The organism is Ornithinibacillus bavariensis (assembly GCF_050433565.1).
GTDB classification, from domain to species: Bacteria; Bacillota; Bacilli; order Bacillales; family Amphibacillaceae; genus Ornithinibacillus; species Ornithinibacillus bavariensis.
In genome coordinates this window covers 1-115,343 of record NZ_JBNPWZ010000002.1, presented here as the reverse complement: position 1 = coordinate 115,343, position 115,343 = coordinate 1, and the positions used below count along the sequence as shown (strand labels likewise).

101 protein-coding genes, 14 tRNA genes, 2 rRNA genes, 1 riboswitch and 1 other annotated feature (1 of these 119 running past the window's edge) are annotated in these 115,343 nt (G+C 35.8%); of the genes, 39 read left to right on the top strand and 78 right to left on the bottom strand.

The annotated features are described in order from the left end of the window. Nucleotides 1-570, bottom strand: partial view of a LysR family transcriptional regulator gene (locus HNR27_RS04450; protein ID WP_429338909.1) — the 5' portion only. 324 nt of this gene lie to the left of the window's left edge; the window shows 570 of its 894 coding nt (coding positions 1-570); it begins with the start codon at nucleotides 568-570; its stop codon lies off the left edge, out of view. A 110-nt stretch (nucleotides 571-680) separates the two neighbouring features. Between HNR27_RS04450 and HNR27_RS04445 the strand changes: the two genes are divergently transcribed. From HNR27_RS04445 to phnE (HNR27_RS04425), 5 genes are all read left to right on the top strand, one after another. Continuing rightward, complete coding sequence (locus HNR27_RS04445; RefSeq protein WP_429338908.1) at nucleotides 681-1,697, top strand: YeiH family protein; 1,017 nt, start codon at nucleotides 681-683, stop codon at nucleotides 1,695-1,697. A gap of 298 nt (nucleotides 1,698-1,995) precedes the next feature. Then, on the top strand, nucleotides 1,996-3,021 hold the full coding sequence (locus tag HNR27_RS04440) for a phosphate/phosphite/phosphonate ABC transporter substrate-binding protein (RefSeq protein ID WP_429339193.1): 1,026 nt from the start codon (nucleotides 1,996-1,998) through the stop codon (nucleotides 3,019-3,021). Between the two features lie 107 nt (nucleotides 3,022-3,128). Continuing rightward, nucleotides 3,129-3,902 (top strand): phosphonate ABC transporter ATP-binding protein, encoded by a 774-nt coding sequence (gene phnC / locus HNR27_RS04435; protein WP_212919037.1) that lies wholly within the window; start codon nucleotides 3,129-3,131, stop codon nucleotides 3,900-3,902. A 5-nt stretch (nucleotides 3,903-3,907) separates the two neighbouring features. Further along, entirely contained in the window at nucleotides 3,908-4,723 is an 816-nt protein-coding gene (gene phnE / locus HNR27_RS04430; RefSeq protein ID WP_212919036.1) for a phosphonate ABC transporter, permease protein PhnE, read from the top strand. Nucleotides 4,724-4,738: 15 nt separating this feature from the next. Continuing rightward, the gene (phnE, locus tag HNR27_RS04425; protein ID WP_212919035.1) at nucleotides 4,739-5,545 is read left to right on the top strand and encodes a phosphonate ABC transporter, permease protein PhnE; all 807 of its coding nucleotides are present in this window, start codon (nucleotides 4,739-4,741) and stop codon (nucleotides 5,543-5,545) included. 98 nt (nucleotides 5,546-5,643) lie between these two features. Here phnE (HNR27_RS04425) and cax read toward each other — a convergent pair whose 3' ends face one another. Continuing rightward, the gene (cax, locus tag HNR27_RS04420; RefSeq protein WP_429338907.1) at nucleotides 5,644-6,705 is read right to left on the bottom strand and encodes a calcium/proton exchanger; all 1,062 of its coding nucleotides are present in this window, start codon (nucleotides 6,703-6,705) and stop codon (nucleotides 5,644-5,646) included. A 308-nt stretch (nucleotides 6,706-7,013) separates the two neighbouring features. On the opposite strand from cax, the gene HNR27_RS04415 reads away from it, so the two are divergent. Together HNR27_RS04415 and HNR27_RS04410 are read left to right on the top strand one after the other, a co-directional pair. Beyond that, nucleotides 7,014-7,460, top strand: coding sequence for a MarR family winged helix-turn-helix transcriptional regulator (locus HNR27_RS04415; RefSeq protein WP_212919033.1), 447 nt, complete (start codon nucleotides 7,014-7,016; stop codon nucleotides 7,458-7,460). Nucleotides 7,461-7,479: 19 nt separating this feature from the next. Further along, entirely contained in the window at nucleotides 7,480-8,214 is a 735-nt protein-coding gene (locus HNR27_RS04410; RefSeq protein ID WP_429338906.1) for a glucose 1-dehydrogenase, read from the top strand. Between the two features lie 71 nt (nucleotides 8,215-8,285). Here HNR27_RS04410 and HNR27_RS04405 read toward each other — a convergent pair whose 3' ends face one another. Continuing rightward, nucleotides 8,286-9,791 (bottom strand): aldehyde dehydrogenase family protein, encoded by a 1,506-nt coding sequence (locus HNR27_RS04405; protein WP_429338905.1) that lies wholly within the window; start codon nucleotides 9,789-9,791, stop codon nucleotides 8,286-8,288. Nucleotides 9,792-9,888: 97 nt separating this feature from the next. Continuing rightward, nucleotides 9,889-10,302 carry a ribosomal maturation YjgA family protein gene (locus tag HNR27_RS04400; protein ID WP_429338904.1) on the bottom strand — a complete coding sequence of 138 codons (414 nt, stop codon included), beginning with the start codon at nucleotides 10,300-10,302 and terminating at the stop codon, nucleotides 9,889-9,891. A 218-nt stretch (nucleotides 10,303-10,520) separates the two neighbouring features. On the opposite strand from HNR27_RS04400, the gene HNR27_RS04395 reads away from it, so the two are divergent. From HNR27_RS04395 to HNR27_RS04385, 3 genes are all read left to right on the top strand, one after another. After that, nucleotides 10,521-11,318: an ABC transporter ATP-binding protein gene (locus HNR27_RS04395; protein ID WP_429338903.1), complete on the top strand. Its 798-nt coding sequence runs from the start codon at nucleotides 10,521-10,523 to the stop codon at nucleotides 11,316-11,318. Further along, the gene (locus HNR27_RS04390; RefSeq protein WP_429338902.1) at nucleotides 11,311-12,081 is read left to right on the top strand and encodes a hypothetical protein; all 771 of its coding nucleotides are present in this window, start codon (nucleotides 11,311-11,313) and stop codon (nucleotides 12,079-12,081) included. The genes HNR27_RS04395 and HNR27_RS04390 overlap by 8 nt, the downstream gene beginning before the upstream one ends. A gap of 120 nt (nucleotides 12,082-12,201) precedes the next feature. After that, entirely contained in the window at nucleotides 12,202-12,936 is a 735-nt protein-coding gene (locus HNR27_RS04385) for a hypothetical protein (RefSeq protein WP_429338901.1), read from the top strand. A 78-nt stretch (nucleotides 12,937-13,014) separates the two neighbouring features. Here the strand turns inward: HNR27_RS04385 and HNR27_RS04380 are convergent, their stop codons facing one another. Continuing rightward, nucleotides 13,015-13,659 (bottom strand): YczE/YyaS/YitT family protein, encoded by a 645-nt coding sequence (locus HNR27_RS04380; protein ID WP_429338900.1) that lies wholly within the window; start codon nucleotides 13,657-13,659, stop codon nucleotides 13,015-13,017. A 75-nt stretch (nucleotides 13,660-13,734) separates the two neighbouring features. Then, on the bottom strand, nucleotides 13,735-13,935 hold the full coding sequence (locus HNR27_RS04375; RefSeq protein ID WP_429338899.1) for a transcription initiation factor TFIIIB: 201 nt from the start codon (nucleotides 13,933-13,935) through the stop codon (nucleotides 13,735-13,737). A gap of 208 nt (nucleotides 13,936-14,143) precedes the next feature. Here HNR27_RS04375 and HNR27_RS04370 point away from each other — a divergent pair, with 208 nt between their 5' ends. Beyond that, the gene (locus HNR27_RS04370) at nucleotides 14,144-14,707 is read left to right on the top strand and encodes a tyrosine-type recombinase/integrase (RefSeq protein WP_429338898.1); all 564 of its coding nucleotides are present in this window, start codon (nucleotides 14,144-14,146) and stop codon (nucleotides 14,705-14,707) included. A 39-nt stretch (nucleotides 14,708-14,746) separates the two neighbouring features. On the opposite strand, the gene HNR27_RS04365 is transcribed toward HNR27_RS04370, so the two are convergent. Further along, nucleotides 14,747-15,436 (bottom strand): universal stress protein, encoded by a 690-nt coding sequence (locus HNR27_RS04365; RefSeq protein WP_212919026.1) that lies wholly within the window; start codon nucleotides 15,434-15,436, stop codon nucleotides 14,747-14,749. A gap of 166 nt (nucleotides 15,437-15,602) precedes the next feature. Here HNR27_RS04365 and HNR27_RS04360 point away from each other — a divergent pair, with 166 nt between their 5' ends. The 7 genes from HNR27_RS04360 to HNR27_RS04330 are packed head-to-tail and all read left to right on the top strand — an operon-like array spanning nucleotide 15,603 to nucleotide 21,386. Continuing rightward, nucleotides 15,603-18,014 (top strand): Na+/H+ antiporter subunit A, encoded by a 2,412-nt coding sequence (locus HNR27_RS04360; protein WP_429338897.1) that lies wholly within the window; start codon nucleotides 15,603-15,605, stop codon nucleotides 18,012-18,014. Next, nucleotides 18,004-18,435, top strand: a complete 432-nt coding sequence (locus tag HNR27_RS04355; RefSeq protein WP_212919996.1) for a Na(+)/H(+) antiporter subunit B — start codon at nucleotides 18,004-18,006, stop codon at nucleotides 18,433-18,435. The genes HNR27_RS04360 and HNR27_RS04355 overlap by 11 nt, the downstream gene beginning before the upstream one ends. Continuing rightward, complete coding sequence (locus HNR27_RS04350) at nucleotides 18,435-18,773, top strand: Na(+)/H(+) antiporter subunit C (protein WP_212919024.1); 339 nt, start codon at nucleotides 18,435-18,437, stop codon at nucleotides 18,771-18,773. The genes HNR27_RS04355 and HNR27_RS04350 overlap by 1 nt, the downstream gene beginning before the upstream one ends. Then, nucleotides 18,766-20,256 (top strand): Na+/H+ antiporter subunit D, encoded by a 1,491-nt coding sequence (locus HNR27_RS04345; RefSeq protein WP_429338896.1) that lies wholly within the window; start codon nucleotides 18,766-18,768, stop codon nucleotides 20,254-20,256. The genes HNR27_RS04350 and HNR27_RS04345 overlap by 8 nt, the downstream gene beginning before the upstream one ends. Nucleotides 20,257-20,277: 21 nt before the next feature. Further along, nucleotides 20,278-20,763, top strand: coding sequence for a Na+/H+ antiporter subunit E (locus tag HNR27_RS04340; RefSeq protein ID WP_429338895.1), 486 nt, complete (start codon nucleotides 20,278-20,280; stop codon nucleotides 20,761-20,763). Beyond that, the gene (locus tag HNR27_RS04335; RefSeq protein WP_212919021.1) at nucleotides 20,756-21,034 is read left to right on the top strand and encodes a Na(+)/H(+) antiporter subunit F1; all 279 of its coding nucleotides are present in this window, start codon (nucleotides 20,756-20,758) and stop codon (nucleotides 21,032-21,034) included. The genes HNR27_RS04340 and HNR27_RS04335 overlap by 8 nt, the downstream gene beginning before the upstream one ends. Continuing rightward, nucleotides 21,018-21,386: a Na+/H+ antiporter subunit G gene (locus HNR27_RS04330; protein ID WP_429338894.1), complete on the top strand. Its 369-nt coding sequence runs from the start codon at nucleotides 21,018-21,020 to the stop codon at nucleotides 21,384-21,386. The genes HNR27_RS04335 and HNR27_RS04330 overlap by 17 nt, the downstream gene beginning before the upstream one ends. Before the next feature lie 91 nt (nucleotides 21,387-21,477). Here HNR27_RS04330 and HNR27_RS04325 read toward each other — a convergent pair whose 3' ends face one another. Beyond that, nucleotides 21,478-22,746, bottom strand: a complete 1,269-nt coding sequence (locus HNR27_RS04325; RefSeq protein WP_429338893.1) for a mechanosensitive ion channel family protein — start codon at nucleotides 22,744-22,746, stop codon at nucleotides 21,478-21,480. A 221-nt stretch (nucleotides 22,747-22,967) separates the two neighbouring features. Here HNR27_RS04325 and HNR27_RS04320 point away from each other — a divergent pair, with 221 nt between their 5' ends. The 4 genes from HNR27_RS04320 to HNR27_RS04305 are packed head-to-tail and all read left to right on the top strand — an operon-like array spanning nucleotide 22,968 to nucleotide 27,044. Beyond that, nucleotides 22,968-24,197 carry a hypothetical protein gene (locus HNR27_RS04320; protein ID WP_429338892.1) on the top strand — a complete coding sequence of 410 codons (1,230 nt, stop codon included), beginning with the start codon at nucleotides 22,968-22,970 and terminating at the stop codon, nucleotides 24,195-24,197. Nucleotides 24,198-24,225: 28 nt separating this feature from the next. Continuing rightward, complete coding sequence (locus HNR27_RS04315; RefSeq protein ID WP_429338891.1) at nucleotides 24,226-25,386, top strand: ABC-2 family transporter permease; 1,161 nt, start codon at nucleotides 24,226-24,228, stop codon at nucleotides 25,384-25,386. A gap of 48 nt (nucleotides 25,387-25,434) precedes the next feature. After that, entirely contained in the window at nucleotides 25,435-26,325 is an 891-nt protein-coding gene (locus HNR27_RS04310; RefSeq protein WP_429338890.1) for an ABC transporter ATP-binding protein, read from the top strand. Between the two features lie 17 nt (nucleotides 26,326-26,342). Next, complete coding sequence (locus tag HNR27_RS04305; protein ID WP_429338889.1) at nucleotides 26,343-27,044, top strand: hypothetical protein; 702 nt, start codon at nucleotides 26,343-26,345, stop codon at nucleotides 27,042-27,044. A 101-nt stretch (nucleotides 27,045-27,145) separates the two neighbouring features. On the opposite strand, the gene HNR27_RS04300 is transcribed toward HNR27_RS04305, so the two are convergent. From HNR27_RS04300 to HNR27_RS04290, 3 genes are all read right to left on the bottom strand, one after another. Further along, nucleotides 27,146-27,874 (bottom strand): RluA family pseudouridine synthase, encoded by a 729-nt coding sequence (locus HNR27_RS04300; RefSeq protein WP_429338888.1) that lies wholly within the window; start codon nucleotides 27,872-27,874, stop codon nucleotides 27,146-27,148. Between the two features lie 136 nt (nucleotides 27,875-28,010). Continuing rightward, on the bottom strand, nucleotides 28,011-28,955 hold the full coding sequence (locus HNR27_RS04295; RefSeq protein ID WP_429338887.1) for a Gfo/Idh/MocA family protein: 945 nt from the start codon (nucleotides 28,953-28,955) through the stop codon (nucleotides 28,011-28,013). Nucleotides 28,956-29,139: 184 nt separating this feature from the next. Next, complete coding sequence (locus HNR27_RS04290) at nucleotides 29,140-29,985, bottom strand: metallophosphoesterase (protein WP_429338886.1); 846 nt, start codon at nucleotides 29,983-29,985, stop codon at nucleotides 29,140-29,142. 184 nt (nucleotides 29,986-30,169) lie between these two features. Here HNR27_RS04290 and HNR27_RS04285 point away from each other — a divergent pair, with 184 nt between their 5' ends. Beyond that, nucleotides 30,170-30,460: a hypothetical protein gene (locus tag HNR27_RS04285; protein ID WP_212919011.1), complete on the top strand. Its 291-nt coding sequence runs from the start codon at nucleotides 30,170-30,172 to the stop codon at nucleotides 30,458-30,460. A 64-nt stretch (nucleotides 30,461-30,524) separates the two neighbouring features. Here the strand turns inward: HNR27_RS04285 and HNR27_RS04280 are convergent, their stop codons facing one another. The 4 genes from HNR27_RS04280 to HNR27_RS04265 all read right to left on the bottom strand — a co-directional run bounded on the left by HNR27_RS04280 (nucleotide 30,525) and on the right by HNR27_RS04265 (nucleotide 32,544). Further along, entirely contained in the window at nucleotides 30,525-31,022 is a 498-nt protein-coding gene (locus tag HNR27_RS04280; RefSeq protein WP_429338885.1) for a DinB family protein, read from the bottom strand. 24 nt (nucleotides 31,023-31,046) lie between these two features. Continuing rightward, entirely contained in the window at nucleotides 31,047-31,430 is a 384-nt protein-coding gene (locus tag HNR27_RS04275; RefSeq protein ID WP_429338884.1) for a hypothetical protein, read from the bottom strand. A gap of 396 nt (nucleotides 31,431-31,826) precedes the next feature. Then, nucleotides 31,827-32,024, bottom strand: coding sequence for a helix-turn-helix transcriptional regulator (locus tag HNR27_RS04270; protein WP_212919995.1), 198 nt, complete (start codon nucleotides 32,022-32,024; stop codon nucleotides 31,827-31,829). Continuing rightward, nucleotides 32,011-32,544, bottom strand: a complete 534-nt coding sequence (locus tag HNR27_RS04265; RefSeq protein WP_429338883.1) for a DUF6773 family protein — start codon at nucleotides 32,542-32,544, stop codon at nucleotides 32,011-32,013. Before HNR27_RS04265 ends, HNR27_RS04270 begins: the two co-directional genes overlap by 14 nt. Before the next feature lie 204 nt (nucleotides 32,545-32,748). Between HNR27_RS04265 and HNR27_RS04260 the strand changes: the two genes are divergently transcribed. Then, complete coding sequence (locus HNR27_RS04260; RefSeq protein WP_429338882.1) at nucleotides 32,749-33,780, top strand: serine hydrolase domain-containing protein; 1,032 nt, start codon at nucleotides 32,749-32,751, stop codon at nucleotides 33,778-33,780. Nucleotides 33,781-33,856: 76 nt separating this feature from the next. Here HNR27_RS04260 and ileS read toward each other — a convergent pair whose 3' ends face one another. Further along, complete coding sequence (ileS, locus tag HNR27_RS04255; protein WP_429338881.1) at nucleotides 33,857-36,955, bottom strand: isoleucine--tRNA ligase; 3,099 nt, start codon at nucleotides 36,953-36,955, stop codon at nucleotides 33,857-33,859. Nucleotides 36,956-37,040: 85 nt separating this feature from the next. After that, nucleotides 37,041-37,295: a binding site (T-box leader), on the bottom strand. Between the two features lie 122 nt (nucleotides 37,296-37,417). Here ileS and HNR27_RS04250 point away from each other — a divergent pair. Further along, nucleotides 37,418-38,317 carry a 3-hydroxyacyl-CoA dehydrogenase gene (locus HNR27_RS04250; RefSeq protein WP_429338880.1) on the top strand — a complete coding sequence of 300 codons (900 nt, stop codon included), beginning with the start codon at nucleotides 37,418-37,420 and terminating at the stop codon, nucleotides 38,315-38,317. 494 nt (nucleotides 38,318-38,811) lie between these two features. Here HNR27_RS04250 and HNR27_RS04245 read toward each other — a convergent pair whose 3' ends face one another. From HNR27_RS04245 to HNR27_RS04190, 12 genes are all read right to left on the bottom strand, one after another. Further along, nucleotides 38,812-39,906, bottom strand: a complete 1,095-nt coding sequence (locus HNR27_RS04245) for an AbrB family transcriptional regulator (RefSeq protein WP_429338879.1) — start codon at nucleotides 39,904-39,906, stop codon at nucleotides 38,812-38,814. A 171-nt stretch (nucleotides 39,907-40,077) separates the two neighbouring features. Further along, a complete protein-coding gene (locus tag HNR27_RS04240; RefSeq protein WP_429338878.1) occupies nucleotides 40,078-41,673 on the bottom strand; it encodes an amidohydrolase in 1,596 nt (531 codons plus the stop codon). A gap of 213 nt (nucleotides 41,674-41,886) precedes the next feature. Further along, nucleotides 41,887-42,390, bottom strand: a complete 504-nt coding sequence (locus HNR27_RS04235) for a PadR family transcriptional regulator (RefSeq protein ID WP_429338877.1) — start codon at nucleotides 42,388-42,390, stop codon at nucleotides 41,887-41,889. A gap of 15 nt (nucleotides 42,391-42,405) precedes the next feature. Then, complete coding sequence (locus HNR27_RS04230) at nucleotides 42,406-44,874, bottom strand: FtsX-like permease family protein (protein ID WP_429338876.1); 2,469 nt, start codon at nucleotides 44,872-44,874, stop codon at nucleotides 42,406-42,408. Then, the gene (locus tag HNR27_RS04225) at nucleotides 44,843-45,556 is read right to left on the bottom strand and encodes an ABC transporter ATP-binding protein (RefSeq protein WP_212919993.1); all 714 of its coding nucleotides are present in this window, start codon (nucleotides 45,554-45,556) and stop codon (nucleotides 44,843-44,845) included. The genes HNR27_RS04230 and HNR27_RS04225 overlap by 32 nt, the downstream gene beginning before the upstream one ends. Before the next feature lie 2 nt (nucleotides 45,557-45,558). Continuing rightward, nucleotides 45,559-46,206, bottom strand: coding sequence for a hypothetical protein (locus HNR27_RS04220; RefSeq protein WP_212919002.1), 648 nt, complete (start codon nucleotides 46,204-46,206; stop codon nucleotides 45,559-45,561). 189 nt (nucleotides 46,207-46,395) lie between these two features. Further along, complete coding sequence (locus tag HNR27_RS04215) at nucleotides 46,396-46,797, bottom strand: YbaN family protein (protein ID WP_212919001.1); 402 nt, start codon at nucleotides 46,795-46,797, stop codon at nucleotides 46,396-46,398. Between the two features lie 247 nt (nucleotides 46,798-47,044). Then, complete coding sequence (locus tag HNR27_RS04210) at nucleotides 47,045-48,937, bottom strand: FtsX-like permease family protein (RefSeq protein WP_429338875.1); 1,893 nt, start codon at nucleotides 48,935-48,937, stop codon at nucleotides 47,045-47,047. Next, the gene (locus tag HNR27_RS04205; protein ID WP_212918999.1) at nucleotides 48,912-49,676 is read right to left on the bottom strand and encodes an ABC transporter ATP-binding protein; all 765 of its coding nucleotides are present in this window, start codon (nucleotides 49,674-49,676) and stop codon (nucleotides 48,912-48,914) included. Before HNR27_RS04205 ends, HNR27_RS04210 begins: the two co-directional genes overlap by 26 nt. Before the next feature lie 81 nt (nucleotides 49,677-49,757). Beyond that, nucleotides 49,758-50,759: a sensor histidine kinase gene (locus tag HNR27_RS04200; RefSeq protein WP_429338874.1), complete on the bottom strand. Its 1,002-nt coding sequence runs from the start codon at nucleotides 50,757-50,759 to the stop codon at nucleotides 49,758-49,760. Continuing rightward, the gene (locus HNR27_RS04195; RefSeq protein WP_212918997.1) at nucleotides 50,756-51,460 is read right to left on the bottom strand and encodes a response regulator transcription factor; all 705 of its coding nucleotides are present in this window, start codon (nucleotides 51,458-51,460) and stop codon (nucleotides 50,756-50,758) included. The genes HNR27_RS04200 and HNR27_RS04195 overlap by 4 nt, the downstream gene beginning before the upstream one ends. Further along, the gene (locus tag HNR27_RS04190; protein WP_212918996.1) at nucleotides 51,445-52,053 is read right to left on the bottom strand and encodes a TetR/AcrR family transcriptional regulator; all 609 of its coding nucleotides are present in this window, start codon (nucleotides 52,051-52,053) and stop codon (nucleotides 51,445-51,447) included. The genes HNR27_RS04195 and HNR27_RS04190 overlap by 16 nt, the downstream gene beginning before the upstream one ends. 154 nt (nucleotides 52,054-52,207) lie before the next feature. On the opposite strand from HNR27_RS04190, the gene HNR27_RS04185 reads away from it, so the two are divergent. After that, nucleotides 52,208-52,969 carry an SDR family oxidoreductase gene (locus HNR27_RS04185; RefSeq protein WP_429338873.1) on the top strand — a complete coding sequence of 254 codons (762 nt, stop codon included), beginning with the start codon at nucleotides 52,208-52,210 and terminating at the stop codon, nucleotides 52,967-52,969. Between the two features lie 142 nt (nucleotides 52,970-53,111). Continuing rightward, entirely contained in the window at nucleotides 53,112-54,878 is a 1,767-nt protein-coding gene (locus HNR27_RS04180; RefSeq protein ID WP_429338872.1) for a beta/alpha barrel domain-containing protein, read from the top strand. 231 nt (nucleotides 54,879-55,109) lie between these two features. Here HNR27_RS04180 and HNR27_RS04175 read toward each other — a convergent pair whose 3' ends face one another. Then, nucleotides 55,110-55,391: a hypothetical protein gene (locus HNR27_RS04175; protein ID WP_244853241.1), complete on the bottom strand. Its 282-nt coding sequence runs from the start codon at nucleotides 55,389-55,391 to the stop codon at nucleotides 55,110-55,112. Nucleotides 55,392-55,654: 263 nt separating this feature from the next. Here HNR27_RS04175 and HNR27_RS04170 point away from each other — a divergent pair, with 263 nt between their 5' ends. Beyond that, the gene (locus HNR27_RS04170) at nucleotides 55,655-56,179 is read left to right on the top strand and encodes a CueP family metal-binding protein (protein WP_429338871.1); all 525 of its coding nucleotides are present in this window, start codon (nucleotides 55,655-55,657) and stop codon (nucleotides 56,177-56,179) included. 42 nt (nucleotides 56,180-56,221) lie between these two features. Here the strand turns inward: HNR27_RS04170 and HNR27_RS04165 are convergent, their stop codons facing one another. The 3 genes from HNR27_RS04165 to HNR27_RS04155 all read right to left on the bottom strand — a co-directional run bounded on the left by HNR27_RS04165 (nucleotide 56,222) and on the right by HNR27_RS04155 (nucleotide 60,475). Continuing rightward, on the bottom strand, nucleotides 56,222-57,397 hold the full coding sequence (locus HNR27_RS04165; protein ID WP_429338870.1) for an MFS transporter: 1,176 nt from the start codon (nucleotides 57,395-57,397) through the stop codon (nucleotides 56,222-56,224). 757 nt (nucleotides 57,398-58,154) lie between these two features. Further along, nucleotides 58,155-59,636, bottom strand: coding sequence for an amidase (locus HNR27_RS04160; RefSeq protein WP_429338869.1), 1,482 nt, complete (start codon nucleotides 59,634-59,636; stop codon nucleotides 58,155-58,157). A 143-nt stretch (nucleotides 59,637-59,779) separates the two neighbouring features. Beyond that, entirely contained in the window at nucleotides 59,780-60,475 is a 696-nt protein-coding gene (locus HNR27_RS04155) for a copper homeostasis protein CutC (protein WP_429338868.1), read from the bottom strand. 719 nt (nucleotides 60,476-61,194) lie between these two features. Between HNR27_RS04155 and HNR27_RS04150 the strand changes: the two genes are divergently transcribed. Together HNR27_RS04150 and HNR27_RS04145 are read left to right on the top strand one after the other, a co-directional pair. Next, nucleotides 61,195-64,305 carry a GNAT family N-acetyltransferase gene (locus HNR27_RS04150; RefSeq protein ID WP_429338867.1) on the top strand — a complete coding sequence of 1,037 codons (3,111 nt, stop codon included), beginning with the start codon at nucleotides 61,195-61,197 and terminating at the stop codon, nucleotides 64,303-64,305. Nucleotides 64,306-64,781: 476 nt separating this feature from the next. Beyond that, nucleotides 64,782-66,425, top strand: a complete 1,644-nt coding sequence (locus HNR27_RS04145; RefSeq protein ID WP_429338866.1) for a glutamate synthase-related protein — start codon at nucleotides 64,782-64,784, stop codon at nucleotides 66,423-66,425. A gap of 28 nt (nucleotides 66,426-66,453) precedes the next feature. On the opposite strand, the gene HNR27_RS04140 is transcribed toward HNR27_RS04145, so the two are convergent. The 7 genes from HNR27_RS04140 to HNR27_RS04110 form a co-directional block, all read right to left on the bottom strand. Next, nucleotides 66,454-67,011: a GNAT family N-acetyltransferase gene (locus tag HNR27_RS04140; RefSeq protein ID WP_429338865.1), complete on the bottom strand. Its 558-nt coding sequence runs from the start codon at nucleotides 67,009-67,011 to the stop codon at nucleotides 66,454-66,456. 279 nt (nucleotides 67,012-67,290) lie between these two features. After that, the gene (locus HNR27_RS04135; protein WP_429338864.1) at nucleotides 67,291-68,949 is read right to left on the bottom strand and encodes a ribonuclease J; all 1,659 of its coding nucleotides are present in this window, start codon (nucleotides 68,947-68,949) and stop codon (nucleotides 67,291-67,293) included. Nucleotides 68,950-69,104: 155 nt separating this feature from the next. After that, complete coding sequence (locus HNR27_RS04130) at nucleotides 69,105-71,051, bottom strand: FtsX-like permease family protein (protein ID WP_429338863.1); 1,947 nt, start codon at nucleotides 71,049-71,051, stop codon at nucleotides 69,105-69,107. After that, nucleotides 71,041-71,802, bottom strand: a complete 762-nt coding sequence (locus tag HNR27_RS04125; protein ID WP_212918984.1) for an ABC transporter ATP-binding protein — start codon at nucleotides 71,800-71,802, stop codon at nucleotides 71,041-71,043. Before HNR27_RS04125 ends, HNR27_RS04130 begins: the two co-directional genes overlap by 11 nt. 96 nt (nucleotides 71,803-71,898) lie before the next feature. Next, complete coding sequence (locus HNR27_RS04120; RefSeq protein WP_429338862.1) at nucleotides 71,899-72,903, bottom strand: ATP-binding protein; 1,005 nt, start codon at nucleotides 72,901-72,903, stop codon at nucleotides 71,899-71,901. Continuing rightward, nucleotides 72,900-73,595, bottom strand: coding sequence for a response regulator transcription factor (locus HNR27_RS04115; protein ID WP_429338861.1), 696 nt, complete (start codon nucleotides 73,593-73,595; stop codon nucleotides 72,900-72,902). Before HNR27_RS04115 ends, HNR27_RS04120 begins: the two co-directional genes overlap by 4 nt. Nucleotides 73,596-73,920: 325 nt before the next feature. Next, nucleotides 73,921-75,108: a DUF4317 domain-containing protein gene (locus HNR27_RS04110; RefSeq protein ID WP_429338860.1), complete on the bottom strand. Its 1,188-nt coding sequence runs from the start codon at nucleotides 75,106-75,108 to the stop codon at nucleotides 73,921-73,923. A 511-nt stretch (nucleotides 75,109-75,619) separates the two neighbouring features. On the opposite strand from HNR27_RS04110, the gene proC reads away from it, so the two are divergent. Continuing rightward, nucleotides 75,620-76,435: a pyrroline-5-carboxylate reductase gene (proC, locus tag HNR27_RS04105; protein WP_429338859.1), complete on the top strand. Its 816-nt coding sequence runs from the start codon at nucleotides 75,620-75,622 to the stop codon at nucleotides 76,433-76,435. A 47-nt stretch (nucleotides 76,436-76,482) separates the two neighbouring features. Next, nucleotides 76,483-77,058, top strand: coding sequence for an NADPH-dependent FMN reductase (locus HNR27_RS04100; RefSeq protein WP_212918979.1), 576 nt, complete (start codon nucleotides 76,483-76,485; stop codon nucleotides 77,056-77,058). A gap of 149 nt (nucleotides 77,059-77,207) precedes the next feature. Here the strand turns inward: HNR27_RS04100 and HNR27_RS04095 are convergent, their stop codons facing one another. The 7 genes from HNR27_RS04095 to HNR27_RS04065 form a co-directional block, all read right to left on the bottom strand. Next, a complete protein-coding gene (locus HNR27_RS04095; protein ID WP_244853237.1) occupies nucleotides 77,208-78,083 on the bottom strand; it encodes a hypothetical protein in 876 nt (291 codons plus the stop codon). A 110-nt stretch (nucleotides 78,084-78,193) separates the two neighbouring features. After that, nucleotides 78,194-78,652, bottom strand: a complete 459-nt coding sequence (locus tag HNR27_RS04090) for a pyridoxamine 5'-phosphate oxidase family protein (protein ID WP_212918978.1) — start codon at nucleotides 78,650-78,652, stop codon at nucleotides 78,194-78,196. A 223-nt stretch (nucleotides 78,653-78,875) separates the two neighbouring features. Further along, nucleotides 78,876-79,460 carry an O-methyltransferase gene (locus HNR27_RS04085; protein ID WP_429338858.1) on the bottom strand — a complete coding sequence of 195 codons (585 nt, stop codon included), beginning with the start codon at nucleotides 79,458-79,460 and terminating at the stop codon, nucleotides 78,876-78,878. Between the two features lie 215 nt (nucleotides 79,461-79,675). Continuing rightward, on the bottom strand, nucleotides 79,676-80,458 hold the full coding sequence (locus HNR27_RS04080) for an alpha/beta fold hydrolase (RefSeq protein WP_429338857.1): 783 nt from the start codon (nucleotides 80,456-80,458) through the stop codon (nucleotides 79,676-79,678). Between the two features lie 192 nt (nucleotides 80,459-80,650). After that, nucleotides 80,651-81,049, bottom strand: coding sequence for a VOC family protein (locus HNR27_RS04075; protein WP_429338856.1), 399 nt, complete (start codon nucleotides 81,047-81,049; stop codon nucleotides 80,651-80,653). Nucleotides 81,050-81,259: 210 nt separating this feature from the next. Continuing rightward, entirely contained in the window at nucleotides 81,260-81,658 is a 399-nt protein-coding gene (locus tag HNR27_RS04070) for a hypothetical protein (protein WP_429338855.1), read from the bottom strand. A gap of 1,239 nt (nucleotides 81,659-82,897) precedes the next feature. After that, nucleotides 82,898-83,752 carry a protein kinase family protein gene (locus HNR27_RS04065; protein WP_429339192.1) on the bottom strand — a complete coding sequence of 285 codons (855 nt, stop codon included), beginning with the start codon at nucleotides 83,750-83,752 and terminating at the stop codon, nucleotides 82,898-82,900. Between the two features lie 341 nt (nucleotides 83,753-84,093). On the opposite strand from HNR27_RS04065, the gene uvsE (HNR27_RS04060) reads away from it, so the two are divergent. Together uvsE (HNR27_RS04060) and uvsE (HNR27_RS04055) are read left to right on the top strand one after the other, a co-directional pair. After that, a complete protein-coding gene (uvsE, locus tag HNR27_RS04060; protein ID WP_429338854.1) occupies nucleotides 84,094-85,047 on the top strand; it encodes a UV DNA damage repair endonuclease UvsE in 954 nt (317 codons plus the stop codon). A gap of 23 nt (nucleotides 85,048-85,070) precedes the next feature. Beyond that, nucleotides 85,071-86,033: a UV DNA damage repair endonuclease UvsE gene (gene uvsE, locus HNR27_RS04055; protein WP_429338853.1), complete on the top strand. Its 963-nt coding sequence runs from the start codon at nucleotides 85,071-85,073 to the stop codon at nucleotides 86,031-86,033. Nucleotides 86,034-86,181: 148 nt separating this feature from the next. Here uvsE (HNR27_RS04055) and HNR27_RS04050 read toward each other — a convergent pair whose 3' ends face one another. The 4 genes from HNR27_RS04050 to HNR27_RS04035 form a co-directional block, all read right to left on the bottom strand. After that, nucleotides 86,182-88,047, bottom strand: a complete 1,866-nt coding sequence (locus tag HNR27_RS04050; RefSeq protein ID WP_212918970.1) for a PTS fructose transporter subunit IIABC — start codon at nucleotides 88,045-88,047, stop codon at nucleotides 86,182-86,184. A 26-nt stretch (nucleotides 88,048-88,073) separates the two neighbouring features. Further along, nucleotides 88,074-88,985 (bottom strand): 1-phosphofructokinase, encoded by a 912-nt coding sequence (gene pfkB, locus HNR27_RS04045; protein WP_212918969.1) that lies wholly within the window; start codon nucleotides 88,983-88,985, stop codon nucleotides 88,074-88,076. Then, nucleotides 88,982-89,731, bottom strand: coding sequence for a DeoR/GlpR family DNA-binding transcription regulator (locus HNR27_RS04040; protein WP_429338852.1), 750 nt, complete (start codon nucleotides 89,729-89,731; stop codon nucleotides 88,982-88,984). The genes pfkB and HNR27_RS04040 overlap by 4 nt, the downstream gene beginning before the upstream one ends. Before the next feature lie 195 nt (nucleotides 89,732-89,926). Beyond that, a complete protein-coding gene (locus HNR27_RS04035; RefSeq protein WP_212918967.1) occupies nucleotides 89,927-91,171 on the bottom strand; it encodes an aminopeptidase in 1,245 nt (414 codons plus the stop codon). 317 nt (nucleotides 91,172-91,488) lie between these two features. Between HNR27_RS04035 and HNR27_RS04030 the strand changes: the two genes are divergently transcribed. Next, nucleotides 91,489-93,546, top strand: coding sequence for a catalase (locus HNR27_RS04030; RefSeq protein ID WP_212918966.1), 2,058 nt, complete (start codon nucleotides 91,489-91,491; stop codon nucleotides 93,544-93,546). Between the two features lie 129 nt (nucleotides 93,547-93,675). Here the strand turns inward: HNR27_RS04030 and HNR27_RS04025 are convergent, their stop codons facing one another. The 3 genes from HNR27_RS04025 to HNR27_RS04015 form a co-directional block, all read right to left on the bottom strand. Continuing rightward, entirely contained in the window at nucleotides 93,676-94,020 is a 345-nt protein-coding gene (locus HNR27_RS04025; RefSeq protein WP_212918965.1) for an ion channel, read from the bottom strand. Between the two features lie 123 nt (nucleotides 94,021-94,143). Further along, complete coding sequence (locus tag HNR27_RS04020) at nucleotides 94,144-95,418, bottom strand: cation:dicarboxylate symporter family transporter (RefSeq protein ID WP_212918964.1); 1,275 nt, start codon at nucleotides 95,416-95,418, stop codon at nucleotides 94,144-94,146. 130 nt (nucleotides 95,419-95,548) lie between these two features. Then, nucleotides 95,549-95,719: riboswitch (cyclic di-AMP (ydaO/yuaA leader) on the bottom strand. A 122-nt stretch (nucleotides 95,720-95,841) separates the two neighbouring features. Further along, on the bottom strand, nucleotides 95,842-95,973 hold the full coding sequence (locus HNR27_RS04015) for a YuzL family protein (RefSeq protein WP_212918963.1): 132 nt from the start codon (nucleotides 95,971-95,973) through the stop codon (nucleotides 95,842-95,844). Between the two features lie 141 nt (nucleotides 95,974-96,114). Between HNR27_RS04015 and HNR27_RS04010 the strand changes: the two genes are divergently transcribed. After that, nucleotides 96,115-97,287, top strand: a complete 1,173-nt coding sequence (locus HNR27_RS04010; RefSeq protein ID WP_429338851.1) for an MFS transporter — start codon at nucleotides 96,115-96,117, stop codon at nucleotides 97,285-97,287. A gap of 212 nt (nucleotides 97,288-97,499) precedes the next feature. Here the strand turns inward: HNR27_RS04010 and HNR27_RS04005 are convergent, their stop codons facing one another. The 5 genes from HNR27_RS04005 to HNR27_RS03985 all read right to left on the bottom strand — a co-directional run bounded on the left by HNR27_RS04005 (nucleotide 97,500) and on the right by HNR27_RS03985 (nucleotide 102,685). Beyond that, nucleotides 97,500-98,600: an ABC transporter permease gene (locus HNR27_RS04005; RefSeq protein WP_212918962.1), complete on the bottom strand. Its 1,101-nt coding sequence runs from the start codon at nucleotides 98,598-98,600 to the stop codon at nucleotides 97,500-97,502. Continuing rightward, nucleotides 98,600-99,862 (bottom strand): ABC transporter permease, encoded by a 1,263-nt coding sequence (locus tag HNR27_RS04000; RefSeq protein WP_429338850.1) that lies wholly within the window; start codon nucleotides 99,860-99,862, stop codon nucleotides 98,600-98,602. The genes HNR27_RS04005 and HNR27_RS04000 overlap by 1 nt, the downstream gene beginning before the upstream one ends. Nucleotides 99,863-99,874: 12 nt before the next feature. Further along, on the bottom strand, nucleotides 99,875-100,807 hold the full coding sequence (locus HNR27_RS03995) for an ABC transporter ATP-binding protein (RefSeq protein WP_212918960.1): 933 nt from the start codon (nucleotides 100,805-100,807) through the stop codon (nucleotides 99,875-99,877). Nucleotides 100,808-100,917: 110 nt separating this feature from the next. Further along, nucleotides 100,918-101,553, bottom strand: coding sequence for a response regulator (locus HNR27_RS03990; protein ID WP_212918959.1), 636 nt, complete (start codon nucleotides 101,551-101,553; stop codon nucleotides 100,918-100,920). Continuing rightward, entirely contained in the window at nucleotides 101,546-102,685 is a 1,140-nt protein-coding gene (locus tag HNR27_RS03985; protein WP_429338849.1) for a sensor histidine kinase, read from the bottom strand. Before HNR27_RS03985 ends, HNR27_RS03990 begins: the two co-directional genes overlap by 8 nt. A gap of 295 nt (nucleotides 102,686-102,980) precedes the next feature. Between HNR27_RS03985 and HNR27_RS03980 the strand changes: the two genes are divergently transcribed. Further along, nucleotides 102,981-103,925, top strand: coding sequence for an NADP-dependent oxidoreductase (locus tag HNR27_RS03980; protein ID WP_212918957.1), 945 nt, complete (start codon nucleotides 102,981-102,983; stop codon nucleotides 103,923-103,925). A gap of 132 nt (nucleotides 103,926-104,057) precedes the next feature. On the opposite strand, the gene HNR27_RS03975 is transcribed toward HNR27_RS03980, so the two are convergent. Both HNR27_RS03975 and HNR27_RS03970 read right to left on the bottom strand, forming a co-directional pair. Beyond that, nucleotides 104,058-106,154: a tetratricopeptide repeat protein gene (locus HNR27_RS03975; protein ID WP_429338848.1), complete on the bottom strand. Its 2,097-nt coding sequence runs from the start codon at nucleotides 106,152-106,154 to the stop codon at nucleotides 104,058-104,060. Nucleotides 106,155-106,982: 828 nt separating this feature from the next. Next, complete coding sequence (locus HNR27_RS03970; RefSeq protein ID WP_212918955.1) at nucleotides 106,983-108,362, bottom strand: UDP-N-acetylmuramoyl-tripeptide--D-alanyl-D-alanine ligase; 1,380 nt, start codon at nucleotides 108,360-108,362, stop codon at nucleotides 106,983-106,985. 754 nt (nucleotides 108,363-109,116) lie between these two features. On the opposite strand from HNR27_RS03970, the gene HNR27_RS03965 reads away from it, so the two are divergent. Continuing rightward, the gene (locus tag HNR27_RS03965) at nucleotides 109,117-110,343 is read left to right on the top strand and encodes an ATP-grasp domain-containing protein (RefSeq protein WP_212918954.1); all 1,227 of its coding nucleotides are present in this window, start codon (nucleotides 109,117-109,119) and stop codon (nucleotides 110,341-110,343) included. A 110-nt stretch (nucleotides 110,344-110,453) separates the two neighbouring features. Beyond that, a complete protein-coding gene (locus tag HNR27_RS03960; protein WP_429338847.1) occupies nucleotides 110,454-111,506 on the top strand; it encodes a YheC/YheD family endospore coat-associated protein in 1,053 nt (350 codons plus the stop codon). A gap of 393 nt (nucleotides 111,507-111,899) precedes the next feature. Here the strand turns inward: HNR27_RS03960 and HNR27_RS03955 are convergent. From HNR27_RS03955 to HNR27_RS03870, 18 genes are all read right to left on the bottom strand, one after another. Continuing rightward, nucleotides 111,900-111,983 (bottom strand) — tRNA-Leu (locus HNR27_RS03955). Nucleotides 111,984-112,069: 86 nt separating this feature from the next. After that, the gene (locus HNR27_RS03950) at nucleotides 112,070-112,546 is read right to left on the bottom strand and encodes a hypothetical protein (RefSeq protein WP_429338846.1); all 477 of its coding nucleotides are present in this window, start codon (nucleotides 112,544-112,546) and stop codon (nucleotides 112,070-112,072) included. An 8-nt stretch (nucleotides 112,547-112,554) separates the two neighbouring features. Further along, on the bottom strand, nucleotides 112,555-113,562 hold the full coding sequence (locus HNR27_RS03945) for a DUF3231 family protein (protein WP_429338845.1): 1,008 nt from the start codon (nucleotides 113,560-113,562) through the stop codon (nucleotides 112,555-112,557). A 177-nt stretch (nucleotides 113,563-113,739) separates the two neighbouring features. Next, nucleotides 113,740-113,813: transfer RNA gene (locus tag HNR27_RS03940), tRNA-Cys, on the bottom strand. Between the two features lie 7 nt (nucleotides 113,814-113,820). Beyond that, nucleotides 113,821-113,895, bottom strand: a tRNA-Gly gene (locus HNR27_RS03935). Between the two features lie 3 nt (nucleotides 113,896-113,898). After that, nucleotides 113,899-113,973 (bottom strand) — tRNA-Gln (locus tag HNR27_RS03930). Nucleotides 113,974-113,976: 3 nt separating this feature from the next. Further along, nucleotides 113,977-114,052: transfer RNA gene (locus HNR27_RS03925), tRNA-His, on the bottom strand. Between the two features lie 13 nt (nucleotides 114,053-114,065). Next, a tRNA-Trp gene (locus tag HNR27_RS03920) sits at nucleotides 114,066-114,139 on the bottom strand. A gap of 32 nt (nucleotides 114,140-114,171) precedes the next feature. Next, nucleotides 114,172-114,255, bottom strand: a tRNA-Tyr gene (locus HNR27_RS03915). A 22-nt stretch (nucleotides 114,256-114,277) separates the two neighbouring features. Further along, nucleotides 114,278-114,353 (bottom strand) — tRNA-Phe (locus tag HNR27_RS03910). A 40-nt stretch (nucleotides 114,354-114,393) separates the two neighbouring features. Continuing rightward, a tRNA-Asp gene (locus HNR27_RS03905) sits at nucleotides 114,394-114,470 on the bottom strand. A gap of 67 nt (nucleotides 114,471-114,537) precedes the next feature. After that, nucleotides 114,538-114,614: transfer RNA gene (locus HNR27_RS03900), tRNA-Met, on the bottom strand. A gap of 39 nt (nucleotides 114,615-114,653) precedes the next feature. Next, nucleotides 114,654-114,729 (bottom strand) — tRNA-Val (locus HNR27_RS03895). Between the two features lie 4 nt (nucleotides 114,730-114,733). Next, nucleotides 114,734-114,808: transfer RNA gene (locus tag HNR27_RS03890), tRNA-Glu, on the bottom strand. Nucleotides 114,809-114,821: 13 nt separating this feature from the next. Further along, nucleotides 114,822-114,913, bottom strand: a tRNA-Ser gene (locus tag HNR27_RS03885). 1 nt (nucleotide 114,914) lies between these two features. Continuing rightward, a tRNA-Asn gene (locus tag HNR27_RS03880) sits at nucleotides 114,915-114,989 on the bottom strand. Nucleotides 114,990-115,001: 12 nt separating this feature from the next. Next, a 5S ribosomal RNA gene (rrf, locus tag HNR27_RS03875) occupies nucleotides 115,002-115,117 on the bottom strand. Nucleotides 115,118-115,250: 133 nt separating this feature from the next. Continuing rightward, nucleotides 115,251-115,343, bottom strand: a 23S ribosomal RNA gene (locus HNR27_RS03870); the annotation flags it as partial.

Below are 115,343 nucleotides of genomic sequence, written 5' to 3'. Positions count from 1 at the left end.
CTGCCTCTCTAATTCACCTAAATCTATGGTTCCTTTGTTCTGTGTCAACGAATTATTAAAAGAAGCAACAATTACCATTCTATCCTCCAAGAAATCTTCTTTCTCTAGTTGACTATCCTCCTTTATATTCCCTTCTATGATTCCAATATCTATCTGATGACCTTTTACTAGTTCCGCAATTTTCTCCGTGTTTTCAATCGTTACAGAGGGGTGAACTTCTGGATAGGACTTTTTCATATTGGCAATTACATGTGGAAGAACATATTCGCCAAATGTATAACTGGAACCAATTGACAGTACTCCACTTACTTTATTCGTGAAATCCATCAAAAGGTTCTCCATTCTTGCGTATAATCCAACGATTTCCTTTGCGTGATGATACACAATCTCACCCGCTTTATTTAATCGGACATATTTATTCGTTCTATCTAAAAGCTTCATACCTAAATTGTCCTCAAAGGTACGTATATACTGACTTACAGCTGGCTGTGTCATATGTAATTCCTCAGCTGCCCGCGAAAAGCTTTGTTTTTCCACCACAGAAATAAAAACTCGAAGCTGTTGATCCAACTTACTAACACCTCAACTATCATTCATAATTGGTTACTTATGATTATTATAACTTATATTTATTTCTCTTATAGAAGTAATTTTATTACACTTATTATTGAGGTGATATTATGGCTCTAGCAACTAGTAAAAAATTATATCCCCTAATGACTTGGTCACTGGGGGTTTGCTTTACTTTTTTGATTGCTCTACTTGGATATTTATTAGCGTTAGTACCAGGATTTAATCAGGTTGGACAGCTCGCATGTGCAATCATTATTGCTGTTCTTTACCGACAAATCTTTCGTTATCCAGAAATTTTACGATCAGGAATTGCTTTTTCATCCAAGCGTTTATTACGTGCTGCTATAATTTTATACGGTCTTAAACTTAATATAAATACTGTTCTAAGTGATGGAATCGGGCTTCTAATAAGAGATGCTTTGGTTATCATTTTTGCAATCCTTTTAACAATTTGGATAGCAAAGCTTTTAAAGGCAGACTATATGATTTCCTTATTATTAGGAGTTGGGACAGGTGTCTGTGGTGCAGCAGCCATTGCATCCATTGCACCAATTGTAAAATCAAAGGATGAGGATACTGCTATTAGTGTAGGAATTATTGCGTTAGTAGGAACTGCTTTTGCCATTATGTATACTATTTTGCGTCCATTTCTCCCATTGGATGCTATTCAGTATGGAGTCTGGTCCGGTAGCAGTTTACATGAGGTTGCCCATGTTGCATTGGCTGCTGCACCTGGTGGCGAAAACGCACTAGCAATTGGACTTCTTGCCAAGCTAGGACGTGTATTTCTCTTAGTTCCACTATGCTTCATCTTTATCTTCTTGATGAAGAGAAAAAATAAACATTCTGATACACAGGATGCCAAAATAGAATTTCCATGGTTTCTATTCGGTTTTATTCTATTAAGTATTCTTGGAAGCTACGTTTTTGGTCATTCCATTCCAGTTTCTCAAGATAGCATGAATATAATTTCTTCCATAACAACCTGGTTACTTACGGCAGCCATGGTAGGGCTAGGGCTCAATGTGAATTTGAAAGATTTGCGTTCAAAGGCTTTAAAGCCACTAATTGCAATGCTCATTACATCTGTTGCACTATCAATCTTGTTGTACTTTACTATTTAGCGATCAATCCTCTCGAGTAAAAGGCACGAGAGGATTGATCCCTTTACAATCATTTTACACACAGTACATCAAGACTTAATTATTTTTCAATATAATTATTACTAGTTTGAACTTTATGTACTATAGCTTAAAAATTTGAGAAAGAGGTCATAATAGAAAACAATTTGTAAAATAATTAACGAAAATGTCATTTACTTCTTGACGGTTGTACATATTAATCTATACAATTTAATAGTTAGTGTCATACTAAAACATCTTAGGAGGATTAAAAAGCGTGAAAAAGATATTATTGTCTTTAATGGTCATTATGTTTATTGCTGTACTTTCTGCTTGCGGAAGTTCGGATGATTCTTCAAAGGATAAGAATTCAGACGACAACGGAAACAAAGTCATCGATAAATTATCCGTTGGTTTTGTTCCCTCAAGAGAGCCTGAAGAAATTATTACTGCAACAGAGCCTTTAAAAGAACTTCTAAAAGAAGAGCTTAAAAATCAAGGCTATGATGTAAAGAATGTAGATATTACAGTAGGTACAAACTATGAGGCAGTAGGAGAAGGACTTTCTGCTGGAACAATCGATATTGGCCTTATCCCTGGTGGTACTTATGTATTATATGATGATGGTGCAGAAGTTGTCTTAACAGCAACTCGTGCAGGATTAAGCATTGATTCTGATAATGCAAAGGACTGGAATGATAATAAACCAACTGAAGCTTCAGATGAGCAGGTTACTTACTACCGTGCTTTAGCAATTGCTGGTCCTTCTAAAAAAGGACAAGAGCTAGCTGAGAAAGTAAACAATGGTGAAGAGCTAACTTGGGACGATTTAAATAGCGCTAATTGGGCTGTAATGTCATCTTCATCACCAGCTGGCTATATTTACCCAGCAATTTGGTTAAGTGATAATTATGATAAAACGATTACTGACCTTGATAAAGTAGTTCAATCCGATTCATATGGAAGTGCATTTGCTCGCTTAGCTGCAGGTCAAATTGATGTTGTAGTAACATATGCAGATGCTAGACGTGATAATGAAGACGCATGGAAAAATGACTTCAATCGTGAAAAGTCTATCTGGGATGAAACAAATGTTATTGGGGTAACACCTGGAATTTACAACGATACTATCAGTGTTAGTAAAAACTCCAAGATCATGGATGATGATCTAAAAGCAGCAATTCAAAAAGCATTTATGAATATTGCTCAAACAGATGAAGGAAAAGAAGTTATCTCCATCTATAATCACGAAGGCTATCAAGAAGCAAAATCTTCTGATTATGATAATGAAAGAAAAGCACAAGAAATTGTTAGAAATCTAAAATAATCTGTTAAATAATGAAGCCAATGAGGTTGTTTCATAGCAAGGTCTTCCCGTTTAGAGGGATACCTCTATGAGACATCCTCATTTTTGAGAAGATTGGAGAACCATATATGATTGAATTTATCAATGTTGAAAAAACATATGGCAATAATGTAAAAGCACTACAGGATATTAATTTAAAAATAGACCAAGGAGAGTTTGTTGCTATTATTGGTCTTTCTGGAGCAGGTAAGTCAACATTAATCCGCTGTATCAATCGTATGCATGATATAACTGGTGGAAGCTTAATCGTTGATGATATTGATGTTAGCTCCTTAAGAGGAAAAGAAGTTCGTAAGTTTCGTAAGCGAATTGGAATGATATTCCAATCATTTAATCTTGTTACGAGAACATCTGTGTTAAAAAATGTACTAGTCTCCTTTGTTCCTGAGCTACCATTTTGGAGAAAATTAACTGGTGTATTCTCCAAAGAGCATAAAACGAAAGCACTTACTGCTTTAGATCAAGTCGGTATTCTTGATAAAGCATATGTCCGCGTTGATCAATTATCAGGTGGCCAACAGCAGCGTGTTGCACTAGCACGTACATTAGCCCAAAATCCTGATATTATTCTCGCAGATGAACCGATTGCTTCCCTTGATCCTGTAACTGCAAAACAAGTAATGAATGATTTTAAACGAATCAATGAAGAAATGAACATTACTGTTATTATTAATATCCACCATGTCGAGATTGCACTTGAATATGCTAATCGAATTATTGGTGTTCGTGATGGAAAAGTCGTATTTGACGGAAAATCAGCAGAAGTAACTGAAGAAGTATTAGATTACATCTATAAAGGCCAAATAGAAAAGGAAACTATGTCACAGGATAAAGGGGAATAGAAAATATGTATGATAAAATTTTTCCTCCAAAAAAGATAGCCCTTCCGAATGGTAAGGTCGTATTGGAAAAAAGATCCCGTGTCCCCGTTATTTTAGTCCTACTTCTGATAGCGGCTTATTTTTCAATCAAATTTACTGGATTTAGTTTATCCGTTTTAGCTGAACGGTGGAATGAATTTTTCGTTATTATTATAGACATGATTCCACCAAAATGGGACTATACGCCTCATATATGGAAACCACTACTTGATACAATTAAAATGTCGTTACTTGGTTCAGTTCTAGGTTCCATTGTTGCAATTCCTATTGCATATCTCGCATCCACTAATGTTGTGAAAAGCAAAATAGTTGTTGCGATTACAAAAGTTTTCTTGAGTATTTTAAGAACGATGCCAACACTAGTAACCGCATTAATTGCTACTTTTGTTTTTGGTCTAGGAACATTAGCTGGTACCGTTGCAATTTTTATTTTTACAGTGGCATATGTTGGTAAGCTATTGTATGAGCAAATTGAAAATGTAAATATGGGTGCATTTGAGGCAATGGAGTCACTCGGTATGAATCGAATACAAGCCTTCCGCTATGCAATTTTCCCACAGGTTTTGCCAAATTATTTATCCACATCCTTGTTCTGCTTCGAAGGAAATGTTCGATATGCTGCTATTTTAGGATATGTTGGCGCAGGTGGAATTGGATTATTATTAAATGAAGGGTTAGGCTGGCGTGATTATGCAAGCGTTGGAATGATTCTATTAACACTAGTTATTACAGTATTTATTATTGAAAGAGTCAGTGAACACTTCAGAAAAAGGTTAATCTAGAAGGGGAACAATATTATGGATACAATTGAAAAACAGCTAAGTGCATCACCAAATAATAGACGGTATCTACTTGTTGTTACAACAATATTATTGGTATTGTTTATTTGGTCTTTTACAGCAATTAATTTGCAAAATGTTGAGGAAAGCGGATGGAAGATTGCTACTAGCATCCTTTCAGGTATTGTACATCCTGATTTAGATTTATTGCTAACCTTTACAACACAGGGAGTTCCATATTTACTTGTCGAAACAATAGCAATCGCTTTTTTAGGTACTATTATTGGTTCAATACTAGCCATCCCGCTAGCGTTTTTGTCAGCATCTAATGTAGTGCCATCTCCAGTCGCTTGGGTAACACGACTATTGCTTATTATGATTCGAACGGTTCCTGCCCTTGTATATGGACTAATGTTCATTCGGGTAACTGGCCCTGGTCCTTTTGCCGGTGTCCTAACAATTGCATTAGTTTCCATTGGGATGTTAGCAAAGTTATTTGTCGATGCTATTGAGGATCTTGACACGAGCATTCTGGAATCGATGACCTCTATCGGATGTACAACATTTGAAAAAATAAGATTTGGTATCGTACCACAGCTATTCTCTATGTTCTTATCAACCATTATATATCGATTTGATATGAACCTTAGGGAGGCTTCTGTACTTGGTTTAGTAGGTGCAGGAGGAATTGGTGCCCCACTAATTTTCGCGATGAATTCTTATCGTTGGAATGAAGTTGGATCAATTTTAATTGGCTTAGTAATTCTCATTCTTATTGTTGAATTATTATCCAACAATTTACGTGGAAAACTAGTTCGTGGTTAATAATATTTAATTAACTTCATCGATTTTGACGCTAAAGCTTAAGAGGCATCCCTACTATAGGGATGCCTCTTAAGTGTTTTATCCAAGTATATTTTTACTTAAATAAAATAAAATCCTATTCCCATTATTGTATAAGCAGCGAGTAAGATAAGACCTTCAAACCAGTTAGTGTCACCGTCAATCGTTAGCATGATGATTAATAGTACACTTGTCACCATACTTATTAGCTCTGGCCAAGTAAAAACCAGTGGCATCGTGGTACTAAATAATAACGAGAGTAATACTAGTATTGGTAACACGAACATCGCTACTTGAAGTGTTGAACCGATAGCAATTTCAATAGCGACATCCATTTTATTTTTGAATGCCATTATGATTGCAGAAGCATGTTCTGCAGCATTTCCTACAATAGCAACAATAATGATACCAATAAATAATTCAGACCACCCAAAGGCTTGTCCAATATCATCGAAAGTACCAACTAGATGCTCTGAAATAAATGCTACCGCAATCGTTGCAACTGCTAGTACAATAATTGCCTTGAATCTCCCCCATTCAGGTTCTTCCTCTACTTGTGCATCCTGCTCCCTTTTATCATTACTTTGATATACCCCACGATGCGTTACAAATTTAAACAAGAGCGCGGCAAAATATAACACGATTAATATGATGGAAATCCCAATACTTAGCCCCATCGTTTTTTGCTCATTCATAGCACTTGAAAATACTTCTGGAACCACAAAAGCAATAATCACCGCAAAAATTAATAATCCTGCATTATGCCGAGCCTCATGAATACTGAATGATTGCCGTTTATATTTTAGACCACCCACAAAAAAAGAAAGACCTGCGACTAAAAGTAAGTTACCTATAACCGAACCAGTTAACGACGCTAGAACAATCCCCACTAGCCCTGCTTTCAATGAGAAGATTGAAATAATTAATTCAACTGCATTTCCAAACGTTGCATTAAGTAACCCGCCAATTCTTGGGCCCATTACAATTGCAAGGCTCTCTGTAGCTCTTCCAATTAGTCCAGCTAAAGCAATAATCGATAAACAGTAAATAATAAACATAAGTATGGATGGCCATTCTAGGAACGCACCGATCAGGGATACAGGAACACCCACAATAACTGAAATAGTAAAGATCTTATCCATCAACATTATCTCCACCTTCTTGTGCCTGAATAACAATATATTACCCAATTCACTCGAATTTATATCGATAGTTAACCAACCATTACTAATGGTGCTACTTCCAAAAAATATAGTTTAGTGTTAAACTATTAGTGTATTTAGTTTAAAACTAAACCATTTTCAAGGAGATGACAGCTTCTGGATTATTTACAGGATAAAGTAGTTAATTATTACTGTTAAAATTGGTTGTTGCCTTGTCAACGTGAAGAATATGTTATTGGTACGATTGTTATAAGAAGAATGTCAATAACCATTAAAGGAGTAATAAGTTGAAACAAACGAATATCTTTAAATTAATTCATGCTATTGAACAAATGAATAATGAAAATATTATTCAATTTACAAAGGAATTCCACTATCCTTTAGGAATATCTCCTATCCTCGTATTAGCAGAATTGCAGACGAAAGGCCCACAAAAGCAAGTGGAGTTGGCAGACACAATTGGCTACACAAAAGGTGCTATGACACATATTGCAACGAAATTAGTTCATCTAGAGTTGATAGAGAAGACCTATGATGAATCCGACAAACGTGCTGTCCAATTAGAAATTACGACGAAAGGATCTAAGGCATTAAAAGAAGCACAGGCTATTGGCAAAAAAGTATTTATTGAGCTTTTTGAAGTTCTTTCTGAAGAGGAAATCGAGCAATATTTGAACATTCAAGAAAAGCTAATGAAAGGAATTCAAGCAAGAAAAAACAAAAACAAATTTTAACTAACAAGGAGAACCTTAAATGACAAGATTAAATGGAAAAATCGCAATTATTACTGGCGCAGCTCGTGGAATGGGTGCCTCTCATGCACGACTATTTATTAATGAAGGTGCAAAAGTTATGATAGCAGATATATTAGAGGAAGATGGACAGGCATTAGCAAGAGAGCTTGGTGAAAATGCTAAATTTGCAAAACTAGATGTAACAAAAGCAGCAAATTGGGAGGAAGTTGTTTCCCAAACCGAAAAGGAATTTGGGCCAGTAAATATATTGGTAAATAATGCAGGAATTAGTATGAATAAATCCATTGAGGAGATAACAGAAGAAGAATATAGGAGGATCGTTGATATCAACCAGATTTCTGTTTTCTTAGGGATGAAAGCTGTCCTACCATCTATGAAAAAAGCTAATGGAGGTTCCATTGTGAATATTTCTTCTATAAATGGACTAGTCGGTGGAGCTATTGGCTACACAGATACGAAGTTTGCTGTTAGAGGTATGACAAAGGCCGCTGCACTAAACTTAGCTCATAATGGTATTCGTGTTAACTCCGTTCACCCTGGAGTGATTGAAACACCTATGATATCCCAAGCAGATTCTAAGGATATTATTAAAGAATTTGCCAAACATATTCCAGCAGGAAGAGTGGCTAAACCAGAGGAAGTTTCAAACTTGGTCTTATATCTTGCATCTGATGAATCAAGTTATAGCACTGGTTCAGAATTTGTTATTGATGGTGGTTTAACAGCTCAATAACAAGATAGGTTTTGTCTAATTAATTAACCCCGAACCACCTTACCGTGATTCGGGGTTAATCATATGCTGCTTCATTCTTTTTCCGGGAGGAGAATCTTATATCTCGATGTACTTTGATCCAGATCAACATGGATATGTTTTGTTTGGGTATAGGCTAGCAGGCCCTGAATACCTAATTCTCTCCCTATCCCACTCTGTTTATAGCCTCCAAATGGTGCAGTGTCTGCTAATAGATGATATGCATTTATCCATACCGTACCAGTTCTCATTCGTTTTGCAACACTTACGGCCCTCTTATTATTTTTCGACCAGACACCACCAGCTAATCCATAAATCGTATCGTTAGCAATTTGAACTGCTTCATCATCTGTTTTGAATTTGATTACCGATAATACAGGACCAAATATTTCTTCCTGTGCTATTCGCATATCATTTTTAACATCAGCAAAAATAGTTGGCATAATCCAGAATCCTTTTTCGAATATACTACCGGTCGGCCTTTCACCACCTAGGACGAGTCTTGCCCCCTCCTCTTTACCAATGCGAATATATTCTTCAATTTGATCACGTTGTTTTCTAGAGATAACTGGTCCCATCCCTGACTGCGGCTGGAATGGATCACCTACTTTTATCATTTTAGCGCGTTCAACTAGTTTATTGATTACTTCATCATAGATACTCTCCTGTACAAGCAGCCTTGTCCCAGATTCACATACCTGTCCACTATGGTAAAACGTACCAAATAGTGCTCCATCTATTGCTACTTCTAAATTAGCATCGTCTAAAATAATATTTGCTGATTTTCCTCCTAATTCCAATGTCACAATTTTCACATTGGTGGAAGCAAGTTCCATCACTCGTTTACCAACAACCGTTGAACCAGTAAATGCAATCTTATCGATTTGTGGATGTTCGGCTAAGGTTTCACCAATTACTGCACCTGACCCTGGAATAATGTTTAATACACCCTTTGGCAATCCAACTTCGTCTACAATTTTAGCTAACTCAAGCATTGTTAAAGGTGTTTCACTAGCTGGCTTTACAATTATGGTATTCCCAGTTGCTAGTGCTGGAGCAATCTTCCAAATGGCAAGACTAAACGGGAAGTTCCAGGGAACAATTCCAGCACAAACGCCAATCGGTTCTCGTTCTATAAAATTATAGCTAAAACTAATTGCTTCCTCATTCGGAGTAATTGCTTCATAATGATAATCCGTTTGACATAGTTTTGCAAAATGACGAATCGTACGGACGGAAGAATGAATCTCTCCTTTTGCTTTTATAATAGTAGAGCCTGACTCCTGTACATGTAGCTTAGTCAAGGCATCTATTCGTTCCTCCAGCTTATCGGCAATTTGATATAAATAGGAAGCTCTCTGAGAAGCCTTAAGTCCACTCCAAGACCCATTGTCAAAAGCTATTCGTGCATGTTGTATTGCTTCTTCCGCTTCTTCTTTCGTTGCTTTTACACAGCTACCTACTACCTCTTCCGTTGCTGGATTCAGTACAGTAATTTTTTCTCCTGAGGATGTATCACGAAATTCACCATTCACATACATTAAATAATAATTGTCCACCTAATCCCTTCTTTCCATTCCATTTGGTTTTAGAATCTACCCCAACTAATGTTTTATTCGTTTGAATATATGGAAAGAAATAGATTTAACATACGAATTATTTATAGTCTCTTAACTTCAGATTATTTCCTAGAAAATCAATAATTACAGAAATAATTATTCCAAAAGTATACCGAATCAAATCTACATACAAAAAGCCTTTTCCTAAGATTAATCCAAAGAGCCATTTATTCCTAATCTGATTAATCCAATCCGCCTGATACAATTGGCTAAACTCAATTCCAAAACTAAACAACATACTTAAAATAAAAGCAAATAACATACTCTTATTCAAAAATAAAACACGGAAACCGAAATAGACCATCATCGCCCACAACATATCCCCTGTATTCTCTGCAATAAATCCCGGTAGAGAATCAGAAAATCTTCTTGAGGCTAAGCCTAAAGCAATCGTAAGTGCAACTGCTAACAAATAAACATACCTATTTTTTCTTTCTTTTAAAACATCCAATGAATTACACTTCCCCATCCTCTATTTTGCTTATTCCTAATCTTACTATCTATCATTTAATTCTATCATTCTTATGTGGCTTTATATTCATTATTATTATTCTCCTTTAAAGAGTAGCTTCCATTATGATGATGGTAGTTTTCTTTATTTTCTGTTTGCTTTCAATTATATAGATTGTTATGTTAATAGAGACAAGAATTAGAGAAAGGACAATGTATATGGGGAACAAGGAAAAAGTGCTATCTCTACAAAATTTAACAATGAGCTATTCAGAGAAAAATGTTTTAACAGGGGTAAATTTAGATGTCTATAGTGGGCAGATCATTGGGTATATTGGTCCAAATGGCGCTGGAAAAAGTACTACGCTAAAAATTATGCTTGGATTAATTAATGGTTATGGTGGAAAGGTTGAGATCTTTGGTCAAGATATTGCAATCAGTGACCAATCATTCAAACAGAAAATTGGTTATGTACCTGAAAATGCAGAAGTTTACGATACGCTTACCGCAATGGAATATTTAACCTTTATCGGTGAGCTATATGGTTTGAATCGAGAAAAAGTAGAAGTAAAAGCAGAAAGACTGTTAGAAGAATTTGGTTTACATGAGGTAATGCATTCACGAATATCTTCCTTTTCAAAAGGAATGAGGCAGAAAGTTCTTATCCTATCAAGTTTGCTACATAATCCAGATTTACTATTTCTTGATGAGCCACTTAGTGGATTAGATGCTAATAGTGTAATGATTATAAAAGACTTGCTCGAGGAGCTTGCTAACCAAGGCAAGACGATATTTTACTCTTCTCATATTATGGACGTAGTAGAAAAGATAAGCACTCGCATTGTCTTATTGGTAAACGGTCAAATAGCTGCAGATGGCACATTTGATGAATTAAAAGAAAAGAGTAAAGAAGGTTCGCTAGAAGGGATATTTAATCAGCTTACTGGATTTGATCAACATAAGCATACAGCAAAAAAAGTTGTCTCCATTGTAATGGAGGATGATGACAATGCATAATTTCACTTCACTCAAGATTCTAGACTTTTTCCAGCCACTTTTTCGTACGATGAAAATAGACTACCCAACAATGAGGAAAATTCTAGAAGTCAAACTAACCATGGATCAGCGACGAGTACCGACCATACTTAATGATATGTCTAAAAAGAAAAAAGAAGGAAAAAACAACTTTCTCTTGTCACTATTGATATACGCATTTTATGGTCTAATGTTAGTTCCTTTTATTTTTCTTGGGGATAGCTATATGTTCCAGATTAGCATCATGATTGGTATATCCATGTTTATATTAATGACATCCTTGATTTCGGACTTCTCCTCTGTTCTATTGAACATCCGCGATAAAGCGATACTAAATACAAAACCAATTCATCCGCGAACCCTAAGTGCTGCAAAAATTGTTCATATAGCAATTTATTTGGGCCTAATTACAGGTGCATTTATAGCTATACCATCCGTAGTGATGATTTTCACGAAAGGTATCGTATATTTTCTTCTATTTCTAGTGGAAATTATCTTATTAGGCCTCTTTATTATGGCATTTACAGTGCTCGTATATATGTTTATATTGCGTTTATTTGATGGAGAAAAACTAAAAGATATTATTAATTACGTACAAATACTGCTTGCTATTGGAGTAGTAGTTGGATATCAAATCGTCATCAGGCTATTTGATTTCGTTGATCAGGAATTCATTTATGATTTCAGCTGGTGGCATGTTCTTATTCCGCCAATTTGGTTTGGAGCACCATTCGAGCTCTTATAAAACCAGGAATATTCAACTGGAATCATTCTTTTATCCATACTTGCTGTGATTGGTCCAATTGTTTCTATTTATATCTATTCTCTTCTCATGCCTTCGTTTGAACGAAATTTACAGAAACTAATGGAAGAATCAGGGACAAGAAAAAAGAGAAGCTGGAACCTCAGTGAATCGATTGGGAGGTTCATTTGTATTAGTAAAGAGGAAAGAGCCTTCTATCGTTTTTCCTCTATCATGATGAGTCGAGAAAGAGATTTTAAATTAAAGGTGTATCCGTCACTTGGAATGGCGTTAGTGTTTCCATTCATTTTTCTTTTTAATAATTTAGGGTATCAATCACTTTCTGTTATAAGCCAGGGGAAATCTTACTTAACGATTTATTTTTGCAATATCATAATTGGCACGGTTGTATATATGCTCCAATTTTCTGGAAAATATAAAGGTGCATGGATTTTCCAAACAACTCCAATTCATAAGCATTCAGCAGTATATCGTGCAACCTTAAAAGCTTTTTTAGTTAAACTGTATCTACCTATCCTATCAGTATTGTCCATTGTGTATATTTGGATATTCTCATTTCGAATAATACCAGATTTAATCATTGTTTTCTTGTCAGCTATTTTGCTAGTTCTCATTGCCTATCGTGTATTTAATAATGGAAAATACCCATTTACAGAGCCATTAGAATCCGCCAATCAAAGCGGTGGAAATACTGGGAAAATGATTTTATTAATGGTAGCTGTTGCCTTTTTTGTATTGGTACATTTTATCGTGCTAGCAATCCCATTTGGAATCTACGGATATTTACTTGTATTATGTATTATTAATATCGTTGGATGGAAACTAGTTTTCAAGTAATCCTGTAATCATGTTTTTGGTACATTATTTTATAAGAACAGAGGCTTTTTTTATAAATCGTCCAGCTTCTGTTCTTTTTTATGCACTAGTTCTTGTGGATTTCTTTTTCATATTGCGCCTTTCCATTAATATAATAATCCCTTTAAATTTATCCAATGAAAAAGCAAATACTGGGCTTTGAATAAATGTAAAAATAAAAGTAAATAAAAATACAGGTCCGCCTAAACACAATCCAAGTAGTAATACTAATAACTCCACAATGATTCTAATTAAACCAACAGACTTACCTAGCTTCTCTGCAATGGAAAGCATAAATCCATCTCTTGGACCTGCCCCCATTTCAGCCGAGTTATACAAGCCACCCCCGATTCCCATTGTAATAATGCCAATAACCATCATTACTATATCGAACCAGTTATGACCTGCAGTGGGGAGAAAATCTAACCATAAGAAAAAGTCCACAAATACTCCTACTAATATAGCATTTAAAAAGGTTCCAATTTTAATATAGCTTTTATCCAATACCCAGGAAACAATGATTAATAGAATGGAAATAATAATTGCCCAAGTTCCAATCGTTAATCCTAACTTTTCATACAGTGCAACATTTAGGACATCCCAAGGGTGAATGCCTAAATATTGCATTTTTAATGCAATGGCTATTCCATAGCTAAACATAAAAAGCCCAGAGAAATAAAATAGCCAGCGGATTACCCGTGTCATTTCATCCCTTCCCTCTGCTTCCATTTTCTCAACCGAAGAAGACACTTATGAAAAAAATTTAAATGCATAAAAATTTTAATTACGTGATTTAAACTTACTTGGCTTTGTTACGTAACCCTCTAGAATATATCCACAATCCGTACAAACAATATATTCAATACCCGAGCTAGAAAACTTATTCACCGGGGTCATTACTGCATATCCACTATGTCTTCCCTTCCCTAGTTCCTGTGAGCCACGATTTGGACATTCTCTTGCTTCACCTAAGTTTTCCATTTAACTCTCCCCTTCCGTCCCATTATTTTCTCAATAGTAGCACAATATTCTTCATTTGATAATCCATAATAAATTTGCAAGCTTCTAGCTGATGATTCTCATAAAAAATCATAGAAATTCATCCTTTAGCCACTGATTTTATCGTTGATAATGTTACATAACCTATGTTAGTATTACATTATGTAACATAATTGGAGAGAGTAAAACGATGGAATTTGTTGTCCCAATTAAAGAATTAGAAAAGATTAATAAGATGAAAGAAATACTGGAAAGATCTTCAAGAAGGGATTATACCCTTTTTGTGATAGGTATTAACACTGGGATAAATGCACAGGATTTATTATCTCTAAAAGTAGAAGAAGTTTGGGATGGAAACCAACCAAAGGAATTTCTTTTCTTACGGGATGAAAAGTCAAAGGGCTTAAAGGGACACTATTTAAATAATAGGGTTCAGGAAGCATTACAGAACTATTTACCTTATAGTCAGTTAAAAGCTGGGGATTATTTATTTAAATCAAAGAAAAATGATAAACCAATAACTCGTCAGCAGGCATATCGAATTATTAATCATGCTGCCAAAGCGGCAGGAATTGAAGAAAAAATTGGCACACATACCATGCGTAAAACTTTTGGGTACCATGCTTACCAAAAAGGGGTTGCCATTTCTATTTTAATGTCGATCTTCCACCATAACTCTAGAAAGGAAACCTTGAAATATATCGGCATTTCCGAGGAAGAAAAAAAGTTGGTAAAGGTTGACGTGAATCTCTAAAAAAAAATAACTCTCCATATGTGGAGAGTCATGTAAAAATTATGATTTACTTTCCTGTTCATAGTCAACATGCATTTCAACTTTTTTAAGTTCCTTTACTAGTCCTTCAGTCACTTGTACCTTAAACAGTTCTTTATCTTTCATAAATTTAAATATTCCATTATCAAAGTCAGTGCCCTGCTCTTTAAAGAAGATTCCTTCATAAATAATGGAATTCGAATGCTTAAACGTTAATTGGTAATGCTCATCTTCCTTTATAAGATAAGCTCTTACCCCTCGTTGAAATTGTCCATTCTCATCACGGATATACCGCGTGACAGAAATAATGTGCAAATCAACAAAAGGAATCTCGTGAAGTAAGGCATTAATCAAAGATCCTTTCGTGATTTGTTCCCATCTGCTTTGCGCTGTTTGACCAAGAATAATTTGAGTTATATGTTTTTCACGGGCAACTTCAGCAATTACCCTTGAAACAGGTCGTTTCTCATTGTCCATAATAATAAAATCGGCTGCGTTATGTTCTTCTGCCAACTGTTTCCAGCTTTCTATATAAAAGCTTCTTTCAGCATCCATTTCATCAAATGGCTTTGCATCAACAGTAAGAATATATAACGGACACCCTAGCATTTTGGCAATGTTACAACCACGCTTTATAAGTCGTTCACCATTTGGACCGTAATGAACACATACGAGTATACTTTCATCACAACGGCCTTGCATAGTTTCCATAACTATATTCACCCCATGGATTATATATAAAAAGTTAACTTATTCGTAAACTAAGTATGACTATATCATTATGCTTCATAAAGAGTCAATGCCATAAGTGAATTTCATACCTTTTTCCTTTATACATTTTGAAAATGGGTTATTTTTAATACAAGGAGTGAAAGTTTTGAGTTTGTTTCACATGATTCTCTTATTACCATTTATAGCCGCAATATTCGTTCCAATCATCTACAAAAAATTGAACTCTACTTTTCATACTGGATGGTATGTCATCCTAGTACCATTCATCATTTTTGTATACTTTCTCAAACATATTCCTGCTATTGCTAATGGCGAGACTATATTTTTATCTATGTCCTGGATCCCTTCCTTAGATATTAACTTCGATGTCTATTTAGACGGGCTTTCCCTTATGTTTGGCCTCATTATTAGTGGAGTGGGAACTTTAGTTGTAATGTATTCGATATTTTATATGGCAAAAGAACGTGAAGCACTTCATAACTTTTATATTTATTTATTAATGTTTATGGGGGCAATGCTTGGCCTCGTGTGTTCGGATAATGTTCTAGTCCTATATACATTGTGGGAGCTCACCAGTGTATCTTCATTCCTATTAATTGCCTATTGGTATGAACGAAAAAGGTCCCGTACTGGTGCTTTAAAGGCAATGCTCATTACAGTATTTGGTGGACTAGCTATGTTAGCTGGTGTCATTATGCTAGCCATAATAAATGATACGTACAGCCTTCAAGAAATAATGGCAAATGTCGAAAACATACATAGCCATTCTCTCTTTATTCCAGCTATGGCTTTAATTCTTCTTGGAGCATTTACAAAATCCGCTCAATTTCCTTTTAGTATTTGGCTACCTGATGCGATGGAAGCACCAACACCAGTTAGTGCATATCTGCACTCCGCAACCATGGTAAAGGCCGGATTATATTTAGTAGCACGGATGTCACCCATTTTTGGTGGTAGTTCTATTTGGTTCTGGCTAGTTGCAGGAATTGGAATAATCACTTTGATTTATGGCTCTATTCGGGCAGTAAGACAAACAGACCTTAAGGCACTTTTAGCATTTTCTACGATCAGCCAACTAGGTTTGATTATGAGTTTACTTGGAGTAGGATCTGCAGCATTAACAAGTGGTATTGGAGATTCTAAAGAAATATTTGCCTTTGCAATTTTCGCTGCGCTATTCCATTTATTCAACCATTCAACCTTCAAGGGATTATTATTTATGGTTGTTGGAATAATTGACCATGAAACAGGGACTCGAGATATCCGAAGGCTAGGAGGACTAATGGCAATCATGCCCATTACTTTTACCATTGCATTAATAGGTAGTCTTTCTATGGCTGGTTTACCACCTTTCAATGGTTTTTTAAGTAAGGAAATGTTCTTTACAGGAATGCTCACAGCTTCTGATAATCCCATATTTGGTTTTAATGGTTTAACTAAACTATTTCCATTCATAGCTTGGATTGCTAGTGTCTTTACCTTTATCTACTGCTTTATGCTATTCGTTCGACCATTTTTCGGGACCTTTCATCCTGAACGACTTCCTAAGGAAAAGACTCATGAAGCACCAATTGGTATGCTTTTGCCTCCTACCATATTAGGAATACTTGTTGTTTTGATTTTCTTTGTTCCGAATCTTTTAGCTACCTATATTATAAAACCAGCCCTAGTTGCTGTAGTACCTTCCGTGTCAGCTACTCATAAATTATTTGAAATCAAAGCTTGGCATGGGGTAAATACAGAGCTCCTTATGACAATTGGAGTAATTATTTTTGGATTGTTGCTTTTCTATTCAATAAAAAAATGGAATATTGCTTTCCGGATTTATCCGGAAAAACTAAGCTTGAACTATCTATACAATGCAGGTATGGAAGGAATGGAACAGAGATTTGCTTCCTTTACTAATCGTTACATGACTGGGTCTATTCGCCACTATCTACTATATATCTTAATTTTTATAACGTTAGTGCAGATAAGTTCTCTTATTATTTTCGATGGGTTAAAACTAGACCTTTCTAGTAATGCAGATTACTCCATTTATGATGTAGGGATTTTAGTTGCAATGGTTATCGCTGCCCTCACCACTTTATTTACAACGAATCGAATTACAGCGATTGTAGCGTTAGGTGCAGTTGGATATTTAGTCATGATGCTCTTTGTTATTTTCCGCGCACCAGATTTAGCACTCACACAAATGGTAGTTGAAACAGCGACAACTGTATTGTTTTTACTATGCTTTTACCATCTACCAAAGCTTGGAAAAAAGCTTGAAAAGATGAAATTCAAACTCGTCAATCTCTTGATATCTATTTGTGTTGGAATTACTGTTACGCTTATGACTTTAAGTGCTTCTGGTCATAAATTATTTACACCCATCTCAGAGTTCTTTGAAAATGCCTACGAATTAGCAGGGGCAAATAATATTGTTAATGCGATTTTAGTTGATTTCAGAGGATTTGACACGATGCTAGAAATAGCTGTATTACTGATTGCCGGTATCGGCGTGTATACCCTAATTAAGCTTCGCCCAAAAGGAAGTGAATATGATGAAACCTGAACCAAATGACGTGATATTGCACACTGTAACGAAGATTGCCTCCATTATCATTTTTACCTTTTCCATTGATTTATTTTGGGCGGGTCATCATTATCCTGGTGGTGGCTTTATAGGAGGTTTAACAACAGCAGCTGGTATCGTCCTACTTTATTTGTCCTTCGACATTGAGAAAATAAGAAAAAATCTACCGATAGATTATAAAAAAATGGCTGCACTGGGGGTATTGATCTCCGTATTTACAGGACTAGTTGGCATGATATATGGAGACAATTTTTTAGAACAAGCATTTGGCTATTTTAACCTCCCTGTTTTCGGCAAGACTGAACTCGCTACTGCAGTGTTATTCGATATTGGCGTAGCACTTGCTGTCATCGGTACTGCCGTGACCATCATTACAAGCATAAGTGAGGATGAACTGTAATGGAAACATTAATGGCAATCGTTATCGGAATCCTTTTTACAATTGGAACCTATTTAATTTTAACCAATCAAATGCTTCGAATCATACTTGGACTTTCTCTCATCAGTCATGCCATCAATTTAATGATTATGGTAATGGGTGGACTGAAACAAGGAGGTCCACCACTACTTACGGAAAAATTGCATACCTTTACCGATGCAATTCCACAGGCATTAATCTTAACGGCAATCGTCATTAATTTTGCAGTGACCGCATTTCTACTAGTGCTAAGTTATCGGACCTATAAAAAACATGGTACAGCCGACATGAACAAATTGAGAGGTAATGAACATGAATAACTTATTAATATGGCCAGTCATTATGCCGTTAATCGCTGGACTAATCTTCATTCTATTTCGGAATCACATTCGACTGCAGCGAATAATCAGTTTAATTGTCATGGTCTTAGTCTCTGGAATCTCCATAATTATCATTGGTCAAATAAAGAATAATGGAATCCAAACCCTGCAATTGGGTGGATGGCAGGCACCATATGGAATTGGACTTGTGGGCGATATGTTCTCTATGTTATTAGTTCTTACAAGTAGTATTGTTTCACTATGTTGTTTACTTTTTTCCTTTAAAACAATTGGTCAAGGTAGAGAAAAGCATTATTTTTATTCTTTATTTTTATTTTTGATTACTGGTGTAAATGGTTCATTTTTAACTGGGGACTTATTCAATCTATACGTCTTTTTTGAAATTCTTCTCCTTGCCTCGTATGTATTGGTTTCATTAGGTGGTGGAAAGTTACAGCTGAGGGAGACAATGAAATATGTAATTATTAATGTCTTGTCCTCCGCATTTTTCCTAATCGGAATTGCGTATATATATTCCTTAACGGGTACACTTAATCTGGCACATATATCTGTACGTATTGCAGAGGCTGGGCAGGATGGATTTATAACAACTGTTGCGTTATTATTCCTGCTCGTATTTGGTATTAAGGCTGGCTTATTTTTATTTTATTGGCTTCCTGGCTCCTACCAGGTTCCACCTGCAGCCATATCGGCTCTATTTGCAGCATTATTAACGAAGGTTGGGATATATGCAATCATTCGCATCTTTACGCTTGTATTCTATCATGAACCTGAAATAACACACACCATGATTGGGGTATTAGCTGCCTTAACCATGATTCTAGGTGGTATCGGGGCTATTGGTTATTGGGATATTAGTAGAATCTTAACCTATAATGTCATTATTGGATCTGGTTTTATTCTAGCTGGGCTTGCGATTTTTTCAAGCTTTGGACTGTTAGGTACTGTCTATTATTTAGTGCATGACATGATTGCTAAGGCGTTAATCTTTCTTATTGCAGGAGTTATCATTTATTTAACTGGGACTAGAAACATAAAGGAAATGAGTGGTTTAATTCGCCACCATCCTTATTTGGGGTGGATGTTCTTCATCGCTGCTCTTGCATTGATTGGAATCCCCCCATTAAGTGGATTCATCGGAAAGGTCTTTATTACGAGAGGTTCTTTTGAAGCTGAATACTATTGGCTAGGTGCAATTGGTTTAATTACTAGTCTAATGATTTTGTATTCTTTAATGAAGATTTTTATGAACGTCTTTTGGGGAGAAACTATTTTAAGTGAGGATGAGGAAAAGGGATCAACAAAGGGTGTTATTTTACCACTTGTATTATTGACAGCCTTGACAATAGCACTAGGTATTGGGCCAGAATGGATTCATTCCTATGTGGAAATTGCTGTAGATGGATTAATGGATCCTGAAGTATATATAGAGGCAGTTTTCGCTGGAAATGATATCCCATGATGTGGAAAGGGGTAATGATTTTTGCCATTTCAAATTTTAGTAAATCTATTTATTGCTTTTTTATGGATGTTTCTTCAGGATGAGTGGAATTTTCTTGCTTTTTTAAGTGGATACATTATCGGTATTATCATTTTATTTTTTATGCGACGTTTTTATCAAAAGCCCTTTTACTTATTCTTTGTTTGGGCTGCACTTAAATTATTTTATGTATTTGGGCGAGAACTATTAAGTTCTGCTGTTGTTGTGATAAAACAAATACTACGTCCAAAGATCAATGTGACTCCCGGAATATTTCGAATTGATACTGATTTAGAAGGCGATGTGGAGATTACCCTGCTTTCCTTATTGATTTGTTTAACACCTGGATCCGTTGTGATGGAGGTTACTCCTGATGGAAAGAGCCTATATGTTCATGCCATGGATATACCAGAATCAAAAAATTCCGTATTAAAATCACAGGTAGTATTTGAACGCGCTATTAAGGATGTGACGAGAAAATATGTTTAATCTGTTAATGATTTCATCACTAATCGTATTAACAATTTCTATTCTTTTAAATATATATCGTGTTGTAAAAGGACCATCTAGTGCTGATCGAATCCAAGCATTAGATGCAATTGGAATAAATCTCATTGCAGGGATTGCCATTTTCTCTGTTTACCTAGACTCTCATGCATTTTTTGAATTAATATTATTAATTGGCATTCTGTCCTTTATCGGCACTATTGCGTTTGCCAGATTTCTTGAAAGGGGTGTAGTCATTGAACGAAAGCGCTGAGATTGTTGCAGGGGTTTTTATTTTAATAGGAACCGTAGTTAGTTTAATCAGTTCGATTGGCTTGGTTCGCTTACCAGATGTCTATACACGTTCACATGCTGCATCCAAGAGTTCAACAGTAGGAGTATTATTTATTCTAATAGGAACTTTACTTTATTTTTTAATTTCCGAGGGATATTTTAGTATTCGTCTAATCCTTGGAATTATCTTTGTATTCTTGACCGCACCAGTTGCGGCCCATGTTATATGTCGAGGAGCCTATCGAGCTAATGTACCATTAGCAAAGACTAGTGCTGAGGATGAATTGAAGGATTATTTTACTGCTCATAACATTAAAAAAGAGAATGAATAAGAAAAACTACCGAGTCGATTTATTCCAAAAAGTCGGATAGTCAAAAGCATTGGCTTTTTGGATACAAATCAATTCGGTAATTTTCTGTATGCTAGTCCTCTTGTTTACGTAATTCATTTTTGTGAGTTATTCTCTCGACTACACCTTTTAAATCATTTCCAGTCGGATTTTGGAATATTCGAAGCCCAAATTCTGGAGCTACAGCAAATAGATGATCAAAGATGTCTGACTGAACAGACTCATAAAATGACCAGTTTACATCATTAGTAAATGCATAAACCTCTAGAGGTATGCCATTTTCTGTTGGAGCTAGCTGACGAACCATTAAGGTCATATCCTGATTGATTCCAGAATGATGCTTTAGATAATTGGTTACATACGCTCGAAAAACGCCAATATTTGTTAATGCTCGACCATTAACTGGGATTTCTCTATTTATATGCATCCTCTTGTTAAACACTTCTATTTCTTTTCCTCTTTCGTTTATATAATCCGTCAATAGCTGAATATGTTTAAATCTCTCTATCATCTCTTCTGAACAGAACTGAATACTTGTTGTATCAAAAAATAAAGCACGTTTAATTCGTCTTCCACCAGAGGTTTGCATCCCTCTCCAGTTTTTAAATGAATCGGATATAAGTGCATAGCTTGGAATAGTTGTAATGGTCTTATCCCAGTTCTGCACTTTTACAGTATTTAATGAAATATCAATAATATCGCCATCCGCTCCGTATTTTGGCATTTCAATCCAGTCGCCTACGCGAACCATATCATTGGAAGACAATTGAACACCTGCAACCAGTCCCAAAATTGAATCCTTGAAAACTAACATAAATACAGCAGAAAGTGCACCAAAGCCACTGAGTAAAATAAGTGGACTCTCCCCTATTAAAGTTGCAATGACCAAAATTACCCCAAGAGTTAATATCACTATTTTAGCTACCTGGATATATCCTTTTATTGGTCTGCTCTTAGAGATTTCATAGGTTTGATAAATATCATTAATAACATTTAATAAGCTATTGATAACGGATAAACTCACTATGATCACATACGTAATAGCTGCCTTCTCAATTAGATCCTGATACGACGGATAGGTGTCAGCAAAACGAAAAATAATAATTGCAGGAACAATATGGGATAATTTACGAAATACTTTTCTCTCTAATAAAATATTACCCCATTTGTAATTATGCCGTTTTAAGATACGTGTAATAATCCGAATGACAATCTGTTTAGTAATAAAATTCGCGATTACACAGACTACAGTAACGAAAATAATCGTTAATGTAACCGAAAGATACTTATCTAATGGTGGATTGATATCATATCCAGAAATCCAGTTGTTAATAAATTCCATAATGATCCTCCATTATTCGTTTATCCCACTTCTCCAAAATAGAATGGACTATATTAGTTATCTATTATAACAGAAAAAAATATCCTCTTGTCATCCAGTTAATATATTGTTAAACTATTCGCAATAGATTATTAAAATTACGTTACAGTTGTATTACAATATAACAACTATCCATCTTTGTTGTTCTGTAATACAAGATTCCAAAAAGGGGAATTCAACTAATGATTAGATCAATGATGGTTCATGAATTCAAAATGATACTCAAAAACAAAAAGAACGTATTATTTATTATTGCCTTAGTTAGTTTAATTCTGAGTTATTTGCTTTTAGTTTTGCCAACTAAAGAAACTTCGGATTCCTTTGATCCTGAAGCGATGAGGTTGGAATTAAAGGACTTAGAGGCAGTCACACAAGGAATGATTGCTAGGGGCGGTACTGGATATGGTGAGATGACTGGTGCACCATTTGCAAGCAATATATATGCAATAAAAGTTCAATCTAGAATGATACATGCCTTTGAGGACAAAGATTATAATCGCTTTATTCAGCTTCGTATGAAAGGTTTCGGTTTCAACGCAATGAATGAGCAGCGAGACTGGATGTTGATTGCAAATGCACCATACCCTGGTATTGATCAAGCACGTAATAGTAGTTTAGTAAATCTTCGCTATCAAGGCTATCTAGATGCAGGTATTCCCATTACATATGAAGTGATTGAGCAAAAAACAGCATTACAAACAATCGTGAATTTCATTTTAGGTACGACAGCCTTTATGGTTCTATTTTGTGCCATCTATTTTAGTAGTGACATGATGACAAAAGATCGACAGCATCGCTCTCTATTACAAGGTATGCCTATCGGATGGTATCGATTAATTAACATTAAATCAGTTGTTGCATTTTTTTACACGCTACTCGTATTAGCTGCATTATTACTATTAGTAGTAATAATCTTGTCCATCCAAAATGGTTTTGGGTCCTTTAAACTTTCTGTGCCAATTACAATTCCTAGCTCACTGCCAGATGATTATTTTGGGTACCGGTTTGCGGAATTTGAAACTATATCTTTAGCAAAATTCTTGTTAATGACATTTGGAATGATACCGATTCTTGTTTACTTATTTATTCGCTTAAATGCTATTCTAAGCCTATTACTTAAAAATTCTTGGTTAGTGCTTATGGTTGGCTCGGTTATACTATTTTCAGAGCGAATCTACTATTCTAGAACATTAACAAAACTTTTTGGCATTGAGCTTAGCAATTTACCACAGACTTATTTTGATTTTGGAAGAATTATTTCAGGTGAAAAGCAATATTTGGTCCACCTTGAATCGATTACATTTGAAAAAGGGATCATCGTTTTACTAAGTACAATTTTAGTATTAGAAATTACCCTTTTTGTTGTTTCACGAGTCGTTAAAAAACAGCGTTTTTATCGATTAGCAGCGTAAGGTCATAAGAATAGAGAGGATAGTTATTATGTTTTGGAAGTTTACGCAATTTGAGACGAAATTAATTTTAAAAAACCGAAAAAATTGGTTCATTGCTGCATTCCTTCTACTCTTCTTCGTCTTGTTTTTTATTTACTATAGTCAGGAGACTCCCATACCGTTAACTGATAAAAAGAGAACAGAAACGCAAATGTCCTATGCAGTCTTTGAATACCTTGATTTGCAACGTCACGACCTGCCAGAGGTTGCGGAGGTGTATGATTATCATACTCAAATTCAGTCCTTACTAGGTATGCAGCTTTGGTTTATCGGTAATGGAAATGACAGTGAGCAGTATATTGAAAATGGCTTGGAAATAAATCGATTGCGTCTGAAGGTTCATGAGCTAGGAAATAATGGTATTCCTGATCACTTAATCACCCCAAAGGAAGAGATTTTAAAAGAGGACGCACTACTACATTATATAAAAGATAAAAATTTGCCGATTGAATCAGATTCTTTCTCAACAAATCACTATTTTACAAATGTACTTACGATGTTATCCGGACTATTATTCTTAGTAATTGTCTTAATAAGTGGGAATGAAATGCTTATCTATGAACAAAGACACCAATCAGTTATGAGGGGCTTCCCTTTATCCTTTATGAATAAAGTAATAAGTAAATTGATGGTTCACTTTGTTCACACTTATACGTTTCTACTACTTGGATTTACTATTGGGGGCATCTATGTTGCTACAAAATTTAATGCCGGTGAATTTTCTTTTCCTATACTAGTTTATAAGAATGAAAATTATATTGCTATTTCTACCGGGAAGTTCCTACTCTATATGTTCCTAGGACTAGGTCTTGCAATAATTGTGCTATTGGCACTTTCCATCTTGCTTAATATGCTTTTCAAGAATGCATTTGCCAATATACTTATTGGACTAGGTATCTATCTAATCCCTGATATTGCAATGGCTGCAGGATTTAAGGCGACCTTTTTACATCCAATTAAATACATCGATATATACAAGGTTCTCTCCGGTGATCTTGCATTAGAACTTGGAAATAGTCGTATTGATTACTGGCATGTAATGATTACATTAGGAATTATTGCAGTAGTCTTGTTGGGGGTAATTTATGCAATCAATAAAATCACCTATCATCGTGTACCGAAACATGCGCCATTGGTAAAAGCATTTTGATTGCGTGAAAATGGTACTTAAATTTAATAAGTAGAAAAGAGGATTGTCATGCTAAAACTAGAAAACGTCTCCGTAAAGTATAAGGATAAAGTAGTGTTGGATAATCTTTCATTAACAGCAAACAGCGGGGAAATCATTGGTCTAGTAGCTCCAAACGGAACCGGTAAAACAACACTATTTAATGTCATTTCAAACTTTATGAAACCGAATAAAGGTAATGTTACGTTTAATGAAAATCTGCAGTATAAAACCGAAAGAAAGGAAATTTCCATTCATAAACAACTTGCTACTTTTCCTGACCAAGGGGATCTATTTGAGGAATTAACAGGTGTCGACCATATGAAGCTGTATGCTAATATGTGGAAAGGCACTACGAAGCATGTAAAAGAAATTTATGAGCAGCTACAAATGGAAGGCTATGTTAAAAAGAAGGTTAAAACTTATTCCTTAGGGATGAGGCAGCGCTTATGCTTCGCCATGATTGTAGCAGCTGATACGCCTATCATGCTAATGGATGAAGTAATGAATGGACTCGATGTAGCCAATGTTTCGCTTATCTCTAAGCGATTAATGCAAATGAAAAAAGAAGGAAAGCTTATTTTTGTTGCATCCCATTTACTTTCAAATTTAGATTTATACGCTGATCGCGTGCTTTATTTAAAGAACGGTGACATCATTCATCAGCAAGCATTAAATGAGTCTACGGAAGAATATTTGAAGATAGAATTAACACCTGAACAATACGAACAATTACGATTGACATTACCGGATAACCATCACTTTATTGCTAATCATCTGTGCTGCATTCCAACCGGAAATATGGATATGGATGAACAAAAGGAGTGGATTGTGAGATTATCCACCTATAAAGGAAAAGAACTAACCATTGGACCCCTAGGAACCGCCGAATACTATGAAAAATACTATCATGAGGATTGACCATTGGAGGGACTATTATGAATCGAATACTTTTACTCGCAGCTATTACAAGTTTATTCGTTCTAACCGGTTGCGGACAACAGCCCTCAGAGAAATTATTGGCATATGAAGAGAATCATGAAATAATTGGAACGGAAAAAGATGAAATAATAGGTGAAGTCAGTAGTACCATTTATGATACAATTGACAGAAGTAATTCTAAAGCAACAGAACTTATCGTTGGTCCAATAACAGCACAGGGCGAGGATATCACTCCTCCCGAAGGACGATACATAATTACAGCCGAAGAGAATTTAACTGGTAAACCACAGTCAGGAAGAGTTCTCATATATGATACTGATGGAGTTCTTTTATATGAAACTCTCTTGGACATGGGGTTCGGTGTAGATACTGTAACCGTTGATTTAAACGGTTCCCATACTGTCCATTTTGATGGGATAGATCAAGCTATTATTACCCCTGTTCCTACTGGGATCACAAATGAACTAACTGCCGGTATTTGGGAGGTTGGAAAAGATATAGAACCTGGAGACTATTCGATTACTACTGAATCTGGATTTGCACTTGGAGATCTACAACTATTTGAAAAAGGAAAGTCTCCTAGAGTTTTCGAATTCTTAAATAGCAACCCCGAAACAGCTGTTAATATCCAGTTAAAAGAAGGACAGAAATTAAAGATTGATAATTTATCTTATCTGAAATTTGAGAGAGTACCTTAAGCAGAAACTACTCTCTGATAAAGAATGGAATGCCGAAATCAAATCTGAATAAGTACACTCTTTAGTTCAAATAAAACAACACAAATAGACGCATTCCTCTTTTAAATCAAAAGGTCTTTAAAAGAGGAATGCGTCTTATTAATTTGTTTCAGATCTATCTCCTCCCACAAATTCCATGGGTAAGTATCGGAAGGAAAAGCGTTTACTCCCAATGGCTCCTTTTTAACAGGATGTTCCATATATATCGAATAGGACCAAAGGGCAATTTGCTCTCCAGTTTGATTTACACCATGACCATATTTTTGATCCCCATAAATTGGATTTCCACTAGTGGATAGCTGTACCCGAATTTGGTGAGGTCGGCCAGTAATTAGATTAACAGCAAGGAGACTCAATCCTTTTTTCGAACCAATTACTTCATACTCTAGAACGGCCTTTTTGGCATCTTTATGATTGGGAGAAACTGCAAATACCTGATTTTTCCGTCTGTCTTTATATAAGTAATGGACCAATTGCCCCTTTTTCTTTTCTGGAATCCCTCTTACAACTGCCAAATAATTTCGCTCTATAACATGTCTTCTCATCATATCCGATAATCTCGAAGCAGCCTTGGAAGTTTTTGCAAAAACCATCACACCACCAACAGGTCGATCTAGCCGATGAACTAATCCTAAATATACATTGCCTGGCTTTTGATAACGTCTTTTAATATCATCTTTAAGGATTGTTAATACATCCAAGTCTCGGCTACTATCCTCCTGAACTGGGATATTTACCGGTTTTTGAATAAAAAGGAGATGATTATCCTCAAATAGTATTGGTATATTCATAGATTCATCCCTATCCTCTAGGCATATTGAATCTATCATAGCATAAATAAAATTTATAAACAGATATCTTATTACTTTTACTCTATTTCACGTAGCAAAAAACCTCTTCACTTTTTATTGAAGAGGTTTTTTATGATTAAAGTTTGCGTAGCTTTTCTAATATCTCTTGGGATTTATAGCCCACTTCAAAGTCATAGATTTCTGCTTGCTGACCACTGATAGCCTTAATCAATTCATCAATTAAGTTCTTTGATTGAACAGTTTCATATGAAATAACCTGCAATTCCTCACCGTTCTTCCCACCTCGAAGCTCTCCCCAATTATCCAGTGAAAGGATTCCTTCCGTACCATATGCGGTGAAACCAATAAATTCCTTCCCAACAAATTGGCTTAATCCTTCAATTAGGACTGGTGTACCATCAAGAAGCTCTGCTGATGCGATAATTCCTGTCTCACATTTATTTGGATCAGTGGGTAATTCTAGTTTAGCAGTAATGTTTGTAATATCACCAAATATCTTTAAGGTTTGCTGAATAAAATGCACTCCCACTTCAAGTACAAAGCCACCTTGCTCACGGCCAGCTACCCATGCATTTCTCTGCCATGGGCGTGGCCATTCTGGAAAATGCATAGTAAGCTGCAACCGTCGTAACTTACCAATATAATTTTGATCGATTAGCTCAGCAAACTTAATTGCAGCCTCTTCATAATTTAACGGGAAATTCATCGCATGTATTACATTTGCTTCCTTAGCAGCTTTCCGCAATTCATCTGCCTCTTCTAATGAGTTTGCTAACGGCTTTTCACACAGAACATGTTTTTTTGCCTGTAATACGTCCATGGCAACCTGATGATGGAATTTAGGTGGTACCGCCACATATACCAATTCCACTCTAGGATCAGCAATTAATTCCTGATGCTTCTTATAGGTCCCTACATTACCAAGTTCTGCTGCAGTTTCTGTGACTAATGAATCTATCTGGTCACATATTGCAACCACTTGAACTTCTGGATGACCCTTAAATCTATTTAATAAACGCTGTCCAATAGCACCTAGTCCAACTATACCAATATGTATCATGATTTCTCTCCCTCACTGTCGCATTTAAATCATTACTCTTTCATTATAATCGAAGTTCCATAAGCCGTATAATAGTAGAATGTTATTTCTTTTTATAGACTGAGATAAATATTTCTCTTTCCTAGTAGAATGGATCCGCTACATCACTCTCTCGATCTACTAAACTACATTTTTGGGGCCAGTTTTAGTTAGATCCATTAATCTCAATCAAACTTATCTGGCTCTGATTCCAAAATCTCACTGGTGCAACACTCGTCCCAAGACCACTGTCAATATATATATACTGTTCAGATCCTATTTCAAAGGTACCTTTATCGTATTTAGGAAAATATCCTTGATTTGGAGCTACAATTGCACCAACCAATGGTAACCTTATCTGTCCCCCATGTGTATGACCATTTAATATTAAGTCAGCTGGGATATCCTGATAGTTTATTACTACACCAGGTGAATGAGAAAGTAAAATGGTATATTTTTCGTGCTTTATACCAGAAAATGCTAGATTCATATTTTCATGATTGGTCGATTCATTATCTATTCCTACAAGATTAATCGTTGAATCCCCAATCATGATTTCTGTATTACTATTGCTAAGTACTGTGACACCACGATCCGCCAATCCAGCTAATAATTCATCAACATTGCTATTATCCCTTTCATGATTACCAGTCACGAAAAAGGTATTTTGATTAACTTTTACCAGCTGTTCAATGAATAAGAATACATTGGTTAAATCTGCTGTAGTTCGATCAACTAAGTCACCTGTTAATACAATTACATCCGGATTCACTCTTATTACTGCCTCAATCAGTTTTTCATGCTGGCTACGGGAAATCTTATTATGTACATCACTTATCTGTAAAACCGTTATTTTAGACCCTGCAGCAATTTTATTTGTTTGAAATTGGACTTTATTGATCTTGAATACATTCGTGTCAAAATAGGCTTTTGCCGATGTTCCAAGAATTAATAGTGTGCCGAGAAATAACCACATTTTCCTTTTAAATTTTTTTGGATAGGGAGACCTCATATATTACCTCCTTACACTATTTTTAGAATAACCATATCCTAGTTGTTGCTCTTACTATTGTGTTTCATCTTGGTACTATTTTTTGCATTTGGACAACCCTTATTTATTTCCGTCGAATAGAACAATCTATTATCCACAAACTAAAGCAAAGTAACCTAATTAAATCACGAAAGGAATACAAAATATGAATTTCCCAGACATCCATACTAATTTTTGGGATGCTGTTATTGCGGTTCCCTTAACCGTTATCCTAACACAATTTTTTAAACTATTCCCAATTCCACGCAAGTATTTTCCAACCATTGCGACTATTATTGGATTCCTTATTTCCATATTTATTAGCCACCGTCATGATCTAATTGCCGGGCTGTTTATGGGAGGGTTTTACGGTACTGCTGCAATTGGTGTATATTCTTCCTTAAAGACCACCTGGCTTGCCTATAAAAGAAAGCGAAACAAGAAAAAAAATCAATAAAAATAGTAATGCTAGACGCTACATTGATTGAGAGCAATCAGTCAATGTGTCGCCTAGCATGCAACTATTCTTTCAAGGTTTCTCTTATTTGAGAAAGATGACGTTGTTCGTGCAAGGGTAATAATTCTACCCATTGGTCTAATGCCATTGTACCAAAAGCAGGATGTTTAACCACCTTCCTCGTTAATTCAGATAAGTCTTCCAAGCTATTAACTGTTTCAAGTAATTGCTTCCTTGAATCAGCTAACATTTCTTTTAATTGCTCCAGCTCTAAAGATTCCTCGGAGGGCTCTACCACACTGGGGGCAGGATATTTTACTGTTCTGTCTAGTATAAGCTGAATATTTTTCCTTCTGTCATCAGACTCCTTCCCCTCCTTTAATCCCCATTTAATTGCTCTTACAGTGGCGATTTCTGTTAAATATAGGTGGTGACAATTTTGAGCAACACTCCATGTCTCCATATTCGGTTTTCTGTTTAACTCCTCAAAGGTTAATGATGTAATCTCCTGCAAAAGCTCCTCACGAGTTTGTTCCAAGCTATTACGAATTAAGTTACTCATAAAGCTCCCCTCTACTTTTCAAATTTATTCTAATTTTGTCTTACTAACCAATAGACCCTTGTAACTTCTGCGGTAGCACCATAACAATACCCCTTCTAATACAGCTACCACTATCGCTAACCAAAGTAAGTCTATATCAACAAACAGGTGGAACGCTATTATATTGACGATTAGGCTAGCCAGAACGATTAATACTAGTGGAACAAATCGGCGAATTAGTAGTAAGACTCCCGCTATTATCTCCACACCTTTTTCCATTGCCAATAAATAGCCATCCCCCAAGAACTCTGTTGCAGCAGGACTAGTTGGTGCAAATGGCTCGAAGCCGAATAAGACAACATAACCATTCAAGCCCGCTCCAAGAAAAATAAGACCAAGGAGAATTTCAGCTATCCTTATTAACACCATTACAGGAACTCCTTTCAGTAATATTTGTATTAAACTACCTCATGATTGCATCCGTTTTTAAATATTATGACTTTTCATTACAATAATATCACTTTTATCTACGGTTTAGGTTATTTTGAAGCAAAAATAAAGGTAGGCTCTATTACTTTAAACAAAAGCAAAAGAACTTACCTTTATTACGTTAGATATTCACATCTCGCTTTTTAATGAAGACAAACGCAAGCGTTAGAACGAATATACTAGCTATACGAATATAGAAAACTGTATTGTCATTCCTTCAACCATTGGTCCACCAGTAAAATTTACCTCTAGTAGGGTGTTGACAAAGAGAGAATATTTCACCCAATCCGTAAAAAATAGTAGGGAATGGGTTTCTGCTTTTATACAATCCTCCCTTTATTCTTCTTCCCAGAATAATTCGTCTAACGTTTTATCTAAAGCTCTACAAATGGCTTTGCACAGGCTAAGTGTGGGATTATATTTCCCTAATTCTATTAGACCAATTGTTTGTCTAGAAACACCCACTCGTTTAGCTAATTCCTCTTGAGACAAGTCATGCTCTACACGCGCTATTTTCATTTTAATATTTTTCATTGTCATCACCGTCAAGCTCTTCTAACTGCTTTTCAATTACTTTTTTACTCCTACTTCTTGCTATTTCATGGCCAACTACAAAGACTAGCATAAAGACAGGTACATTGATCAATATTGTTACGAAAAAAACTAAAATAAAATAGTATATGGACTGGGATGTACCTTCCCTATAATTAATAGCACTGTTCAGCCCCGTAATAATAGCTAAGATAATAACGAGAGCTAGGATGAACATAATATTTTTCTTAGTCATTGTCCATTTACTTGTTCTATCGTGGATCTCAACCTCATCTGAGAATATTCCAAGCTGAACTGTTCGGAAGGTGTAGTATAGTCCACCAAGAATTAAAATAACTAATTCTGTTAGGATGTGGTTAATATCGAAGTTAAAATAATAGATTTTTAATAAGATGGATACACTGCAAATCACGAGAATTAAATAATATATTTCCTTAAAAATTTTATTCTGAATATTAATAATGCGCTCATCACTTATCTTCTTTTTCTTAAACCATTCCATAAAGGATTCCCCCCATCGTTTTTATTGTTATACTTATAATACATTTATTTTTGTCATTTTGCAATATATATATGTCATTATGATTATTAAAATTATCAAATCACTTTTGGAGATGGCAAAACATAAAAATACTAGCTTAACCATATACAAGAACGTACATTCGTGTTATTCTGCTAGTAGGATAACTTAATAAGGAGAATGTGCATGGAACAAACTAATATTAATGTGGAGAACCGAATGAAACATTATAATGTAATAGGTCTTAGCATTGCTTTACTAAACAATTATGAGATCAGTTTTACAAAGAACTTTGGTGTACTTGAGGCAAATTCTGAAAGAAAAGCCGATAACAACTCTATTTTTAGTGCATGTTCCATAAGTAAATTTCTAACCGGGTTACTAGTAATGAAACTAACAGAACAAGACATTCTTAATTTAGACGAGGATGTAAATCAACAATTGATATCCTGGAAGGTTCCTTGCAATGAGTTTACAAAAAACAAAAAGGTTACATTACGACACCTACTTAGTCATCAATCTGGTATCATCGATCCTAAAGGTAGTTTCACAGAATTTAATTCTTCCTTTGGAGTACCCTCTATCGTCGAACTATTAGAAGGAAAAACACCATATTGTAAAGTCCCTATTGAAGTAAAACAAGTTCCTGGTAGTGAGTTTTCTTATTCGGATGCCGGTTATTGTGTCATTCAACTGCTAATTGAGGATGTTACTGGAAGACCTTATGGGGAAATCGTCAACGAATTCATCTTTACCCCATTGAAAATGAACCATAGTACCTTTAACACTACCAAAATTCCAAAAGAAACCATATCTAGTGGTCATAACAAATATGGTAGCTTAGTTAATGGAAAAATCCCTATCTATCCATACCCTGCTGCTTCAGGATTATGGGCAACTGCTTCAGACTTGGCAAAATTATTGATAGAACTAATGAATGCAATAAATGGGAAAAGTAAACTTGGAATCTCTAAAAGAACGGCAAAAGAATTCATTAGCCCACAGGGTGGTAAAAGCTGGACTGGATTAGGCTGCTTTTTAAGTGAAACAGAAAATGGGTTAGAGATTTCATCACTTGGTTGGGGTATTGGTTTTCAATGTATGTTGGCAGCATATCCTTATATAGGAAAAGGTGTCGTTATAATGACAAATTCAGAACTTGGTGTTCACCAAATGGAAGGAATTATTGGTGAAATTTATCATGCAATTGATTTTTAAAAAAGACTCTCCTCGCACTATTTTCCTTAGTCCGAGGAGAGTATTCTATTAAACCGAATTTAAGAAAAAGCTTATATTATATATCTATTTTAATGCCAACTTTTTCGCCATCTAAAGTAATTTTTTTCATCTCAGGATCCATAGCGAAAAACATTTCTTTTAATAATAGGTTTCTTTCTAATAATAGCCTATGTTCTTCAATTACTTTTCTCATTACTTCATTTACGTTAAACGTAATATTAATCCTACTATCGACAGGTAAATTTAACTCCTTTCTGTAAAGTTGAACTGCTCTAATCAACTCACGAGCAAGCCCCTCCTTTCGTAGTTCTTCATCCACCTCTGTGTTTAGGAATACAGTATAGGTATCATTCTTAGTCATCTCTAACCCATTTTTTGTTTTTTGCCTAATTAACAAATCCTCTATTCCCAATCTCAGCGCATTTCCAGCCTCTGATAAATAATCGAAATAGCCTTTTTTAATAATCCTTTTACATTCTTCTTCTGACAGTTCTTTTAATAGCATTTGCACTATTCTAATATCTTTTCCTAGCCTAGGACCAGCAGTTGAATAATTTGGCTTGACTTCATATTCAAATAGGTCCTCAGCATCACTGATTTCTTTAACAATAACCTTCTTTACGTTTATCTCATCTCGGATAATTTCACTATACTTTAATAAAAAGCTGATATGTTGTTTTTTCCCAACAATAATTAATTCATAAAGCGGCTGTTTCGTTTTTAGATTTGCTGTATTGCGAGCACTACGGGCAAGCTCAATCACTTGAAGGACTCCTCCCATCTCCCTTTCTAGCTCTAAATCGATGTAATCTTCTCTGATGACAGGAAAATCTTCTAGATGGACACTGTTTCCTGTCAATACACGATGAATATCATCAGTAATAAACGGAGTAAATGGTGCAAGTAATCTACTTAACGAAACCAATACTTCATATAAGGTATGGTAAGCAGCTAGCTTATCATCATTCATTTCCTCACTCCAAAAGCGGTGTCTCGAACGGCGAATATACCAGTTACTAACCTCATCCACAAAAGAGGCTATCTCTCTTGCCGCAGGGTTAAATGCATAATCATCAAGATGGCTAATAACGCTTTTAATAACTGTATTTAATCTTGTTAAAACCCATTTATCAAGTAATGTCTTCTTACCTTGACCATGTTTTTTAGGAATGAAGTGATCAATTTCGGCATACAAGGAGTAAAATGAATAAATATTAGCGATTGTATCTACTAATTTCGACTTTGCCTGGCCCACAATATTTGCTGAAAAACGTTTATTAGTCCATGGCGCACTGTCCACTAGTAATGACCACCGTAATGCATCTGCACCGTATTTTTCTACTAACTCCATTGGATTGATTACATTTCCCTTGCTCTTTGACATTTTCTGACCATCCTCATCTAAAATATGGCCTAGAGATAGGACTCGTTTATAAGATGGCTTTCCAGAGAATAGGGTTGATACGGTCAATAGACTATAAAACCACCCACGTGTTTGATCGACCCCTTCAACGACAACATCAGCAGGAAATTGATTTTCAAATAGTTCCTTATTTTCAAATGGGTAATGGTACTGTGCAAATGGCATGGATCCACTATCAAACCATACATCAACTACCTCTTTTGTTCGCTTCATTTCCCCGTTACAGGCTGGACAAAAAAGTAATACTTGATCAACATATGGCTTATGGAGTTCCAGGTTTTCAGAAACCTTACCCTTAGCATTTTGTTTTAAATCTTGAATACTTTTTGGTGTGTACTCATAGTTGCAGCTATCACAAATCCACACATTCAGTGGGGTTCCCCAGTAACGATTTCTACCTATATTCCAATCGACTATATTTTCCAAGAAATCACCAAACCGGCCGTGTTTCATATGTTCCGGGTGCCAATGAATCTGTTCATTATTTTGAATGATTTCCTCTTTTATTTCAGTTGTCTTGATAAACCATCCTTCCATAGCATAATAGAGGAGAGGTGCGTCACAGCGCCAGCAATGGGGATAGCTATGTTCATATTTTTCCTTAGAGAATAATAATCCTTTTTCTGAAAGCATTTTGATGATTGCTACATCACTATCTTTGGCAAATTTACCTGCAAGTATCCCAGTTTCCTCTGTATAACATCCTACTTGGTCAACTATATTAACAAAATCTAACCCATTTTCTTGAACAGTACGATAATCATCTTCCCCATAAGCAGGCGCAAGATGAACGATACCAGTTCCGCTAGTTACGGTAACAAAATCTGCTGCGACCACGACATGACCTTTATTTAATTTTAAATAATCGAAAGGTGCCTCGTAATGGAGTCCGATAAACTCACTTCCTTTATGATTACTTAGAACCTCATAATCATTTTTAAAAACCTTTTCTACTAGATTTTCTGCAACAATATATACGTTATCATTCTGCTTAACCTTTACATATTCCAAATCATTATGAACTGCTAAGCCAACATTGGCTGGAAGTGTCCATGGTGTTGTCGTCCAGCCAAGGAAATATTCTTGATTAGTGCCCTTTACTTTAAATTTTACTGTCGCTGATAAATCTTTTACATCTTTATATCCTTGAGCAACCTCATGGGAGCTAAGTGAGGTTTGACAGCTAGGACAGTACGGTGTTACTCGATGTCCCTTTGTAAGTAATCCTTTTTCATGGATGGTAGCTAAGATATACCAAACACTTTCAATATAATTATTTTCCAAGGTAATATATGGGTTATCCATATCAACCCAATAACCGATAGCTTCAGTAAACATGCGCCATTCTCGTTCATAATCAAATACACTTTTCTTGCATTCTGCGATAAACTTTTCTACTCCATAAGCCTCAATATCCTTTTTACCTGATATACCAATCTTCTTTTCTACTCCTAGTTCTACAGGCAATCCATGTGTATCCCACCCTGCTTTACGAATCACTTGATATCCTTGCATCGTTTTGTACCTACCGATAAAGTCCTTAATGACTCTTCCCAATACGTGACCAGCATGAGGCATTCCATTTGCTGTCGGAGGTCCCTCATAAAGCACAAATTTTTCTCTCCCCTTACGATTTTCAATTGACTTCTTAAAGGTTTCCTCTCTTTTCCACAGGTTACTTAATCGCTTTTCTCGTTGTACTGCAGATTCACTTTCCCTCTCATTTCCCATTCATTTCCCACTCCTTTTTTCATATTTAAATCTAGTCGGTAAAAAGCCCTTAGTCTGTTTAAGCAATAAAAAAAACCCGTCCCTATATAGGGACGAGTTTTACCCGTGTTACCACCCTGATTCTAGATTCCGCCAAAAAATTACGATTATCTAGCACTCCTTCAACGTACAAACATACGCGATCCTTTTAACGGCGGATACCCGGAAAAGCTTAGCTTACAAGTTTCAGCTTTCCTTCTCAGAGAGGATATTCAACATGAACGGAACATTGACTTTCACCAAAATGTCAACTCTCTGTGGTTCAGTTCTCATGCCTACTCATTCTCGTCAACGAATTTAACCGACTTAATATTAAAAATTAGATTAAACTAGAGGTTAATTTTTGTCAAGATAATTTATTAGAATAATTTGTGTTCGGAAAGAAAAGCTATAACCGTGATGATAATATAAAGGAGATCTAACATGGATTACAAAAATATCACTGTAGCTGGAAGTGGAGTTTTAGGAAGTCAAATTGCCTACCAAACCGCATATAAAGGATTTAATGTTTCTGTTTTTGATATTAACGACGAGGCAATTGAAATAGCAAAGGATAGAATACAAAAGCTGAAAGCACGCTATCAAGAAGATCTAGGAGCTACACAAGAAGAAGTAGACAATGCTTACAACCGCATGAATTTTTACAGTGATTTGTCTAAGGCTGTTTCTTCAGCAGATCTCTTGATCGAAGCCGTTCCAGAAGTTGTTGACATTAAGATGGATTTTTATAAAAAGCTAGCACAAGTTGCTCCAAATCATACGATATTTGCAACCAATTCTTCTACCCTTTTACCAAGTCAATTTGCAGAAGCAACAGGAAGACCAGATAAGTTCCTTGCTCTTCACTTTGCCAATGAAATTTGGAATAACAATACTGCAGAAATCATGAAACATCCAGGTACCGATGAAAAAGTTTTTCAAGATATTATTGAATTTGCCAAGGCAATTGGGATGGTTGCCCTTCCTTTGTACAAAGAACAACCAGGATATATCCTGAATTCCCTGTTAGTTCCCTTTTTGGAGGCAGGTCAAAAACTATTAGTGAATGGGATTGCCGATGTAGATACCATTGATAAGACATGGATGATTGCAACTGGAGCACCACAAGGTCCGTTTGCAATTCTGGATGTTGTTGGAATTAGAACAGCTTATAATATTACAGTAGCTAAAGTGAAAGCAACCGGGGATGAAGAGTTTCAACGTATGGCAGATTTTCTTAAAACAGAGTATATCGATAAAGGAAAACTTGGAATTGAAACAGGAGAAGGATTTTATAAGTATCCTAATCCAATGTTTAAGGATCCTGGCTTTTTAGATAATTAACAGTTAACCGCTTCCCCTCGTGAAGCGGTTTTGCTATTATGACAGTGCTTATATAATCCATTCCCCCATGGTTTAGACAAAAGGTTGGCTATTATCACGCATCGATTAAACTCTTTTCAATGGGTTTTCATTGAGTTCGGCTTTTGGAACGTTTCTATTAGACATATTTACTCTTTTTACCATTGAGTTTGTCTATTAGAACGTCTCTATTAGACATACTTACTCTTTTTTCATTGATTTAGTCTATTAGAACATCTCTATTAGACATAGTTACTCTTTTTTCATTGATTTAGTCTATTAGAACGTCTCTATTAGACATACTTACTCTCTTTTCATTGATTTAGTCTATTAGAACATCTCTATTAGACATAGTTACTCTTTTTTCATTGATTTAGTCTATTAGAACATCTCTATTAGACATAGTTACTCTTTTTTCATGGAATTAGGCTTTTAAGGTAACCAGAAAAGTACTTCTATCCTCATGTTTCAGACCCTTATTTAGTATCCTTACTCACCTGATGATTTTTCCGTTCCATTGCTTTAAACAACACTTTTAATAATGGAGGTATAGCAAAAAAGATAAAAAAGGTTCGAAATAGCTGATATCCCGATACCATCGATAAATCCGCATTAATTTCATGAGCAATAATTCCCATTTGATCCATTCCCCCAGGCGCGAGGCTCAATAATGCGGTAGCATGTGAGACATCGTGAAGAACTGTTAATAATATACTAAGTAAAATGGATCCTACCATAAGCAGAATTCCACTTCCAATTGCAAGTGTAAACGTCCATCCTTTTTTGACAATTTGATCTGTTTGTAGCATAAGGCCAACATGGCTCCCAATCATAAGCTGTGCTAAATCGACAACGGCTGCCGGTAAATGGGGGCCTGCCACACCAGTGAGCTGCAATAATGCTGTTCCGATAATTGGACCTAATAAATAGGCGGTAGGAAAATGTATTTTGTTTCCACCTATTGCGAACACAATACACACCAGTGCAAAGAATACTATATTCGGAAACATTCCGACTGAATCCACAGTGGTAGTCGATACTTGGTCCCCTGATACATTGCTAAATATCGGTAACATAACTAACAGTGGCATAGAAATGACAATAATCATGAGTCTTAGAACTTGAGTGATGGTGACAACTGCGAGGTTAATACCCTTCGTCTCCTCAGCAAGCATAATAACCTGCGTGAGCCCTCCAGGAATACTTCCAAGTAATGCCGATTGAAAATCTATCTTTGATACCTTTGATACTAAAAAGGCAATTCCCGAACACCATAGCATCAATAGAATTGTTAGCAAAAGCATAGAAGGCAACTGCTCAGCCATTTCTTTAAGAGCTGCAGAAGTCATCGATAGTCCAATTGTATAGCCTACTATTATCATTCCACTATCTCGGAGTTCACTCGGCCATGTTAAGTTCCATTTCATTACATTTTTACAAATCACCATTACAAGCATTGGCCCCAGTAGCCATGGGACAGGAATATGCAATAAGCTAAACAAAGCTCCGCCAACAAGTGCAGCAAGAGCAGTAATCATTATTTTCTTCAAGTCTTTCATAAGCTGCGTCAAATGTAGTGCCTCTCTTCTTCTAATAAGTGAAATAAATTGATATTAATGACATTGTCATCATAAATCTTATACTTATATCAAGCAAATAATCTGCATAATTTATGACAAATGAAAAAGCATCGACCCTTTTTTGGCAATGCTTTTCATATAATAAAAATATTAAAATCTGAATCACAAATCTAGATCAGTAGCTAGTTCATACACAATCCTTCCAGCAACAACTGTTTTAACTGCTTTAGCTGCAAGCATTTCCTCTGAAGTTCCTTCGAAAAGATCCCGGTCAAAAATTGAGAAATCAGCCAAATAACCTGGCTTAATCAAGCCCTGTTCATGTTCCTTGCAGATTGCTTGTGCGCTACCAAGCGTATATAACTGAACCGCTTGAAAACGTGTTAATTTCTCACCTGGCAAATAGCCATCATGTGATTCATAAGGCTTCTTACGTTCAACGGCTGCATAGATAGTTGCGATAGGATTAATATCCTCTACCGGTGCATCCGTACCTGCAGCACACATGAATCCATGTTCCAACAATTTTTTCCAAGCATAGGCCCATTCAAGCCGATTTTCTCCTAGCCTATCAATCACCCAAGGAAAGTCAGATGGTACAAATGCTGGCTGTATATCAATTACTACCCGCAGTTTCTTCATTCTTTCTACTAAGTCTTCTCTTAACAGACAAGCATGAATTAATCGGTCCCTTTTTCCATTAGTTAACGGATATTTTTCCAAAATAGTTAATAGTTGTTCTGCCCCCGCATCACCGATAATATGAACTGCAACCGATTCATTGTGGGTTCGCGCAAGTTTTACCAGCCTTTCCAATTCATCATCTGACTGGATTAATAGCCCTTTATTATTAGGCTGATCAGCATATGGGTTTGATAATGCAGCAGTTGAGCAACCTAAGGCCCCATCAACAAAAATCTTCATCGCTCCAAGTTGGATAAATGAGTCATTATATATAATATTATCTTCCATCATTTCTTCAAAAACTGACTGATGTCGTAATAGATTTACCCGAAAATGCTGTTTCATCCCCACCACTCGTTGATAAGCAGTTAATGGGTTTTTATAATTACCAAAATAACTCATATCCTCCGTATGTCCACCGGTTAAACCATATGAAAGCATATCCTTAATTGCAAGGTCAAGGGTATTTGTGAGTTCATCCACATATGCCTCGCCTTCCTTTAGAATTGCCTCTGTTACAGGATTGGCAGCTTGCTCATATAATAGTCCATTTAACTTTCCATCTGCATCTCTACCAATCTCGCCACCGAAAGGAGAAGCACTTGATTCGTCATACCCTCCAGCCGAAAGTGCTGCTGTATTTCCTAGAACTACATGATGACAAATTCTGGTCAATAAAATAGGCTCTTTTCGAATAGCATCAAGTTCTTGTATCGTCGGAATGCGATTATCTGGAAAATTATTTTCATTCCACCCTTCACCGAATAACCATTGGTTCTTCGGTGTATTCTTTGCTGCCTCTCTTATCATCCCTAGCATTTCATCAGTTGTAGTAGCCATTGATAAATTAAGACGAGTTAATTTCTGTCCTTGATAAATAATATGTAGATGACTGTCCACGAAACCAGGATACATCGTTGCACCGTTTAAATTATATAATTCATCAGCCTGTTTAACTAGTTCTTCATAAGATCCTACCGCACTAATTCTGTCTGCCTCTACAAGAACTGCCTCAACTGTCTCATTTTCTCTTTCCATTGTATAGATTGTTCCACCATACCAAAGCTTTCTCACTGCAGATTCCTCCCTAACTTCTATTGAATTTCTTTATATCGCATAACTTGTATGTTTGAACTTGCACGGTGCGTATTAGCCTTATATTTAATTAAAGAATTAAATCTGTCAAGCAGAGAAGAACGTATTTTAAAAAAATTCCAGCAATAGGCATATGACCACTTATATTCATAAAAAAACGGCTATCCCTCTGTAACGGACGCCGTTCTTTCGTTAATTATTCATTTCTGCTATCATATCCAACCATTTTACATCTGCTTCTAAATGCAGTAGTGCACCTTCTATTAGCATCTTCATCGTGAAATTATGAGAACTAGTCATTTGTTTTTTCAAATGTGTCAGATGAAGAATATCCTTAATGATGGTTTCCTTTTGATTTCTAATCATGACCTGCTTATTTTCATAGGAAACATGATTCGCACAAAGAAACTTAAAATAAAATTCGTCTTTAAATAAAGACCTTCCAACAGGCTGCTCTAACCAGTCCCAAAGTTCCTCTTTACCAGCATCGGTAATTGTATATAGTTTTCGATCCTTTTTATCATGGCCAGGAGTTTCAACTAATCGATCTCGTTCCAAACGATCAAGGGTGGTATAGACTTGACCAGCATTTAAAGGCCACATCCCTTGCACCATTTCTTCAAAACCCGTCTTTAATTCATAGCCATGTCGCGGTTTTTCATACAATAGGGCAAGTAATGAATGTTTTACTGACATGATGATGATCCCCACTTATTCATAATTTATCGCTGCCTTTATTGGTATTCGTGATGCTGAATTACTAGGTAGCCATGAGGCAATAAGCGTGAAGGCAATTCCTCCCGCCATAGCCAAAGCTAAACTAGTCCACGGAATCGAAAAACTAAGAAACATTGGTGCTTGCTTTGAAATTGCATTTAAATAAACAACCAAAATTCCATATAATGTTCCAACAATAACACCTGTAATACCAATGAATAAACCTTCTGCCATAATCATAAATCTGACTTGCCACTTTGTAAATCCAAGTGCTCTCATAGTTCCAAGCTCTCTCGTACGTTCTAGCGTATTCATAAATAATGTATTACTGATACCAATTGCAGATATCGCAATAACTAGCAATAGTAGACCCTGCATCAAATCATTCATTCCCGTTATGCCACTTTTTGCCTGCTCAATGGTTGAGCTCATTACGTCCACATAAACGATAGTTTCTCCAAAGATATTATCTAGTCCTGACAATATGATAGGAATTGAGTCCTCTTCTGCTACATCAACTACAAGATGATAGTTCCATGGCCAATTTAGGATATCTCTGACAACTGCTTCCTCAACAAATCCAACATAGCTTGTGTAGTGAGAGGTCTCAACAGTACCTTTTACGAAAAATCTACCTTCACTAGCAGGTGTATTCAATGTGATAAGGTCGCCAATATATCCGCCCCATTCTTGAAGTGCACGTTCACCAACATAGATAGAGGGGTATTCACTATTCTTATCCGTTTTTTCTATTACATTAAACATATTTTCCCCGTCTAAATCTGAAAAGGAGATAATCGAAAACTCCCGTATAGCATTACGTTGAGTATGCCATGTCACATTCGGTATCTCTGCGTAAGAATAAACCTCGGATATATCAGCCAAACCGTTTACCCTTTGTATATCCGTATCGGTCCATGGTGTTTCTTTCTCTATAATTATATCCCCACCGAATGTCTCTCTTATATCATCTTCCATGCCTTCTGGTAATGATTTTAATGCTGCACTCATAAAGAGGGCTAAGCTTACACCGATAGCAAGCATGGCTGCTGTATTCGCATTACGATTAACAAATTGGTGTATCGAACGTACTGCCTGTTTCCCTGAAAAACCAAAAATCCTCTCTAAAATAGGACTTAGTACAAATTGAACTATTTTCATCCATAATGGAAATAGAAGAACAAGCCCAACGAATAAGAATAGAAATGCCCATACATTATCAATTAATCCGATTCCAGTACAAATTGCCCCTAGAATTATTCGCGGTATATGTAGCTTATTTAAGGTACTGAATGAAACATTCTTATTAAACATTGCCTCTAGAATTGGGGTATTTGCCGCTTTATATAATGGTAATGCTGCAGCAATAAATGGGAAAATCAAGCCAACAAGAGATGCTGTGATTAAAGGAGTAATGATTTCCACATGATGGACTATATCCTGTGTGACAATTGCAGTGATTAACATATCCTGAACAACAAATCCAAGCCATATTCCTATGCCCAATCCAAACAGAGTTCCGAGTACTGCAAGAAAACCAACTTCCTTTAAAACTAATTTAAACACATTTCCCTTTGTATATCCTAAGCTTTTCATAATAGAAATCTCTCTTTTACGCTCAACAATACTTGTATTAATCATATTAAATGCAATAAATGCACTGATAAAGATAGATAGAATAGCGATAAGATCAAAGACAAAATACATACCCTCAATATCATTATATTGCTGTGTATCTAGAACAATGGGCTGAACAAATAAGTTAGTATCTTCTAATTTTAATTGATAGGATGATAATAATTGACTCTTATCCAGAGCATTCTTCACATTAAACCGGTACTCTGAAATTTGGTTGTTCATTCCAGTCCATCCTTGGAGTACTTTCAAAGGTACAATCACTCCAAAATCACGGAATAATGCTTCATCCATTGATTCAGGGCTATTGATTATCCCTCCCTCGTTAACAATTGCTGTTATTGTCAAACTACCCATGCCCTGAAACATTACTTTATCTCCAAGATTTTTGTTCCAAAGGTCAGCAGCATTTTCCGTTATAATGAGTCCTTCCTCCGTAATGTCTCCCTCTTTAACTGGTAATTCAATTAGTCCATTTTGAAGGTTTGAGATGCCGATAAATCTCACTGTAGTCTGTTCTGGATATTCAGTGTCCATGTCTACAAATCCACGCTTCGTTAAGATTCTAACCTCACCAGCTAATTCATCTTTTTCCAGGACTCCATCCAATTCACTTTCCGAGAAAAATCGTTCATTTCCTTTAATCCGAAAATCTGCATTTCCAGCAGTTAATTGCTCCTGCTCATCCATTAGATTAAAAAAGGTTTCCTTAGCTATTAACATACTAGTCATTACAGCTATACCTAGTACTACAGCAACAAGAGTGAAAAAGAATCGCTTTTTATGTCTAGTCACATTACGCCATGAAACGCGAAAGGAACTTAGCATAGTCCTCATCCTCCCTTTTCACTTCCGCTTCCATTACGCCATCTTTAAATAATACAATTCGATCTGCATACCCTGCTGCAAACATGTCGTGTGTTACCATGACTATAGTTTGCTTTCTCTCTTGATGAAGCCTAGCTAGTAAATCAAGAATGTCACTTGCCCGTTGTCTATCCAAGTTACCAGTAGGCTCATCTGCCAAGAGGATTGAAGGCTCATGAATTAGCGCTCTTGCAATGGCGACCCGTTGCTGCTGACCGCCGCTTAGTTCACTAGGAAATCGTTTTTCATATCCGACTAAATCAACATCCTGTAGCAGTTGTAAAACCTTATCCGGTGTAACTTTTTTACCATCCGCATGTAAAGGGAAAATAATATTTTCATAGACGGTTAATGTAGGTAGCAATTGATAGTTTTGAAAAATCAAGCCAATTTTTTTACGTCGTAGAATCGTTCGTTCTTTTTCTGATTTTGTAGTAATATCAACTCCATCCAATTCGATTGTTCCAGTCGATATGGTGTCAAGACCAGCTAATAAATGGAGTAAAGTTGTTTTGCCAGATCCACTTGGCCCAATAATACAAACAAACTCCCCTTCTTCAACTGAAAAATCGACGCCCTTTAAAATAGATATCTCTTCTGTTGCAGTTTTATAGTTTTTCTGCAAACCTTTCACTTGTATCATCACTATTCACCTCCTTGTTTTGATGGAAATATGGTATAGGACCACGAATATATAAAATCAATAATAAATACTAATCCCCAAACCTGTGATATCCCATATAATACCTCGTTCGGATAAGGAGTGTTTTCTACATTGGATGTTCCTATCCAAGATAAATCTGTAAGATAAGAAATTACTTTCTCGATACTACCCAATCCGATATACCAAAAGATAGCCTGAGCACATACAAAGATAACGAAATGTATCATGGAACTGTATCGATATTTTTGTGCAATATATCTGGGATCCTTCTGTTTCCTCATTAATAATTTATCTTCTTCAGTTAGTAAATCGATTCCACGCCAATTTCCTATTTTCAATCTCATATAACGATCCAGTTTTTTAAAATCGCCGATTCCAAATGTACATGCATAGATGACAAAGATAGTAATAACAATTTGAAAAGTGGAAATTTCTCCAGTCTCTCTGTATAGAACAACTGCTAAAGCAGCCTCCATTAAGAGCAATACAAGAAATAAAAATAAAAATAGTACACTACTTTTCTTCTTACTTAATAAATACCGTACTATCCCAAATAATAAGATTGAAACAAGAGAAAGTACTTCTAATAAAATAAAAATTTCCCATTGATAATCGAGTAAAAACTGCATCAATCTCCCTCACTTTTTATATACTGAGTAAATATATACTGAGTATATATTTACTCAGTATATATGTCAATAGAAAAATAATTTAATAATAAACAAGATTTTCAGTGCGTGATGATTAGTAACCCTCATCTACTATTTCTTCCAAAACAAAAAGCCTGCCCTATAGTTAGGACAGGCTTTAGTATTTCTTTAAGCTAGCTCATATAAATCTATCTCATCTGGCTTGATGGTCTTTATTTTCTTGATGAAATAGTAATGCTTAATAACAGCAAGTAGAACCATGATAATCCTTACCAAAAGAATCTTCACAAAAATAATTGATAGCAAAATAAAAAAATCAGCTATTAAATTAATCCGGATTTTTTCCATCCTTGTCATCGCTTTTCTTAAGAAGTATCGATCGACATACCTTTTATAGAAGGAGGTCCGCTTGAACCATTTTTCAAGACGTTCTGAGCTTTTTGCAAAACAATAGGATGCAAATAGAAAAAATGGTCCACCAGGCAATACTGGAAGCACAGTACCCGCTACACCTATTCCAAAAGATATGAATCCAAGTAGAATATACAAAATCCGTTTCATATTCTTCATGATTACCACCTACTATTCGTTATTCTGTCTATATAGCGATTTATGAAAAAAAGGACGTGCGCAAGTAAAAAAGAGATTGCACAAGTCCTAGAAAATTTGGACTGATTTCATGCTACAATAGCCTATAATAAATTAATATATGCTCTAATATCAATTATAGTCATTGTTTGACTTTATAGCAATGAAATCACTATTTCTATTCGTATTAAAGGTGTTCAATTTTATCAAAAATTGGAATCCCTCGTTTTTAATAAATAGCATGCTTTAACTGTTTAACATAGAATAACCGAACAATTAAAAAATAAATGATTTGAATCAAGGCAAAACTACCTAATACAAATGTTGCTTCCTTCATTAAATTAAAGTCAAACATGTGAGATAAAGCAGTTAATGCAACTGCTCCGTGAATTAACGCAACAATAATTGGAGCAAAAAATAACAAGGCAGTCTGTCGATTTACTATTTTTTTCAATTCATTTTGTGTTAAGCCCATTTTAGCAACTGAACCAAACTTACGCTTATCATCTTCCAAATCTGAGTATAACCTAAAGTACAGAAAGCTTCCTGCTGAAACAAAGAATACTATACCAATGAATAAGCCAATAAATAAGATTGGTCCAAAGGTCTTATTGATTTGATAAACATTATAATCAACGGACTGTGCTTTATACGGGACCTTTTCAGATATCTTTTCCCCAGCTTCAACTACTTTGTCTGTTTGTCCTTTATCCACTTGCCATACATAATACATACTACTTCTTAGTGGAGAACCTAATTGTTCATAATTATTATCTGTAATAATATAGTAACCATTAAACTCCGGTAAAATTTCAGTTTCTATTTTAGCCGTTGGGGTTAGTTCTGCACCATTTTCCAATTTAATAGTAGATTCCATTAGTTGATCACTAGGATTGGAATACGATAAAATTTTCGAACTCTGGTCCACTACAATAGCTTCTTTTTCCCCCGGATGAATCTCTTTTTCACCAACGAGTCTGGCAAAGTTGTTATAATCGGATGCCTTTACAAATAATACACCTTCATCTCTGTATGGAGATGAATAATAATTTAGCGCTATCTGCTTCATCTCAGAATGAATATCTTTTTCATTTAGGATGGCTTGGATTTGATTTAATTCGTTATTAATATCCTTATCCGTATCATCTGCATATGAAAAATACGTGATGGAAAATGGATTTGCCTGTACCATGCCTTTTGTAAGATAAGATTGAAATCCAAATAAAGTACCTATAGCACTAAAAGCAACAGTCGAAATAATCGCTACCATAAAAAATGTCCTAGCATTATCCTTCATTCGAAATGACAAATCTGAAAATAAAAGCATATTCGTCTTTCGCCAAAAAATTGTACGATTCCCTTTTAGTTTTCTTATGATGTATACACTAAGCTGTGTAAATAAAAGATACGTACCGAGTATTACCACTACAATAACTGGAATCATAGCGTAAACGACTAGTGCGCCCTTTACAGTTAAGGCAACTCCATAGCCGATAATTAGTAAGAGTGCAGCAAAAATAGCTAAGAATATATTTGCTTTTGGTTCCCCTTTTGACTGTTTATCTCCTTTAATTAAATCTATCAATTTTTTCGTACGTAGAATAAACGCTACGAACATAGAAATAAACAAGAATAATACCATAAAGCTAATGAATGTAACTCCAATAGCAAGTGATGGAAAATAGAAATTTAGAGATTCATTAACAATTAACACATTTTCAGCAATGAGGAGAACAGCCTTGGAAAATACTAAACCAAGAAGAATTCCACCAACTGTCGCTAGAAACCCTACTAGTATATTTTCCATAAACGCCATTAGCCGGATCTGGGTCGTGGATGCTCCTTGTAGCATCAATAGACCAAACTCTTTCTTTCTTGACTGTAAAAATGAGCTCATCGAGTACAATACAAAGAAGAAAGAAAAGATATAGATGATTCCACCAGCTACTGCCATACTAAAGAGGGCCTTGGAATCTACAGTACCACCTGTAAAAACAGGGTGAAAAGCAAAGTTAGCAAACGTGAAAAAAACCATTACTGTAAATAAACTACTTAAAAAATATGCTACATATAGGCGCTTATTGCGGAGAACATTATTAAACGCGAACTGACGAAAGGTCATTACCATCGCCTCCCATCAAGGAGAGCATGTCTATAATCTTTTGGAAAAATGCTTGTCTTGACTCTCCATGGTGTATTTCCGAATGTAGCTTCCCGTCTCTGATAAAGATAACGCGATCCGAATAGCTAGCTGCCTGTGGATCATGGGTTACCATCAATAGACTAGTTTGTTCTTTTTCATTAATAGAAACAAGCATTTCCATTACATCCTTCGACGCTTTGGAGTCTAGATTTCCTGTTGGCTCATCAGCAAGAAGAAGCTTCGGTTCATGAATCATGGCGCGAGCAATAGCCACACGCTGTGCTTGACCACCAGATATCTCATAGGTACGTTTATTCATAATTGCACCAATCCCTAGCTTCTCAGCAATCGTACTCGCTTTTTCTTTCATTTCCTTTATTCTTGCGCCATCTAGAGTTAATGGTAGAACGATATTTTCTTCAACTGTTAATGTGTGTAATAAATTAAAGTCCTGAAAAATAAACCCAAGCTCCTGTCTACGAAACTTTGCAAGCTCATTCTTTTTAAGCTGATGTGGACTTTTGCCATCGATTTCAACCACTCCTGCCGTTGGCTCATCAATGGTTGAAATAATATTAAGCAGTGTAGTTTTCCCACTACCAGACGGCCCCATTATTGCCACGAATTCACCTTTTTCAACCTCTAAATCAATATCTGTTAATGCTCTATATGCAACCTTTCCTTCGTATACCTTACCTACTTTCTTTATTTTAAGCATAATCGTACTCCTTTCTATCTCGTTATATGTAGTATAGCCCTTCTCAACAGTGGCTAACTATCGATTATGCTTTCATTAACCTTACATTGGTGTAAGGTTTTGTGACTTAGAAAAAACAATCCGGATTGTAGTACCGCGATTTTCCTCAGATTCAAGCTCAATACGATGCTCTAGCCTTTCACTTACCTCCTTCACTAAATAAAGTCCCATTCCTGTTGATTCACGAAAGCTCCGCCCATTTTCTCCGGTAAAAAACTTCTTAAATACACGCTTTTGGTCTACGACAGGAATCCCTACCCCAAAATCCTTCACTTCTAGTATTGCCTTTCCAGCTCGTTCATATAGTGAAATGATAATACTCTTGCTCTTCCCAGAGGAATATTTAACAGCATTATGAATGAGCTGGGACAACATAAAGAAAAGCCACTTTTCATCCGTCTCTACCGTAATCCCTAATTTATCTTCTTGAAGGTGCGGGTATACCTCACTTCGGATGAAAAACCGTTTGTTTTCTTGGTTCACTTCATGTACAAGCTTCGATAAAACAACGGGCTTTATTTGAAAATCTTCCTCTATAGTTCGAAGCCTAGCCATATATAACACGGTATTCAACCCATTCCGCATCCTCTCTGTTTCTTCCCTTATGCTAGACGATTCTGGCTCATCAATGCTTTGTGCCGTTAACTCGATAACAGAAAGAGGCGTCTTCATTTGATGCACCCAGCGGTCCATAAAAAGAATATGCTCCTCTTGACTCTCCTTTGCTCTCTGAAGCTCCTCTTGGTATAGGTGGTATTGTGAACGTAATAATTGATCAAGTGCCTCTGCTATAGACGTTTGATCTGTCCGCTCTAAGGAACCATCTAAGCTATCGATTGGATTAGACAATCGCTTATAATAATACATTCGACTAAACCATCGATATACTAGAAAACAGCTAAATAAAAAGAAGGATAGAAATACCGCATATCCAATTAATTTAATGTTCCGATACCCATCCAACCAAAATAGTAATGGTAGAATGGTACACTGAACACATTGTAGCATGATAAGAAGAACATGATCTCGCAAAAATAGTTTCATCCCTTTGCCTCTTTCCACGTTATTCGTAGTCGATAACCTGCTCCTCTAACTGTTTCAATAGCATCCTCGACACCCAAATCTTGTAGCTTCTTTCGGACACGCGTGATATTAACATTCAGTGTATTTTCATCAATATATGCTTGGTCGTCCCATAACTTAATAAGCAAATCCTCTCTTCCCGCAACACGTGGGAAACGATCCATCAGGCTTTCCATAATATCCGTTTCCTTTTTTGTTAATGTTACGACAGCCTTTCCATATCGCAGTTCTAACCGCTCTGGAAATAATTGAAGACCATCCTGTACTAAAACTCTTTCTTCATGTTTGGAGGCATACTCACCATACGCACGTCGAAGTTGACTTCTAATCTTAGCCATGACGATATCGGGATGAAATGGCTTCGTAATGAAATCATCACCACCATTTTCTAGTGCCATTACCTGATCCATCTCTCCTGTCCGAGCGGAAATGAAAATTACTGGGCAAATCGATTCATTACGGATTTGTCTACACCAATAGTAGCCATCATAGCTAGGTAAATTAATATCTAATAAGACAAGGTCAGGAAGTTCTTTTCGAAACTCTTCCATCAAGTTTTCAAAGTTCTCTGTTAGCGTCACATCATATCCATATTTCGTAATATAGTTTTGCAGATATTCGGCAATTTTCAAGTCATCTTCCACAATCATGATTTTTTCCATATTTCATCCTCCTTCATCCTTTCCCTAAACGGGCTATGAATTGATAAAATCGCAATAAGCTGTTGGTTTAGTTCCTGAAAAGATGTCTTGTAGCCTTCTTTATGCCATTCAATGATGATGCCTATAATTGCATTCGTTTGATAGCTAATTAAATAATCTATATCTATCGCTTGTTCCTTTATAAAGATTTCATTAGTAAGAGAATCCTTCATGAATGACCGGACCGTATCAAAAAACAAATAGTAATACATCATTGGAATTCGTTCATCAAAGATGATTTGGTAAAAGTCTTGGTATTTCTTTACATGATGAAATATTTTAATCATATCTGCTTGGATATTTTCTATATTATAATTTGTCTTAAAAATCGGCTCCTCATAGGACTGCTTTAAATCATTTACGATAACCTCTAGATAGTGCTTAAATACATCATGAACATCCTTATAATGCAGATAAAATGTTCCTCTATTTATATTAGCTAAGCGACACAGCTCTGCTATGGTAATAGCTTCGAGAGGCTTCGTTTTTAGTAATGCTAGTAGTGCATGCCGTAAACTTGCCTGTGTTTTTACAATTCGCAAATCCTTTTTCATATTTTTTTCCTCCATTAGTATACACTTCTTTTAAAAACCGTTGATTAATTAACGGTTATTACATTTTCTGTTGTTTGTACTACTAGTGGTAATGACGTATAATTTTATTGTACAAGTGTTCAATATTTTCTTCAATTAAGAGGAGGAGATTACGTTGAAATTAAAAAACAAAGTAGCGGTGGTTACTGGTGCAGCTTCAGGGATGGGGAAGGCTATTGCAGAACTTTATGCCAAGGAAGGCGCAAAAGTTATTGTAGCAGACCTTAACCTAGAGGGAGCAGAAGAGGTAGTTAAAGGAATTACTGAGAATAATGGAGAAGCAATAGCTGTTCAAGTAAATGTTGCCAAACAAGAAGATGTTGACAATATGATTGATACAGCAGTAAAAAAATTTGGCACACTAGATATTTTAGTTAATAATGCCGGTATTATGGATGGATTCGAACCAGTTGCAGATATTATGGATGAGCGCTGGGATCTAATTTTTGAAATCAATACGAAGGGTGTTATGCGTGCGATGCGCAAAGCAATACCGATTTTCCTCGAAAAAGAATCAGGTGTTATTATTAACACAGCATCAACCGGTGGCTTAAATGGTGCCCATGCAGGTGCGACTTACGGAGCATCTAAGCATGCTGTTATTGGCTTAACGAAAAATACCGGTTATATGTATGCACAAAAAGGTATTCGCTGCAATGCTATAGCACCTGGTGCAGTTGCAACCAATATTTCCGCTTCGATGAAAAATGTTAATCCATTTGGTATGGAACGTACAAAGCCTGTACAAGGAGTCATTCCTCGAATTGGACAACCAGAAGAAATTGCCCAGGTTGCACTGTTCTTAGCATCTGATGAATCAAGCTTTGTAAATGGATCTGTTATTACAGCTGATGGTGGTTGGACAGCTGCATTTTAATACAAATTAAAGATGATTAGCTGAAGGCTAAAACCAAAAGTCCTACGATTTTTCGGTTTTAGCCTTCACTTTTTAACATGAACTGACACCCAAGGATGAACATGCTACTATAAGGATAACTGGTTGAACTAGGGGGATGTTTATGCCGGATTGGTCTTATCATGGAATTTTTAAACCGTTGTTATTTAAATTACCACCAACTATATCAAGGGAGTTCATTCACAAAGGAATGAATAGCATCGCTTCACTCCCATTTGGGATTGGACCTAGGATTATAAATTTTTTAGGTAGAGAAGAAAGCTCTATTTTAATTCGACAAGAAATACATGGGATTGACTTTCCAAATCCTGTGGGTTTATCTGGTAAAATTGATCCACTACTTTCAGGAACTAGGGCGTTTACTAATTTAGGCTTTGGTTTTATTGAGATTGGGCCAATATCCATGGAAATGACAGAAAAATTTACTAGTCCAATTGTGGATCAAGCGAACCAAAAAATATCCTTTCCTCCTAAAATAGAATCTATTGGAATCGAAGAGACTGTTAAAAAAATAAGGAAATTAAAAAAGAAACAACCAATTTTTTTTAGGCTTTCTGGCAATTATCATGAAGTGGTATATATGCTAAAGAAGCTTGATAGCTATGCAGATGGGTTTATTTTAGAGGCAAATTTCAAAGAGACTATAAAACAAACAAATAAACCACTATTTTTAGTTACCTCTCTAGTAAATGAAGAGATTATAGATAGTCCTTTTTCTGGATTACTATTAGAGCACAGATTTGAAGAAGGTAGTTTAGTTGAGAAAATCAAATCGTTACGAAAAATGGGGTATCATGGCACCATTATAGCATCGGGAGGAATCTATGAACCAGAACAAGCCTTACAAGCTTTAGATTCGGGGGCTAATTTGTTAATGCTAACAGATGGCTATATATTTGCAGGGCCTGGATTACCAAAGAGGATTAATGAAGCACTCGTTGATCGTTCTTCGATTCGCCCCTCTCCTCAAGCCGGCTGGTTTGCTTATTGGTTATTTGGCTTGTCCATTTTAATTGGCGGAATCATTGCCTTTATCTTAAGTATTACAACGATAATTCTCCCATATGATGAAATATTTCTTAATATGAAACGTCAAACAATATGGGCTTTTAATGACAGAATTATGCTATTTATGGCACATGACAGAATGACTCTAGCTGGAACCATGATTTCTGGTGGAGTAGTCTATATGCAGCTCGCCAAGCACGGTGTAAAATGGGGATTGAAGTGGGCAAAGCAAGCCATTGATATAGCAGCTATTATTGGATTCCTTGGTATATTTGCCTTCATTGGATTTGGTTATTTTGATTGGCTGCATTTACTATTCTGGCTTATATTACTCCCTTTTTACCTTTATGGTTTGTATAAAACACGAGGAATCCGAGGTACCCCCGCATCTAAGAATAGAAGAAATGACAGAATTTTTAAGAGAGGCATCTATGGTCAATTGGCATTTGTACTTTTAGGTTTTTCCTTTGTTTTGGGTGGAGTAATCATATCATTTATTGGTGTCACCAGCATCTTCGTGTCTACAGATTTAGCTTATATCTGTATGCCAAAAGAAATGCTACAAGAATTTAACGAGAATTTACTTCCGGTATTAGCACATGATCGAGCGGGATTTGGTAGTGCTTTACTCAGTGTTGGCATATTAGTTTTGACTATGTCGCTATGGGGAGTTCAACAAGGAAATCGATGGGTTTGGTTGACCTATTTAATTGGCGGCTTACCAGCATTTTATGCAGGATTATATATACATTTTGCAATCGGCTACACAACATTCATCCATCTACTACCTGCTTATATTGCATTCGTTTTATTTTTAATCGGTCTAATACTTACCTACTCATACTTTAGAAAGCAAGAGTAAAAAAGATACTGCACCCTTTTAAGCTGGACAGGGTGCAGTATTAGTTTGTTGATTATGAATCAGCTGGTGGAACAATCCTATTATTCATACTAGTATAGGAGAGCTATTGGATTGACGTTTTGAACTGGTCTTCACTTCAATTCATCCTTGTTAACTTTTGAAATGGTTGATAGACTTAAAAATTTACTTATTTTCCGCTTAGTCTAAAGCTGAAATAGCAAGGACTTTAGCTTACCAATAAGGATAATATGGGTACCCGTAGCCATACCCATACCCATACGGTCCAATTAAAGAACTACCCACTAATCCACCTAGAACTCCTCCGAGAAACGGTGCGCCAAAGCCGAATCCAAATGGTCTGCCAAATCCAAACCCAAATGGCCTCCCAAATCCAAACGGCCTAAAACCAAATCCGAACGGACGTCTCCCAAATAATCTCTCATCATTTTCCCAAACCTGTGGGTAGCTTCCATCACTTCCCCAAACCTGAGGATAATTACCATCATTATACATACTTTCTCTCCTCCCCATATTTCAAGTAATCAATTGACTAATTGTCAATAGACAACTAACCTAGTCGTTTTTAAAATATGCTAAAATCATGGGTTTGCTTGGGCTACAACCTAAAGACAAAAGTCATTTTTCCTTAAATGGATTTATGCATTTATTTTGATTCATGACATTTCTGTGAAGATTCGTTTTGGATATATGTTTATGATAAAATATACAAAGATTACATGTATAAATGAAATAATTTTATAGGAGTTGAACTATAAGTGAAAAAGAGTTTACTGGCAATTACGAGCATTTTACTTTTCGCCATCTTAGCAGCTTGCAGTGACAGCACATCAAACGAGGATAGATCACAGAACGATATTAAAAAGTTAGTGAATGACTACAGTGTTGGTAACTATGAAGATGTGGATGCTTCCATTACTTCTACTGAGCTTATTGTAACAGACAAAGAAGAGAAAAAGACTACCTATGCCCTACCAGAAAATGAATTTTTCGTATCCATTGCACCATTTGAAAATGAAACACACCCTTGTGCCATTCATAGCTTGACAGGTTGTCAAGGAGAATTAGCTGGAAAGGAATTTGAGGTTTTTATTGAGGATGATGATGGAAATGTTATTGTTGATCAAAAAATGGCATCACTTCAAAATGGCTTCATTGACCTATGGTTACCAAGAGATAAGACATTTGAAGTAAAAATTGGATATAATGGAAAAACTGCCGAGTCCACTATTTCCACCTTTGAAAACGACAATACATGTATTACAACGATGCAGTTACTTTAATTTTAAATATGCACCCAGATAATTCTAGGTGCATTTTCTGCTTTAGCCTCGTGCTTGAAAGTCCATTACTTTATTTACTTTTGATAGGTAAGCCCGAAAAAGAATATAAGCCATTATAGATAAGAACATTCCAGAAATGTACGGTAGCCCAATACTTACTGAGTATAAATAGCCCCCTAATACAGGCCCAATAATTCTTCCTAACGAATCAAATGACGATAAATATCCAGTCGTGGCACCATGGCCAATTTTTGATTTCTTTGTTAATAAAGAAGATACGCTTGGTCGAATAACACCATTTCCTATACCAAAAACAGCTAGAAAAATAGCCGCCGTTACAAAATTATGTGTGAATAGAATTAAACCAAACCCAATTACCGAAATGGAAATTCCCACTTGAATGACTAGCGCTTCTCCATATTTTTTAGATAAAATACCCATAGAGCCTTGAACGGTAGCACTAGCAAATCCCATAATCATGAAAGCATAGCCTAATGATACAGAGTCCATACCTGCTGTCTTTGCCGCAAAATAAGCAAAGGTTGCTTCTAAGCCAGATAATGATAAAGATATAAAAAATTGTAGAAAATACAGCATGGCTAATGGTTCATTTGAAACCTTATTCCATGACTTTTTTCTTTTTTGGACTACTGCTCTTGTTGAAAGATTTAATGATTCCCTTAGGCTAAATAATACAAATATTAGAGTAACAAAGGAAACTGTCCCAGCAATATAGAACGGTGTATGTAAATTAATATTTGTAAACGTACCACCAATTGCTGGCCCAAAAATAAAACCAAGTCCTGTAGCTGCACCAATTATTCCCATACCTTTTCCACGATCTTTCTCTGTTGTAATATCAGCGACATAAGCCTGTACGGTTGGCATATTTGCTGCAGACAGGATTCCACCTATTATGCGAGCAGCAAATAGCATCCACAAACTTGTGGAAATCGCCAATAAGAAAAAGGATAAAGATAACCCAAAAATACCAATTATCATTACTGGCTTACGGCCAACACGATCGGAAATACGTCCCCACATAGGGGCAAATAAAAACTGCATCAGTGAATAGACTGCCATTAACAAGCCAAGCTCAGTAGGTGTAGCACCCATGTCCTCAGCGTAAAATGGAAGAACGGGAATAATGATTCCAAAACCAACCATAACTAGGAACATAATTAAAAATAAAATAGGTAGTACTTTATTCAACTTCAAGATAATTCCACCCTTGTATATGCTTGCAAGTCCATTGTAAACCTAGTAATAAAAAAATAACAGATTAACGAAGATAGATTTTTAAGAAGACAGGTATTCTAGTTAGAAACAAAAAGCATTACTTTAAATAAAAAAATAAGACGTGAGCATTAGCAAAGTAATTTAATGCTCTCCGTCATCAAACAGTCCTTTCTAGGATGTTGGCATTGTATAACGCAGTCTTTTAAATTTCTCATACAAGTATTGAATTCCGTATAATAGATAACATTTATAATGTAAATAAATAAAAAACTGAATATTACTTAAACGTTTCAGTCTTACGATTTTAAGCCTCTTTAAAAAATTCATAATTAAAAAAGCAAAGACTCCGTCAGCTATTACATTAAACAGTACAAATTTCTTGAAGTTACCAAATGAATATTTTAGTATCCATAACGAAATGGGCATGTAAGGACCAATACTAAAGGGTAACTCGTCCCTTAAAAAGAATCTAGGTTTATCGTAAAACTTCCACCACTTTCTTTTATGACCATAAATATGATTTATTATCTCAAATATAACAATAAAAATCGCTGAAACTGAAAAACGTTTAATATGGTATTTACCAAGAAATAAAATTGATAGCCACGGAACAACAAGCAGTAAAACATTAAATAGCAAATGTTTTCTAGATATCATACATAACCCCACCTCTTCATCCTTCTGTTTCTTTTTAAGGTGTCCATTTGCTATAAAAAAAAACAAAACTGTACAATAGTTAGTAGAATGGATTTTCCTGTACATTAATCCAGTAATCACTTGTTTCTAATTCTCCTGCTAATTGCAATAACAAATCCTCTCGTCCTCTCCTAGCCATCACTTGTACGCCACAAGGAAGACCGTCCTCTGTTTGATGCAGTGGAAGACTCATAGCTGGCTGCCCTGTTAAATTAGCTAGTTGCGTAAAAGGGGTTCGCATAAGACTTTTATGTGCCACTTGGTCCACAAATCCTGACTTTTTCAATATTCCACCTAACCCTAGACCTCCAACGATTCGGATGAGCATTTTTTCTAATTTAGTCTGGTCTAACTCCCCTAATCGAGAAGGGGGAAATGCAGTTGTCGGTGTAAGATAGAAGTCGTACTCATCATGAAAATATTCCATTTTTATGGCTACTTCATCCCAAAACTTTAAGCTTGTTAAAAACTCCTCTGAGGATACAGCCTTACCTAGTAAACCTAATATCCATGTTGCTGGTTCTACATCGTTATATGTAACTTTCCTACCGATTATACTTTCAATGGCACGAAAAGTAGATCCAACCTCTGCAAAGTACATCATCATATAGCTATTTGCTAATCGCTTGCCATCAATTGGGGCTACTTTTTCCTCGACTATATGCCCCATTGTTTCTAGGAGCTTAACCGTCTTAAGTACTGCTTCCTTGCATGCTGCATCAACAGCAGAGCCTAATGGTGATAAGGTGGTAAAGGCAATTTTTAATGGCTGTCTAATTGGTGTCTCGGAAGCAAGTAAATAGGATTCGGTATATTTTCGCGCATAAAAGGCATTAGTTCGGTCATATAGATACTGATCCAGCATTGCAGCACTATCACGGACCGTACGACTTAGAATATGGTCAACAGAAGCACCTTGCCACGAACGCCCCCTTTTTGGTCCAACCGGCGTACGACCACGAGTTGGTTTTAATCCAAAGATTCCACAATAGGCTGCAGGAATCCGAATTGATCCCCCTCCATCATTAGCACCAGCAATAGGAACCATACCTGAAGCTACAGCAGCTGCTGAACCACCACTTGATCCGCCTGGTGTATAGTTAATGTTCCAAGGATTCCTTGTAGGTCCATCATGTTTAGGCTCTGTAGTCCCCATCAGTGCAAATTCTGGAACATTTGTCTGACCGAGGATGGTCACACCAGTGCCCTTCAACTGACGAACAAACTCACTATCCTCATTAGCAATGAAATTAGCTAGTACCTTCGAACCCTCTGACATTGGATGACCTTTTGATTCCTGAGAGATATTTTTCGTTAGGACTGGAACTCCGGAGAAGATTCCAGTTTCGAATGCTTCGACTTCCTCCTGATGTTCATAAATTTTGTAAATAACTGCATTTAGCTTAGGATTTTTTTGCTCAATTTCCTGAATAGCAGCTTCTTGGACCTCCTCATGCTTTATCTCTTTATTTTTTACTAGTTCTGCTAGTCCAAGAGCATCATAATTTTTATATTCAAACACAATATCTTCCCCCTAACATCTCTAACCCCTACACTTTTAAATGCATGAATTTTCTTATAACTGTTATCTATTTTACCATAAATGAATTAAGTACTAATTGTACGCAAAATAGAAAAGCCCAAATCTAGTTTAGATTTAGGCAATTACTGTGAGGATTTAAATTTAATTATTTTATCAAATGCTAGTTTATCAAAACCCTTTGCGAAGGATTGATCCGTTCGCAATGACTTTCCAAAATGATATTGCTCTGCACCTACAGCTTGATGAATCCATTCGATATTAGTACTCGTTAGTCCTGATCCTGGCAGAATCTTAGGACCTTGAAGTCTATCTGATAAGTCAACTAATCTTTTTAAGCTGTTCTTCCCGTCTTCACAATTTGCTTTCCCACCTGAAGTTAAAATACGACGAACATTTTGTTTGAATCGATTTAGGATAAGATAAGCAGCCTCTTGGGAAGACACCTCATCAAATGCACGGTGAAATGTGATGTCTAACTCTGGAGAGAGTTGAATAATATTTTTCAATGCTTCCTCATTGATTGTGTTATCTTTGTGGAGTGCACCGAATACAATACCAGTACCTCCAAGCGAAATTATGTTATTAACATCTTCATACATCGTATCTAAGTCACTAGAACTATAATGAAAATGATAGCTATGTGGCCGAATCATAATTTGTACTGGTATGGATACACTTTTTAGTACCTGTTTAATTGTTCCGTAACTAGGGGTTAGTCCTCCTTCTCCTATACCAGAAACTAATTCAAGCCTGTCAGCTCCTAACCTCTCAGCTTCTATTGCTTCTTCTACTGTTTGAACAATAACTTCAAGTAACATATTTACCCCACTTTTCTAATTTTATATTTTACTTCACTTTTTTAAGGAGGGCTCTATTCATCCTATTAACATGTGCCATTTTCTAACGTATTAGGAAATAATCACTTTAACAAATGATGAAGAAGCCTGACCTTATCTTCAAAAAGCTGTTGAAATATCTGATTAGATCAATATATTTTATGTAATAACCCGAAGTGTAGATCTCCTCTCTAGCTTACTTAATTTCTTATATGATACGTCAAACCCAAGCTACATACAAAAATATTAGGGTTTACAAAAGTAAAAACATTCTATATAATAATAGAGGATAAAATATTCAGAATTTAACGGGAGGTTGTATGCTATGGTTAAGTTTAATAATGTGATCAAAATGGCTAAATTTAATTATTTGCTTCATACAACCTATGTGTCATGTTAAACCTGTTTAGTTTATTTAAATTTTACTGACTATAGACCATAGAATGTATGATATATTCTATGGTTTTTTATTTTCTACTCTACTTTAGGTGGCTATTTTAGTAGAAATATGTATTTTCATTTAAAGGACCATTCCAATTACGAATGGTTCTTTTTTTGGTAGAAAATTAACCATGTATTGGTAGAAAGAGAAAGGTATTTTAGTAACATAGTACTCTTATTCTCTGCCATGCTTTCCAATAGTTAGTATGATTGAAGAATCGATCAGATTTGAAATTCTGAAGGTAAAGGGAGATGAAACAATGGACATCAAGATTATCAAATACGATGACAGTTACGCTGCAAAGGTTGCGGATATGTGGAACCATAGTAGAGATGGCTGGGGTGGAGCAAACACCGTAGATACAGAGGAAACGATTCTACACCGTGAAAGGAACTCAACTAATATTCACACATTCCTTGCTCTAGAAGGAGAAAGGGTTGTTGGATATTGTGGATTTAGTGAATATCGCGATGATGAAGGCGCATTATATATTCCACTTTTAAACGTTCGAGATGATTACCATGGAAAGAAAATTGGGAAGAAATTACTCTTAACCGCATTACAGGAAACAATCGACTTAAAATGGCCAAGACTTGATTTATATACATGGTCTGGGAATACAAAAGCTGTTCCTCTCTATAAAAAATGCGGATTCTTCTGGGAGGATAGAGACGATACGACACATTTAATGAATTTCATGCCAACGGTATTACATACAGAGGCAGTGAAAGATTTCTTCCATGATGTTAATTGGTATGATATTAGTACTAGAAAAATTGAAGTGAAGCCAGATGGTAGGGTAGAAAACGACTTTCATTACTATGAATACTTATGGGAAAAAGAAAAAACACAACTTCGGATTGAATTTGAACGCACTGGAAGGGGAATTCGTCTGATTGAAACAGATGATTATTTAATTTCTGCGCATGTCGATCAACATCAGCTCGTATTTGGCGAACACTATTCTATTCGTTATAAAATAGAAAACAAAACAGGTAAACCTCTTCATGTATCATTAAATGGTGTAAACGACAAGAATATAGATTTTAAACTTGAAAAATCAATGGATGTTACGGGTATGGAAGAAGTTATTGGTACCTTCTATGTTGGTGCAATTGATGAAGAGCAAAATACCTTTCACACACATCCAGCTGTGCAAGCTACTGTTCATATCAATGGAAAAGAGGCAATCTTTAAGGTGGGTATATTACCGAAATATCCTGCCCAGCTAGAAGCTCATGTGCTTGAAGATTTATCATTCATTGATCAACAAAACGTCTTTTATTTAGACCTAAAAAATAACTTTCCAGAAAAAGTTCAATTCGAGATGGTGTTTCCTGAATCGCCACTTATCCATCTAAAATCACAGCAATTTGCTACTAAATTAGAAGCAAAGGAAAGAATATCAATCCCATTTGAATTTGTAACGAAGTCTCATGGCTACTATGATGCGAAGCTGGAGCTTAAAGCAATAAAAGAAAACGGTGAAGAAATTCATTTTAACAAACAAATTGGGATTCCATTAAGAGGCATTGGTGCACGGTTTCATGGAGAAGACCAGGATAGAATTCAATTGTTCAATGGTCAATATTTTGCCTCTCTCATAAAAGATGGGAACACTATTCAAATAGGCCGAAAGAAAAATGATGAAGCAATTGTTCTAATGACACCTAAAGTCGGTAAGCCATATTCAGAAGAAATTTCAAAGGCAAAACCAGTTGCAAAAGAATTTTTTGAGGGAATGGGCTATATCGGAGCGAAAATCTCGTACGAACTGACAGCTTTTCCAGGTCTCCAATTACATTATGTAATAAAGCTATTCGGTGAAGGTCTTGTTGAAAACTACTATGAGGTAGAGAATTCATTAGATGTTCCAATCGAACAACCGATATGGTTCAGCCAATCCATTATTTTTGATTTAGAAAAAGCATTAATCCCTTATCGTGGGAAGATTATTGAATTGGATGATTCAATTGGTAACTCGTATCACTATTGGAATGAAAAACAGGTTAGCGAGAATTGGATTTTTGTTAAAAAGGATAGTAATCCGCTTGGAATGTGCTGGCACGAAAATGATAGCATACACTTTGGTAACTGGTTTAGCTATTTTGAGCATAATCTCGGACACATTAATGAAAGAAGCATTGCTAGAACAAATTCGCATTATTTTTCAATTGGGGCATTCCATGATTTAGAGAGCTTTCGAGCTTTTGCAAGGCAATCTAATAATAACCCTATAGAAAAAACAATAGACCATTTAAATATTTCATTACAGAATTCTAATCCATTTGTTCAAGGGGAAAAAGCAGTTATTCAGGTTACTGACTATAAATCCAATTTTTTACATGGTGAATTGGCAATTTCCCTATTTCGTTCTGAAAATGATATAGCAACTGCCAAGTTTAATCGTGAAGAACAACATACAAAATGGGTTACAGAAATAGACTTAAGTAAATCGCCATCCATTTCAACACTAAAGCTTAAAGCAAATCTAGATGCTGCTAATGTTGAAAGGGAAACAGTAGTTATTCGCTCATTGAATAGTAAGCTGAAAGAAGCTATTGTTCAAGAAAATGGTTTAGAAACATGGAAAATAGATAATGGGGTTATTCAGTTCAAAGCCTCACCTAATTTTTTCCCAGCACTACATTCCTTAAGCTACCAAGGTCATGAATGGTTAAATACATCATTTCCTAATCCCGGACCAAAATTATGGTGGAATCCTTGGTCTGGAGGAATAACAAGTGGATTAGCTGCTATCAGGCCCTATTCCCTTGCAAAGGAGAAAACAATAGCAAGCTTTACTAGCTTAATAGATAACAAAGGGAATCATTGGCAAGGCATTAAATTGTCTACTTCCATTGTAGAGAATGACGATTACAAAGGGCTGAAGTTTCATCAGTACTTTCTCACGTTACCAGGTACTCCGGTCTTATGCCATGTATCTGAAGTTCAGCAAGAGACTGGGAAGCTCTTAAACAACAAAGCATGGATAACAGATGGATTCTTTATGCCAGGAGCTACCATAGAGGATAATTGGGCAAAATTCCAAAATCAAGCTGGTAATTGGACTAAGTTAGTCGCCGGTAAGGATGAAAATGACTTCACTGTAGAACGCAATATCCTAATTGGCTGTAAAAATCGTAACGAACAGTTACACGTCATTTCTAATTCGAAAAAATCTAATCGAGAAGCATATATAAATAAAGAAGTATTACTGTATGCTAATGAAGAAAAACTAACAATCCCATCGGGCAAAACACAATTCACTACACCAAGCTTCTATATTTTTACTGATGAAGCAATTGCAAGTGATGCACAACAGGATCTAGAACAGATTTGTTTTGGAACTGAAAAATTCCTGAAGTAGTTTGAACGTTGTCGAGTTGAATTCTTTATTTTTAATTCTCAATACGAATTAATAGTAGGAATTATTTCACAAAACAATAGAAGCATATGAAATGGTACTAACCACCGAAAGTTAGATATACTACTCTACCTCGGAGGTTAGTACCATTCATTATTTCAGGCGGTTTCTATTCTTTCATAGGGAACTGTTACACATCCCCGTTTCGACAATAAATGACAAAAAGATAGAAGTGCTTGGCACCTCTTCCTTTTTTAAATAATTTTGATACAATGAGAGTTGGTAATTATCTTAAAATTTTCCGAGATGGGGTGTTTTGTCTGTCAGTCATTATTTCCTTTTTAAAGGTTTTGCCTTTTATTTTATTTTACGGTCTAATATTACTTCTTATCTATTTATATCTTAAAGACAAGTATCAAAATCAGCATTCAATTTTAAAAACACATCCACTGTTAGGCAGACTGAGGTACATTTTTGAAATGATTGGTCCCGAGTTCAGGCAATATTGGTTCTTAAATGATAAGGAAGGTAGACCTATTGACCGGGATACACAGGAAACAATTGCAAAAGCTGGTAAATATGCTAACACAGTAATTGGGTTCGGTTCGAAGAAGGATTTTAGTAAAACAGACTTCTATTTATCTAATTCCATGTTTCCGTTAAATGTTGATGAGTTACAGGTTGATAATTCTTCACCTATCACTACATACACGTATCAAATAATAAATGAGTCCATTACTAGTAGAAAAGAAAAAAGAAACCAAAAGATAATCAAGCCATGGCACTTAACCCAAGACGATAGTGTTGTTATTGGAAGAGAACGTGAACATCCGTTTAAAGTAAAAGGTCTAATCGGAATCTCTGCTATGAGCTATGGGGCTCTTTCCAAAAGTGCAGTGAAAGCGTTATCTCAAGGGGTAGCCATTAGTGGGGGAAGCTTTATGAATACTGGGGAAGGTGGTATTTCCCCTTATCATCTTTCAAAGGTATACCGCATTGTCGAAGGAGCTATGGTGCCTTCAGAGCGATTAAGTAGGAAGATTTTTTCGTATATAAAAGAATATCCGCACGCTTCTAATTTTGAGCTTGAAAAAAAATTTGGCGATCATGCTAAAGTAACCGTTCAAGATCTACTTGAAAAAGGGGTTCTAGAAGAAAAAGGAGCAGACCTAATCTTCCAAGTAGGTTCTGGCTTATTCGGCGCACGGAAGGATGGAAAATACTGTGAAGAAACTTTCCTAAAAAATGCACTCCGTCCAGAGGTTAAGGCAATTGAAATTAAACTTGCGCAAGGAGCAAAGGTTCGTGGTGGAAAATTGCCTAAAGAAAAGATCACAAAAGAAATTGCCGAGATAAGAGGAGTAGAGATGGGGAAAGATGTAGAAAGTCCGAATCGATTCCCATTGTTTTCAGATATGGAAGGTTTGTTTAAATTAATCACCCACTGGCAGAAGATTACTGGAAAACCTGTAGGAATCAAGGTAGTTGCCGGTGATGATCACTCCTTCGATGAACTAGCAATTCATATAAAAGAGACTGGTGACACACCAGACTTTATATCAATTGATGGTGCAGAAGGTGGTACTGGGGCTACCTATCAGGAAATGGCAGATGGACTTGGTTTACCGATTTTCTCTGGTATTCTAATATTGGATCAAACATTACGTAGATATGGGATACGGGACAATATCAAAATAATCGCTTCTGGAATGTTAGCTACCGCAAATAAAATGGCTACCGCACTATCTCTCGGAGCAGATTTAATCTATGTTGCAAGAGCTGCAATGAATACGGTGGGATGTATTAATGCTGGAAAATGCCACACGAATCTTTGTCCAGTTGGGATTACCTCACATTTACCACATCTTGAAGCAGGATTAGCAGTTGAGGAAAAAAGATTCCGCACGGCCAATTATTTAACTACTATGCGAGAAGGTTTATTCATGCTCGGAGCATCGTGTGGTATAGACTCACCTACAAAATTTAATCTAAAGCATATCACGTTAAGAAAGTCAGATAACGATGTGAAAAAATTCTCTAACACGCTCAATCTAGAACAATTCCAAGCCACAGAGAGTGTAGAAAACGCAATTGAAAGAGTACGAGAATTTGTAAACAGCTAAAAGGGGAGTGCCTGTCACTCCCCGAATTTCAGCATATTTTCTTCATCCAATTATCCCTAGTTAACTTCATATTGATGGAATCAATCCATTCTCCTTCATATTCTAAATCCTTCTCATCAATACTATGAAATACAAAGCCAACTTTTTCATAGACTGCTTTCGCCCTAGGGTTAAAAGCAAATACACTCAATGTTATAAAATTTATATCTGTATGCTGAAATAGGTAATTAACCATTAGTTGTGTTGCTTCTGTCCCAAGACCACGATTCCTACCTCTTGGCCCAATCATAATTCTGAAATTCATACTATTTTCCGCTTCATCATACAGATTAGCTACCACCTCACCAACTAGGTTTTCAGTTGTTTTATCAATAATAGCCAGATCCAAACGGTCTAATTGCTCATTTCTAGTATTATACCAATCCCAGACTTCTTGTTTATCAAAGTCATCTGTAGATCCGGTTAGCTTTATAACTTCTGAATCCTGTAAACACTCTTCTAAAAATGGAAAATCCTCTTTCATTTTAAATGGTCTTAAAATAACTGTCTCCCCTTCGATTATTGGTTTATGTTTTAAATTAACCATATCATTTACTCCTTTAATACAGAATCATCCAACATTATAAATCACTATTTATTACAAAAGATTTAAAATTTTACCACTAATTTTATTATACCCTTCTATTTCTTGTTCAACAAACAACTTCTGTATAGGAAAATAAAGAGGGATGAATTCACTTCTACGATGAGGCGACTAATTCTTCCCTCTAATTAACATTTGAACGTATTCATTCTATTAATTGCCATACATGTATTTCGGCAGCAAATGACATATTCCAAGGAGTGACTCTTACTACTCCCTACGTCAAATCTCAATTAATATAGGTACAATCATTGGTCGTTTTCGTGTATTTTCTCTTATATACTGGCTGATTAACTTTTTGATTTGCTTTTTCTTAGTGTTCCAAGAATATCGATTCTCTGCATGAAGCTCCTCTATCGTTTCAGTTATAATACCTATCATCCCTTTACGAAGTTCTGAGAAATGATTATCAACAAAACCACGAGAAATTATCTCCGGCTCGGCGAGCATTTTTGCATCTGGTTTACTCATTGGTAAAATAATCATGAGCAACCCATCTTCAGAAATGTGCTTTCGATCTCGTAAAACAAATTCCATATTCCCAACATCGATTCCATCCACATAGGTACTACCTACCGGAATAGTTCTGGTAGAACGGGCAATTTTGTTTTCAACCTCAATAACATCACCATTATTAATCAAAAATATATTTTCTCTCTTTACACCAATAGCCTCTGCGAGCAGCCGATGATGATGTAGCATCCGATATTCACCATGTATTGGAACAAAATAAGTTGGCTTCATAAGTGTAAGCATTAGCTTCAGATCCTCCTGGTAACCATGACCAGAAACATGTAACCCAAAGCTACTCCCAGAACCGTAAATAACATGTGCACCCAGTTGATAAAGATTATCTATTATCGTAGATATATTCTTTTCATTCCCGGGAATTGGTCCAGCTGCAAGAATAACCGTATCCTCCGGAAGAATTTCTACATCACGAAAATTTCCAGTGGAAAGACGACTAAGTGCAGCACCTGGTTCTCCTTGGCTTCCCGTACATAATATCGTTACATTCTCTGGAGGTAATTCCATCGTTTCCTTCGGTTCAATTAGCATCCCCTTAGGAACCGTCAAATACCCTCGTTCTATGGCCACATTAACTACATTTACCATTGATCTGCCGATAAGTGCTAATTTTCGATCCGTTTTTTCCGAAGCCTGAACTATCTGCTGAACACGACTTATATTAGATGCAAATGTTGATACAATAATTTTCCGTTTTGCTTTCATGAATAGCCCTACTAAGTTTTCACCAACCATCTGCTCTGACGGGGTAAAACCTTGTCTTTCTGCATTTGTACTCTCCGACAGCAGCAGTAGTACCCCTTTATTGCCAATAGCAGCCATTTTGTGGATATCAGGCCGTTCCTGATTCGCAGGAGTCAGATCAAATTTAAAATCACCGGTGTGTACAATAGTACCCTCTGGAGTATTAAAAACAATTCCGAGGCAATCTGGGATACTATGATTCACTTTAAAAAAGCTAATGGTTAGTTCTCCAATCTGGACCTCTGATTCAGAATTAATTTCATAAAGCGTGCTTTCCCTTAATATCCGATGTTCTTTTAGCTTAATCTCGATGACTCCTAGTGTAAAACGCGTAGCATAAACAGGAACATTAATCTTCTTTAAGAAATATGGAACCCCACCAATATGGTCCTCATGACCATGTGTAACTATTAATCCTCGTATCTTTTCCTTGTTCTCTTCCAGATAAGAAAAATCCGGGATTATTAAATCTATTCCTAATAACTCCTCATCTGGAAACTTGTTTCCACAATCAATGAGTACAATATCATTCCCATATTCGATAGCATACATATTTTTCCCAATTTCATTTAATCCGCCAAGCGCAAAAACTGATAATAGTTTTCCCAAAAGTAAAACCTCCCCAGATTGTAATTTTAAATTAGTATGCCCATTGAGTTTCCATTTTATGGGGAGAGGGAAAATCTATTTTTATCTTTCATGCAATTCATTCGAGTATAACAGAACAGAAAAAGGAGAGACAGGGGATGTATATACCTGTCTCTCTACAATGATTCTTTTATTAGCTTTCGGTAATAGGCTACTGATAGTACACCAAATATGGAATAGAGTATTGTGTAAAGTGACATTACGATGATCATTGGTGTCCATAGTTCTGTACCAAACCAAAACCAGCCTGATTTAACTGCAAAATAGCTATGGCTTAATCCTAGTATTAATGGGATTCCGAAGTTAAATAGTTGCTTCACCTTTATCCCATTTAAAATATCAGTACGAGTGAATCCTAGCTTTCTCAAAATAGTATAGCTTGACTTCTCTTCCTCTCCTTCATCCATCTGTTTAAAATAAAGGATACATCCTGAAGTAATTAAGAAGGTTAGTCCTAGGAACCCGACGACAAACATAGCAATACCCATGATCTGCTTCTGTCTTTTAAAATCTTCTAGCTGCGACTCATGACCTGGCCATTTTCCTAATTCTAGCTCATTGAAAATTTCATTTGTCTTGTTTAAGTCTCCCCTGTCAGTTATATCAACCCCAATTAAATGAGTGAATTCACTATACTCCTCTGGGTCAATATCCGCAGAAATTTGTTGATATAATGCTTCATCTATGACAGCGACAGGAAGCCCGCCATTCGTTAATCTAAGTGGAAGCACATTATTATCCTTCATACCAACAAACTCTAGCTCATACGCTTGACTCTTTCCTTTTAGTGAGAAACTTCCCTCTTTAAATGCCATAAATGTCTCTGTTGCTCGATTACTATTAATAAAAATGGACTTATCTTTATCTACGTCAATATCTTCTAAATAACGATCTGAAATAATTGTCAGTGGTAATATCAAATCTTCATCATTTCGTTCTGAATCATTTTTATCGGTTAGTATGTTTGTTCCATCAGCTTTAACTGTTACTATTTCCATTTCTGTTTTCGTATAGTCTATTTGCTGCTCATCAAGCATTGCGATGAACTCTTCTGCATGACTCTTATTAGGAATGGAAAAATCATATATTATTGATTCCTTAGAAGATTTTTCAGCAGAATAATAAGCAATATACGTTAATGACAATAAGCCTATTGCCAATGCAGAAACAGTTGTTACCACAGTAAGTAACAAAGAATTAGACTTCATCCGGAACATTATCGATGATAGTGACAATACTTTATGGATAGAAAGATAGCCATTATTCTTTTTTCGAATAAGATTAAAAATAAACCGAATAGACCCCTTATAAAAGAAATAAGTTCCTATGATAACGGAAGCAAGAATAACAAGCATCGCCATAAACATTTGCTCCATCATTACAAATTGTCCATCAAAAAGTTTTGTAGATAAATAATATCCAAAAATGATTAATCCCAGACCTAGTACACCAATGAATATTTCAATAATTGATACCTTCCGTTTCTTGTCTTCGGATGTGGAGGTAGTATGAAATAATGACAAGATGCGTTGCCGCTTAATATATAAAGCATTAATCAACATTATAATGATATATATAGCAGCAAAAACAATAACCGTTAGCACTAACGCACGAGAAGAAAATCGTAATGCCGCAACCTCATCCATCGCAATAATTTTTAGTAATACCATCATAATTAGCTTGGAAGAAATAAATCCAAGGAAAATCCCAATCACCATTGAGCTAAAGTATAAAATAATGTTTTCCAAGCCAATAATTCGAAATATTTTCCCTTTAGATAATCCCACTAACTGAAATAGGCCGATCTCTTTACCTCTTCTTTTAATAAATAGGTTATTTGCGTACACGAGAAACACCGTAACGATGGCAATTAATAAAATGGAACCCGTCTTCATTGCTGCTTCTCCCTTTACAGATCCAGAAACACTATCCATCGCTGGGTCATATTGTAAAGTCACAAATGCAAAGTACAATGCGACACTAAATATAAGGGCAAAAACATAAAGATAATAATTTCTCATATTTTTTAACAGATTACGAAAGATGAGTTGTTTAAAGCTCATTTTGCACCCCACCTAACACGCCCTGTGTTTTAATGATGTCATTAAAAAATTCCTGCCTACTTTCATCCCCACGATTTAGTTTCGTAAATATTTGTCCATCTTTAATAAAAATTAATCGACTGCAATAGCTAGCCGCTAGTGGATCATGTGTCACCATGATGATTGTGGAATTAAGTTTGTTATTTAAATCACTTAGCTTATTTAGTAAGTCAGAAGCAGATTTGGAATCTAGTGCTCCTGTTGGTTCATCAGCAAATATAATGCTAGGATTATGCACAAAGGCACGCGCTGCAGAAGTCCGCTGTTTCTGTCCACCAGATATTTCATTTGGATACTTGTCCTTAACATCATAGATGCCTAATTCCTTTGCCACTTGTTCAAATAAAACTTGTGCTTCTTTATTTGGTACCTTATTAACAGTTAGAGGTAACATAATATTCTCTTTTACGGTCAACGTATCTAGTAAATGATACTCTTGAAAGATAAAACCTAAATGAAGCTTACGAAATTCCGCTAATTGTCTTTCTTTCATTCTGGTAAAATCCTTACCATCAACACGTATAGAGCCTTGGGTAACACTATCAATGGAGGAAAGTACATTAAGTAAAGTTGTCTTCCCTGACCCAGATGGCCCCATAATACCAACGAATTCCCCTTTTTCCACTGTAATATCAATACCCTTTAAAACCTCTTGTCTATTCCATTTATTTCCGTATTTCTTTACAATTTTTTTCGCTTCTAATATGCTCATCTTATTCAACTCCTTTGTCTACCTTAATCATAAAAGGATATTCTTCTTTTTTCCTTCGAATCTACGAACAAAATACGAAAGCATGTGACAATCTTGTCACATGCTTGATAGCTCATTAAATTCATTCTTCCTTGGAAATGTTAAAGTAAAGATAGTTCCTTCCCTATAGACAGATTCAACATCTATATGGATTTTTAAGGATTCTGCTGCCTTTTTTGCTAAAAAGAGTCCCATTCCAGTTGCTGCATGGTCCATATGATCCATTGTCGATGTAAATCCTCTATCAAAAATGCGTGGAATATCCTTTGACTTTATTCCCCTACCATAATCTTGGACTTCCATTAGTACCCTGCCATCCTTTTCCATGCTGCGAATAACGATATCCGCTCCTTCGCTATATTTTACAGCGTTCGTTAACAATTGACGAAGAATAAACTGTAGCCATTTTCCGTCAGATAGAACCAGTTGAATTTCTAAGGAGACATCAAAGCCTATCCCTTTTTGCATACACCATGACTGTAACATTCGTATCTCTTCTACTATTATCTTTTCCAAATTTACCTTTTCGATATAAATATCATTTTCCATAAATGAAATACGCCGGCTATGTAATTGCTGGTCAAGGAGTAAATGAATCCGAAGCCATTCATACATGAGCTGCCTTTTTAATGTTCTATCCTCGACCCTCTCCAGCATTAGCTTCATTGTTGTCAAAGGTGTTTTCACTTCATGAAGCCACGACAGTAACTCCTCTTTCTCTCGTTCTACACTTGTTCCTAGGTCATTTAATTCCCATCTATGTATATCAAGTTGTTCCTTCCATGCGCTCTCTACTATTTTCTCAAATGGCGTTCTACCCTCTTGTATGTTATTCGCATCGGCAAAAGGATCCGTTTCTTCAATCATTTTATAGAAGGTTGTTTCCTTTTTGTATCGAATGATGAAAAATAATATAAAAATAATCATTGATAAAAAGACAATATAAATAATCGTGTTGAGATTAATAGAGGGATCTAAATAACCGATTAAGAGTAATAGTCCTTGAAGACAGCAAAAAAATAGTACCCAGCTAAGTCGCTCGATTAAATACTTCTTCATCATTCGGTACTTTCCTGTTCTTTAGCCATGTACCCAAGACCAACCTTTGTTTCAATAAATTGTCCTAAATCAATCTCTTCCAATCTTTTTCTCAATCGATTCACATTTACAGTTAACGTATTATCACTAATAAACCGGTCATCATTCCAAAGTTCCTTCATCAGTTCTTCACGACTTACAATCTGATTACTATTTTCTAGTAAGATTTTTAAGATATATATTTCATTTTTCGATAGTTCGATTATTCCAGCTCCATTTTGCACAGTGCTCTTTAAAAAATCAACGTTAGCACCATTCCAAACTCTTAATTGCAATGGTTGTTCCACACTATAATTATAGACGCGTCTTAAGACAGCCTGAATTTTTGCTATTAAAACATCAAAATGAAATGGTTTCTGTATAAAATCATCCGCACCAAGCTGCATCGACATTACCATATCTGTTGGGTGATCTCGTGAGGATAGGAAAATAATTGGTACTGTTGAATGTGTGCGAATCATTCGACACCAATGGAATCCATCAAACTTAGGAAGCTGTATATCTATAATTACAAGGTCTGGCTTCAGTTCAGAAAATTCCTTTACGACATTACTAAAATCCATCACTCCATATACCTCATAGGACCACTGTGCCAAACGTTCTTTTATTTCATAAAATAATGTTACATCATCTTCTATTAGAAGGATTTTAAACATCTAAACCACCATTTCCCCTCATCGTTACATTCATATTATACTAGATTTGAAATCTCTATTGCTATATTCACTTGGATAAAATAAGAGAGCCAATTGATTTTATGTTACAATATCAATTGGCTTTCTTTACAATTATAAAAATTTATAGCTTCTAATTGATTGCTTTTCGAGCCTGAGCTAGTATAGGTTATACCAAGAAAGCAATGGGAAAATTTCGTGGCAAAGTATAAAAGATGTTGCCATGTAATTTACGGTAATTCAATAATCCTAGTGTTTTTATTTATAGTAGATTGATCAGCAATGGTAAAAATCGGAAAGTGACAAACTAATCTTCATTAGCTTTCGTAAATAAAGCCTCTGGAATCATTTCAAAACCTTCAATCATCGTAGTTTCCTCTAATTCTATCATAAGGTATAGCTTCCCATTCAAATGGACTTGACGTACATGTCTTAGTTCCTGTGGACTTACAGAGAGGTCTGCAACCTTTGTTTTTATTTTAATGGACTTTGATGTGTACTTCGGCAAAATATTGCTTGCCTTAATCTCATACGCTTCATCATCCAATACTGTCTTAAAAGCCGATTCAACCTTTTCCGTATTAATATCTTTTACACCACTAGTCCTTAATACTTTTTCTACATCCTTATAGTCTAATTTCGGTACTTCTTCCTCCTCTTCATTCTCTTCTATGACACGATGTATCTCATCATATACATTGGAAAGAGTAGATGTATTCATCTGTTCACCTGCGACATGCTTTACAATTTCCTCAAAAACTACCTTATCATCTTCTGCTGTCATTGCTTCTTCTGCATTTAAAACCTCTTCAATAAAATGGTAGCTTAACTCATACTTCTTTCCTGCGGAGTATAAAACATGATTGACATCCGCTGCATTATCCGTGAAGCAAGGAAAAAGAAATCCGGATAATGGGGCTTTCAGATTAATAATAGGATCAACAACAATATTATATTTAAATTGTTTTTCCACGTAGTCAAAGAGCAATTCTTTTTTAGGATCTTGTGTACGATTCATGCTACATAATATAAATGGATTAGCATAAACCGTGTCCCTTTCACTTTCTTCTGTTTCTTCACTCTTGCGTTTAACAGGCTTCATATATTCCCCACGAATAAAAGTAACGACAATATCCATTTCATATTGCTTATCCGTAAGCATCTTCTCCACCAACCGAAGCATATGCCCTTTCCATTCCTCTGTTTCACTACTTAATAAACCTTGGTGAAGTATTAACTGACTATTATTTTCTACATCTCGCTTAAACTTCAATTCAAAAAGCTTCTCATCCAGCTGGCCTGATAACACCTTTTTAAAGTTATCGATAAATAGCTCTTGTTGTTCCTTTTCTAGCATTTCAAAAGGAAAGCTTTGATGATGATAGATTTCACTAGATTCTTTCATAATGTATACATAGAAAATTTCATGTATCCGAAGTAGGTCATTGTTTACTTTAAATTGTCTCTTAAAGTTCGCTATATCTTTTTTGTTCAATATTGTTACACTCCTAAGTTGGTAATCAGCATGCATTTTTCAATATGCATTCTATCATTTTATCATAGAAAGCTTACTTTTTGAGATAAACAATTCATCTAAGAGGATTGAATATTTTCCCATAATTTTCGTGTGGTAAACTAATTAATACTTCTTAATAACAATTCAATCCAATGCAATACAGAACAAATACCAAGTAGTTTATCAAAACTACTTGACATTCCTGTAAAAACATCATATGATACAAAACAATATATAAAAAACGGTGAACAGACCAGTAACCAATGCTTAACTGAAAGAGAGTGGAATCCATAGGCTGGAAGATTCCGCCAGACCTAGGCATGGTGAACCTATCTGGGAGTTATTAGCAAAAACTAATCGCAGTCATGCTGTGTTATCAAATGGAGCTGGGCATCATGCATGCCAATTTAGGTGGTACCGCGGAACCCGTTTCGTCCTATACGTTAGGATGATACGGGTTTTTTATATGTTTAAGGAGGAGGTTGAGATTATGAATGGGAAAATGGCGTTTATCGGAGCGGGATCAATGGCTGAGGCGATTATAGCCGGCGTTATAAAAACTGGGAAGATACAGGGCGATAATATGTATGTAACGAATAAATCGAACCAAGCACGTTTACAGCACCTTAAACATACTTATTCTATTCAAGCTACCTCGGATAAAGCTGCAGCACTCAGGCAAGCGAGTATCATTGTCCTTTCTACAAAGCCATATGATATGAAAGAAGCAATTGAAGATATTAAATCCCATATTAGAAAAGACCAATTAATCATTTCCGTAATTGCTGGTATGTCAACAGATTATATTACCACACTGCTAGGAAAAGATATCCCAATAGTCCGTGCTATGCCAAATACTTCTGCATCTGTTGGCTGTTCTGCAACGGCTATTACTGCGGGAAAACATGCGAAACTCATCCATCTAGAAACGGCTCAAAAATTATTTAACACTATCGGTTCAACTGTTCATGTAGATGAGAAGGATATGCACACCGTAACAGGTATTTCTGGAAGCGGACCAGCTTATATATACTACCTCGTTGAAGCAATGGAAAACGCAGCAATAGAAGCTGGACTTGATGAAGACTTAGCAAGAAAATTAATTACCCAAACTGTTATTGGGGCAGGAAAAATGCTTGAAAAATCCACAGATTCAACCCATGTTCTACGAGATAGGATTACTAGTAAAAGAGGAACAACTGAAGCTGCTATCCAAACTTTAAATAACTATAACTTCCAGCAAGCAGTGATGGAATGTGTCAAAAACGCAAGAGAACGATCAATTGAATTAGGCAAATTAGAGTAAGATGCCTGTAACTTTCAACTCTCTGTCTAAAATTAGGAGGTAATGAAATGAAACTAGTAGGCGTATCGGGAACTCTAGCAGGAAATAAGACCTCACAAGCGGTTCATGAGGTGTTAACAGCCGCTACGGCCATAGACTCAAATATACAAACAGAACTGATTGATTTAAGGGAATATGAGGTTGAATTTTGTCGTGGAGAACCATTAACCTATTATAATGAGGACACATGGAATGTGGTTAAAAAAATAGTAGACGCAGATTTTATTGTGTTCGGTACACCGATCTATCAGGCATCAATTTCTGGAGTTTTAAAAAATCTCTTAGATTTCTTTCCAGAATATGCATTTAAAAATAAAGTAACTGGAATCATTGCAACAGGAGGTTCGGAAAAGCATTTTCTCGTACCAGAAAATCATTTAAAACCAATACTATCCTATCTTAGAGGACTAGTTCCATCGACACATGTGTTTGTCCACAATGATAAATTTGATGTAGAGACAGACGAAATCATTGACCAAAAAATTGCCAGTAGAATTCAAAATCTCGCCGAGGAAATGGTTTTCCTCCAGAGAAGTATTAATAATAGAAAGAATACAAACAAAAAAGGAGATAACGAGGTATAGATTACGACCTCTTATCTCCTAGTTATATAAATTCATAAGCCTTTTGCCTAGTTACACAACAAATAAACTCTTGTTAGTAGTCAAATAATAATGAGCTAAACTTTATTTAATATTCAATAACAACCATATAAAATAAAACACCTATTTTTTCACAAATTTCTTTTATATATCCCATCTTTACCATATACATAAAGAAACGACCCTCGCATAAACACGGGACCAATAATACGTTTTCCGTTTTTATCAGTTATTTGTAGTTTTTCCTTTGGAGCATAGCTTAGTTTATTTCTTCGATAACGCATCATTGTATTCATATCTATTTGACCAATTAAATCCTCTTCGTCAAACATAAATTGTTGTAATGTATGATGGCGACTATTTATACGATATCGAATAGATTCCTTCATCTCATTCAGTTGAACGAGATAAAATTCATCATAGTAGTAGAAGAACACTTCCTTTGAACTTACAACATTCAATGCATAACAATCCACAATTCCATAATCACTTGCACCCCATAAACGATCACCGTTCATTGTATAAGCGACAACACCAGCACTCCCCATCGGTTGCTCCCATCCAAAATTTCCAAATATACCTTCATCAAAATAGCTTACCCAAATGGTATCAGTTTCGTCAATTTGCACATTACTAATACCGTCTCCTAACGTAAATGCATCAATTAATTGCCCGTTAGTATTATATCTCCTGGCGTTTCGTTCGATGTAATTACCATCCTTTAAACAACGACTTTGTACAATAAGTAAGGTACCATCTGAAAATAAGTCTACTTCCGTTGGGATAAGGGGAACATTTCTTAAAATCACCGTTTCTATACTTCTGCCCTTTATAATCTTAATTATCCAGTTGTTTTTCGATACAGGACGTTGAAAAAAGTCAAACTCTTGTAAACTGCTTTCAATTAATAATAATGTTCCATCTCTCGTTATTTGACCAGCCACAAAATTACAATTTGAGGTATAATCAACATATTTTTCTAATTTTAATCTCTCTATTTCTATCACCTCAATTAAGTATTCCGCGAGAAGCTAATAGTACTCATTTTTGCCAGACGATAACAACAAATTGACCCCGTCCACTTTCAATACTTAAAGGATTAACTTGTCGAATATTATTAATATCCCAACAGCTCATCATAATGTTGTTTCCAACGTCTGGCGATTTCCTCTTCAGATGACATATCATCATAAGCAGGTGAGATAAGCGAGGCAGATTGAAGAACCTTAACTAGGACCACAGCCTTTATACGGCTTGGATCTGTTCCCCTGCTTTGCTTAAAGTGTTCAACAATTTTGTTATACGTGGATCCTGATTTCAGAATTTGCGCTTTGCCTTTAAAGCGATACCCTTTCCGTCTAATTGGATCAACAACATTAAGTTCTATTGAAGAATTTTGTTCTAGGTTACTTACTGTTCCATGTGAATATAAATGTAAAAAAACAAGATGCTCCTCTTCCCAAACAGCGATTGTCCCCTTTGGGGATAGATTCGGACTACCATCTGGACATACCGTAGCCACAAAAGCCAAGCGCTGTTCTTCAATTACGCGACGCATATCATCGTCAATCATCATATGAATCACTCCTTGGTTTGAATCTAAATATCAGAATGTACTTGCGATTTAAATATTGAACCTCTATACAACTTTTTTACTCTCAATATTAAAATTCCCTTCCCCATCACCCTAAACACTCTATAAGCAGACAATCAGTACTGAAGAAGCAATTTAAAATAAATTGTAACCCACTTCATAGAAAGGTCACTATTCTTGTTCAAGAAATGCTGTGTTCCCCTAACTAATTTTTATGTATGATAAACACCCCTTTTCCAACAGAAACAATTAATGAATCGTGGCTTTCTGAGCTTTGAATTAATTTTATGAAATCCGCAACTTCTTCTCTGTGTGAATTGGCATTATCCACAATCATTAATGAATTTCTTTGGAGAACTCGGTTTAAATCCTCCCACCAGTCTATATAATGACTACGATCTGAATCTAAAAAGATAAAATCAAATGTTTCATTAGCCTGCCTTTTTAAAAATGCCCCAGCATCCTCATGGTGGGATGTAACATACTTTTCCAAATTGGCCCTTCTAAAATTTGCTCTCGCCATAACAATTTTTCTATCATCAATTTCCACAGTTGTTACATGGGCATCTGAATTTATAAAGTTTTTTGCTATCCAAATAGTCGAATATCCATTCGATGTCCCGATCTCTAAAACGTTTTTTACCTTACTGTTTTTAATAAGCAAGGATAAAAATTGCCCGGTATCTTTAGTGATATTTTTCATTTTTGGGCTATCTTCTTTTACGGTAATGTCATTCTCTAGCCCAAAGGACTCTAATTCATTTAGCAAGCTTTCAATACTTGTATCCATAATCAACCTCCCATTAATAACTACTATTTTGATATCCTTTCAAAATTTCCTGTATTACTCTACAAATTGGTCGGTGATATTAAGTTGAATTTCTTATATCGATTATGAGCAGTGTTATCGGGGTAGAATGTATCACCACTAGACAATGAACTTTTTCACTAAATCATTCACATCTAATTAGGAGAAACATATTAAGACTGGTTTTGGTGGGGACTTCAGCCAATAAATTGACTTAATACACTGTTAAACTTGTCACGTTCCTCCCAAAAAGCACCATGGCCACTATAATGGAATGGAACAAGCTGTGAATTACTTATTTTTTGATTTAGTTCTTGAGCTTGTACAAATGGAATTACCTTGTCGTGAACACCATGAACGATTAAAGTAGGGACAAGTATTTTTTGCAAATCTGCATACAGCTTTTCATCTCTTAATGTAACTATGATTGCTGCAGTTGACCAACCTGCTGCTTGTAAGCCCAATTGAAAGAACCACTCTGCGAATGAGCTTGTTATATATTGAAAGAAAAAGCTATCTTTCACTTCTCTCATCATCTTCGGACGATCATTCAATGCCTGAGTGAGGAACCTAGTCGCAGTCTCTGTAGTAAATCCTATCGGAGCTGCAGCGTCTACAAGGACAAGATTAGATACTCCGTAACCATTATGTCGAGACATATACCGAATCGCAATTGCCCCTCCTGTAGAGTGACCAACAAGAGTGAAATTGTCTAATTGAATTACATCAACTACTGTACGGATATCATCTGCCAATCGGTCAAAATTGTAACCGCTTATTGGCTTATCCGACTTTCCGAAACCTCTCCAGTCAATTCCGATACAGCGGTAACCCATTGCTGCAAGAACATCAAATTGATACTCAAACTGCTTATGACTTAACGGCCAACCATGTAAAAACACGATCGTCTTACTGCCCTCAGGATATATATCCTCTACATATAATTTCACACCTGAATCTACCGTAACATAGTACCCCACATCAAATCCCCCTAAAAAATGTCTTTAATAATAAGCTATTCAAATAGGCGCACATGGGTGAATACCTATTACGTTTCGAATAGAGGGTGGTGGTAATGGAGATGTTATAAAATTGCCCTTTAAATTCCTTTTGCTACAGCACTGTATCGTTTCACTGATCTTGTTAATCAATTATACTCATTACTTCGATAACTATTCAGGAGCTACTAGTTCTACTTTTATTCTATCTGGGTCTTCAAAATACACAGCATAATGATTATTTCCCCCAGCAAAAGGATGTTTTTGGGGATAAAGAATGCTTATTCCCCGTTCCTTTAATTTGTCTGTCATTTCATCTACGTGTTGACGGGAGCTTGCATGGAACGCTAGATGGTTCAGACCTACTCGGCATCTATGGTACGGAATATCCAAAAACCTGTCCTCCGCTTGTACAAAAACAATGTATGTAGTATCTAATCTCCAACTTTGTCCACTTTCCCATTCTTGAAAAGAAGTGTAGCCTAGTTCCTCAAGAAACCATCCCCAAAAGTCCACTGTTCTTTTTATATCTGATACATATAGTTCAATATGATGAATCAACCCTTTTGACATTGAAAACTCCCCTTGATTATTCAGCTATTCTGTTTCGTTAGCACAATACTTGGATTCTATTAACTAACCTATCATTTACCAAAAAATTTATATAGTAACTCAATTTTTAACTTAGTACTAACTTAATATACGAAATGTTTCTCAAAAAATAAAGACCATCAATTTGATGATCTCTTATCTGATGCCTGCCCAGTTACGATAATTACATTATCAATTATGATTGCTTTTGTTAGACGAGATATAATACCTTTTTTCAACTTTTTCTAGAAGGAAAATAGTGAACAAAATCAGCCAAGCACCAACTTTAATAGTAATATCGGTAGTCCAGATTACTGTAAAAAATACTAGCAATAATAAGGAAACTAAGGAAACTGCCTTTGATATACTAGACTTTGTTTTATGTAAATTCTTTGGTAATAGTAAACCAAGGATGAAGAATACAACAAAAAAAATGAGAGCACATGCTATATCGCTAACGGCAAGGTAAATTAAACAGGCAAATAATGCCGAATATAAAAATGTAAAAATAATCTTGCTTAAAATATTTCCTCTGTTTGACTCTTCTGCCCATAAAAGAGCATAAATTAAATTTTGTTTTTTTGCTTCCATACATTTCACCTACCTCTATCTATTTTCACAAGACCCTATATAAACTTACATCGCTAGTTTAAAAGAAATAGTTTAACTCTATTTTATCATATTTATTATCAGACTCATATGAATTAAAGTAATTATTTAATTATTCATTTGGAAATGTAATTTCAATTTTAAATAGGAGTAATTAAAATATTATTAAGTAAGATAAGAAGACTCAATCTATATAAAGCTACTTTTACCAATGATTAAGGTGCATTTTTTTGTTTTTTATAGTAATAAAAAAGACAAATTGAAGGGTAAAGTAATCCTGCAATAGAAAAATCCCTAAGAAGTTCGTTTTTAACAAAAATCGAAAAAAAGATAATACAAAGTATAAAAAACAATAATATACTGAACATTGTATAATATATTTTTTTATAGTTCACAAAATACTTCCTCCTTGTACCTCTTATTCTATTAAGCGTTTTTAAAAACCTGACCTACAAGTTGTTATAAAATACTTCCTAGAATTATGCCCCTACTAAAAAAGCATTTACTTTAAAAGCTATGGCATATATACCACGTTATATTAAATGAGAATTCCATTTCTTCTAAAGGGAAGACAATTAAGATAAACTCTGTGAGCTAAAATTAACACTATCATTAAAAAACAATTAATTGGCAATTTTATAAAAACACTTTTTTATATTTTAATGTAGCACTAGAGGTTTTTATAACATTATATGTCACAATACAAAGTTAAAGCATATCCCCGAGAAATATCTAACCTCCCGTAGGATAATAACAGGAACATCTCCTCATCTCGAAGTAAAGCAATCTTTAATTCATTATGTGTACATCTCAACATTAACATAGTATTCAAAAAATAAAACATAGACTTTAGACAAAAACAAGATGACCTATTTTAATCAGCTAGTTTAACTATTGCGTCATATAGTTCATAACTGAAGTTTTACTGAGTTACCTTTTTTATCTTTCTATAAATTCAAAATGAGAATGCTGTAATTTTTCGTAGAGTCCTCTTAATTTACTCACATGTTTTGAATCTTCAATTTCAAATTTTGCGTCACTAATTTCTGCTGAATACTCGCTATAATCTTTATCACTTTCTTAAAGTATGAAGTCTATTTCTAAATACTCATTTTCATTTTCAAACTGAGTCACAAGTTTATCATCTTTCAACTCATAAGACACCTCTTCATAAATATACAAGACGACCTCATTTAAAAGATCGCCCTTTGTTCTTTAAATTTATTGTTTTATAGCAACCTTCCAATCCTCATAAAAGTCTCTCACCGTTGAATATCTTTTATTCCGATCTTCTTCAACAGCTCTTATTGCTACTTCATATAGACTCTGATTTGCATCCCATTTTGAGAAGGAACGATCCATTTCACCACCCAGTAAACCAAACGAAATTGCTCCAAGATTAAAGACATTTGTAATAGAATCAATTGGAGAGCCAAGTTCATACTCCTCTGGTGATTTTGAACGATTTGACCCCCAGAAGTCTTTACCTAAATCATTTATAGAGGGTGACTTTCGATAAAAATCAATATCACATATTTTAGTTTCATCATTTTTAAAATCGTATAAGATGCTTCCATCATAAAAATCTACTGCGACATATTTTTGTGATTCTACATAAGTATGGAAAGAAAAGATTGCATCTAATGCCTTTAAACGTTTTTCCACTTCTAAATTCTTAAAACGGTAATAAGGTGACTTGGGGTTTGTATATTTTGCTACACCACCAAACGACCAATGAGAATGTAAACATTCACCTTCGAACCATTGAAATACTACAGCATTCCCATTTTCGGTGGAAAAATAATCTAATAACTTTATTAAGTGTGGATGTTCTAACGATTGATAAACTGGTAAAGCCTTTTTCAATCGTTCAATAGTACCCTCAGAGTTTCCAGTAAAGTCAATGGGTTTTGCTCCAGCATATTTCACAAAATACTTTTGTCCATCCTGTTCAACACCGAAACTTATATTTCCTGAATCTTGTTGATCAAAAACACAAAAAACATTACCTATGTGCTTTAACCAATTGAAATTATGCTCTTCTTGTAATTGGAAATCCACTTTATTAAGTGTCATAGTAATTGAATTCGTTTGTTTAAAGGTTTCCAAAATATGATCCTCCTATTTGTAAATAGGGATCACGTAGTTTATAGGGGTCTGATACGTTTACCCTTTAATTAAATTGTACCCCGCTAATTATTCTCGTTATTTTCATAAAACAACGCCTCCTTTCAGTTCTTTAAAGAAAATTATACCATTTTATAAAAAACTGCTCACTTATTAGTCAATTGTTCAATAATTCTTCATCGATTTTCCTCAAAACATAATGCTATGCAATATCCCTATTGTAAGTTCGTATAAAGAAGTACATGAACACAAATCATAAGGATAATGTACACAAATAATAGGAGAAACAAATGAAAATTCGATTTGGCTATGTAGCAACTGCATTAGACTTATGGAATGCAAGTCCGGCAAAAACGATAACCTTCAAGCAATATTCTACTCTTCCAAAAAATGAGAGGCTCGATAAACTGAAACATATTACAGCCCAGAACCTACATCATACAAAGAGGATTTTGCACTATAACATTGCACATGAGATAGAACTATATCGGTTTTCAAGTTCGCTTGCACCACTAGCTACTCATCCAGATGTAATGTGGGATTATATTACACCTTTCCAAAAGGACTGGAAGGAAATTGGACAATTAATTCAAAATCATAAGATCAGAGCAAGTTTTCACCCAGGTCAGTACACCTTATTTACAAGTGATAAAGAGAAGATAACAGTAAATGCAATAAAAGATATTACCTATCATTATCGAATGCTTGAAGCGATGAATTTACATAAAGCAAGTATTATTAATATACATATTGGAGGAGCTTACGGAGATAAAACAAGTGCCATTGAGCGGTTTCACGAAAATCTCAAAAAGTTACCTAGAGAAATGAAGAAGCAAATTACACTTGAGAATGATGATAAAACCTATAATGTAGAAGAAACGCTAATCGCCTGTGAAAAAGAAAACATCCCAATGATTCTTGACTTTCATCACCATATGGCAAATCCAACTGATACAGACCTTAATGATTTTTTACCTCGTATCTATAATACTTGGAGCAATTCTAATACCATACCAAAAGTTCATCTTTCTTCACCGAAGTCTCAGCAAGCATATCGTTCCCACTGTGATTTTGTTTCTATTAATTTTATCCTTCCCTTCTTAAAAATGGCTAAAGATCTAAATCAGGATTTTGATATCATGGTAGAAGCAAAGCAAAAGGATCTCGCAATGAGAAGGTTGGTAGAGGAAATAGCTAGTATACGTGGAGTGAAACGAGTAACAAGTTCGGCGGTGGAATGGTAAACCACGAAGAGGAGTTGGTTTAATTGACAATAGTCCGTCTAGGTTATGTCGCAATGAGTATGGAGCTTATCAATGCATCACCATCCAAAACAATGACTTTTCATCAATTCCAACAAATTCAAGACCGAGAAGCCGCAATTCGTAAGCTAGAACGAATTGCATTACAAAACATAAATAACACAGTAAGAATATTAAAACATACTATCGCATCAGAAATTCATTTTTACCGATTAACCTCTCGCTTAATTCCTTTAGCAAATCATGAAGAATTACAGGATTGGGATTATATGAAGCCTATCAAAGGCGCACTTCGTGAAATAGGAGAATTAGCCAATACACATCAGATGCGAATGGATTTCCATCCAGACCATTTCGTTGTTCTAAACTCCGAAAAAAAACATATCTTGAAAAATTCCATTTCCTCCTTAAAAATGCATTATTTATTACTGAAATATATGGGGATTCATCCACTTCATCGTTGTGTAATCCATGTAGGTGGCCACTACAATGACACAAAACAATCACTTGAACGTTTTATCAATAATTGGATGTACGTTCCTACAGCCATTCAAAACATGATCATGCTAGAAAACGATGATAAATCCTTTACATTAGAGGACACCTTGTACTTATGCGAAAAGTTAGATATACCATTAGTGTTTGATTACCATCACCATTTAGCTCATCACCATGATTCCAATTGGGTAGCCCATTGGGATAGAGTCATCCAAACCTGGCGGAATTCCTCACTTCCAATAAAAATGCATATTTCAAGTCCGAAAAGTCCAGAAATGTATCGTCACCACTCGGATTATATCGATATAAATATGTTCTTTAAGTTTCTTATGGCGATAAAGGATAGCGTTCCACAAATTGACTGTATGATTGAAGCCAAGCGTAAGGATAAAGCATTATTTAAATTAATGGAAGAAATCAAAGAAAGAAAAGACATTGAAATTATTGACGGGTCCACCTTCCGTATATAGTGGTCGTTGGCTAAGAGCTAATTATCTAAGTGAACCAAATAATGTATTCTCTTCCTCTTATTGAATTTATTTTTTACTCTAGAGATAGCAGTAATAAAGAAATCCCTCGTTTTTTCTAAAAAGCGAGGGACCATCTAGTATTAATTAGTTATTCCTCTACCGGCTTTCTCCATAGTCCCAATAGAACTGCAGCAATAATAGCACCAATCACTAATGATAATAAGAATAATAGTGGATTCTCAGCAAGTGGAACAACAAATATTCCTCCATGTGGTGCTGGAATAGCCGTATTGAAAAATTGTGTCAATCCCCCTGCAATTGCTGAACCAACGATGGATGACCCGATTATACGCAATGGATCAGCCGCTGCAAATGGGATTGCACCCTCAGTTATAAATGAAAGGCCCATAACATAGTTCGTCACTCCAGACTTACGTTCTTCAGCAGAAAACTTATTTTTAAAGAATGTACTTGCTAAAGCAATTGCTAGAGGCGGAACCATTCCACCTGCCATAACAGCAGCCATTAAACTTCCATCGCCTGTATCCGTAAATATTCCGATTGAAAAAGCATATGCAGCTTTGTTAAATGGGCCACCCATATCAATCGCCATCATACCACCTAGTAATAATCCGAGAATTGTTGCATTACCTGTCCCAAGCCCCTCAAGAAAATTAACCATAGCATTATTAATTGTTGCAAAAATAGGTCCAAAAACAAAATACATTAATAGTCCTGTTAAAAATAGACTTAATACTGGATAGATTAAAATAGGTTTAAGTCCCTCTAAGGTTTTAGGCAACCCTCGGAATACTCGCTTTAGAAGGATAACTACATATCCTGCTAGAAATCCAGCAACAAGTCCACCTAAAAATCCAGCATTACTGTTTACTGCGATTAAACCACCTACCATACCTGGCATTAAACCCGGTCGATCAGCAATACTTAAAGCGATAAAGCCAGCAAATATCGGAATCAAGAAACTAAACGCATTACCACCGATTTCATTCAAAAATGTAAAAGCGGTACTATCCTTTCCCAACACACTCTCTAATAAGAACGAAATAGCAAGTAAGATACCTCCCCCAACAACAAATGGAAGCATATGGGATATTCCATTCATTAGATCCTTGTAAATTCTTCCCCAAATAGAATTAGACTTATCCTCCATATCATCTGCCTTTATCTCACTGCCTCCCTCATTGTAAATCGGGGCATCTTGATGGATTGCCAACGAAATTAACTCTTCCGATTTCTTTATTCCGTCGGCAACAGGGCGTTGAATTACATGTTTTCCATTAAAACGGTTCAAATCCACCTTCTTACCAGCAGCAATAATAACTGCATCAGCTCGTTTAATTTCCTCATCTGTCAATCTATTCTTTGCACCTTCTGATCCTTGTGTTTCAACACGAATATCAACATTCATCTCTTTCGCTTTTTTCTTCAGTGCGTCCTCCGCCATATACGTATGAGCAATCCCTGTTGGACATGCTGTAATCGCAACGACAAAAGGTTTCTTCTGATCATTTTGCTCATTTAAAGTGGTTTCCTGTGCCTCCTCTTGCTCTTCCGAAAATAAAGAAAGTACTTGCTCAGGCGTATCTGCATCTTTTAGCTGATTGACAAAATCCCCATCAATTAATTTTCTAGATAATGCTGCTAAAGTTTCTAAGTGAGTATTATTTCCACCTTCAGGAACAGCAATCATAAAAAACAAATATGCTGGCTGTCCATCAAGTGAGTCATAGTCTACACCCTTATTACTTTTAGCAAATAGAACAGTGGGTTCTTTCACAGACTTATTTTTTGCATGAGGCATGGCAATCCCATCACCAAGTCCAGTAGAAGATTGTTCCTCACGCTTTAAGATGGCATCCTTAAATTCAGCTACATCTGTCAAAATTCCACTTTTATGAAGGCTTGTAATCATTTCATCGATTGCAGCTTCTTTTTCCGTTGCCTGCAAATCAAATATCATGATGTCCTTTCTAAGTAAATCTGTTATCTTCATTCAAATCATCCTTTATTAAAATCGATTTATATTGGCCTAACTTCAACTTTATTCAAAAGAGAGAGAATATCATTATTCTTGGCTAGATCATCTGAGAATGCAGTTGCACTCCCAGATGCAATCCCCAATTTAAATGCTTTAATTGGATCTTTAGACTGCATATATTCACCAGTAAATCCGGCAATCATCGAATCTCCTGCTCCCACTGAATTCTTAACTGTTCCTTTAGGACTTTCTCCCTTGAATATTCCATTCCGTGTAAATAATATTGCCCCTTCTCCAGCCATTGAAACAATGACATGCTCTGCACCTATTTCAAGAAGTTTCTTACCATATCCGAGGACATCATCCATACTAGCTATCTCTGCTTGGAATAGTTCCGCTAATTCTTCCTTATTCGGTTTCACTAATAATGGGTGAAATGGTAAAGATGCCATTAAATCCTCACCGGTTGTATCAATGATAAAATTCGCATGAGAATCCTTGATCACCTTGACTAGTTGCTGATAATAATCTTCCGGTAGTGCTGGAGGTTTACTGCCAGAGAGAATTACTAAATCGTTCTCTGTTAATCGTTCTAGTTGTTGAATCAATCGATTAGCCTCTTCCTGAGAAATGACTGGACCACGACCATTGATTTCGGTTTCCTCTTTTGACTTTAATTTTATATTTATCCGAGTATCATCTTGGATTGTTATAAAATCAGATTCTACACCCTCATTTATTAACCAATCCTTAATAAAATCGCCTGTGAATCCGCCTAAAAAACCTAACGTCTTTGTTGGTATGCCTAGTTCGTGTAGTATTCTAGATACATTAATTCCTTTACCACCAGGTAATTTAAGATCATTTTCCATCTTGTTTAACTTCCCTAGATCCACTTGTGAGACGTTTACGATATAGTCAATGGAAGGATTCAGTGTTACCGTATATATCATGATGTTGCCTCCATTATTGTTGTTTTTTCTTTAAAGGATGTAAGGTCCACACGACTCTTGTTCGTCAGAATCGTAACATCTTGTAAATCACATACCTTAACAAAATTAACTTTATTCCACTTCGTTTCATCCGCTAAACAATAGCTAACTGCAGATTGGTGAATGGCTAATTTTTTAATGGCCGCTTCTTCAGGGTCTGGTGTCGTACATCCAAATTCAATATCTATCCCATTAATACCAATAAATGCTTTGTCAAATTGATAGCTCTTTAGTTCATTAAGACTAGTAGACCCCACTATCGCTTTTGTAGAAGCTTTTATTTTACCACCTAATAAAATCGTTTGAATATGATGTTCAGCAAGTATTGACGCATGTTGTATTCCATTCGTTACTACTGTTATATTTCCTTTTTTCAAGGAATCTATAAGAGCCAAAGTAGTAGTTCCTGCATCGATAAAAATGACATCATCATTTTCTATCAAAGATGCTGCAAACTTACCTATATTCGTTTTTTCTTGAATGTTTTTGAGTGATTTTTCTTGGGTAGATAATTCTTGATTCAACTGATACAGTCTTTTTGCACCACCATGAACGCGCTTTAATTTATTTGCTTTTTCAAGTTGGTCAAGATCTCTTCTAATAGTAGACTCAGAGCAATCCAATACCCGCATTAATTCTTGCGTTTTTACTATCCCAGCATCGTTTAAAAGGGATAAAATAATTGCATGTCGTTCATCTGTTAACATAACACCACTCCTAAAACGGTATTTTACCATCAATATCAGTCAAAAACAATCATAACGTCTATAAAAACCACGTGACTATGAGAATTGAATTTTTCTTTTAATCAAAAAATAACCCTTTTGATATAAAAGGGTTATTGCGATTTAAATTATAAAATATTCACTTTTGTACCTAATTGCAAAATAGTATCCAATGCATTAAATTGCCCAGTCTCCATTTCGGAATATCGGGACAATCGTTCCATCTTCCTTGATACCATCAATATCCATCTTGTCTGAGCCAATCATGAAGTCTACATGAGTTGTGGAGACATTCATACCATGTTTTAATAGTTCTTCTTCACTCATTTTCGTACCACCTTGGATGGTTGTCGGATATGCAGCTCCGATAGCAAGATGATTGGATGCATTTTCATCGAATAATGTCTCAAAAAAGGTTATTCCTGATTGAGAAATTGGTGACGGATCTGGAACAAGAGCTACCTCGCCTAAACCTGTTGCGCCCTCATTATCTTGAACGAGCTTTTTGATTGCCTCATCACCTTTGTCAGCAGAAATATCAATAATTTTACCGTCTTTAAAATGTACCTCGATCCCCTCAATTAAAGTCCCTGCATAACTTAATGGTTTCGTACTCCGAACTACTCCTTCCATACGATGAGTATCTGGAGCTGTAAAAACTTCTTCTGTTGGCATATTGGCTATGAATTCTACACCATTTGGATCATAACTTTCTGCACTTGCCCAAATATGATTTTTCGGTAAACCTAGAATCAAATCCGTACCTGGCGCTGTGTAATGCAATGCATCAAATTGATATTCGTTTAACTTACTTGCCTTCTCCTTTAGTGTTTCCTTATGCTGATCCCAGATGGCAATCGGGTCCTCATGGTAAATGCGACATGTTTTAAAAATTTGATCCCACAACGCATCCACTTGTTCTTCAGAGGTTTTTAAATTTGGAAAAACATGTTTTGCCCATGCCTCGCCTGCCGCTGCTGCAACAGTCCATTTTAAATCATCATTTTGTGTCGCTACTCGCTGTGCCTTGAATGCTTTTCCAGCTACCTTTTGATATGCAGCGACCTTATTAGGATCTACCTCATTCAATAATCCAGGATCATTAGATAAAATAGATAGTCGGCATACATGATGATTTAATACATGATCCTCGGATTCCTCAATTTCGTATTTTGGTATATTCGTCAATACCTCTTTTGGTTGATGCATGTAGTTTAATTTAGTAATCTCATCATCAGACCATTTAATAATTACCTTTTCTGCCCCTCTTTCATATGCCTCTTTTGTAAGTAGACGGGCTAAGGGAGCTTGATCAACGGCAATACTTACTTTTACCCAGTCCCCTACCTGAACATTAAGTCCTTTTACAATTAACAGCCTTGCATACTTTCGCAAATTCTCTTCAAAATTAGGTAATACCATTTTCTTCCTCCTTCTTGATGCCAATTTTTAAGGGCCCTTCGCTTCCCAATATTAGTAATATATTTTCGATAGAGTGACGCTTAAAAAATCTTCTGCCAGCCTAATTTACAACATATTACCAAATCCGGAGAGTGACAACCCACGACCTTACAATTCCATACTTATTTTACATGATTACCAAAAATCTTTCCTCTATTGTTAGTTAATAATTGAATTTTTCTTATAAAATTAAATACTACTTGCAGAATGAATATTATTGTGACAACTACCATAAGATATAAGTGGAATATATTAGTAAATAAGGAATAGGTGATCATATGGATAAAGAGTCATCAAGAAACCATCAGTCCATGAGCAGTGATGCTAAACAAAGACAGTTAGATCAATTCCGTATACAGAACACTGGAAATCCAATGACAACAAACCAAGGAAAGAAACTCGCAAATGATTCAGAAACCTTAAAAGCTGGCGTGCGTGGGCCTTCATTACATCAAGACTGGCATTACTTTGAAAAAATGACACATTTTGTGCAGGAAGAAGAACCAGAAAGAGTGGTACACGCAAGGGGTTACAGTGCCCATGGGGAGTTTGAATGCTATCAGTCGATGAAGCATGTGACAAAAGCATGTTTTTTACAGGAACCCGGGAAAAAGACTCCATTGACTATCCGCTTTTCTACCGTGCAAGGGCCAAGAGGATCCTATGATACAGCAAGGGACTTACGCTGCCAGGGAGTTAAATTCTATACAGAAGAAGGAAATTATGACCTAACAACAATTGCAATGCCTGTCTTAATCAATCAAGACCCAATGAAATTCCCAGATGCGATGCATGCATACCAAGCAAAGTCGGATGATGATATTCCAACAGCTACAGGTGCACATGACAGGTTTTGGGATTATGTAGCCAATAATCCCGAATCCATTCATATGGTGACATGGATTATGTCTGACCGTGGGATTATTCGAAGTTATCGAATGATGGAATCGTGGTCGATTAATACGTATCTATTTGTCAATGAACAGGGAGTCGCAACCTTTGTTCGATTTGTCTGGAAGCCTGTTCTTGGTGTACATTCCCTACTTCAGGATGAAGCAATGAAAATCGGTGGGCTTGATCCGGACTTTCACCGAAAGGATTTACGAGAAGCCATTGCTAAGGGATTTTATCCAGAATATGAACTAGGTGTCCAATTGATTCCGATGGAAGATGAATTCAACTATGATTTTGATATTCTCGATCCTGCAAAGTTCTGGCCAGAGGAGCTTATCCCTGTGCAGCTAGTCGGTAAAATGACGTTAAATCGAAACATTGATAATTACCATACAGAATCAGAGCAAGTAGCATTTAATCCTGCGAATGTTGTTCCGGGAATTGATTTTTCTAATGACCCCGTATTACAAGGTAGGTTAATTGCTTATCATAATGCACAAGTACACCGAATCGGAAGAAACTTCCAAGAATTACCAATAAATAAACCGATTTGTCCATTTCACAATAACCAACGACGTGGCCCTATGAGATTTAGAATTGATGTTGATCAGGTCAACTATCACCAAAACTCATTAGCAAATAACACACCATACACCACCCCTCCAGAAGAGGGCGGATATGAACACTACCCAAAAAAAGTAGAGGGAGTCGTAATCAGAGGAAGAAGCGAATCGTTTAACGACTTTTTCTCTCAAACACGAATCTTCTGGAATAGCCTGACACCTATTGAAAAGCAACACACAATTGATGGATTTAGTTACCAGCTTGGGAAGGTAAGAAGTGCATCTGTCCGCCAACAAAATGTCGATTTATTGGTTAATGTGGATAAGGAATTAGCTACTATTGTTGCTAGAAATATTGGTGTAAATCCACCAGAGGGCTCCCATGTACCTGTCTCTACAGTATATCCTTCGCTAAGTCAGTATCGTACACCTAAATATGCATTAACCCAAAAGGTCGGTATTCTTGTTGGTGATAACTTTAACGATAATGAAGTAATAGGTGTGCTTAACCTTCTGCAAGATAATGGCGTATTCTTTCTAATCATTAGTGATACACTTGGTACAGTAACTGGAGCAAATGGTACAAAACTGAAGGTTGATGAAACCTTTATCACAACAAGTCCTTATTTAGTCGACACCCTGTATGTAGTTGGAGGAAACTCAAATAATCAAGAAAAGTTTAATGCAGATGTTACTAATTTTGTACATGATGCCTATATGCATTATAAGCCAATTGGTGTCGCTTCAACTGGACAGTCCTTTATTCAGGCATCTGACAAAAACAATTTAGCTGGTGTTGTGTTTTCAGCAAATAATCCAAACTTCGGAGAACAATTTCTCTCTGCCATCACCCAACAGCGCTTCTGGAATAGAACGTAACACGTCCATGAAAACTTAGATGTTCACTTCCTAGTATAAAATAAACGTGATACTCACCATCATGATTGGTGTGATATCACGTTTATTTTTGCTCCTCTAGTGAAGCAGTATATAGACAACTATAAACCATCAATTTTTCTCGTCATCTGTCTTATCAAAATCAATTACCGCCTTGCCAATCATCACGATTAATCCTATCATTACTCCAACCCCAACAATCAAATACATCATTGTAAAAAGCTTCCCTAGGTTAGTAGCAGGGCTCAATCCCGTGTCAAAGCCACTTGGAATCAGACTAACAACTGAAAAATAAATAGAATCTAATAATGCCCATCCCTCAATCCTTGTATAAAATAATGTACCTGATAAAATAATGAACACTAACGTAAAGAATAACGATTTAAATACTTTATGTCGAAATGACTTCCACAATGCTTTCAATAGTCGCTTAGCAGTTAAAATGAATGAAATCATGCTTTCTTTCCTCCATAATTAATAGAATTTCCCTTTTCATATCCAAATAGTTTATTTTCCTATGTTTTGTCACAAGGTATACAATAAAAGCACATTTCATTATATCGAAATGTGCTTAAAGAATTACAAGACTTCATGCGAGGTTTTATTGACAAGTTTATCCTCTATTGGTGGATTAAACTGTCCTTCCCATTTAGCAACAACAATGGCTGCTAATGAATTTCCGACCACATTAACCGCTGTACGTCCCATATCAAGAATACGATCAATACCTGCAATAAAAGCTAAACCAGAAGCAGGTAAACCAATGGTACTGAATGTTGCTAGCAGTACTACAAATGAAACGCCAGGTACTCCCGCCATCCCTTTAGAAGTTACCATTAGGACTAACATTAGTGTAATTTGTTGTCCAATGCTTAATTCTATACCATACATTTGTGCTATAAACATCGATGCAATTGCCTGGTACAAAATGGAACCATCCAGATTAAAGGAATAGCCTGTAGGAATAACAAAGGTTGCAATATGCTTCGGACTTCCCGCCTGTTCCATTTTATCCATGATTTTGGGAAGTACCGTTTCTGAGCTTGACGTTGAAAATGCTAAGATTAATTCTTCCTTAATCATTTTCAGCAATTTAAAAATACTAAACCCAACAAACTTAGCCATTAAACCTAATACGACAATAACAAAGAAAATCATTGTTCCATAAACTGTGAGAGCCAGTTTTCCAAGTGGAATAAGGGAAGCAAATCCATATTTGGAGATGGTAACACCAATTAATGCAAAAACACCAATTGGTGCATATTTCATAAATAGATTGGTTACATAGAACATGGCATTAGCCATTCCCTCGAAAAACCGTAGAATCGTTTTTCCTTTTTCCCCAATAGCTGCAATCCCAAGTCCAAATACTACTGCGAAGAAAATAATTGCTAACATATCTCCTTCTACCATAGCTTGAATTGGGTTAGTCGGAACAATATGAAGAAGTGTGTCTGTTATCGACTTTCCTTCTTGCTCCTTGGATGTTTCAACATAGTTTGAGATATCTGTCTGCTCAAGCTTGTCCATATTTATACCAGCACCAGGCTGAAATACATTACCAGCAATTAAGCCGACTGCAACAGCAACCATTGTCATTCCGATAAAATAGGTTAACGATTTAGCTCCTAGTTTACCTACTGATTTCAGATCACCGACACCAGCTATCGCTACAATAATACTAGATAATACAATTGGTACGACTATCATTTTGATTAGCCGGATAAATAGATCTCCGAATGGCTGTAAAATATTTTGCGCTGTTTCACTTCCATAAAAAATTCCACCGACAATTATACCTAATATAAGACCAATAAAAATTTGGCTAGCCAAACTTAATTTAAACTTCTTCATTGATTACCCCACCTTCTGATGACTTAAATTAAATAAATTTCTCAGGTAAGGGAAACAAGATGATATAACGAAACACAATAATTAAAAATAACAAAAAAACCGGCAAAGCCGAATGTGACATACTATCATTCTGTTTCCACTAAAACGCTTACGAGGTTAGCTTTCAGGTTAGGACTTCGGGAAACAATAAGCCCCTTCTTCATAGAATTCACCTATAGCGGAAGTATTCACATTAAACAGAAATTTCCGCGAAAATAATTGGGTCCCCCGCTCTTATTGAAAGATTAAGCAATAGAACTATATCAAATATTTTATCATTAAAATTACCTTTTTGTATATTATGAAGCTCTAAAGCCATGTAATAAGGGGGATCTATTATTTTAAAACGTAAATAATAGATCCCTAAGCTTCAGTTTACCAACTCTAAGTACGCTTCTTTTTCTTTCGTGAAGAATCTACTTTCATTCTTCCAGTTTCTCTATTTGTTGTTCCTTGCCCTTCCACTTCTGGGGAGCTTAGACCATTCGTTAATGGATTAGCCTTTCTCTTTGACATAGGTGTTCACCTCCAGTGTTAGTATACGTTTGAAGACTTAATATTATTGGGACATGAAAATTAAATCAAAAGTCTTTTAAGGAAACTAATTGCTCGTCTTATTTTTAAACTTCAAGCATAGATTTTTACGAGGTGAAAAAAATGAGACAAACTTCTATGGAAAAAATGCACATTTTTATCGTCATGTTTTTTATGAGTCTAGTTATGAGTGTTCAAGCACCAATCTTTGCACCATATGCAGCAAAATTAGGCGCATCTAGCTTGGTTATTGGGATTATGCTGAGTTTAGCATCATTCACAAACTTGACAGGAAATTTGATTGCCGGACCATTAGTCGATCGGTTTGGGAAGAAAGTTTTTATTACACTACCCATATTCGTTTCAGGTGGATTATTTATTGCTCATGGACTCGCTACAAGTTCAGCTAACTTGTTACTACTCCGTGCGTTAAATGGCTTTTCTCTAGCATTCCTAATTCCTTCTGCGTTTGCGTTATTATCTGGCTATGCAAAGAATAGTCACCAGCAAGGAAAAAATATGGCGATCAATGGAATACTTGGCACAATTGCAAGTATTGTTGCACCAATAATTGGTGGAATGATGGGATCAGCATTCGGGTATGAAAACACCTATTATACAATAGGTACCGCTCTCCTTCTTATCGGTATTTACACTACCCTTTGCTTACGGGAAAAAGAAAGTATTATTGTGGTAGGCTCTCACAGAAAAGCATTTAGTTTGATACAGGTGTTACAGAAAAAAAGCTTACAGATGGTTTTTCTTACAGGTTTTGCATTAATGTATATTCACGGGGTTATCATTTACGAGGTCCCATATCTCGCTGTTGAACAGGGATTATCTACTGCCATTACTGGGGTTCTATTTAGTTTCTTTGGAGTTGGAACGTTTTTTTCCTTGTCATTATTTTTTATTAACCGCTTCAATCCAATGAAACGTATTATGTTCGGTTTATTTGGAATGTGTATGAGTTTATTCGCTGTCTTTACCCAGTTACTCACACTCCCATTGATGTTATTTCTATTAGGATTCTTCTTTGGCATTATGATGCCAGCTATGGCAACGGCTTTAACTGATACAGTATCGAGTGATGGACATGGACGTGCTTTTGGAGTAATGTCTGCTGTATACTCTTTGGGGATGATTACGAGTTCCTTTATTACAGGGATTATTCGTGATGTACTTTCTCCGTACTTTGTAGCATTTCTTATTGGAATGCTTACTCTTATGATTTTAGGTTACAGTAGAATTCAATCTGGCTCACCTAAGACAGCACGTACACCTTATCAATATTGAATTACTTTTATAACGCTTTTCAAGTAACAACATATTCCTAGAAGGAAAAAAGGTACCAATTCCGTTCTATACTGGCAATTGATACCTTTTTATCATTTTACTCAATGAATATAGTTGACGGCTACCTACCATTAGCGTTATTTAAGTCGTGTAGTTTTATTCCAATATGGTTCACTTTTGTTTCTTCTCTTGTAAGGAGTAATTTGCAAAATCTACTGGTTTCTTCGCTCAATCAAATTAATGCCTAGTCCCATCGCTATAACACCAATTAATAACATCAACAATAGTGACATCATTACATCTCGCAAGCCAGCGTCATAGAAGACAACAGACATAATTGCATCCATTGCATGGGACATTGGAAAGAGATCAGCTATGAACATTAACACAGGATTGCTGATTGTTCCTGGCATCATATATGCTCCACTAACAAGTGGGATTAGTGGAATAACGGAGGGATAAATGCTATAAAATTGCTCTGGTGTCTTTACAAACCCAGTTATCAACATAGCGATACTAATCATACTAAAAACAAAGAACGATGCAATTAGTAGGATTAGACCAAGATTATCCCCCACTTCATAGTTCATGACATATTTAAATAAAATAAGCACCACGATAACTTGAAACATTGTAATGAGAAAGGTGTATAAAATATACCCACTATACATCCCTGTCTTACGGATTGGTGAAAGAATCATTCGATTCCAAACACCAGAGACCTTATCATTAGTTACATTGTTTACCTTAAGTCCGAGCATAAACATGGCAACTAAAAAAACAAATGCAAACAACAGCTGAGTTCCCAGATTAAAATTCGGAAGCCCTTCACCGTCTAGTCCTTTCGCCTCAATCTGAATGGGTGCGTTTTTGAGATAACTATTCATTTTACTCCGGACATTTTTGTCCCCTTTCGCTTCTTCAAGTGCACGGAATTGTGCTTCTCGTTGAAAAACTTTTTCTACATGCTGCTGAACGAAAGAGACTGTCGGAAGTTCACTAGCTATGACTATTTGATAATCCGTCTCCGTTACGTTCACTGCTACATCTATCACACCATTCATGACATCCTCGCGGGCTTTTTCTGGGGTAACGATTTCAAATTGAAATGAACTATCTACATTTAATAGCTCATGCCATTTTTCTTCAATTTCTGGGGCGTTTTCCTCCTCACTAAACACGGCAACCATAGTTGGAGTTTGAATGCCTCCTGCAAATAAAATGGTAGCGACAATACTTGCAGCGATAAATAATAGAATAAATAGCGGATTTCGCTTATCTTTCATTAATTGTGCCCACATAACTGACTTCATTATGCTTCCCCCCTTTTTGGATACAGTGCAAAACTAAGCAATGTAAAGAGTAGAAAGATTCCAATCAACAATAAACCTGGTGTGAAGATATTTGATAAATCCTCAAACTGAATCCATTTGGTTACCATAACTAAAGATATTCCATTTGGAGTCCATTCACCAATTTGTTGAAGCCAATCTGGTAATACATAAATAGGAACAAAACCTCCACCTATCGTACCGAAGAGCAATATAACTAACATAAATATCCCATTCGCAGCATCTATATTTCTCACTCGAAGTGAGATGCTCGTAAATAAAGCAGCTAATCCTGCAATTGCTAATGAAAGTAAACTAGCTATTCCTATGACACCAAACCAGAAGCTCACCGTTCTACCTGGAAATACGTCTAAGATAAAATGAGAGAACACAAAAATAAACATAATCTGTAACCAAGTTAAGCAAAATGTCGATACCATTTTTCCAATTAAGAATAGGATTGGATTACTATTTGTTAATAGGATACGATTAAAAACCTTTTGCCTAATCTCTAAGCCTGTTTTCGTTCCAACAGTAGAAGCTAAGAATAAAGCGAATAATGCTCCCATTGCGGTAGTAAAATATTGGGTCAATGTAAAACTCTCCCCTGCTCCTACCTTCTCTACCCCACCTGTTGGCAGTGTTACCTCGTTTTCTAAAGCGTCCATTTCCTGTAACGCAAATTGATAATTTAGTTGATCTGTAAAGCCTTGAACAATATCAAATAAAATACTAGTATTATTCGTTTCTTTTTCCATTTTAAATTCTAATGATTTTGTTGGGGCTTCTCCTACAAAGGCAGCATACAGACTTTCAACAGTAAACCCATCAGGTATGATTAAAATACCGTCTAAATCACCGTCTTCTACCTTTGTTATAGCTTCTTCCTCCCCAAGCTCATGAATGGTCACTAAACCCTTTAACTCATCACTATCTAGGTAATTTAGTAACATCGAGACAGGATCTAAATGACTTGCCTGTTCCACAAATACATTTGCTTCTCCTTCTCCTACTAATCCTTCATTCACTAATTTTTCCTTCAATTTTTCTAATGAGTCTGTTGCATTGTCTTGATTCACGACAGCTAAATTTAAATCCAAATTGGATTCCGTATCTTTACCTAACAATCCAGCAAAGGCAAAATTTAGTATGATTACTAATAGAATTGGTAAAATAAGCACTGTTATAAGCTCTTTCCGATCACGCCAAAAAATTAATAAATCCTTTTTAATAAAGCTTCCCATTCCTACACCTCCTTAATCCCGTAAGGTTCGACCTGTCAAATGAAGGAATACATCCTCTAAACTAGGATTCTCCGTATGAAAGTTAATCAATTGGATATGATGTTGTTCAGAAAGGTACACAAGCTCACTAACTAGGTTAATACCTTTTTTAGCAATAATTTTCAAATTCGTATTAGCAGCTTCTACCTTCCGAACTCCCTCTATTGATTTTACTTGTGTAACAAACCTATCATCCATTTTACTTAGCTGTACCTTGATCGTATCCTCTGTTGACAATATGCTTAGCAATTCTCCTTTTGTACCTGAAGCTATAATTTCACCATGGTCCATAATGTACAACCGGTCACAAAGCTGTTCTACTTCCTCCATGTAGTGACTCGTATACATAACTGTTGTACCTTCGTTTTTATTTAGCATGCGAACCGTCTCTAAAATATGATTTCTTGATTGAGGGTCAATTCCAACAGTAGGTTCATCTAAAATCAGTATTTTAGGATGATGTAATAATGCAGCTGCAATGTTTACCCTACGCTTCATACCACCAGAGAACGTTTTTACCAAATCCTTTTGACGATCTTGTAATCCAACTATTTCCAGTGCCCGTTGAATACTTTTATCGAGTTCATTTCCTCTTATTTTATAAATAGAGCCAAAAAATTTAAGATTTTCATATGCTGATAACGCTTCGTATAGTGCCAATTCCTGTGGTACTACACCTAAAATTCTTCTAATTTGTTCTGGGTTATTGATAATATTTACACCGTTAAGCTTGATTTCTCCTGCAGTTGGCTTGATTAATGATGAAATCATGGAAATAGTAGTAGATTTCCCTGCTCCATTTGGACCTAACAATCCAACGGATTCCCCACTATCCAAATATAAATTGACATCTTGCACTGCCTTCTTCCCCTTGAAAGATTTACTTAATTTTATTGTTTCAAGCATGATTATCCTCCTCTATCCAACTAATAATTGCATCATAAACGAAAATAACCAAAGTCACTACTGACTTTGGTCACTACCCAAATAAACGCATATTACTTTTGTCATTTTTTCTAAACTAATCGATGACGAATCGCATAAATTGCTAATTGTGTACGATCCCTTAACATTAATTTATCTAATATTTGACTCGTTTGATTTTTAACTGTTCCAACAGACAGACCTAATCGTTCCGCTACTTCCTTATTATTCAGCCCTTCACCAATACATTTTAAAATAGCTCTTTCTCTTGGTGTTAATGAAGGATCAACCGATTCGGCCACCTCTTGGCTTTGCAGTAAAACTGGCATTACCTTCGCTGCAACCTGATCCTCTAGTGACAGTCCACCACTCATGGTACTTCTAATCGATCGTATCAGTGATTCCGTATCACCATTTTTCAACATATACCCACTAACTCCAACCTTTAGTGCATCTACCACATATTGTTGATCATCAAAGGTCGTTAGCATTAAAACCTTGATTTGTGGAAAGCGATTACGTAATACTTTGGCAGTTTCGATCCCATCCATTTCCGGCATCCGAATATCTAAAATGGCTACATCAAAAAGTTGTTTTTCACATAAGCGGACGGCTTCCTTACCATTATCCGCTTCACCTATTACAACAATCTCCTCATCTGTTTCAATCATCGCTTTCAAGCCTTGACGTACCATCACTTGGTCCTCTGCTAGCAATACTTTAATCATAGGCCACACTCCGTTCTATTAATTGAATCGTACCTCTTACGGAAAATTGCTCCTCATCCTGAATAACTTCTAATGAACCGCCTACTTTTTCTAATCGATCTCGCATCGCCTTTAATCCATATCCTTCTTGATAAAAGGAATTAGGTATTACGCGATTGATTACTTCAAATCGAAAAATGCTTCCTCCAGGAGCTTCAAACATGACCTGCGCCTCCCGTGTAGCGCTATGCTTCATAATATTAGTGAGTGCTTCTTGTACGGCACGATAAATTGCAAAGGATTGTTCCCCAGTTAATGGAGCTGCAAATGCACCATGTTTAACTGAAAAGTGAACTTTCATAAAGCTCTCTACTTCCAATTTACGAATTAATCTTATAATCCCTTGAAGGCCCCCTATTTCTTCCTGCTTAAAGGATTTTACGGCTTTTCGTGTTTCCTCTAAGCTTTGCTCGGTAAGCTCTTTAAGATTTGTAATTTTTTCTATATCCTGAGCCCTTGCAGATAAACGAAATGCTTCAAATTGCATTAACAGAGCTGTTAGTTTATGTCCAACTGAATCATGGATTTCACGTCCAATCATATTCCGCTCATCCATCCTAGCTAATTCTTCTTCTACCATGAGCTGTCTTTTCATTTTTCGATACTCGTCCAGTAGAGCATCATTCTTTTTTCCTAATTCGATCTCGTGTTTATGTACTTTTTGATAATGTAAGAGTGCAATAACAACCAATACATCTATAATCCCATACCAAATTAATGTCGATGTAGGGAGCGTTGCTTCTATCATAATGAATAAAATAGATACAAATTGAACTCCAATCACAATGAAGCTCTTCTTCTGGGAAAGATAAAACACTGCCTCCGCTATAATTAATAGATGAATTACAATTATATATGGATTGAGTACATGGTCAATAGGATAAAAAATACCAATTGTTGTCAGTGCTTGTACGGAAAACAAAATGGTTTGCCAGTTCGGTTTATCTGCAAAAATCGGAAGGATAAACAAGATGGCCAAAAACAAACAAATACACACCAGTTGTATTTCAGTTAAACTTGCCTGAAATTCTAAATAAGTGAATACCCATACAACACAATAAATAGAAAGCCATATAAAATATGATTTCTTCATCTATAAAAGCTCCTTTAAAACTTACTCCCCGCTTTTTAAATTATACTATGGAAATCAATGTTAAGCATCTCTACATCTAAATGACAAATTCTCAATGAACATTGCCCATCCGATTCTTCCTCTATTGTTATCACTATCGTGTTTATAACAAGATGCTTTATTAAGATTTGTTTTCCTCTAATTGTGGGAATACTAACATTGTGAAAGGATACAACTTACCTACATATCCCACCAAAACATCGTTTACCAGAAATAAGTTTTATACTAAACCTTGTACATAGGAGTGATTTTTTTAATGCAGACAAGAGCAGTAATTATAAACCAATACGGTGGTAAAGAGGTATTAGAAGAAGGTAGCGTAACTCTACCAGAATTAGGAGAAAATCAAGTACTCGTTCGCGAAAAGGCTACGTCCATTAACCCAATCGATTGGAAGCTTCGCGAAGGCTATTTGAAGCAAATGTATGAATGGAAATTCCCCATTATTCTCGGGTGGGATGTTGCTGGTATTATTGAGGCTGTTGGATCAAACGTAACGGAATGGAAAATAGGGGATGAAGTATTTGCTCGCCCAGATACAACTCCTTTTGGAACGTATGCAGAGTATACTATTGTTGATGATCATCTACTGGCGAAAAAGCCTGCTAATATTTCTTTTGAGGAGGCTGCAGCAGTTCCATTAGCAGGATTAACTGCATACCAAGCATTGTTTGATCATGGTAATTTAGAAAGAAACCAAAAGGTACTAATTCATGCAGGTGCGGGTGGGGTTGGTACATTTGCCATTCAACTAGCGAAGAATGCAGGAGCATATGTTTGTACAACCGCTAGCCCAAAAAATCACGAGCTTCTTCGGTCATTAGGTGCAGATAATATAATTGATTATCACACAACCAATTTCAAAGATGTACTTCGTGATATCGACCTAGTCTTTGACACGATTGGTGGCGAGATACAGAATGACAGTTTTCATGTCCTTAAAGAAAATACAGGCAGACTGATTTCAATTGTAGGTGAACCTGATCAAGACAGGGCAAGAGAAAAAAATGTCATAGCAAAAAGTATTTGGCTGAATCCAAATGGTCAACAGCTAAGTATTCTTGCAAAATTATTAGAAGAAAGAGAAATGAAGAGTATTGTTGGAAATACATTCCCATTGACACAAAAAGGTGTTTATGACGCACATACTTTAAGTGAGACTGGTCATGCTGCCGGTAAGATAATTATCGTTATTGATTAAATTAGCTAGAAGATAAATAATCTCAATTTATTTATCTTCTAGCCATTAGATCTTTTAGACCATAATTTGGAATTATGGATACTCAGGTAATCTTGCTCATATTGTTCAGCTAAGAGGGTTTCCGAACTACGTTTAACTTATAGTATTCATTAACTCATATTGCCGAAGTCTTAATTCGAACAAAGTAAGTGGATCGCGGTAGATTTCAGGTTGATTCCGCATAGTTTCTAGCGAGTAGTTTTGTTTTTCAATATCACCGTGCAATTCCTCACTTACTCTATTTAGTACTTCCAGAGAATTTGAGAAAAATTTGCTTATATCCCACTCGATTGACCCCTCAAACAGTTCTAATTGTTTTATGAGCGGATTGATAATTTCCTGTGTAATTTGACTATAGTCCCCATTTTCAATGTAGTTCTTATACTTGCTATGGAGCTTTTCATTACTTTTGGAAATCGAACCCAATAGCTTCCCTGCCCCTTTTAACAACAATTGGGAAGGGTTGTTACGCAGCATAATATTCGCTTTTTCTATATGCAGCATTCCTCTTGATATCCGTTCCATATCTCTCTTCCAATCATCCAATACCTTAAAGTCGCCCTCTAATACAATTTTCTCTTCATTATACTGATAATTAAAACCTTCACTTATTTCGTTTAATTTAATTTGGCAGTCATTAAACTCTCGCTCGCAGTCCTCAATCCAACGTTGAAATGCATGTTTAAAATCATGTAAGGCCGTGTTTTCCATATAATCAGCAATCCGTCTATTCATTTCATCATTAAGGTCAACATGAAGCTTACCAAAATCACTGTCCTCATGAACCAATTCAGAGCAATTTCGAAGTAGTTCAGGGAGCGTAAGCATCATATGTTGACTTAAATCATTTTTTATTTTACGGAAGGAATCTTTTATCACTCTCGCTTCATCTTTTTCCATATCATCCAGCTGAAGCTGTATATCTTGGAGTTTAACAAGTAATTCTTCATCCCAATTAATATTATCGATAACAGCATTTTCTACTTCTATTCGTTTTTCAACAAGAAACGCAATTGTAGCTTTAATAATACTCCTTATTTTAGAAGGACTAGCCACTTCTATATTGTACTCCTCAATCATAGGCATAATATTTACATACAAATCATCTAATAAGCCTTCTTTCTCCGCCCATTGCTTAATCGATTCAAATAGCTTAATACCTTCTTGTCTGCCATATTGATACGAATTTGAGTGTTCAAAATAATCCTCTGCTTTACTTACTAAAGTGACATCTAGATCAGATGGGAAAATATCATTCCAAGCGAGTATAGCTGAGGATGAAATTAAGGAATCTGATACGGTTGATATTTCCAACCAATTCGTTAAATGGTCCTGAATTAGCACCGAAATATCACTTATTAAAAATTCTCCGCTAATTAAATCAAAGTAAGATTCTTTAAATAGGTTGGGAAGCTTCTTCCACATATAAGCTTCTTCTAAATTATAGGTCAAAAGAAGCTGGTTGATTTCTTTTAACCACGGAATATATAAGTTACTATGTTTATAACTGTTCCACAATAATTCAGAAAGACTTTCAAATCTTAATTTATCAATGTGTAATACGGTCACTAATACCTCATTAAAACAATTTGGTTGAAAATCATAGGTAAGTCCCTGCTCCACATACTCTTCCAAAATCGAAACCCAGGAAAGTGACTGTGTTCGAATTGATTCATTTACTGCAAGTTCAACTGCGCTATTCCAATCCTTAATATCCTCAAAATAAGACTGAGCTATCTGTGTCACATAGGAATAATCTGGATTTAGCTGAACTGCATTTTTAATTGCATCAATCGCCTTTTCGGTACTACCTTGTTGTATGTATAGAGAAAAAAGCTGCAGCAGAACTTCCACCTTCAACTCCATTACATCCGTATCGACTGCCTTATAGCATTCTTCAGCAAGCTCTAATAAACCCATTTCAAAATGGGCATCCGCTATATTTTTTTGAGCCCAGGGAATTAATCTATCATCTAATGGTGTGCCCCATTTATAAATCGCTGCCTCATAATCATTATTTAAGAAATATACCTCCCCTTGCGCATAGCGGATAGAGGATAAATCTGGCCGCTTTTTCTGCATCTCATTCATATACATTTCACCCAACACTTTTATTGGGTGCTCTTTTTCATTTTCAGCTACTATAGTTTGATAATAGGATTTATTAATTAGTTCATTCTCGATAGTCATGATAATCCCTCACATTGTTGTTAAAATTTGATAGTAAATTGCTACCTACCAATTATTTATAGTTATGTCATACACAGTTATTAGAAAAAAGTATTTTTCATAAAAATAGTACAGATATAGATAGTTCACCTTTATTGTATTCGAAATAACCTTTTGGTTTATGGGGATAGAGATGTATTTATTAAGGACTAGTTTAGATTTGGAGATATCATCTGATAAAATTGTTTCTCTAGAAACTCTTGAAAAATCTACTTCGCATAATCTTGTTAGTATAATAGATGTTGTGGCGAGTTATTACATAAAAAACGATTGCTCAAGCGAAATATTTTTAACCGTGTGGATTCGTAACCTTATTACTTACATAAAGAAGATAACTTTGTGTTGCAAATGAATTTATTAGATTGTTAAGATCTGCATTTATAGGAAAGAAGGGAGTACTAATATAAAGTAGAGTAGTTGTTTCATATAGGAGATTACGCTGATATATACAAAAAAGAGCCCTCACCAATGTGAGAACCCTTGACCTTACACTATTTTATACCGGCGATAATATGCTCTTACCCCTGTAATATAGGTTATCGCTAACATGATAACATAATATTCCAACACTTTATAATTGCTTGTACGACAGATTTCATCAGCAGGTAGTCCACCATAGAAACTCCATAAACTTTTTCCATTATATGAAGTATTTTCATTCCAGGATATCCTTGGTCACTTCCCCATTTGTGCCGGCTTGTGTAGTAACTAATTTTCGGCTATGACTTCTTGATAAAGCCCTTTTTCTTTTCCATATTTAAAAAGTGTTATGAGAAAAGATTCACCCATTTAGTTTCTTAAATAATCGATAATTTCCTCAAAGTCCGGGTCTTCCCCTCCCGTTTTGAAATAAACAAAGTCATCTGGAATTAAAAATGAATCGAAAAATATCTTCATTTCATCTGCATCGGAAAAGTGATAAACATTATCCGGATTAATCCCTGCTTCTATTGCAGGCTCTACAAAATCTTTTGCAATGAAACCTTTAGTAATAAGAACATCAATCCCTAATTTTCCGAGCAAATGCCCTGCCTTTTTGTATTCTTCATCACCATAATCACCTAGTGCTGACATTCTTCCCAAAACAACAATTTTTCTTTGATTTGGCAACGCTATACTACTTAATGTTTCTAAGCCTTTTCTTAAAGAAGCAGGATTTGACTTCCAAGTATCATCTACCACTTTTATTTGGTTTCGTCCTTTAATTATTTCGAAATGGGACTTCATGTGCTGAAACTTTGATAATCTTTTTATAGCATAGTGTAAATCCACTCCTAAGACTTCAGCGGCTACCAATGAAGTAATTGCATTGTATACATTATGTTCGCCAAGACCCGGTATATATCCCTTAAAAGTATTTTGCTTATATTTAAACCAAAAAGTCATTCCTGATGAATCATGTTGAGACCACTTAATCCTAAAATCAGCATCCCTATGTTTGCCGAATGTTATAATTTCCCCTTTAAACTTAGAAGTATCGAGAGAGGAAAGATATGGGTCGTCTATATTAAGAATGAGAGTCCCTTCATTGTTCATACCTTCCATTATTTTTGCTTTTTCTGCTAAATAATCAGCAAATGAGCGAATTTTATCCGTATGGTCTACATCAATCATCGTTATAATCCCAATAGTCGGATAAAAATATTTGCAGGACTCCGTCATATCCCCTCTTTTAGAAACAGCTGTTTCAAACACAGCCACATCGGTATCTTCATCAATTCCCAATAAGTAAGGTAGGTTGAAATAATCAGCATTTTTACTGGATACAGTTGCCTGGACGTTATATTCTTCTTCCAAAATGTGTTTTAGCATTTCTTTTGTAGTAGACTTTCCACAAGTACCAGTAACAGCAACCACTGGTATGTTAAACAAATGTCTGTAGTACGAAGTAAATTTAAAGTAGCTATCTTCGAGATCCTTTACCATAATGATTTGTTCGGGTTTTAATCTATCCATTTTAGCAAATGGTGTTTCTGTAACGATAAATACATTCTCATATTTCTTTATCTTTTTAACAGGTACCTCACTGTTATACCAACGAAAATATAAAGTATGATTATCTATTTCATCACTGTCGTTCGTGACCTTCTGGATTTGATTACCTCTTTGCTTATCATTAAACTGAATGTTCATAGCAGTTAAAATGTCCTCCAATAATAATGTCTTCAAAATGTCCCTCCTATATAGCCTTTGTTGAAAAAGGCATTCTCGCATACTATTCTTGATTCAATTTTGAATTCAAATACTAAAATAGTATATGAGGTGTCACTCGGTGTAGTTTGGGATAAATACTCAATCAATTAGAGTAATTATTTAATGCCATAAACGTATCAGGTTTAGAATTTAATTTAGTGAATTTTTTAATTTCCTGCCTAACTTTTACTAGCATTCTTTTTCCAGAATAGATAAATGGACTTTAATTCTTTAATTTAATATAAAGTCTGTATCGATTATTAATTAGTAATTATTTCTACTAGTTCAAAAGATGAGTTTTACTAATTGAAATGGAGTATAGTCCTAAAAAACAGCTCAAAATCAGGTTTTTTGTCACTTCCTTTCCTTTAAATATAAAATAAATATTCAAATCTCTTTATAAAAGTTAATTTTCCTTTTAAAGAGATTCTGCACATCTGCAATTTAGTCTGACTACATAAATGGACCATCTTGATTTGTCTGTGCGAACGCATATTTTATTATTTATGGATAATTATCCATTCAATACCATCTATCTACAATACAATACAATCAGGAGGAGAATTGACAGGATTTTAATGCCAAATATTCAAAAATTCCAATGGATTATGGAGGCAACATTAAAATTAAGTGCACTAATTTATTGCTAGAGGACATTTATCTAATTGTTATGTTGACGATTGAAATGTAATAAACAAATTATACAAAATAGAAATGAGGGAATTTTCTTTTGAGAACTATCATCTTCCTTCACACAATGAAATCAGGGTCAAGTAGAGAGGCGATTAAGGCAGCTGAAAAACTAGGCTATTTTACCATTCTGCTTACAAGCAATGAAAAGTTTTTAAAACAAAGAACTGAATTTCCAGACGTCCACAGAATGATTTTAGTTGATTTTTCGAATGTGGAAGGATTAAGAACTACTATAAAAGGGTTCCAAAGTGAAGGGTTAATCATAAATGCAATTATCAGCTTTGTTGATCCGTATATGTATTTAGCAACTAAATTACATGAAGAATACTGTAACAAGGTGCTGTCTATCGATGCAATAAAAGCAATGGAAGATAAAATTTTAACGAGGGAAATACTAAAAGACTCACCCTTCACACCTAATTTTTTCAAGCTAAATGGTATGGAATCTGAAGAGTCATTAGCCTCTATTAGTAAACATTATTCGTATCCATTAATGGTTAAATCCCCTATCTCTACTGGTTCAAAGGATGTAATAAAGGTTGAAAATGATAAAGAACTATTCGACAGTGTCAATTTACTTGCAAGAAAGTATCCAAATCAATCTATTCTGATCGAGGAATATCTTGATGGCCCACAATATTTAATTGAAACTGTTGTGATTAATGGAAATATCCATATTATTGCCATCCTTGAACAAGAAATAACTCAATATGAGAGATTTATCATAACAGGATATAAATTATTGAATGAAATTAATAAGACTCTTCTCCTAAACATTCAGCAAGCAGTCGAAAGTATCATCAAATCCTTCAAAATGGAAACAGGCACTTGTCATTTAGAGATAAGGATTATTCAGGGCCAATGTAAACTAATTGAAATAAATCCAAGGATTTCAGGTGGAGCAATGAACAGAATCATTGAAATTGGATACGGCATTAATTTAGTTGAAGAAACATTAAAAATTTCACTTGGTATTCCACCTAATCTGACAAAAAAATGGAAGAAGCCTGTATTCACGCAATATGTCACTATTTCTAAGAGAGGGATTTTGGAAAAAGTAACAGGTAAAGAACGAGCTTCTAATCTACCAGGTGTTCAAGAAGTTTATGTAAAGCCTAGGAAAGGTAGGTTGCTTACCCCGCCTATATCTATGGGACAACGATATGCATATATTATCGCAACAGGATATTCATCAATACAGGCCAAAAAGAATGCCAAAACTGCTGCAAAAGAAATAAAGTTTCATTTAAAACCTGTTGAATAATAGAAATAAACCATAGATGAATAGGATGTTATTTATTTTTATCTTAATGGATGCACTGTTTTGTTAAGCAACTTTTTAGGATAGTTGAAAATATCATCGGAGGAATGCAGATGATCACAATAGGTATGCTACATTACCGGAAAGATCCGCAAACTGTTTTTAAAACATACGCATATGCAGCCGCAGCAAAAATGGAGGGAGTAGATTTTTTCTACTTTTCTCCAGGAAAAGTAGATTTAAATAGAAGGCGTATTAATGGATTATTTTATGAAAATGGTGTATGGGTAGAACGTAAAACCAGATATCCAGACGTTATATACAATGCAGGAGGGACACTAACCGCAAATCAAGACCGTATAGTAGATGCTTTAGAAAAAGAAATTCCTTTTACAAGTCACCCCATTGGAGATAAAATGAGCGTTTATTATCGAATCAAAAAAGGGAAAATCTTTGAAAATTATTTAATACCTTCCGAGGAATTTGAAGAAGTTAACTTGGCCCTTTCATACATCGATAAATATAACGCTATCATCGTTAAACCTCTTTCAGGAGCTAAAGGTGAAGGTGTTCATTATATAGAAAAAATTCAAGATGAATATCTACTAATTGATTCAGGAACAAAACACGTATTATCAGAAGGGCAACTTGAGAATTGGTTAGATGATATTTTATTAGAAGATAGGACCTATTTAGTACAACCTTTCATTCAATCGAAAACTAAGCAAGGGCAATCATATGATATTCGCCTACATGTACAAAAAAATGGTGAAGGAAAATGGACATTAACAACGATGTATCCTCGCATTGCTAGCAAAGGAATTGTGTCAAATGTAAGTAGCGGGGGCTACACAAGTGTAATCACTTCTTTTTTACAGGAACAATTTGATGAGAACTACTACGATATCAAGCGTTATTTAGAAGTATTTGCTGTACAATTTTCAACACATTTTGATAGTTTATACGATCAACCATTAGACGAACTTGGAATCGATATAGGGATTGATCAACATAATAAGATTTGGATTTATGAAGTGAATTGGCGCCCAGGTCAACCTATATTATTTTATTTGGAAATGGATGTAGCGAAAAGAATGATTCAATATGCGACTTACCTGGCCAAAGAAGCAAAAAAGAAAAGAAAGAAAATTGAGATAAGAATATAACTACTACTCCTTGAAACTATTAAAGTACTAGAATAACAGATAAGGTCATTATCGAAGGTCGCGGAGATACCCAAGATGTGTAAAAGGGTTAGTAATTCACATTACTTGGGCTAATTGAATAAATCCATCATTTAATGAATAAATAACTCGATTAGACATGAGATAAAAAGTGGTGAAAATAAATTAAGTTGTTTAAGATTCTACCTTTTACAAATTATATAAAAAGGCTCAAGAAAATTGGTGTATCAACCCTCTTGAGCCTTTTTACATTTATTAAAACACATCATTTTCTATTATATACTTAGAAAATAGAAAAGAGCTCATAAAACCTTTAACATCAAGGATTATGAGCTTAATCAACTATTTCTTTCGCAACTAAATTTAACCTGAAGATACCGGTGGTCGGGGTCGAACCGACACGTCCCAAGGGACACGGGATTTTGAGTCCCGCGCGTCTGCCAATTCCGCCACACCGGCATGTGCCATATTTGACTGACAAGTAATAATATAGCACGGAATAGGTGAACTAGTCAATGACAAAGTTTTGGAAATATCTAAAGCACCTATATACCGGTATGGCTTTTTTTCGACTTTAATACTATGAGTTGAATAACTTTTCCAATAAAAAAACCTAAAATCAAAGATAGAATAGGTAGCCAAATCACTCCAAAATATATTCCATTAATATTGAATACTGGTGAGTACACCACACCTATGGTGCCAATAAATGCTGAGAATACGAAGGGTAAAAAGGAATAAGACGATGTCCCTCCCCCCGCATCCCGATAAGCATCCCAGATTGCGAATAAATACAAACATGGATAAAACATTAACCATTGAAAGTCTGTGTTTACAATGGATTCTTGCATATTACCATAAAAGCTAGGAAGAATTGCATAATTTAGTCCTGATTTTACATTCACAATAAATTCTAGAATGATTAATACAGTTCCTTTTACAATCTTCCCATTTAAATACTGTCCAAAACCTGGTAAAGCAATACTCCAAAATATCACTTCAGCTCTTTTATCTCTGGCCATTACATTTCCTACCCATCTCCTAATGCATCCCTATCTGTTGCTCTTGGAGGTTGTTCTAGCCATCCATTATCAATCATTAGATTTGCCCCATCTTCTGAGTACTTTAGAATCTCGCTACTCAACCGAATAAAGTGGGTAGAAAGATCTCTTCTCATGCTTCCTGCTAAAGCAATACCATAATGACCTAAACTAACCGAGATTAATGCGGCTGTATGATACATAATTAGTTTATCTGAGAATACGTAAGCGGTAGAATTTGTTACTTCAGAGGCCCAAGACATAGGTGTTGGAAGATTGTCTTCATTTAATATTGAATTAAATACTTCCAAATGCTTAGAGGCAATTTGTTTACCTCTCATCGTATAATTTTTAACTTCTTTTGACTTCGCAATTTGAGAAAATGCAATCATCGTAGAAGCTCCTAATACATTTCGCTGTATGTTTGCATATATACTAGCAATTTCCATAGCAGTTAAAGGACGTCTTTCACCAAACCAACCAGTTAAAAAGGATTGTTTTTTTACATACTCTGACTTTTCTGGTGGCTGAATATAAGGACCTCGTACATAAGTACCTTTTTCAAGCATCAAATTTTTGGCTATTCGATGCAATTTATTTGTTTCTGCAAAACAAGTAGAAAAATATTCATAGACATCTTCTCTTGCGACAAAGCCTAATGCAGTGCCATACGTATTCATACCAATGGCAGCAAAGTCACGCATATAATTTAATATATAGCTATCTGAAAAAATTCTTGGTGCATGAACATCTACATCTTCATTTTCATTAAAGCCAATTGGAATTGGAAATTTCTCTTTTTCAAATAATACTTTTAACTTTTTTAGATGAGTTTCACATATGTTCAGTCCGAATTGAACTACTTCTTTAACATTAGGATCCTCTGTGCAATTCATAAAATATTTTAAGACACAAGCAGATTGACTATCGTTCATATATGCATTCCAAATATGTGAAATTTCTACAGAAGTTAATCGCGGATTATGTTCTATTTCCATGGTTTCACCTCCAAATACTTAAACTAATGATAGTATCCCCTAAAAAGTAAATATATTACAGTACATGAAACTTATTTGTAACAGGACAATAAAAAAACTCTTTTGTTTGAATTGCCATAAAAATAGCAACTTAAACAAAAGAGTTTAAAAAGATAGTACAAATTAGAAAGGTAAATTTGGAGGCGGTAACCGGATTTGAACCGGTGATAAAGGTTTTGCAGACCTCTGCCTTACCACTTGGCTATACCGCCATTTATATGGAGCGGAAGACGGGATTCGAACCCGCGACCCCCACCTTGGCAAGGTGGTGTTCTACCACTGAACTACTTCCGCGCTTGGCTGGGCTACTAGGATTCGAACCTAGGAATGACGGGACCAAAACCCGTTGCCTTACCGCTTGGCTATAGCCCAATATGGGGCGATCGGTGGGAATCGAACCCACGAGTGCCGGAGCCACAATCCGGTGCGTTAACCACTTCGCCACGACCGCCATTATATAAAAATGGCAGGGGTAGTAGGAATCGAACCCACATCAAAGGTTTTGGAGACCTTCGTTTTACCATTAAACTATACCCCTACTGTATAAAATATGACTATAAAATTTTAAAATGGTGGAGGGGGGCAGATTCGAACTGCCGAACCCGAAGGAGCGGATTTACAGTCCGCCGCGTTTAGCCACTTCGCTACCCCTCCATAAAAAAGAAAAAGACATAAATGGTGGCTCGGGACGGAATCGAACCGCCGACACATGGATTTTCAGTCCATTGCTCTACCGACTGAGCTACCGAGCCGTTATGTTTGTTATAGATAAGTTTAAGTTTTTTGTGAAAATGGCGGTCCGGACGGGACTCGAACCCGCGACCTCCTGCGTGACAGGCAGGCATTCTAACCAACTGAACTACCGGACCACTTTTTATCATATTACTGATATTCAACTTTTACATAAGTGAATTCTTCACAGTAAGTTAAAAAGTTTGGTTGCGGGGGCAGGATTTGAACCTACGACCTTCGGGTTATGAGCCCGACGAGCTACCAGACTGCTCCACCCCGCGATAATATAAAGTATTTAGTTTGTTGGTATATTACCAATATGGTGGAGGATACAGGGCTCGAACCTGTGACCCCCTGCTTGTAAGGCAGGTGCTCTCCCAGCTGAGCTAATCCTCCATGTTGGTGACCCGTACGGGATTCGAACCCGTGTTACCGCCGTGAAAGGGCGGTGTCTTAACCGCTTGACCAACGGGCCAATATAATAATAGTGGCGGAGAGCGAGGGATTTGAACCCTCGAGACCACTTTCGCAGCCTACACGATTTCCAATCGTGCTCCTTCGACCACTCGGACAGCTCTCCATGGCTCCACAGGTAGGATTCGAACCTACGACCGATCGGTTAACAGCCGATTGCTCTACCACTGAGCTACTGTGGAATAATGGAATTTGCCTGGCAACGTCCTACTCTCGCAGGGGCAATGCCCCAACTACCATCGGCGCTGAGAAGCTTAACTTCTGTGTTCGGTATGGGAACAGGTGTGACCTTCTCGCCATCACTACCAGACAAACCGTCTTGAAAGGTTTATAAAAATCAAGACAAGATATATTATATGCATTTCCTTCGAGAAATGCAAGGGTTTCGGAAAAAATAATCTTTATACCCTAAAAACTAAATAAGAGTAACGCACGACAGCCAGTTAGTTAAGTCCTCGATCGATTAGTATCCGTCAGCTCCACGTGTCACCACGCTTCCACCTCGGACCTATCAACCTCATCGTCTCTGAGGGATC

Bases quoted from the DNA above. Each gene is read 5' to 3' on its own strand.
- HNR27_RS04295 (WP_429338887.1), bottom strand. From the start codon at position 28,955: ATGATACATATTGGTATAGTTGGACTAGGTGCTATTGGACAGCGTTTA.
- HNR27_RS04000 (WP_429338850.1), bottom strand. From the start codon at position 99,862: ATGGGAAGCTTTATTAAAAAGGATTTATTAATTTTTTGGCGTGATCGG.
- HNR27_RS04350 (WP_212919024.1), top strand. From the start codon at position 18,435: ATGGAAACATTAATGGCAATCGTTATCGGAATCCTTTTTACAATTGGA.
- HNR27_RS04085 (WP_429338858.1), bottom strand. From the start codon at position 79,460: ATGGATACAAGTATTGAAAGCTTGCTAAATGAATTAGAGTCCTTTGGG.
- HNR27_RS03995 (WP_212918960.1), bottom strand. From the start codon at position 100,807: ATGCTTGAAACAATAAAATTAAGTAAATCTTTCAAGGGGAAGAAGGCA.
- HNR27_RS04320 (WP_429338892.1), top strand. From the start codon at position 22,968: ATGATTAGATCAATGATGGTTCATGAATTCAAAATGATACTCAAAAAC.
- HNR27_RS03980 (WP_212918957.1), top strand. From the start codon at position 102,981: ATGCAGACAAGAGCAGTAATTATAAACCAATACGGTGGTAAAGAGGTA.
- HNR27_RS04010 (WP_429338851.1), top strand. From the start codon at position 96,115: ATGAGACAAACTTCTATGGAAAAAATGCACATTTTTATCGTCATGTTT.
- HNR27_RS04395 (WP_429338903.1), top strand. From the start codon at position 10,521: ATGGGGAACAAGGAAAAAGTGCTATCTCTACAAAATTTAACAATGAGC.
- HNR27_RS04205 (WP_212918999.1), bottom strand. From the start codon at position 49,676: ATGCTTAAAATAAAGAAAGTAGGTAAGGTATACGAAGGAAAGGTTGCA.
- HNR27_RS04175 (WP_244853241.1), bottom strand. From the start codon at position 55,391: ATGTATAATGATGGTAATTATCCTCAGGTTTGGGGAAGTGATGGAAGC.
- HNR27_RS04145 (WP_429338866.1), top strand. From the start codon at position 64,782: ATGATTGGTCCCGAGTTCAGGCAATATTGGTTCTTAAATGATAAGGAA.
- HNR27_RS04280 (WP_429338885.1), bottom strand. From the start codon at position 31,022: ATGAGTAACTTAATTCGTAATAGCTTGGAACAAACTCGTGAGGAGCTT.
- HNR27_RS04030 (WP_212918966.1), top strand. From the start codon at position 91,489: ATGGATAAAGAGTCATCAAGAAACCATCAGTCCATGAGCAGTGATGCT.
- HNR27_RS04275 (WP_429338884.1), bottom strand. From the start codon at position 31,430: ATGGTGTTAATAAGGATAGCTGAAATTCTCCTTGGTCTTATTTTTCTT.
- HNR27_RS04025 (WP_212918965.1), bottom strand. From the start codon at position 94,020: ATGATTTCATTCATTTTAACTGCTAAGCGACTATTGAAAGCATTGTGG.
- HNR27_RS04195 (WP_212918997.1), bottom strand. From the start codon at position 51,460: ATGGAAAAAATCATGATTGTGGAAGATGACTTGAAAATTGCCGAATAT.
- HNR27_RS04285 (WP_212919011.1), top strand. From the start codon at position 30,170: ATGAATTTCCCAGACATCCATACTAATTTTTGGGATGCTGTTATTGCG.
- HNR27_RS04100 (WP_212918979.1), top strand. From the start codon at position 76,483: ATGAAACTAGTAGGCGTATCGGGAACTCTAGCAGGAAATAAGACCTCA.
- HNR27_RS04365 (WP_212919026.1), bottom strand. From the start codon at position 15,436: ATGGAAACTATGCAAGGCCGTTGTGATGAAAGTATACTCGTATGTGTT.
- HNR27_RS04305 (WP_429338889.1), top strand. From the start codon at position 26,343: ATGAATCGAATACTTTTACTCGCAGCTATTACAAGTTTATTCGTTCTA.
- HNR27_RS04130 (WP_429338863.1), bottom strand. From the start codon at position 71,051: ATGAGCTTTAAACAACTCATCTTTCGTAATCTGTTAAAAAATATGAGA.
- HNR27_RS04035 (WP_212918967.1), bottom strand. From the start codon at position 91,171: ATGGTATTACCTAATTTTGAAGAGAATTTGCGAAAGTATGCAAGGCTG.
- HNR27_RS03975 (WP_429338848.1), bottom strand. From the start codon at position 106,154: ATGACTATCGAGAATGAACTAATTAATAAATCCTATTATCAAACTATA.
- ileS (WP_429338881.1), bottom strand. From the start codon at position 36,955: ATGGGAAATGAGAGGGAAAGTGAATCTGCAGTACAACGAGAAAAGCGA.
- HNR27_RS04265 (WP_429338883.1), bottom strand. From the start codon at position 32,544: ATGGAATGGTTTAAGAAAAAGAAGATAAGTGATGAGCGCATTATTAAT.
- HNR27_RS04380 (WP_429338900.1), bottom strand. From the start codon at position 13,659: ATGACACGGGTAATCCGCTGGCTATTTTATTTCTCTGGGCTTTTTATG.
- phnC (WP_212919037.1), top strand. From the start codon at position 3,129: ATGATTGAATTTATCAATGTTGAAAAAACATATGGCAATAATGTAAAA.
- HNR27_RS04180 (WP_429338872.1), top strand. From the start codon at position 53,112: ATGCCGGATTGGTCTTATCATGGAATTTTTAAACCGTTGTTATTTAAA.
- HNR27_RS04235 (WP_429338877.1), bottom strand. From the start codon at position 42,390: ATGTCAGTAAAACATTCATTACTTGCCCTATTGTATGAAAAACCGCGA.
- HNR27_RS03985 (WP_429338849.1), bottom strand. From the start codon at position 102,685: ATGAAGAAATCATATTTTATATGGCTTTCTATTTATTGTGTTGTATGG.
- HNR27_RS04190 (WP_212918996.1), bottom strand. From the start codon at position 52,053: ATGAAAAAGGATTTGCGAATTGTAAAAACACAGGCAAGTTTACGGCAT.
- HNR27_RS04345 (WP_429338896.1), top strand. From the start codon at position 18,766: ATGAATAACTTATTAATATGGCCAGTCATTATGCCGTTAATCGCTGGA.
- HNR27_RS04370 (WP_429338898.1), top strand. From the start codon at position 14,144: ATGGAATTTGTTGTCCCAATTAAAGAATTAGAAAAGATTAATAAGATG.
- HNR27_RS04300 (WP_429338888.1), bottom strand. From the start codon at position 27,874: ATGAATATACCAATACTATTTGAGGATAATCATCTCCTTTTTATTCAA.
- HNR27_RS04050 (WP_212918970.1), bottom strand. From the start codon at position 88,047: ATGAAGATAACAGATTTACTTAGAAAGGACATCATGATATTTGATTTG.
- HNR27_RS04020 (WP_212918964.1), bottom strand. From the start codon at position 95,418: ATGAAGAAGTTTAAATTAAGTTTGGCTAGCCAAATTTTTATTGGTCTT.
- HNR27_RS03950 (WP_429338846.1), bottom strand. From the start codon at position 112,546: ATGGCCAGAGATAAAAGAGCTGAAGTGATATTTTGGAGTATTGCTTTA.
- HNR27_RS04385 (WP_429338901.1), top strand. From the start codon at position 12,202: ATGGAAGAATCAGGGACAAGAAAAAAGAGAAGCTGGAACCTCAGTGAA.
- HNR27_RS04290 (WP_429338886.1), bottom strand. From the start codon at position 29,985: ATGAGGTCTCCCTATCCAAAAAAATTTAAAAGGAAAATGTGGTTATTT.
- HNR27_RS04140 (WP_429338865.1), bottom strand. From the start codon at position 67,011: ATGGTTAATTTAAAACATAAACCAATAATCGAAGGGGAGACAGTTATT.
- HNR27_RS04210 (WP_429338875.1), bottom strand. From the start codon at position 48,937: ATGACCTTTCGTCAGTTCGCGTTTAATAATGTTCTCCGCAATAAGCGC.
- HNR27_RS04075 (WP_429338856.1), bottom strand. From the start codon at position 81,049: ATGTCAAAAGGGTTGATTCATCATATTGAACTATATGTATCAGATATA.
- HNR27_RS04375 (WP_429338899.1), bottom strand. From the start codon at position 13,935: ATGGAAAACTTAGGTGAAGCAAGAGAATGTCCAAATCGTGGCTCACAG.
- HNR27_RS04335 (WP_212919021.1), top strand. From the start codon at position 20,756: ATGTTTAATCTGTTAATGATTTCATCACTAATCGTATTAACAATTTCT.
- HNR27_RS04315 (WP_429338891.1), top strand. From the start codon at position 24,226: ATGTTTTGGAAGTTTACGCAATTTGAGACGAAATTAATTTTAAAAAAC.
- HNR27_RS04125 (WP_212918984.1), bottom strand. From the start codon at position 71,802: ATGAGCATATTAGAAGCGAAAAAAATTGTAAAGAAATACGGAAATAAA.
- HNR27_RS04015 (WP_212918963.1), bottom strand. From the start codon at position 95,973: ATGTCAAAGAGAAAGGCTAATCCATTAACGAATGGTCTAAGCTCCCCA.
- HNR27_RS04120 (WP_429338862.1), bottom strand. From the start codon at position 72,903: ATGATGAAGAAGTATTTAATCGAGCGACTTAGCTGGGTACTATTTTTT.
- pfkB (WP_212918969.1), bottom strand. From the start codon at position 88,985: ATGATATATACGGTAACACTGAATCCTTCCATTGACTATATCGTAAAC.
- HNR27_RS04150 (WP_429338867.1), top strand. From the start codon at position 61,195: ATGGACATCAAGATTATCAAATACGATGACAGTTACGCTGCAAAGGTT.
- HNR27_RS04445 (WP_429338908.1), top strand. From the start codon at position 681: ATGGCTCTAGCAACTAGTAAAAAATTATATCCCCTAATGACTTGGTCA.
- HNR27_RS04070 (WP_429338855.1), bottom strand. From the start codon at position 81,658: ATGGAAGCAAAAAAACAAAATTTAATTTATGCTCTTTTATGGGCAGAA.
- cax (WP_429338907.1), bottom strand. From the start codon at position 6,705: ATGGATAAGATCTTTACTATTTCAGTTATTGTGGGTGTTCCTGTATCC.
- HNR27_RS03945 (WP_429338845.1), bottom strand. From the start codon at position 113,562: ATGGAAATAGAACATAATCCGCGATTAACTTCTGTAGAAATTTCACAT.
- HNR27_RS04090 (WP_212918978.1), bottom strand. From the start codon at position 78,652: ATGATGATTGACGATGATATGCGTCGCGTAATTGAAGAACAGCGCTTG.
- HNR27_RS03990 (WP_212918959.1), bottom strand. From the start codon at position 101,553: ATGATTAAAGTATTGCTAGCAGAGGACCAAGTGATGGTACGTCAAGGC.
- HNR27_RS04355 (WP_212919996.1), top strand. From the start codon at position 18,004: ATGAAACCTGAACCAAATGACGTGATATTGCACACTGTAACGAAGATT.
- HNR27_RS04260 (WP_429338882.1), top strand. From the start codon at position 32,749: ATGGAACAAACTAATATTAATGTGGAGAACCGAATGAAACATTATAAT.
- HNR27_RS04065 (WP_429339192.1), bottom strand. From the start codon at position 83,752: ATGACACTTAATAAAGTGGATTTCCAATTACAAGAAGAGCATAATTTC.
- uvsE (WP_429338854.1), top strand. From the start codon at position 84,094: ATGAAAATTCGATTTGGCTATGTAGCAACTGCATTAGACTTATGGAAT.
- HNR27_RS04310 (WP_429338890.1), top strand. From the start codon at position 25,435: ATGCTAAAACTAGAAAACGTCTCCGTAAAGTATAAGGATAAAGTAGTG.
- HNR27_RS04440 (WP_429339193.1), top strand. From the start codon at position 1,996: ATGGTCATTATGTTTATTGCTGTACTTTCTGCTTGCGGAAGTTCGGAT.
- HNR27_RS04225 (WP_212919993.1), bottom strand. From the start codon at position 45,556: ATGATACAAGTGAAAGGTTTGCAGAAAAACTATAAAACTGCAACAGAA.
- HNR27_RS04390 (WP_429338902.1), top strand. From the start codon at position 11,311: ATGCATAATTTCACTTCACTCAAGATTCTAGACTTTTTCCAGCCACTT.
- proC (WP_429338859.1), top strand. From the start codon at position 75,620: ATGAATGGGAAAATGGCGTTTATCGGAGCGGGATCAATGGCTGAGGCG.
- HNR27_RS04040 (WP_429338852.1), bottom strand. From the start codon at position 89,731: ATGTTAACAGATGAACGACATGCAATTATTTTATCCCTTTTAAACGAT.
- HNR27_RS04410 (WP_429338906.1), top strand. From the start codon at position 7,480: ATGACAAGATTAAATGGAAAAATCGCAATTATTACTGGCGCAGCTCGT.
- phnE (WP_212919035.1), top strand. From the start codon at position 4,739: ATGGATACAATTGAAAAACAGCTAAGTGCATCACCAAATAATAGACGG.
- HNR27_RS04005 (WP_212918962.1), bottom strand. From the start codon at position 98,600: ATGAAGTCAGTTATGTGGGCACAATTAATGAAAGATAAGCGAAATCCG.
- phnE (WP_212919036.1), top strand. From the start codon at position 3,908: ATGTATGATAAAATTTTTCCTCCAAAAAAGATAGCCCTTCCGAATGGT.
- HNR27_RS04155 (WP_429338868.1), bottom strand. From the start codon at position 60,475: ATGTTACTTGAAGTTATTGTTCAAACAGTAGAAGAAGCAATAGAAGCT.
- HNR27_RS04220 (WP_212919002.1), bottom strand. From the start codon at position 46,206: ATGCAGTTTTTACTCGATTATCAATGGGAAATTTTTATTTTATTAGAA.
- HNR27_RS04115 (WP_429338861.1), bottom strand. From the start codon at position 73,595: ATGTTTAAAATCCTTCTAATAGAAGATGATGTAACATTATTTTATGAA.
- HNR27_RS04325 (WP_429338893.1), bottom strand. From the start codon at position 22,746: ATGGAATTTATTAACAACTGGATTTCTGGATATGATATCAATCCACCA.
- HNR27_RS04270 (WP_212919995.1), bottom strand. From the start codon at position 32,024: ATGAAAAATATTAAAATGAAAATAGCGCGTGTAGAGCATGACTTGTCT.
- HNR27_RS04215 (WP_212919001.1), bottom strand. From the start codon at position 46,797: ATGAAGAATATGAAACGGATTTTGTATATTCTACTTGGATTCATATCT.
- HNR27_RS04200 (WP_429338874.1), bottom strand. From the start codon at position 50,759: ATGAAACTATTTTTGCGAGATCATGTTCTTCTTATCATGCTACAATGT.
- HNR27_RS04250 (WP_429338880.1), top strand. From the start codon at position 37,418: ATGGATTACAAAAATATCACTGTAGCTGGAAGTGGAGTTTTAGGAAGT.
- HNR27_RS04230 (WP_429338876.1), bottom strand. From the start codon at position 44,874: ATGCTAAGTTCCTTTCGCGTTTCATGGCGTAATGTGACTAGACATAAA.
- HNR27_RS03960 (WP_429338847.1), top strand. From the start codon at position 110,454: ATGATCACAATAGGTATGCTACATTACCGGAAAGATCCGCAAACTGTT.